Source organism: Nonomuraea sp. NPDC049637 (assembly GCF_040675235.1).
GTDB lineage: Bacteria > Actinomycetota > Actinomycetes > Streptosporangiales > Streptosporangiaceae > Nonomuraea.
This window is the reverse complement of sequence record NZ_JBFAOM010000003.1, coordinates 55,901-168,946: the sequence shown is the minus strand read 5'-3', so window position 1 is coordinate 168,946 and position 113,046 is coordinate 55,901. Positions and strand designations below refer to the sequence as shown.

The 113,046-nt window shown below is 71.5% G+C and carries 103 protein-coding genes and 1 riboswitch (2 of these 104 only partly in view); of the genes, 64 read left to right on the top strand and 39 right to left on the bottom strand.

The genetic code is table 11. The features are described from left to right. A protein-coding gene (locus tag AB0J71_RS05515) for a helix-turn-helix domain-containing protein (RefSeq protein ID WP_352318644.1) crosses the window boundary here: on the top strand, positions 1–202 show its 3' portion. Its footprint begins 197 nt before the window's first position; only the last 202 of its 399 coding nucleotides appear in the window; its start codon lies off the left edge, out of view; its stop codon occupies positions 200–202. On the opposite strand, the gene AB0J71_RS05510 is transcribed toward AB0J71_RS05515, so the two are convergent. After that, positions 192–1,295, bottom strand: a complete 1,104-nt coding sequence (locus AB0J71_RS05510) for a cytochrome P450 (RefSeq protein WP_364388858.1) — start codon at positions 1,293–1,295, stop codon at positions 192–194. The genes AB0J71_RS05515 and AB0J71_RS05510 overlap by 11 nt on opposite strands. 278 nt (positions 1,296–1,573) lie before the next feature. Between AB0J71_RS05510 and AB0J71_RS05505 the strand changes: the two genes are divergently transcribed. Next, complete coding sequence (locus AB0J71_RS05505) at positions 1,574–1,786, top strand: LuxR C-terminal-related transcriptional regulator (RefSeq protein ID WP_132597751.1); 213 nt, start codon at positions 1,574–1,576, stop codon at positions 1,784–1,786. Between the two features lie 100 nt (positions 1,787–1,886). On the opposite strand, the gene AB0J71_RS05500 is transcribed toward AB0J71_RS05505, so the two are convergent. After that, a complete protein-coding gene (locus AB0J71_RS05500) occupies positions 1,887–2,930 on the bottom strand; it encodes an NlpC/P60 family protein (RefSeq protein ID WP_364412929.1) in 1,044 nt (347 codons plus the stop codon). 6 nt (positions 2,931–2,936) lie between these two features. After that, a riboswitch (cyclic di-AMP (ydaO/yuaA leader) is annotated at positions 2,937–3,088 on the bottom strand. Between the two features lie 287 nt (positions 3,089–3,375). On the opposite strand from AB0J71_RS05500, the gene AB0J71_RS05495 reads away from it, so the two are divergent. The 6 genes from AB0J71_RS05495 (at position 3,376) to AB0J71_RS05470 (ending at position 12,338) form a co-directional block, all read left to right on the top strand. Beyond that, positions 3,376–3,945, top strand: a complete 570-nt coding sequence (locus AB0J71_RS05495; protein WP_352325867.1) for an amino-acid N-acetyltransferase — start codon at positions 3,376–3,378, stop codon at positions 3,943–3,945. 85 nt (positions 3,946–4,030) lie between these two features. Continuing rightward, complete coding sequence (locus AB0J71_RS05490; protein WP_364412926.1) at positions 4,031–5,551, top strand: RDD family protein; 1,521 nt, start codon at positions 4,031–4,033, stop codon at positions 5,549–5,551. Between the two features lie 106 nt (positions 5,552–5,657). Further along, entirely contained in the window at positions 5,658–6,146 is a 489-nt protein-coding gene (locus AB0J71_RS05485) for an RDD family protein (protein ID WP_352325870.1), read from the top strand. A 525-nt stretch (positions 6,147–6,671) separates the two neighbouring features. Continuing rightward, on the top strand, positions 6,672–7,004 hold the full coding sequence (locus AB0J71_RS05480) for an Lsr2 family protein (RefSeq protein ID WP_125641669.1): 333 nt from the start codon (positions 6,672–6,674) through the stop codon (positions 7,002–7,004). Positions 7,005–8,144: 1,140 nt separating this feature from the next. Then, a complete protein-coding gene (locus tag AB0J71_RS05475; RefSeq protein ID WP_352325871.1) occupies positions 8,145–10,646 on the top strand; it encodes an ATP-dependent Clp protease ATP-binding subunit in 2,502 nt (833 codons plus the stop codon). 753 nt (positions 10,647–11,399) lie between these two features. Then, positions 11,400–12,338 (top strand): TIM barrel protein, encoded by a 939-nt coding sequence (locus AB0J71_RS05470; RefSeq protein ID WP_357702269.1) that lies wholly within the window; start codon positions 11,400–11,402, stop codon positions 12,336–12,338. Between the two features lie 55 nt (positions 12,339–12,393). On the opposite strand, the gene AB0J71_RS05465 is transcribed toward AB0J71_RS05470, so the two are convergent. Beyond that, entirely contained in the window at positions 12,394–12,864 is a 471-nt protein-coding gene (locus tag AB0J71_RS05465; RefSeq protein ID WP_352325873.1) for a MarR family winged helix-turn-helix transcriptional regulator, read from the bottom strand. A gap of 113 nt (positions 12,865–12,977) precedes the next feature. Between AB0J71_RS05465 and AB0J71_RS05460 the strand changes: the two genes are divergently transcribed. Next, positions 12,978–13,301: a cupin domain-containing protein gene (locus AB0J71_RS05460; RefSeq protein ID WP_352325874.1), complete on the top strand. Its 324-nt coding sequence runs from the start codon at positions 12,978–12,980 to the stop codon at positions 13,299–13,301. 55 nt (positions 13,302–13,356) lie between these two features. After that, on the top strand, positions 13,357–13,773 hold the full coding sequence (locus AB0J71_RS05455; RefSeq protein ID WP_352325875.1) for a cupin: 417 nt from the start codon (positions 13,357–13,359) through the stop codon (positions 13,771–13,773). A gap of 7 nt (positions 13,774–13,780) precedes the next feature. Here AB0J71_RS05455 and AB0J71_RS05450 read toward each other — a convergent pair whose 3' ends face one another. Then, the gene (locus tag AB0J71_RS05450) at positions 13,781–14,656 is read right to left on the bottom strand and encodes an A/G-specific adenine glycosylase (protein WP_352325876.1); all 876 of its coding nucleotides are present in this window, start codon (positions 14,654–14,656) and stop codon (positions 13,781–13,783) included. 78 nt (positions 14,657–14,734) lie between these two features. Here AB0J71_RS05450 and AB0J71_RS05445 point away from each other — a divergent pair, with 78 nt between their 5' ends. Further along, positions 14,735–15,406 carry a hypothetical protein gene (locus AB0J71_RS05445; protein WP_352325878.1) on the top strand — a complete coding sequence of 224 codons (672 nt, stop codon included), beginning with the start codon at positions 14,735–14,737 and terminating at the stop codon, positions 15,404–15,406. Between the two features lie 11 nt (positions 15,407–15,417). Here AB0J71_RS05445 and disA read toward each other — a convergent pair whose 3' ends face one another. From disA to AB0J71_RS05420, 5 genes are all read right to left on the bottom strand, one after another. Next, positions 15,418–16,494 (bottom strand): DNA integrity scanning diadenylate cyclase DisA, encoded by a 1,077-nt coding sequence (disA, locus tag AB0J71_RS05440; protein ID WP_352325879.1) that lies wholly within the window; start codon positions 16,492–16,494, stop codon positions 15,418–15,420. A 40-nt stretch (positions 16,495–16,534) separates the two neighbouring features. After that, on the bottom strand, positions 16,535–17,941 hold the full coding sequence (gene radA, locus AB0J71_RS05435; RefSeq protein WP_352325881.1) for a DNA repair protein RadA: 1,407 nt from the start codon (positions 17,939–17,941) through the stop codon (positions 16,535–16,537). A gap of 37 nt (positions 17,942–17,978) precedes the next feature. Beyond that, positions 17,979–18,287 carry a thioredoxin gene (gene trxA, locus AB0J71_RS05430; protein WP_352325882.1) on the bottom strand — a complete coding sequence of 103 codons (309 nt, stop codon included), beginning with the start codon at positions 18,285–18,287 and terminating at the stop codon, positions 17,979–17,981. Then, complete coding sequence (locus AB0J71_RS05425) at positions 18,284–18,658, bottom strand: MerR family transcriptional regulator (RefSeq protein ID WP_352325883.1); 375 nt, start codon at positions 18,656–18,658, stop codon at positions 18,284–18,286. The genes trxA and AB0J71_RS05425 overlap by 4 nt, the downstream gene beginning before the upstream one ends. Positions 18,659–18,826: 168 nt before the next feature. After that, on the bottom strand, positions 18,827–19,525 hold the full coding sequence (locus tag AB0J71_RS05420; RefSeq protein ID WP_364412923.1) for a class I SAM-dependent methyltransferase: 699 nt from the start codon (positions 19,523–19,525) through the stop codon (positions 18,827–18,829). 115 nt (positions 19,526–19,640) lie between these two features. Here AB0J71_RS05420 and AB0J71_RS05415 point away from each other — a divergent pair, with 115 nt between their 5' ends. From AB0J71_RS05415 to AB0J71_RS05385, 7 genes are all read left to right on the top strand, one after another. After that, positions 19,641–20,450, top strand: a complete 810-nt coding sequence (locus tag AB0J71_RS05415; RefSeq protein ID WP_352327383.1) for a sugar phosphate isomerase/epimerase — start codon at positions 19,641–19,643, stop codon at positions 20,448–20,450. Next, the gene (locus tag AB0J71_RS05410) at positions 20,447–21,235 is read left to right on the top strand and encodes a class I SAM-dependent methyltransferase (protein WP_352327382.1); all 789 of its coding nucleotides are present in this window, start codon (positions 20,447–20,449) and stop codon (positions 21,233–21,235) included. The genes AB0J71_RS05415 and AB0J71_RS05410 overlap by 4 nt, the downstream gene beginning before the upstream one ends. 16 nt (positions 21,236–21,251) lie before the next feature. Then, entirely contained in the window at positions 21,252–21,836 is a 585-nt protein-coding gene (locus tag AB0J71_RS05405) for a TetR family transcriptional regulator (RefSeq protein ID WP_352327381.1), read from the top strand. Positions 21,837–21,962: 126 nt separating this feature from the next. Continuing rightward, on the top strand, positions 21,963–24,062 hold the full coding sequence (locus AB0J71_RS05400; protein ID WP_352327380.1) for a (Fe-S)-binding protein: 2,100 nt from the start codon (positions 21,963–21,965) through the stop codon (positions 24,060–24,062). Between the two features lie 147 nt (positions 24,063–24,209). Further along, positions 24,210–25,004: a hypothetical protein gene (locus tag AB0J71_RS05395; protein ID WP_352327379.1), complete on the top strand. Its 795-nt coding sequence runs from the start codon at positions 24,210–24,212 to the stop codon at positions 25,002–25,004. Continuing rightward, the gene (locus AB0J71_RS05390) at positions 25,001–26,068 is read left to right on the top strand and encodes a glycosyltransferase (protein WP_352327378.1); all 1,068 of its coding nucleotides are present in this window, start codon (positions 25,001–25,003) and stop codon (positions 26,066–26,068) included. The genes AB0J71_RS05395 and AB0J71_RS05390 overlap by 4 nt, the downstream gene beginning before the upstream one ends. Before the next feature lie 29 nt (positions 26,069–26,097). Next, positions 26,098–26,379 carry a metal-sensitive transcriptional regulator gene (locus AB0J71_RS05385; protein ID WP_352327377.1) on the top strand — a complete coding sequence of 94 codons (282 nt, stop codon included), beginning with the start codon at positions 26,098–26,100 and terminating at the stop codon, positions 26,377–26,379. Between the two features lie 119 nt (positions 26,380–26,498). Here AB0J71_RS05385 and AB0J71_RS05380 read toward each other — a convergent pair whose 3' ends face one another. Together AB0J71_RS05380 and AB0J71_RS05375 are read right to left on the bottom strand one after the other, a co-directional pair. Continuing rightward, a complete protein-coding gene (locus tag AB0J71_RS05380; RefSeq protein WP_020540796.1) occupies positions 26,499–26,660 on the bottom strand; it encodes a hypothetical protein in 162 nt (53 codons plus the stop codon). Between the two features lie 214 nt (positions 26,661–26,874). Then, the gene (locus AB0J71_RS05375; RefSeq protein ID WP_364413135.1) at positions 26,875–28,203 is read right to left on the bottom strand and encodes a hypothetical protein; all 1,329 of its coding nucleotides are present in this window, start codon (positions 28,201–28,203) and stop codon (positions 26,875–26,877) included. 74 nt (positions 28,204–28,277) lie between these two features. Between AB0J71_RS05375 and AB0J71_RS05370 the strand changes: the two genes are divergently transcribed. Further along, positions 28,278–29,153, top strand: a complete 876-nt coding sequence (locus AB0J71_RS05370) for a hypothetical protein (RefSeq protein WP_352327376.1) — start codon at positions 28,278–28,280, stop codon at positions 29,151–29,153. Here AB0J71_RS05370 and AB0J71_RS05365 read toward each other — a convergent pair. Then, a complete protein-coding gene (locus AB0J71_RS05365) occupies positions 29,125–29,646 on the bottom strand; it encodes a gamma carbonic anhydrase family protein (protein ID WP_364412920.1) in 522 nt (173 codons plus the stop codon). The genes AB0J71_RS05370 and AB0J71_RS05365 overlap by 29 nt on opposite strands. A 147-nt stretch (positions 29,647–29,793) precedes the next feature. On the opposite strand from AB0J71_RS05365, the gene AB0J71_RS05360 reads away from it, so the two are divergent. After that, entirely contained in the window at positions 29,794–30,825 is a 1,032-nt protein-coding gene (locus tag AB0J71_RS05360; protein ID WP_364412917.1) for a hypothetical protein, read from the top strand. Between the two features lie 158 nt (positions 30,826–30,983). Here the strand turns inward: AB0J71_RS05360 and AB0J71_RS05355 are convergent, their stop codons facing one another. The 3 genes from AB0J71_RS05355 to AB0J71_RS05345 all read right to left on the bottom strand — a co-directional run bounded on the left by AB0J71_RS05355 (position 30,984) and on the right by AB0J71_RS05345 (position 32,753). Beyond that, positions 30,984–31,226, bottom strand: a complete 243-nt coding sequence (locus tag AB0J71_RS05355; RefSeq protein ID WP_364412914.1) for a hypothetical protein — start codon at positions 31,224–31,226, stop codon at positions 30,984–30,986. Positions 31,227–31,364: 138 nt separating this feature from the next. Continuing rightward, positions 31,365–32,117 (bottom strand): GntR family transcriptional regulator, encoded by a 753-nt coding sequence (locus AB0J71_RS05350; protein ID WP_352322974.1) that lies wholly within the window; start codon positions 32,115–32,117, stop codon positions 31,365–31,367. A 153-nt stretch (positions 32,118–32,270) separates the two neighbouring features. Continuing rightward, positions 32,271–32,753 carry a VanZ family protein gene (locus AB0J71_RS05345; protein WP_352322975.1) on the bottom strand — a complete coding sequence of 161 codons (483 nt, stop codon included), beginning with the start codon at positions 32,751–32,753 and terminating at the stop codon, positions 32,271–32,273. A gap of 258 nt (positions 32,754–33,011) precedes the next feature. On the opposite strand from AB0J71_RS05345, the gene AB0J71_RS05340 reads away from it, so the two are divergent. From AB0J71_RS05340 to AB0J71_RS05305, 8 genes are all read left to right on the top strand, one after another. Then, positions 33,012–34,421 carry an aldehyde dehydrogenase family protein gene (locus AB0J71_RS05340; protein ID WP_352322976.1) on the top strand — a complete coding sequence of 470 codons (1,410 nt, stop codon included), beginning with the start codon at positions 33,012–33,014 and terminating at the stop codon, positions 34,419–34,421. Then, positions 34,414–35,211 carry a fumarylacetoacetate hydrolase family protein gene (locus AB0J71_RS05335; RefSeq protein ID WP_352322977.1) on the top strand — a complete coding sequence of 266 codons (798 nt, stop codon included), beginning with the start codon at positions 34,414–34,416 and terminating at the stop codon, positions 35,209–35,211. The genes AB0J71_RS05340 and AB0J71_RS05335 overlap by 8 nt, the downstream gene beginning before the upstream one ends. Beyond that, complete coding sequence (locus tag AB0J71_RS05330; protein ID WP_352322978.1) at positions 35,208–35,633, top strand: RidA family protein; 426 nt, start codon at positions 35,208–35,210, stop codon at positions 35,631–35,633. Before AB0J71_RS05335 ends, AB0J71_RS05330 begins: the two co-directional genes overlap by 4 nt. Beyond that, positions 35,630–36,145, top strand: a complete 516-nt coding sequence (locus AB0J71_RS05325) for a 3-hydroxyanthranilate 3,4-dioxygenase (RefSeq protein ID WP_352322979.1) — start codon at positions 35,630–35,632, stop codon at positions 36,143–36,145. Before AB0J71_RS05330 ends, AB0J71_RS05325 begins: the two co-directional genes overlap by 4 nt. 65 nt (positions 36,146–36,210) lie before the next feature. Continuing rightward, positions 36,211–37,305 carry an ABC transporter substrate-binding protein gene (locus AB0J71_RS05320; RefSeq protein ID WP_364412911.1) on the top strand — a complete coding sequence of 365 codons (1,095 nt, stop codon included), beginning with the start codon at positions 36,211–36,213 and terminating at the stop codon, positions 37,303–37,305. Between the two features lie 12 nt (positions 37,306–37,317). After that, positions 37,318–38,514 carry a kynureninase gene (gene kynU, locus AB0J71_RS05315; RefSeq protein ID WP_364412908.1) on the top strand — a complete coding sequence of 399 codons (1,197 nt, stop codon included), beginning with the start codon at positions 37,318–37,320 and terminating at the stop codon, positions 38,512–38,514. Between the two features lie 121 nt (positions 38,515–38,635). After that, entirely contained in the window at positions 38,636–39,835 is a 1,200-nt protein-coding gene (locus AB0J71_RS05310; RefSeq protein ID WP_352322982.1) for a serine hydrolase domain-containing protein, read from the top strand. Positions 39,836–40,027: 192 nt separating this feature from the next. Beyond that, entirely contained in the window at positions 40,028–40,636 is a 609-nt protein-coding gene (locus tag AB0J71_RS05305) for a LysE family translocator (RefSeq protein WP_364412905.1), read from the top strand. On the opposite strand, the gene AB0J71_RS05300 is transcribed toward AB0J71_RS05305, so the two are convergent. After that, positions 40,616–40,990 (bottom strand): MmcQ/YjbR family DNA-binding protein, encoded by a 375-nt coding sequence (locus AB0J71_RS05300; RefSeq protein WP_352322984.1) that lies wholly within the window; start codon positions 40,988–40,990, stop codon positions 40,616–40,618. The genes AB0J71_RS05305 and AB0J71_RS05300 overlap by 21 nt on opposite strands. 32 nt (positions 40,991–41,022) lie before the next feature. Then, positions 41,023–42,069, bottom strand: a complete 1,047-nt coding sequence (locus AB0J71_RS05295) for a DUF2293 domain-containing protein (protein ID WP_364412903.1) — start codon at positions 42,067–42,069, stop codon at positions 41,023–41,025. Between the two features lie 107 nt (positions 42,070–42,176). Between AB0J71_RS05295 and AB0J71_RS05290 the strand changes: the two genes are divergently transcribed. After that, the gene (locus tag AB0J71_RS05290) at positions 42,177–42,980 is read left to right on the top strand and encodes an FKBP-type peptidyl-prolyl cis-trans isomerase (protein ID WP_352322986.1); all 804 of its coding nucleotides are present in this window, start codon (positions 42,177–42,179) and stop codon (positions 42,978–42,980) included. Between the two features lie 6 nt (positions 42,981–42,986). On the opposite strand, the gene AB0J71_RS05285 is transcribed toward AB0J71_RS05290, so the two are convergent. Next, on the bottom strand, positions 42,987–43,895 hold the full coding sequence (locus AB0J71_RS05285; protein WP_352322987.1) for a M23 family metallopeptidase: 909 nt from the start codon (positions 43,893–43,895) through the stop codon (positions 42,987–42,989). 115 nt (positions 43,896–44,010) lie between these two features. Here AB0J71_RS05285 and AB0J71_RS05280 point away from each other — a divergent pair, with 115 nt between their 5' ends. Beyond that, a complete protein-coding gene (locus tag AB0J71_RS05280) occupies positions 44,011–46,692 on the top strand; it encodes a BTAD domain-containing putative transcriptional regulator (RefSeq protein ID WP_352322988.1) in 2,682 nt (893 codons plus the stop codon). Positions 46,693–46,701: 9 nt separating this feature from the next. Here AB0J71_RS05280 and AB0J71_RS05275 read toward each other — a convergent pair whose 3' ends face one another. Further along, positions 46,702–48,048: an NERD domain-containing protein gene (locus tag AB0J71_RS05275; RefSeq protein WP_364412900.1), complete on the bottom strand. Its 1,347-nt coding sequence runs from the start codon at positions 48,046–48,048 to the stop codon at positions 46,702–46,704. A gap of 61 nt (positions 48,049–48,109) precedes the next feature. On the opposite strand from AB0J71_RS05275, the gene AB0J71_RS05270 reads away from it, so the two are divergent. From AB0J71_RS05270 to AB0J71_RS05260, 3 genes are all read left to right on the top strand, one after another. Continuing rightward, positions 48,110–48,727, top strand: coding sequence for a type 1 glutamine amidotransferase family protein (locus tag AB0J71_RS05270; protein ID WP_364412898.1), 618 nt, complete (start codon positions 48,110–48,112; stop codon positions 48,725–48,727). Beyond that, positions 48,724–49,251 carry a MarR family transcriptional regulator gene (locus tag AB0J71_RS05265; protein ID WP_364412895.1) on the top strand — a complete coding sequence of 176 codons (528 nt, stop codon included), beginning with the start codon at positions 48,724–48,726 and terminating at the stop codon, positions 49,249–49,251. Before AB0J71_RS05270 ends, AB0J71_RS05265 begins: the two co-directional genes overlap by 4 nt. Before the next feature lie 563 nt (positions 49,252–49,814). Further along, positions 49,815–50,081 (top strand): hypothetical protein, encoded by a 267-nt coding sequence (locus AB0J71_RS05260; protein ID WP_352322992.1) that lies wholly within the window; start codon positions 49,815–49,817, stop codon positions 50,079–50,081. A gap of 304 nt (positions 50,082–50,385) precedes the next feature. Here the strand turns inward: AB0J71_RS05260 and AB0J71_RS05255 are convergent, their stop codons facing one another. Further along, positions 50,386–50,874 (bottom strand): C40 family peptidase, encoded by a 489-nt coding sequence (locus AB0J71_RS05255; protein ID WP_352322993.1) that lies wholly within the window; start codon positions 50,872–50,874, stop codon positions 50,386–50,388. Between the two features lie 398 nt (positions 50,875–51,272). On the opposite strand from AB0J71_RS05255, the gene AB0J71_RS05250 reads away from it, so the two are divergent. Both AB0J71_RS05250 and AB0J71_RS05245 read left to right on the top strand, forming a co-directional pair. Next, positions 51,273–51,539: a hypothetical protein gene (locus AB0J71_RS05250; RefSeq protein WP_364412893.1), complete on the top strand. Its 267-nt coding sequence runs from the start codon at positions 51,273–51,275 to the stop codon at positions 51,537–51,539. A gap of 411 nt (positions 51,540–51,950) precedes the next feature. Continuing rightward, positions 51,951–52,298 (top strand): STAS domain-containing protein, encoded by a 348-nt coding sequence (locus tag AB0J71_RS05245; RefSeq protein WP_352322995.1) that lies wholly within the window; start codon positions 51,951–51,953, stop codon positions 52,296–52,298. Here AB0J71_RS05245 and AB0J71_RS05240 read toward each other — a convergent pair. From AB0J71_RS05240 to AB0J71_RS05220, 5 genes are read right to left on the bottom strand one after another with little or no spacing between them, the layout of a single operon-like run. After that, on the bottom strand, positions 52,265–54,460 hold the full coding sequence (locus AB0J71_RS05240) for a terpene synthase family protein (protein ID WP_364412891.1): 2,196 nt from the start codon (positions 54,458–54,460) through the stop codon (positions 52,265–52,267). The two genes, AB0J71_RS05245 and AB0J71_RS05240, sit on opposite strands and share 34 nt — an antisense overlap. Continuing rightward, positions 54,460–55,830, bottom strand: a complete 1,371-nt coding sequence (locus tag AB0J71_RS05235; protein ID WP_364412888.1) for a family 2B encapsulin nanocompartment shell protein — start codon at positions 55,828–55,830, stop codon at positions 54,460–54,462. The genes AB0J71_RS05240 and AB0J71_RS05235 overlap by 1 nt, the downstream gene beginning before the upstream one ends. 43 nt (positions 55,831–55,873) lie before the next feature. Continuing rightward, positions 55,874–57,283, bottom strand: coding sequence for a family 2B encapsulin nanocompartment shell protein (locus AB0J71_RS05230; protein ID WP_364412885.1), 1,410 nt, complete (start codon positions 57,281–57,283; stop codon positions 55,874–55,876). 27 nt (positions 57,284–57,310) lie between these two features. Beyond that, complete coding sequence (locus tag AB0J71_RS05225) at positions 57,311–58,252, bottom strand: 4-hydroxy-3-methylbut-2-enyl diphosphate reductase (RefSeq protein WP_364412883.1); 942 nt, start codon at positions 58,250–58,252, stop codon at positions 57,311–57,313. An 11-nt stretch (positions 58,253–58,263) separates the two neighbouring features. Beyond that, positions 58,264–59,307, bottom strand: a complete 1,044-nt coding sequence (locus tag AB0J71_RS05220) for a polyprenyl synthetase family protein (protein WP_352323000.1) — start codon at positions 59,305–59,307, stop codon at positions 58,264–58,266. Positions 59,308–59,435: 128 nt separating this feature from the next. Between AB0J71_RS05220 and AB0J71_RS05215 the strand changes: the two genes are divergently transcribed. Together AB0J71_RS05215 and ispG are read left to right on the top strand one after the other, a co-directional pair. Then, the gene (locus AB0J71_RS05215) at positions 59,436–61,184 is read left to right on the top strand and encodes a 1-deoxy-D-xylulose-5-phosphate synthase (RefSeq protein ID WP_352323001.1); all 1,749 of its coding nucleotides are present in this window, start codon (positions 59,436–59,438) and stop codon (positions 61,182–61,184) included. After that, on the top strand, positions 61,172–62,275 hold the full coding sequence (ispG, locus tag AB0J71_RS05210) for a flavodoxin-dependent (E)-4-hydroxy-3-methylbut-2-enyl-diphosphate synthase (RefSeq protein ID WP_352323002.1): 1,104 nt from the start codon (positions 61,172–61,174) through the stop codon (positions 62,273–62,275). The genes AB0J71_RS05215 and ispG overlap by 13 nt, the downstream gene beginning before the upstream one ends. 112 nt (positions 62,276–62,387) lie before the next feature. Here ispG and AB0J71_RS05205 read toward each other — a convergent pair whose 3' ends face one another. Next, positions 62,388–63,764: a carbohydrate-binding protein gene (locus AB0J71_RS05205; RefSeq protein WP_352323003.1), complete on the bottom strand. Its 1,377-nt coding sequence runs from the start codon at positions 63,762–63,764 to the stop codon at positions 62,388–62,390. A 165-nt stretch (positions 63,765–63,929) separates the two neighbouring features. Here AB0J71_RS05205 and AB0J71_RS05200 point away from each other — a divergent pair, with 165 nt between their 5' ends. The 5 genes from AB0J71_RS05200 to AB0J71_RS05180 all read left to right on the top strand — a co-directional run bounded on the left by AB0J71_RS05200 (position 63,930) and on the right by AB0J71_RS05180 (position 68,186). After that, complete coding sequence (locus tag AB0J71_RS05200; RefSeq protein WP_352323004.1) at positions 63,930–65,111, top strand: zinc-dependent alcohol dehydrogenase; 1,182 nt, start codon at positions 63,930–63,932, stop codon at positions 65,109–65,111. A 41-nt stretch (positions 65,112–65,152) separates the two neighbouring features. Then, positions 65,153–66,202 (top strand): NAD-dependent epimerase/dehydratase family protein, encoded by a 1,050-nt coding sequence (locus AB0J71_RS05195; protein WP_352323005.1) that lies wholly within the window; start codon positions 65,153–65,155, stop codon positions 66,200–66,202. 97 nt (positions 66,203–66,299) lie between these two features. Beyond that, positions 66,300–66,764, top strand: coding sequence for an ATP-binding protein (locus AB0J71_RS05190; RefSeq protein WP_352323006.1), 465 nt, complete (start codon positions 66,300–66,302; stop codon positions 66,762–66,764). A gap of 109 nt (positions 66,765–66,873) precedes the next feature. Then, complete coding sequence (gene folP, locus AB0J71_RS05185) at positions 66,874–67,773, top strand: dihydropteroate synthase (RefSeq protein ID WP_352323007.1); 900 nt, start codon at positions 66,874–66,876, stop codon at positions 67,771–67,773. A 14-nt stretch (positions 67,774–67,787) separates the two neighbouring features. Then, positions 67,788–68,186 carry a DUF1992 domain-containing protein gene (locus AB0J71_RS05180; RefSeq protein ID WP_352323008.1) on the top strand — a complete coding sequence of 133 codons (399 nt, stop codon included), beginning with the start codon at positions 67,788–67,790 and terminating at the stop codon, positions 68,184–68,186. 130 nt (positions 68,187–68,316) lie between these two features. On the opposite strand, the gene AB0J71_RS05175 is transcribed toward AB0J71_RS05180, so the two are convergent. Further along, complete coding sequence (locus AB0J71_RS05175) at positions 68,317–70,629, bottom strand: glycoside hydrolase family 6 protein (RefSeq protein WP_364412880.1); 2,313 nt, start codon at positions 70,627–70,629, stop codon at positions 68,317–68,319. A gap of 366 nt (positions 70,630–70,995) precedes the next feature. Between AB0J71_RS05175 and AB0J71_RS05170 the strand changes: the two genes are divergently transcribed. The 3 genes from AB0J71_RS05170 to AB0J71_RS05160 all read left to right on the top strand — a co-directional run bounded on the left by AB0J71_RS05170 (position 70,996) and on the right by AB0J71_RS05160 (position 78,041). After that, complete coding sequence (locus tag AB0J71_RS05170) at positions 70,996–73,884, top strand: glycoside hydrolase family 48 protein (protein ID WP_364412877.1); 2,889 nt, start codon at positions 70,996–70,998, stop codon at positions 73,882–73,884. Positions 73,885–73,895: 11 nt separating this feature from the next. Beyond that, entirely contained in the window at positions 73,896–76,376 is a 2,481-nt protein-coding gene (locus AB0J71_RS05165; RefSeq protein ID WP_364412874.1) for a glycoside hydrolase family 9 protein, read from the top strand. Positions 76,377–76,451: 75 nt separating this feature from the next. Beyond that, positions 76,452–78,041 carry a cellulase family glycosylhydrolase gene (locus tag AB0J71_RS05160; RefSeq protein WP_364412871.1) on the top strand — a complete coding sequence of 530 codons (1,590 nt, stop codon included), beginning with the start codon at positions 76,452–76,454 and terminating at the stop codon, positions 78,039–78,041. A gap of 132 nt (positions 78,042–78,173) precedes the next feature. Here the strand turns inward: AB0J71_RS05160 and AB0J71_RS05155 are convergent, their stop codons facing one another. Further along, positions 78,174–78,695 carry a hypothetical protein gene (locus AB0J71_RS05155; RefSeq protein WP_364388885.1) on the bottom strand — a complete coding sequence of 174 codons (522 nt, stop codon included), beginning with the start codon at positions 78,693–78,695 and terminating at the stop codon, positions 78,174–78,176. Continuing rightward, positions 78,692–79,765: a lytic polysaccharide monooxygenase gene (locus AB0J71_RS05150; RefSeq protein ID WP_352325291.1), complete on the bottom strand. Its 1,074-nt coding sequence runs from the start codon at positions 79,763–79,765 to the stop codon at positions 78,692–78,694. The genes AB0J71_RS05155 and AB0J71_RS05150 overlap by 4 nt, the downstream gene beginning before the upstream one ends. 267 nt (positions 79,766–80,032) lie before the next feature. Between AB0J71_RS05150 and AB0J71_RS05145 the strand changes: the two genes are divergently transcribed. Continuing rightward, on the top strand, positions 80,033–81,394 hold the full coding sequence (locus tag AB0J71_RS05145) for a cellulose binding domain-containing protein (RefSeq protein ID WP_364412868.1): 1,362 nt from the start codon (positions 80,033–80,035) through the stop codon (positions 81,392–81,394). 71 nt (positions 81,395–81,465) lie between these two features. On the opposite strand, the gene AB0J71_RS05140 is transcribed toward AB0J71_RS05145, so the two are convergent. The 3 genes from AB0J71_RS05140 to AB0J71_RS05130 all read right to left on the bottom strand — a co-directional run bounded on the left by AB0J71_RS05140 (position 81,466) and on the right by AB0J71_RS05130 (position 86,151). After that, the gene (locus AB0J71_RS05140) at positions 81,466–82,779 is read right to left on the bottom strand and encodes a serine/threonine-protein kinase (protein ID WP_364412866.1); all 1,314 of its coding nucleotides are present in this window, start codon (positions 82,777–82,779) and stop codon (positions 81,466–81,468) included. Next, complete coding sequence (locus tag AB0J71_RS05135; protein WP_352325287.1) at positions 82,766–83,737, bottom strand: LacI family DNA-binding transcriptional regulator; 972 nt, start codon at positions 83,735–83,737, stop codon at positions 82,766–82,768. Before AB0J71_RS05135 ends, AB0J71_RS05140 begins: the two co-directional genes overlap by 14 nt. Positions 83,738–83,964: 227 nt before the next feature. Beyond that, positions 83,965–86,151 (bottom strand): transglycosylase domain-containing protein, encoded by a 2,187-nt coding sequence (locus AB0J71_RS05130; protein ID WP_364412863.1) that lies wholly within the window; start codon positions 86,149–86,151, stop codon positions 83,965–83,967. A gap of 204 nt (positions 86,152–86,355) precedes the next feature. On the opposite strand from AB0J71_RS05130, the gene AB0J71_RS05125 reads away from it, so the two are divergent. The 4 genes from AB0J71_RS05125 to AB0J71_RS05110 all read left to right on the top strand — a co-directional run bounded on the left by AB0J71_RS05125 (position 86,356) and on the right by AB0J71_RS05110 (position 90,454). Next, on the top strand, positions 86,356–87,651 hold the full coding sequence (locus AB0J71_RS05125; RefSeq protein ID WP_364412860.1) for a cytochrome P450: 1,296 nt from the start codon (positions 86,356–86,358) through the stop codon (positions 87,649–87,651). A 106-nt stretch (positions 87,652–87,757) separates the two neighbouring features. Further along, a complete protein-coding gene (locus AB0J71_RS05120; RefSeq protein WP_364412857.1) occupies positions 87,758–88,927 on the top strand; it encodes a hypothetical protein in 1,170 nt (389 codons plus the stop codon). Next, the gene (locus tag AB0J71_RS05115; protein ID WP_352325283.1) at positions 88,924–89,922 is read left to right on the top strand and encodes a hypothetical protein; all 999 of its coding nucleotides are present in this window, start codon (positions 88,924–88,926) and stop codon (positions 89,920–89,922) included. Before AB0J71_RS05120 ends, AB0J71_RS05115 begins: the two co-directional genes overlap by 4 nt. Before the next feature lie 121 nt (positions 89,923–90,043). Further along, the gene (locus AB0J71_RS05110; protein WP_352325281.1) at positions 90,044–90,454 is read left to right on the top strand and encodes an STAS domain-containing protein; all 411 of its coding nucleotides are present in this window, start codon (positions 90,044–90,046) and stop codon (positions 90,452–90,454) included. Here AB0J71_RS05110 and AB0J71_RS05105 read toward each other — a convergent pair. After that, positions 90,442–91,848 carry an NAD(P)/FAD-dependent oxidoreductase gene (locus tag AB0J71_RS05105; RefSeq protein ID WP_352325280.1) on the bottom strand — a complete coding sequence of 469 codons (1,407 nt, stop codon included), beginning with the start codon at positions 91,846–91,848 and terminating at the stop codon, positions 90,442–90,444. The two genes, AB0J71_RS05110 and AB0J71_RS05105, sit on opposite strands and share 13 nt — an antisense overlap. A gap of 163 nt (positions 91,849–92,011) precedes the next feature. Between AB0J71_RS05105 and AB0J71_RS05100 the strand changes: the two genes are divergently transcribed. The 4 genes from AB0J71_RS05100 (at position 92,012) to AB0J71_RS05085 (ending at position 96,406) form a co-directional block, all read left to right on the top strand. Next, on the top strand, positions 92,012–93,394 hold the full coding sequence (locus AB0J71_RS05100) for a hypothetical protein (RefSeq protein ID WP_364412854.1): 1,383 nt from the start codon (positions 92,012–92,014) through the stop codon (positions 93,392–93,394). Further along, entirely contained in the window at positions 93,391–94,485 is a 1,095-nt protein-coding gene (locus AB0J71_RS05095) for a sialidase family protein (RefSeq protein WP_352325278.1), read from the top strand. Before AB0J71_RS05100 ends, AB0J71_RS05095 begins: the two co-directional genes overlap by 4 nt. A gap of 142 nt (positions 94,486–94,627) precedes the next feature. After that, positions 94,628–95,386 carry an IclR family transcriptional regulator gene (locus tag AB0J71_RS05090; protein WP_352325277.1) on the top strand — a complete coding sequence of 253 codons (759 nt, stop codon included), beginning with the start codon at positions 94,628–94,630 and terminating at the stop codon, positions 95,384–95,386. A gap of 189 nt (positions 95,387–95,575) precedes the next feature. Continuing rightward, complete coding sequence (locus AB0J71_RS05085; protein ID WP_352325275.1) at positions 95,576–96,406, top strand: SMP-30/gluconolactonase/LRE family protein; 831 nt, start codon at positions 95,576–95,578, stop codon at positions 96,404–96,406. On the opposite strand, the gene AB0J71_RS05080 is transcribed toward AB0J71_RS05085, so the two are convergent. The 3 genes from AB0J71_RS05080 to AB0J71_RS05070 are packed head-to-tail and all read right to left on the bottom strand — an operon-like array spanning position 96,396 to position 99,411. After that, positions 96,396–97,211 carry a carbohydrate ABC transporter permease gene (locus AB0J71_RS05080; protein WP_352325274.1) on the bottom strand — a complete coding sequence of 272 codons (816 nt, stop codon included), beginning with the start codon at positions 97,209–97,211 and terminating at the stop codon, positions 96,396–96,398. The two genes, AB0J71_RS05085 and AB0J71_RS05080, sit on opposite strands and share 11 nt — an antisense overlap. Further along, positions 97,208–98,128, bottom strand: coding sequence for a sugar ABC transporter permease (locus AB0J71_RS05075; RefSeq protein ID WP_364412851.1), 921 nt, complete (start codon positions 98,126–98,128; stop codon positions 97,208–97,210). Before AB0J71_RS05075 ends, AB0J71_RS05080 begins: the two co-directional genes overlap by 4 nt. Beyond that, positions 98,125–99,411 (bottom strand): ABC transporter substrate-binding protein, encoded by a 1,287-nt coding sequence (locus AB0J71_RS05070; RefSeq protein WP_364412848.1) that lies wholly within the window; start codon positions 99,409–99,411, stop codon positions 98,125–98,127. Before AB0J71_RS05070 ends, AB0J71_RS05075 begins: the two co-directional genes overlap by 4 nt. A gap of 159 nt (positions 99,412–99,570) precedes the next feature. Between AB0J71_RS05070 and AB0J71_RS05065 the strand changes: the two genes are divergently transcribed. Together AB0J71_RS05065 and AB0J71_RS05060 are read left to right on the top strand one after the other, a co-directional pair. Next, positions 99,571–100,530, top strand: coding sequence for an endo alpha-1,4 polygalactosaminidase (locus tag AB0J71_RS05065; RefSeq protein WP_364412845.1), 960 nt, complete (start codon positions 99,571–99,573; stop codon positions 100,528–100,530). Between the two features lie 211 nt (positions 100,531–100,741). Continuing rightward, on the top strand, positions 100,742–101,506 hold the full coding sequence (locus AB0J71_RS05060; RefSeq protein WP_352320720.1) for an SDR family oxidoreductase: 765 nt from the start codon (positions 100,742–100,744) through the stop codon (positions 101,504–101,506). Here the strand turns inward: AB0J71_RS05060 and AB0J71_RS05055 are convergent. Both AB0J71_RS05055 and AB0J71_RS05050 read right to left on the bottom strand, forming a co-directional pair. Further along, a complete protein-coding gene (locus tag AB0J71_RS05055) occupies positions 101,492–102,574 on the bottom strand; it encodes an STAS domain-containing protein (RefSeq protein WP_352320718.1) in 1,083 nt (360 codons plus the stop codon). The genes AB0J71_RS05060 and AB0J71_RS05055 overlap by 15 nt on opposite strands. 104 nt (positions 102,575–102,678) lie before the next feature. After that, complete coding sequence (locus AB0J71_RS05050) at positions 102,679–104,280, bottom strand: IucA/IucC family protein (RefSeq protein WP_352320716.1); 1,602 nt, start codon at positions 104,278–104,280, stop codon at positions 102,679–102,681. Positions 104,281–104,361: 81 nt separating this feature from the next. Between AB0J71_RS05050 and AB0J71_RS05045 the strand changes: the two genes are divergently transcribed. The 6 genes from AB0J71_RS05045 (at position 104,362) to AB0J71_RS05020 (ending at position 110,273) form a co-directional block, all read left to right on the top strand. Next, positions 104,362–105,945 carry an IucA/IucC family C-terminal-domain containing protein gene (locus AB0J71_RS05045; protein WP_352320714.1) on the top strand — a complete coding sequence of 528 codons (1,584 nt, stop codon included), beginning with the start codon at positions 104,362–104,364 and terminating at the stop codon, positions 105,943–105,945. Positions 105,946–106,000: 55 nt separating this feature from the next. Next, positions 106,001–106,849 (top strand): alpha/beta fold hydrolase, encoded by an 849-nt coding sequence (locus AB0J71_RS05040; RefSeq protein ID WP_364412842.1) that lies wholly within the window; start codon positions 106,001–106,003, stop codon positions 106,847–106,849. 40 nt (positions 106,850–106,889) lie between these two features. Then, complete coding sequence (locus AB0J71_RS05035) at positions 106,890–107,999, top strand: L-dopachrome tautomerase-related protein (RefSeq protein WP_352320712.1); 1,110 nt, start codon at positions 106,890–106,892, stop codon at positions 107,997–107,999. Positions 108,000–108,194: 195 nt separating this feature from the next. Then, entirely contained in the window at positions 108,195–108,611 is a 417-nt protein-coding gene (locus AB0J71_RS05030) for a hypothetical protein (RefSeq protein WP_352320710.1), read from the top strand. Continuing rightward, positions 108,608–109,492 carry a hypothetical protein gene (locus AB0J71_RS05025; RefSeq protein ID WP_364388907.1) on the top strand — a complete coding sequence of 295 codons (885 nt, stop codon included), beginning with the start codon at positions 108,608–108,610 and terminating at the stop codon, positions 109,490–109,492. The genes AB0J71_RS05030 and AB0J71_RS05025 overlap by 4 nt, the downstream gene beginning before the upstream one ends. 1 nt (position 109,493) lies before the next feature. Further along, entirely contained in the window at positions 109,494–110,273 is a 780-nt protein-coding gene (locus AB0J71_RS05020; protein ID WP_352320706.1) for a hydrogenase maturation protease, read from the top strand. On the opposite strand, the gene rfaE2 is transcribed toward AB0J71_RS05020, so the two are convergent. Then, the gene (gene rfaE2, locus AB0J71_RS05015; RefSeq protein WP_364412839.1) at positions 110,245–111,735 is read right to left on the bottom strand and encodes a D-glycero-beta-D-manno-heptose 1-phosphate adenylyltransferase; all 1,491 of its coding nucleotides are present in this window, start codon (positions 111,733–111,735) and stop codon (positions 110,245–110,247) included. The genes AB0J71_RS05020 and rfaE2 overlap by 29 nt on opposite strands. A gap of 190 nt (positions 111,736–111,925) precedes the next feature. On the opposite strand from rfaE2, the gene AB0J71_RS05010 reads away from it, so the two are divergent. Both AB0J71_RS05010 and AB0J71_RS05005 read left to right on the top strand, forming a co-directional pair. Then, positions 111,926–113,029: a glycosyltransferase family 9 protein gene (locus AB0J71_RS05010; RefSeq protein ID WP_364412837.1), complete on the top strand. Its 1,104-nt coding sequence runs from the start codon at positions 111,926–111,928 to the stop codon at positions 113,027–113,029. Continuing rightward, positions 113,022–113,046: the 5' portion of a hypothetical protein gene (locus AB0J71_RS05005; protein ID WP_352320700.1), read on the top strand. The gene runs 353 nt beyond the window's last position; 25 of the gene's 378 nt are visible here — the first part of the coding sequence; the start codon lies at positions 113,022–113,024; its stop codon lies off the right edge, out of view. Before AB0J71_RS05010 ends, AB0J71_RS05005 begins: the two co-directional genes overlap by 8 nt.

Sequence of the window (113,046 nt, the reverse complement as noted above, 5' to 3'; positions counted from 1 at the left end):
GCTCACCCAGACGCTGCGCGGCCTGGAGCGCGACGGCCTGGTGGCGCGCCGGGTCACGCCGCAGGTGCCGGTGCGCGTCGACTACGCGCTCACCCCGCTGGGCGAGAGCCTGATGCCGCTGGTCATCGCCATCAAGGCGTGGGCCGAGGAGCACATCGAGGACGTCGAGGCCGCCAGGGAACGCTACGACGCTACCGCCTGAGCCGCACCGGCAGCCGGGCCAGCCCGCGCAGCACCACGTTCTCCTTGTACGGCGGCTCCGGATCGGCGGCCTCCATCTTCGGCGCCGCCGCGGCCAGCGCCGACAGCGCGATCTCGCCCTCCATCCTGGCCAGCGTCGCCCCCAGGCAGAAGTGCAGGCCGAGCCCGAAGGCCAGATGCCGGCCGGGCTCGCGGCCGGGGTCGAACCGGTCCGGATCGGCGAACGCGGCCGGGTCGCGGTTGGCCGCGCCGATCGGCACGAGCACGCCGGTGCCCGCGGGCACCGGCGTGCCGCCCAGTTCCCGGTCCTCCAGCGCGATCCTGGAGGTGAGCTGGACCGGCGGATCGAAGCGCAGCACCTCCTCGACCACCTCCCTCGGCCGCTCGGCGGCGCGGTGCAGCAGGCCGTGCCGCAGCAGGTTCAGCACGCCGTTCGCGATGAGGTTGACGGTGGTCTCGTGGCCGGCCACGAGCAGCAGCACGCAGGTCGCCAGCAACTCGGCCTCGGTGAGCTCCTCGACGTGGGCGAGGGCGCTCAGGAGGTCCTCCCCGGGATGCTCGCGCCGCCGCGCGATCAGGCGGCGGAAGTAGTCGCGGAACTCGTTCCTGGAACGCTCTGTTTCCGACATGAGGGCGTCTGTCAGCATCGGGTCAAGTCCGCGGGCAAGGGCCTCGCTCCACCCGCGGAAGCGGTCGTGGTCCTCCGGCGGCACCCCGAGCATCTCGCTGATCACCATCACCGGCAGCGGGTACGCGAAGCCGGAAATCAGCTCCGCCTCCTCCGGCAGCCGTCCGATCAGGTCGGCGGTGATCGCCTCGATCCGCGGCCTGAGGCGGGCCACCATGCGCGGCGTGAACGCGCGGCTGACCAGAGCACGCAACCGGGTGTGATCGGGCGGGTCCATGAGCAGGAACGACCTGCCGGGCTGACCTGCCTCTTCCTGCGCGGGCGGGGACGTTCCGTGACCGAACCCGGGGTCGCGCAGCACGGCCGCGCACAACTCGTACGTGGTCACGACGAGCAGCCCGCCGCGCGTTCTGAAGATCGGCCCGGCGGCTCGCAGCTCGCGATATCGGACGTACGGATCGCGCACAAATTGCGGATCCGAGGGATCAAAACCCAGCACGTCGGTGGCGCTCATCGGAGGTGGAACCGGGCCGCCGAATTGATCGTTTGGACCGTTCATAGCTGATCACGGCGTGCCGACATATGCGGAGTACGTCACATATAAGTGATCATGTCAATAGCACTGGTCAAGGGCGCCGATTGTCGCGCTTGACGACCTTTCCGCGATGCGTTTACCTTCACCGAGACGAGCGGCTTTGCTTCGCCTGAAAGGTCCGAGTTCTGCTGTTGGGGGGAGGGCTCCCGGTGGATGTGCTCACAGAAGGCGTTGAGCTGAGCCACGCGGATTTGGCGTTACTGGCCGAACTGGCCAGGGGGGTGACCGTCGATCGGGTCGGCAGGCGGCTGGACATCAGCGGACGGACCGTACGGCGCAGGCTGAGGGGCATCTGCGACCGCATCGGCGTGGCCACGGCGATCGAGGCCGTGGCATGGGCGGCGCGCCGCCAGCTCATCTAGCGGCGCTCATCTGGCGGCGCTCACCTGTCGGCGCTGGGCGAAGTGGCGCTGGATGAAGTGGGGCTGGGCGGTGTGGCGCTGGGGCGGTGTGGGGCGCCGGTCAGTCCGCGATGCGCACGCCGCCGGCGAACGGCCGCCCGCCGATCGGGGCGACCCGCACGACGTCACCCGTGCGCGGGGCGTGGACCATCATGCCGCCGCCGATGTAGATGCCGACGTGGTGCAGGTCGCTGTAGAAGAACACCAGGTCGCCGGGGCGCAGCTGGTCACGGCTGACGTGCGTGCCGGCCGTCCACTGGTCGCCGGTGTAGTGGGGGAGCGAGATGCCCACACGCTGGTAGGCGGCCATCACCAGGCCGGAGCAGTCGTAGGAGCGCGGCCCTTCGGCGCCCCACACGTACGGCTTGAGCTGCTGGGTGAGGGCCCACTTGACGGCCTGGGCCGCCTTGCCGTCGCCGATGACCGGCAGGTTGACGCGTACGGCCCGGGTGCCGGGACGGCCGGCCTCGCCCATGGCCCGCCGGTAGAGGTTGCTCTCCACCTTGGTGACCAGCTTGGTGATCTTCGAGCGCTTGGCCTCCAGATCGGTGACGATCTTCTGGACCTCGGCGATGCGGGTCTTCGCGCCGGCCCTGGCCCGCTCGGCGGCCTCCATGGCCTTGGCGAGCTGGTTGACCTCCTCGCCCTGCTGCTGTTCGAGCGCGTACGTGGTCGCGGCCCGGTCGAGGAAGGTCTCGGGGTCGCCGGACTGGGCGAAGGCCAGGGCCTTGTCCAGGCCGCCGGTGATGTAGGCGTTCTGGGCGAGCAGCGAGGCCCTGGCGCGCCTGGCGGCCAGGTCGGACTCGCTGGTGGCCAGGATCTTCTGGGCGGAGTCGTTGGCCTTCTGCGCGGCCTTCAGCCGTTCGCGCTGCTCGTTGTACTGCTCGGCCAGCGTCTCGATCTCTTCGTGCAGCTTCTCCACCTGGTCGGAGAGCTCGGAGAGCGACGGCTTCGGGTCGGCGGCGGCGGAACCGACGGGGACGGCGAACAGCATCGCGGCGACGGTGACGCCGATGACGCCGAGGCGGCGTGCGCGCCTGGCCTGTTCCTGGGGGCGGGCGTGCCTGCCCCCCGTCTGCCCCGAGCGGTCGAGCGTCCGCTTCACCAACCGAGCTCCTCTCATCGACGCCGGCCGGGTTAGCTGACGGGTTCGGGCCGGAGCAGCCCTACCGAGATGGTCGGATTCACCCCAAGTGGCGGCGCTGCCTGCTCGCCGCCGTTGGTTCCCCGGCTTCCCTTGCGGGAATTGGGCGTGTCTTTCCGCGCGCATTACGCGGAGAACATCGTCGCTGGACACTAATGCACTCCGGGTTCACGCTCAACCGGAACTGCCGAGTCTGTAGAGGTTTCACAACTGAAGGGTCACAAGGTGATCTCGTGGGTAGCCGTACGGAAGCGGGCTTCTGCACCTTTTGTCCAGCATTCGGGGCGCTGAGGTCTGGAGGAAAGCTCCAAGTCGGCTCGTGTTCGCTCGACCACGGGATGTGATGAGATGCCCGAGACGTGGGATTTAGGGCCGAGCCGTAATGAGATCTGTACCCTGGAGAGCCATGGAGCAGGTGGCCGAAGTGGCAGTCCCCGAGACCGCGGTCGTGGTCAGGCGTGCCCGCACGCCCGACGTGCGTGCGATCAGGCGTCTCGTGGACACCTACGCGGGCGCGGGTCCGCGGCTCCTGGAGAAGGCCACGGTCACGCTGTACGAGGACGTCCAGGAGTTCTGGGTGGCCGAGCGGGACGGGGAGGTCGTCGGCTGCGGCGCGCTCCACGTGCTGTGGGAGGACCTCGCCGAGGTCCGTACGGTGGCCGTCGATCCCGCGTGCCGGGGGCTGGGCGTGGGGCGGCGGATCGTCTCGGCACTCGTCCGGCAGGCGAAGGATCTGGGGCTGCGGCGTGTATTCTGTCTGACTTTTGAGGTCGACTTCTTCGCGAGGCACGGTTTCCGCCCCATCCAGGGCACCCCGGTCTCACCCGAGGTCTACGCCGAGTTGCTGGCCTCGTACGACGAGGGTGTGGCGGAGTTCCTTGATCTGGAACACGTCAAACCGAACACCCTTGGCAACACCCGCATGCTGCTGCATCTGACATCGGGTGACGCGGACCTTGACCACTTGGAAAGGTGATTGTTGATACCTATGTCGATACGTTGGGCAGCACAGGCATGTGTCCTGACACGTGCCACATGCGCACTCGAAGCGAGGTGACACGGTGAGCACCGGACAGCCGCCGTACCCACAGGACGATTCCGGCGAGAACCCCGAGTACGGGCAGCACCACGGCCGTCGGCCCGGTGAGCCCGACCCGGACGTGACTGTGGTCGGCTACCGGGCGGACGATGCCTTCGGCCAGCCCCCATATGGTCAGCAGCAGCAACAGGGCTATGGCCAGCAACAGCAGTACGGCCAGCAACAGCAGCAGTACGGCCAGCAGCAGGGCTACGGCCAGCAGCCCCAGTACGGCCAGCAGCCCGCCTCGGGCCAGCAGGGTTACGGCCAGCAGCAGGGCTACGGCCAGCAGCAGCAGTCCTCCGGCCAGCAGTACACCCAGCCGGGCTACGGCCAGGACGCCCAGTACGGCCAGCAGGCCGGCTCGGGCCAGCAGGGTTACGGCCAGCAACCGCAGTCCTCCGGCCAGCAGTACACGCAGCCCGGCTACGGCCAGGACGCCCAGTACGGCCAGCAGGGCTACGGCCAGCAGGCCGCCGCGGGGCAGCAGGGCTACGGCCAGCAGGCCGCCGCGGGGCAGCAGGGCTACGGCCAGCAACCCCAGTACGGTCAGCAGCCGCAGTCCCAGCCCGACTACGGTCAGCAGCAGGGCTACGGCCAGGACGCCCAGTACGGCCAGCAGGCCGCCTCGGGCCAGCAGGGCTACGGCCAGCAGCCGCAGTCCTCCGGCCAGCAGTACGCCCAGCCCGGCTACGGCCAGCAGGCCGCGTCGGGCCAGCAGGGTTACGGCCAGGAGGCCCAGTACGGCCAGCAGGGCTACGGCCAGCAGTCGCAACCCGACTACGGCCAGCAGCAGGGCTACGGCCAGGACGCCCAGTACGGCCAGCAGGGCGGCTACGCCCAGCAGCAGTACGGCGACCAGCAACAGGGTTACGGCCAGCAGTACGGCGACCAGCAGCAGTACGGCCAGGCATACGGCCAGCAGCAGCAGTCGCAGCCCTACGGCCAGCCCGGCTACGGCCAGCCCTACGGTCAGCCCGTCGGCGTGCAGCCCCCGGGCGCGCCGGCTCCTCTGGCGGAGTGGTGGCAGCGTCTGGTCGCGAGGATCATCGACGGTGTCATCCTCGGCATCGTGAACTTCGTGGTCAGCCTGATCCTGGGCCTGTTCGCGATCGGTTACGACTCGGCGACCGGCTCGACCTCGGGCATCCTGTCGGGATTCGTCATCGGCATCCTGTCGGCGATCGTCACGACCGCCGTCTGGGTCTGCTACGAGTTCTTCCTGACGAAGATGAACGGCCAGACGGTCGGCAAGATGGTCATGGGGATCAAGGTCGTGCCGGTGGGCCAGGCCCTTCCTCCGGGCGGGCTCACGTCCGACCTGGCGATCAAGCGCGCCGGCGTCACCTGGGGCGGCTACATCCTGAGCGTCATCCCGTTCCTCGGCCCGCTGCTCGCCTGGGCGTGCGTCGCGGTCAACGGCGCCTCGCAGCTGTGGGACAAGCCGCTGCAGCAGACGTTCGCGGACAAGTTCGCGGGCACGGTGGTCGTGAAGATCAAGTAATCCCGCGTCAGCGTAAAACAGGGGCCGGCTTCCCGCCGGCCTCTGTTTTGTGTGTGCGGGGCGTACCAAAATGGGGGGTACGACCGCCGACCGCGTGAGGTGGGATATGGCCGGGACACCGTCGTGGCCGGGCGCCGTGCCCGCGGAATGGTGGGAACGCCTCGCCGCCCGCTTCATTGAGGCGCTGGTCTTCGGGGTCTTCTATTACATTCTGTTCATCGCGCTGTGGGGCGTCTTCCGGACTGTCGGGACGGTGGAGGCGTTCGACGGGCGGCTGCCCGGGCTCTTGGCCTGGTTCCTGGCCGGCCTGTGTTATGCGGCCTATGACTGGCGGGCCCATTGCCTGCACCGGCGGACCTTCGGCCAGGCGATCATGAGGATTCGCCTGGCACCGGACGACCTTCCGCGTGGCGCCCTGCTGAAACGGGCCCTGGTCTATCCCGGGCCTGTCATGCTGATGGGCATTCCGGTGGTCAATCTGCTGGCCGGAATGCTGCTGTTCGGCGTCGGGTTGCTCATCCTGATCGACAAGCCGTTGGAGCGCGGGCCGCATGACAGGCTGGCCGGAACGCGGGTGGTAAAAGATCTTCGTTGAGGCATCCGCACCTGGGAAGATGCCTTTTCGCAAAATTTTCCCTTGATCCGGTAAGGAGCCTGGAGAGACTGGCATTAGGCTATGGGACGTCCGGGTTGCCGGATGTCGGTGCCCCTGCTCCCTGAGGGCGACTGTGTGTGGCTATGGTCGGTTCCGGGTGAGTTGTCACCTAGGCGTCATGAGCGTCCGGCGTGCTCCCGCAGGTCCCGCAGGTCGCGCCGGGATGCGTATTTAGCGCCCCCGAAACCCTGCTAGCCCTGGAGGCGAGGACGAATGGAAGCCGTTACAGACGTATTGTCAGCGCTCATCCCCCCGGTCGTGGTCGGCGGCGCCTTCATCTTTGGCGCGGTGAAGTTGCTGCGATCGGAGGTCGCCGGGCGACGGGCAAACCACCAGGATCAGGCCGAGAACCAGAACTGATCTGCCAGTCAGCCGAATCCCCGTAGCGCTGAATTGTCTCCGCGCCTTTCCGGGTATATGTTTGGGCGAGCGAATGAAACAATGCTCCGGGAAAGGATTGCGTAGATGGCCAAGCAGATCCAGGAGATTCTCATCGATGACCTCGATGGGGGCGAGGCCAATGAGACGGTCAGCTTCGCTATTGACGGCTCCTCCTATGAGATTGACCTCAGCGACGTTAACGCCAAGAAGCTGAGGGACGCACTCACGCCTTTCGTGCAGCACGCCCGCAGGGCAGGAGCCGTGTCGGCCCGTCGCCGTGGTCGCGGCGGCAACCGCGCCATGAGCCGCGAGAAGAGCTCGGAGATCCGGCAGTGGGCCAAGGCCCACGGCCTGCCGGTCAGCGAGCGCGGCAGGATCGCCTCCACCGTCGTGGAGAAGTACGAAGCGGCTCACTGAGCCTCGTCAAGAGAGCCATCTCCTGACCATGCGCTTATGCCGTTCGCCTAGGACCCCGGCGAGCGCCATAAGCGCATGATCGTTTTGTGGGAAGTTCGTGAATCCCCCGACCACTTGTTGATCTTCTAATCCGCCCAAATGTGGGCGTATTGCTCACCTGTGGCGCCGGACAAGGCGTCGCGTGGGAGTGGAACGTGCCGGGCTTGGCGGCCTGCGTCCGGATCAATTCCCGGGCCGCCGGGCTCGCTGTCCGTCTTCGTCGCCCGCGGCGGGAACGCGCCAATGCCGTCACCCGCCGCAATGTTCACCTTCCCGGCTCCTGCGGCGTATGCGCAAAGCGGTGACGCTCCGCCACACATTCGGGCAGCGGGTCCCTTCCCGAGCGCCGCCGCAGGCCCTCTTCCGTCACCGGGCACTTCCGCCTTCTTACGGTCTTGTGCGGGGTTCTCGGGGCTTGTCGGGGCTTGTTCGAGCCTCTCTTCGGGCCCGTCTTCGAGCCTCTCTTCGGGCCCGTCTTCGGGCTTCTCTTCCGGGCCCGTCTCCGGGCTTCTCGGCGGGCCGGCCGCGGACGACCGGCAAAACGCGGGCGTGCGGCTGGTGGGACACGATGGAAAACCGGTGGCCTCTCCCGTGTGCCGCACATTGTCCCGTCGCACGACCCTCCTGCGCACCGCGATCGGTAACCCGGCTGACCCGATGGGGAATAGGCGCGGGGCGCGTTGCGTGCCGAGTTGTGCTCAGGGCGTAGCGCCCGCGCTTGGACGCGGTTTGGAGCAGCACATACGATGATTACGTAACAGATACGGGCGCGGGCATCGGAGATGCGTGGCCGGCGGGCACCCCAGGGCCGGCTTCGCCCCGGCGTCCGACGGCCGATCCGTGTTGGTCCGCCCTGGGCCGCGGGCGTCGAATTCCAGGCGCTTCCGGGAAGCGCCTAAACATCGTTCGCTTGCGGCGTATCGGGAACACGTCACCCCCGAACAGTAGTTGGATAGAGGGTGAACGCCCTGCTCTCGGGGAACGTCTCTGCTATAGAGCGTGTCAGCGGCAGTGGGCACGGTTCGCCGAGCCAGGGCTAGCATGCGGGATGACGGGACCGGATTTACCGGCCTGACTGACCGCTCTGTGAGGAGCGACGAGATGTTCGAGAGGTTCACCGACCGAGCGAGGCGTGTTGTCGTCTTGGCCCAAGAAGAGGCCAGGATGCTCAACCACAACTACATCGGCACTGAGCACATTCTTCTTGGTTTGATCCATGAAGGTGAGGGCGTAGCCGCCAAGGCTCTGGAGAGCCTCGGCATCAGCCTTGAGGGTGTGCGTCAGCAGGTCGAGGAGATCATCGGCCAGGGCCAGTCGGCTCCGTCGGGGCACATTCCGTTCACCCCGCGGGCCAAGAAGGTCCTCGAGCTGTCGCTCCGTGAGGCTTTGCAGCTGGGTCACAACTACATCGGCACCGAGCACATCCTGCTCGGGCTCATCCGCGAGGGTGAGGGTGTGGCCGCCCAGGTGCTGGTCAAGCTTGGAGCTGATCTCAACCGTGTCCGGCAGCAGGTCATCCAGTTGCTCCACGGTTACCAGGGCAAGGAGCCGGCCGCCGCGGGCGGTCCCCAGGAGTCGGCGCCGTCCACGTCCCTGGTGCTCGACCAGTTCGGCCGCAACCTGACCCAGGCGGCCCGCGAGGGCAAGCTCGACCCGGTCATCGGCCGTGAGAAGGAGATCGAGCGGGTCATGCAGGTCCTCTCCCGGAGGACCAAGAACAACCCGGTGCTGATCGGCGAGCCCGGCGTCGGCAAGACCGCCGTCGTCGAGGGCCTGTCGCAGAAGATCGTCAGGGGCGAGGTGCCCGAGACGCTGAAGGACAAGCAGCTCTACACGCTTGACCTCGGCGCCCTGGTCGCCGGCTCGCGCTACCGCGGTGACTTCGAAGAGCGCCTGAAGAAGGTGCTCAAGGAGATCCGCACGCGCGGCGACATCATCCTGTTCATCGACGAGCTGCACACGCTCGTCGGCGCGGGCGCCGCCGAGGGCGCGATCGACGCCGCCAGCATCCTCAAGCCGATGCTGGCCCGCGGCGAGCTGCAGACGATCGGCGCCACCACCCTCGACGAGTACCGCAAGTACCTCGAGAAGGACGCCGCGCTGGAGCGCCGCTTCCAGCCGATCCAGGTGGCCGAACCCTCTCTCAGCCACACGATCGAGATCCTCAAGGGTCTGCGCGACCGCTACGAGGCCCACCACCGCGTCTCCATCACCGACGACGCCCTGGTGGCCGCCGCGCAGCTGGCCGACCGCTACATCAGCGACCGCTACCTGCCCGACAAGGCGATCGACCTCATCGACGAGGCCGGTTCCCGGATGCGCATCCGCCGGATGACCGCTCCGCCGGACCTGCGCGAGTACGACGAGAAGATCGCCAACGTCCGCCGCGACAAGGAGTCCGCGATCGACGCGCAGGACTTCGAGAAGGCCGCTGCGCTCCGCGACCAGGAGAAGCAGCTCCAGCTCAAGCGCGAGCGGCGGGAGAAGGAGTGGAAGGCCGGCGACATGGACGTCGTGGCCGAGGTCACCCAGGAGCTCATCGCCGAGGTCCTGGCGACCGCCACCGGCATCCCGGTCTTCAAGCTGACCGAGGAGGAGTCCCAGCGCCTGCTCCGCATGGAGGACGAGCTCCACAAGCGGATCATCGGCCAGGACGACGCCATCAAGGGCCTGTCGCGGTCCATCCGGCGTACCCGCGCCGGTCTGAAGGACCCGCGCCGTCCCGGTGGCTCGTTCATCTTCGCCGGCCCGTCCGGTGTCGGTAAGACCGAGCTGTCCAAGGCTCTGGCGGAGTTCCTCTTCGGCGACGAAGACGCTCTGATCAGCCTGGACATGTCGGAGTTCATGGAGAAGCACACCGTCTCCCGGCTGTTCGGCTCGCCTCCCGGCTACGTCGGCTACGAGGAGGGCGGCCAGCTCACCGAGAAGGTGCGGCGCAAGCCGTTCTCCGTGGTCCTGTTCGACGAGATCGAGAAGGCCCACCCCGACATCTTCAACTCGCTGCTGCAGATCCTGGAAGACGGTCGCTTGACCGACGCCCAGGGCCGCGTGGTCGACTTCAAGAACACGGTCATCATCATGACCACCAACCTCGGCACCCGGGACATCTCCAAGGGCATCGGGGTCGGGTTCGCGAAGTCCAACGACACCGAGTCCAACTACGAGCGGATGAAGGCGAAGGTCCAGGAGGAGCTCAAGCAGCACTTCCGGCCCGAGTTCCTCAACCGTGTCGACGACATCGTGGTCTTCCACCAGCTGACGCCGAACGAGATCATCAAGATCGTGGATCTGATGCTCGCCCAGGTCGACGCCAGGCTGAAGGACCGCGACATGGGTCTCGAGGTCTCGCCGGAGGCCAAGCAGCTGCTCGCCGACCGCGGTTACGACCCGGTCATGGGCGCCCGGCCGCTGCGCCGTACGATCCAGCGCGAGCTGGAGGACTCCCTGTCCGAGAAGATCCTCTACGGCGAGCTCCGTCCGGGGCAGGTCGTGAAGGTGACGATCGAGGGCGAAGGCGACAACGCCAAGTTCGTCTTCAAGGGCGAGTCCGCCACGGCGGTCCCGGACTCGGCCGCGGCGATCGCCGCGCCGATCCAGCACTGACGGGCCAGTCACCGAAAACCCCCGCCCCGGCGGGGGTTTTCGCATTCCCAACCCCAACCCGGCCCCCGGCTTCCGACCCTTCGCCCCCCGGCCCCCAGCTTCTGGCCCCCGGCCCCGGCCCCCGGCCCCCGGCCCTCGCCCCCCGGTCCTCGGACGCCCAACGCGGCGACGACTCGCCGCAGGGGTAAACGAGAGCCCAGGCCCCCTTGTTCGGCGACCAGGAGAGCCCCAGAGCCGCAATACGCCCGGCGCAACGGCAACCGGCCTCATGCTGCCCTCGACCCACGGCCCCCGTCTCCGGGTCTCCGGTCCCGGTCTCCGGCCCCATCCCTGGTCCCCGGCCCCCGACCCCGGTCTCCGTTCTCCGGCCCGGGTCTCCGGTCCTTGGTTCCGGGTCTGGTCCTCGGGCTCGGGCTCTTGTCCTGGGCGCTGAGGAGGGCGGTGGGGCTCTTGTTTGCCTGTCTGGGGCGAGCCGTCGCCGTTGGGGGCGGGAGGTGGGGTGGGTTGTTGCTTAATTGTTGGATGGGTGGGTACACCGCCACCGGTAGTAGTACTACACTGCGTAGAGCATCGCCAAGTCTCATCCAAGTGATCCGCAAGAGCGTGTTCCTAGAGTCGGGGCTGCTCCCTGGGGAGTAGTGAGTAATCAACTCAGGGCGGACGCGTGCGCCACCCGGAAGCAGGCATGCTCACACCGGGTTCGCGCGTCTGAGGCGGGCGACGGGAACACTCAAGCAAGCCGTGGAGGAACCGATGCGCCTGCGTCACAACGACGGAACGCTCGTTCACCTCGCCTACAACGCAGGCATCCACCCTGCCGAGGACCTGGAGAACCTGATCGCGCACCTGACCCGCTACGCGGTGCCGGTGCGCAAGAGGCTGGGTGTGGAGCGAATGGGCATCGGGCTGTGGTTGTCGCCCGGCGTCGCCGACCACCTCACGGCCGACCGCATCGAGCTCGTACGGCTGCGCCGCTCCCTGGAGGAGCGCGGCCTGGAGGTCGTCAGCCTCAACGGCACCGGCGGGCGCAACCAGGAGGTCCCCGGGCCCGACTGGGCCAAGCCCGAGCGTTACCGCTACACCATGGCGCTGGCCAAGATCCTGGCCTTCCTGCTGCCCGACGACGTACGGTTCGGCAGCATCTCGACGATCCCGATCGGCTGGCGCCGCGACTGGCCCGCCGACCTGCACGCCATCGCCACGCGCCGCCTGGAGCGGCTGGCCCGCGAGCTGCGCGGCATCTACAGCGTGACCGGGAAGACGATCAGGGTCGGCTTCGAGCCGTGGCCGGGGTGCGTCCTGGAGACGACCGAGCAGGCGCTGGAGCGGGTGGGCGGCATTGACTCCGAGCACCTGGGCGTGTGCCTGGACGCCTGTCACCTCGCCTGCGGGGCCGAGGAGCCCGGCGCGGCGCTGAAGGGCCTGGCGGAGGCCGGCGCGCCCGTCGTCAAGCTGGGGCACGTGCACAACCACACGGGCGAGACGCCGAGCACCGGCGCGGTGCTGCACGACACGCTGACCGCGATGTTGTCGGGCGCGGTCAGCGGGAGCGCGCACATCGAGGTCGAGACGCACAACCTGTTCGTGCCGGGCCGCGCGAAGGGGCCGGGCGCGCTGGTGTCGCTGCTGGCCGAGGAGCTGGCCTGGGCCCGTACGAACCTGACCAGCCTCGGCCTGCAGTTGGCCGCCTGATCGAGAGGCCGGGGCCGGTCGTGCCCGCGCACCGGTTCCGGCTCGGCTGATCCACTCAGAGGCCGGCGAACCAGCCTGGCGTGTCCAGCCGCCACATGTTCGCCGGCGTCATCCTGCGCAGGTCCGACTCCAGGGCCCGCAGGCGGTCCTCGCCCAGCTCCGCGGCCCATCGGGCGCGCAGGTCGTCGAAGATGCGGGCCGAGCGGTCGAGCGCGTCGACGCCGCGGGGCGTGAGGCGGACGATCTTGCGCCGGGTGTCGAAGTCGTCCCTGGTGCGCTCGACGTAGCCGGCGCGTTCGAGGGTCTCGATCGTCTTGCCCGCGGCCTGCTTCGACACGCCCAGGGTACGGCCCAGGTCGACGGCGGTCGTGCCGCGTGTGCCGATCGCCTGCATGACGAACCCGTGGTTCGGACGGAGGTCCGGATGGCCCTGGCGGGCCAGCTCGGCGTGCAGCTCGTCGATGAGCGTGCGGAAGGCCAGCAGAAGTCGTAGAGGCAGTTCGAAGCCTGGGGTGTCGCTTGACAAGATAGACAACCTGGTTAACTATATGGACAACGTAGTTGCCTATCTTAAGGGGTTCGAGCGTGTCTGTCATTCGTGACGCGGATTCCCGGCGTTCCGAGACCCCCTCCGGGGTCATGACCACTTTCGCCTCGCCGACGCAGGGCGGGGCCTCCCGCTCGTTCTGGCGGGTCGACGCGAAGCCGGGCGCACAGGGCCCCCGGCACGACTTCGACAGCGAGCAGGTGTGGAGCTGGCTCTCCGGCGGGGCCACCGTCGAGCTGGGCGACGAGCGGTTCGAGGTCGGGCCGGGCGACACCGTCGTCATGCCCGCCCACGTGGTGCGCAGGGTGCTGGCCGACGCGGAGGCCGGATACGCGGCCGTCGTCACCGCGGCCGCGGGCGCCAGGGCCATCAGCGCCGAGGGCGCCGACCTCGGCACCCCGCCGTGGATCGCCTGATCACCGAGGACGCGCGGCGCGCAGCCGTGCCCACCGCAGAGAAGGAGTTCGTCTGATGCCTGTCGTGATGTCCGCCGACGCCCGTCAAGTCCGTACGCCCAACGGCCTGATGACCACGCTCGCCTCGCCCACCCAGGGCAGGGCCGGGCAGGTCATGTGGCGGGTGGACGCCAACCCCGGCATGGAGGGTCCGGTGCACGCCGCCGACCGCGAGCTGGTGTGGACCTGGCTGGCCGGCGGCGCGGTCGTCGAGCTGGGCGGCGAGCGGTTCGAGGTCGGGCCGGGCGACACCATGGTCCTGCCGGCCGACGTGAGCCGGCAGATGTTCGCCGACCCCGAGCACGGGTTCGTCTCGATCGTGGTCGCGCCGCCGGGAGTGGAGGTCTACAACCCCAGCGGCGAGTCCGCGCCCGACGCCTGCGACCTGGCGCCGAAGGGCACGGACCGCACCGTGCCCCCGTGGATGGCCTAGCGGGCGCTCAGGAGTGCGGCAGCCGGTACGTGCCGTCGTCGAGCACCTCGGCCAGGCCGTCGGCGACCAGGCCGTCGAGGGCGCGTTCGCGCTGGGTCGAGTCGTCCCACACCACGTCGAGGGCCGCTTTCGGCACCGGGCCGTGCGCCGCGCGGAGCACCGCGAGCAGGCGGCCGCGGCACTGGCGGTCGGTGCCGGCGTACGTCTGGCCCTTGCGGGCGGGACCGGTGTGGGGTGGTTTGCCGGCCAGCCGCCACGCGCACAGGTCGGCGATCGGGCAGTCGGCGCAGCGCGGCGCGCGGGCCGTGCAGACGAGCGCGCCCAGCTCCATCACGGCCACGCCCCAGCGGGCCGCGCCCAGCTCGGGCAGCAGCGACTCGGCCAGCCGCCGCTCGGCCGCCGAGGTGGCCGTGGGCGGGTACTCCTCGGCCCGTACGGCCCGCGCGAACACCCGCCGCACGTTGGTGTCCAGGACGGCGTGCCGGCCGCCGTACGCGAAGCTGGCGACCGCGGCGGCGGTGTACTCCCCGATGCCGGGCAGGGCCAGCAGCGTCGCGTGGTCGGCGGGCACCTCGCCGCCGTGCTCGTCGGCGATGGCGCGGGCGCAGGCGTGCAGGCGCAGCGCCCGGCGCGGATAACCGAGCCGGCCCCAATGCCGGACGGCCTCGCCCGGCGGCTCGGCGGCCAGCGACTTGGGCGTGGGCCAGCGGGCCATCCACTCCAGCCACACCGGCAGGACGCGGACGACCGGGGTCTGCTGCAGCATGATCTCGCTGACCAGCACTCCCCACGGGGTCGCGTCGTCGGCGCGCCAGGGGAGGTCTCGGGCGTTGTCCTCGTACCACTCCAGAACGGGGGCGTGCAGGAGGTTCGGCTCAACCACGCGGTCAAGCGTATTCGTAGACGGGCTTGTTCGGCGTGTCGTCACTGTTGGTAGCCGATCAATTACCATGCTGTGCCTATGGATCCGGATTCGATGGGTGGCGACGGCGGTGACGTCTACTGGCGGCGTCGCATGAGCGTGCTGGTGGCCGTGCTCGTCGTGGTGGCCGTGGTGGCGTGGGCGTGCTCCAGTGGCGGCTCCGGGCCGGAACGCTCGTCCAGCGCGCAGAGCTCGCCGAGCGCGACGCCGGCCACCGATCCGCTGCTCGCGGGCCTGCGCACGCTCGCCATGGGGACGGCCAGCCCGTCGCCCACCCCCGCGCCCAAGGAGAGCCCGTCCGCCAAGCCGAGGCGGCCGGGGGAGCCGTGCCCGCAGGACAGCCTGGTGCTGAGCCTCCAGGGCGGCAAGGAGCCGATCTACACCGGCGCGTCGCGTCCGACCTTCATCGTCACGCTGGTCAACACCGGGCCGGTGATGTGCACGGCCGACGTCGGGCCGCGGGCCATGGAGATCCGCATCACCTCGGGCGCCGACCGCATCTGGTCCACCGCCGACTGCGTCAGCGGGGTGGGCACCGAGGTCAGGGAGCTGCAGCGCGGGATCCCGTACGTGCGCACCCTGGAGTGGGACCGGCGCCGGTCGAGCACCGACTGCCGGGCGACCCCGGCCGCCGCCCTGCCCGGCACGTACGTGGCCACCGCCCGCATGGGCGCGCTGCGCAGCGGCAAGGGCGTCTTCCACCTGCGGTGAGCGGTCCGGCCTCAGACGTAACGTTCGAGGATCGACGACTCCGCCAGGCGGGACAGGCCCTCGCGGACGCTGCGGGCGCGCGACTCCCCGACGCCGCCCACCTCCTGGAGGTCGTCGATGCTGGCGGCCAGCAGCTTCTGCAGGCCGCCGAAGTGGTTGACCAGGCGGTCGACCACCGTGGCGGGCAGCCGGGGCACCTTGGCCAGCAGCCGGAAGCCGCGCGGGCTCACCGGGCTGTCGAGCCGCTCGGCGCCGCCGTGGCCCAGCACGTGCGCCACGGCCGACAGGTCGAGCAGCTCGGCTCCGGACAGGTGGTCGAGGTCGTGCAGAGCCTCGGCCAGGCGCTTCTGGCGGCGGCTCGCGGGGGCCGGCAGGTAGTCGCGCACGACCAGCTCGCGTTCGGAGTCGACGCCCGCCACCAGCTCGTCGAGCTGCAACGACAGCAGCCGCCCGTCGGTGCCGAGCTCGACCACGTAGCCCTTGATCTCGTCGGAGATGCGCCGGACCATCTCCAGGCGCTGGGCCACCGCCGACACGTCGCGCACGGTGACGAGGTCTTCGATCTCCAGCGCCGACAGCGTGCCGGAGACCTCGTCGAGCCGGTGCTTGTAGCGCTCAAGGGTGGCCAGGGCCTGGTTGGCCTTGGACAGGATGGCCGCGGACTCCTCCAGCACGTAGCGGATGCCGTCGAGGTAAAGGGCGATGATCCGCATGGACTTGCTGATCGCGATGATGGGCAGGCCCGTCTGCCTGGCCACGCGCTGGGCGGTGCGGTGGCGGGTGCCCGACTCGTCGGTGGGGATCGCGGGGTCGGGGACGAGGTGCACGGCCGCGCGCACGATCTTCTGGTCGTTGCTCACCACGATCGCGCCGTCCATCTTGGCGAGCTCGCGCAGGCGGGTGGCCGAGAACTCGACGTCGAGCTCGAAGCCGCCGCTGCAGACCTCTTCGACGGTCCTGTTGTGGCCGAGCACGATCAGGCCGCCGGTCTGCCCGCGCAGGATGCGCTCCAGGCCGTCGCGCAGCGGAGTGCCCGGCGCCACGGCGGCCAAAGCGTCGCGACGGCGGTCGTCAAGACTCCTGTCCACCTGACCCCCGTGTCGATTGGTCACGCCCAGCTTAGCCGTGCTATGTGACGTGCGTGAGTGCGTCCCAGACGTTCTCGGCCTGGACGACCTCGAACCCGGGGGCGAACGCCACGGGCCCGACGGGCACCAGAGCCCGCTGCCCGTTGCGCTTCCCGCCGCCCGTCTCCAGGGATCCGGCGGGCACGAGCGCCCGCTTGAAGCCCAGCCTGGACGCCTCCGTCAGCCGCCTGCGCACGTCTTTGACCGGGCGCAACTCGCCCGCCAGGCCCACCTCGCCGAGCGCCACCAGACCGGGCGGCAGCGGCTTGTCGCCGGCGGCGCTCGCGACGGCGAGCATGACCGCCAGGTCGACGGCCGGATCGGCCAGCTTGATGCCGCCCACGGTGGCGGTGAACACGTCGCAGCCGCCGAGCCGGGCGTTGAGCCGGCGCTCCAGCACGGCGAGGATCATCTGGACGCGGTAGGTGTCGAGCCCCGAGGACGTGCGCCGCGGCTGCTGGGCCTCGGTGCGGGCCACCAGCGCCTGCACCTCGGCGGGCAGCGGACGGGTGCCCTCGACGGTGACCGTGACGCAGGTGCCGGCGACCGGCTCGCTGCGCCGGGAGACGAACAGCCCGCTCGGGTCGGTGATGCCCTCGATGCCGCGCTCGTGCAGGTCGAAGCAGCCGACCTCGTCGGTGGGGCCGAACCTGTTCTTGATCGCGCGGACCATGCGCAGCCGGGAGTGGCGGTCGCCCTCGAAGTTGAGCACGACGTCGACCAGGTGTTCGAGGGTGCGGGGGCCGGCGATCGAGCCCTCTTTGGTGACGTGACCCACGAGGACCGTGGCGAGGTTGCGCTCCTTGGCCATGCGCACCAGGTTGGCGGCCACCTCGCGCACCTGGGTCACGCCGCCCGGCACGCCGGTGGCCTGGGCGGAGCCGACCGTCTGGACCGAGTCGACCACCAGCAGGCTGGGCTCGACCTTGTCGACGTGGGTGATCAGCGCCGACAGCTCGGTCTCGGCGGCGAGGTAGAGGTTGTCCTGGATGGCGCCGATGCGGTCGGCCCGCAGGCGCACCTGGGCCGCCGACTCCTCGCCCGTCACGTAGAGGACGGTGGTGCGCTCGGCGATGCGGGCCGCGGCCTCCAGCAGCAGCGTGGACTTGCCGATGCCGGGCTCGCCGGCCAGCAGCACCACCGCGCCGGGTACCAGGCCGCCGCCGAGCACCCGGTCGAGCTCGCTCACCCCGGTGGTGCGGGCCGCGGCCACCTCGGCCTTGACCTGGCCGATGGGCAGCGCGGGCCCGGTGGTGGCGCCGCCCTGGACGACGTTGACCCCGGCGCGCGCGCCCTCCTCGTCGACAGTGCCCCACGCCTGGCACTCGCCGCACCTGCCGACCCACTTGCTGGTGCGCCAGCCGCACTCGGCACAGCGGTAACCGGGCTTCTGCGCTGTCTTGGCCATGTCGAGCAGGCTAGCGGCCCGTGCCGACAATCCTCGACTACCGCGTGAGGCCCAGTTCCTGCACCAGCAGGCGCTTGGGCCGCGCGCCGACGATCTGCCTGACGGGCTCGCCGTTCTCGAACAGCAGCAGCGTGGGCAGGCCCATCACGCCGTAGCGGGACATGATCTCGGGGTTCTCGTCGGTGTTGAGCTTGCCGATGGCCAGGCCGTGCTCGGCCTCGATCTCGTCGAGGACGGGGGCCACCATGCGGCACGGCGGGCACCACTCGGCCCAGAAGTCGACCAGCACCGGCTTGTCGCTCTTGAGTACCTGCTCCTCGAAGTTGTCGGTGGTCAACGTGATCATTTGTCTCCCCTTACGAAGCAGCCGGGACACGACTGGGCGAGCTGGGCGGCGACCTCGGCGCGGCGGGCGAGCAGCACCCGGATCTCCTCGTCGATCTGCATGATCTTGCGCTGGTAGACCTCGACGGACTCCTGGCAGGAACCGCCCGAGCTGTGGCCCGAGCGCAGGCAGTCGACGAAGGGACGGGTGTCCTCCAGCGTGAAGCCGACCGAGAGCAGCGACCGGATCTCGGCCACCAGCCTGACGTCCTCCTCGGCGTACTCGCGGTAGCCGTTGGGTCCGCGTCTGGCCGAGAGCAGGCCGTGCTCCTCGTAGTAGCGGAGTGAACGGGTGCTCACCCCGGTGCGTTCCGCCAGCTCCCCGATGCGCATGCCACCACGGTAAACGTTGACACCGACGTCAATGTCAAGCCGCGAGGGAGTGCCGGCGTCTGGAGGAGCGGCGGGAGCGCAGCGACCAGAGCGGGGGAAGGCGGCGGCGTTTGGCGACCGAGCCCGCCGAACGCAGTGAGGCCATGAGCAGGGAGTGAGGCCATGGACTCAGAAGTAGCGCCAGCGCAGGACGTTCGGGTAGAAGAGCTCCAGGCCGGGCGTCTCCGCGATGGCCTGCTCGGCCACCTCGGGGGCGAACTCGATGCGCAGCACGGCCTCCAGGTCGGCCCGGCGCTCGAAGGTCATCGTGAGGTCGAGCGGCCGCCGCTGCCAGCCCTGGCGGACCCAGAACGCCTCCACCTCGCGCGCCGAGTACGTCGGCACCGTGCGGGAGAACCAGCGGCCGAACGGGCCGCGGGTGGCGTCGAGGTCGATGACGAACGCGGCGCCGCCGCGGCGGACGACGCGGGACAGCTCGCGCAGGCCGGGCTCGCAGCCGGGGCCGAAGAAGTAGGCCCAGCGGGCCATGGCCACGTCGACGCTGGCGTCGGCCAGCGGGAGGTCCTGGGCGGCGGCGGCGTGCACCGAGACGTTGGACAGGTTCGCGCAGCGGCGGCGGGCCAGGCCGGCCAGGTCGCCGTGGGGCTCGACGCCGATCACGGAGGCCGCGTCGGCGGCCAGGACGGGCAGGTGGAAGCCGGTGCCGCAGCCGATGTCGAGCACGGTCGCGCCGGCCCAGGGACGCAGCTCGCGCATCGCGGCGTCGGCCGCGCCCTGGGGGTCCACGGCGCGGTTCTCCAGCTCGTAGACCTGGGGAGCGTTCCAGATGTTCGGGCTGGGGATCGCGCCTCTGGCTATCCGTGGCATGGCCCCAACCGTAGCGGGGTTCTGGGGAGCGTCTTTGGGGTGGGATGGGGGGTTGGGTAGGGCTATCTGGTGGGGCTCACGCGCCAGAGGCGCTTCTCCGGCTTAGGCTGGCAACGTGGCTGATGTCATCCGCGTGCCCAATGCGAAGATCGCATTGTCCACCGCCTCGGTATATCCAGAACGCACTCCCGACGCGTTCGAACTGGCCGCGCGCCTGGGCTACGACGGTGTCGAGATCATGGTCGGCGCCGATCCGGTGAGCCAGGACATCGACGTGATCGAGCGGCTGTCCGAGCACTATCAGGTGCCCGTCCTGGCGATCCACGCGCCCTGCCTGCTCGTGACGCAGCGGGTGTGGGGCAGAGACCCCTGGGCCAAGCTGGTCAGGGCGCAGAAGGCCGCTGAGCGCCTCGGCGCCTCGACCGTCGTGGTGCACCCGCCGTTCCGCTGGCAGCGCGACTACGCCCGCGACTTCGAGAACGGCCTGGCCCGCATGCGTGACGAGACCGATGTCACGTTCGCGGTCGAGAACATGTTCCCGCTGCGCGCCAGGGGCAACGACGTGGTGCCGTACTCGCCCGACTGGAACCCGATCGACTACGACTTCCCGCAGGTCACCCTCGACCTGTCGCACACCGCGGTGTCCGGCTCCGACGCCATGGAGATGGCCACCAAGCTCGGCGACCGGCTCGCCCACCTCCACCTGGCCGACGGCATGGGCGTGACCAACAAGGACGAGCACCTGGTCCCCGGCAGGGGCAACCAGCCGTGCGCCCAGATCCTGGAACGCCTGGCGAACTCCGGCTACGGCGGCCTGGTGGTGCTGGAGATCAACACCCGCAAGGCGGCCAGCCGCACCGAGCGCGTCGACGACCTGGCCGAGGCGCTCGCCTTCGCCCGTCTGCACCTGGCGGCGGCCCGATGAACGTGGGGCCGACCAGGAACGTGGGGCCGACCAGAGACCTCGCGCGGGTCTTCGACAGCGTGGCCGACGCCTACGACGCGGGCCGCCCGTCCTATCCCGACGAGATGTACCGCGTGCTCACCGAGGTGACCGGGATCGAGCTCGACGGCGCCACCACGATCGACGTGGGCGCGGGCACGGGCATCCTGACGCACGCGCTGCGGGCCCGCGGCTCCCGGGTGATCGCGGTCGATCCGGGGGCGGAGATGCTGGCCCGGCTGGTCACGCGGATCGACGGCGAGCCGCCCGCGGTCGCCGCGGTGATCGCCGACGGCAACGCGCTGCCGCTGGCCGACGGGGTGGCCGACCTGGTGACGTACGCCCAGTCGTGGCACTGGCTCGATCCGGTCGTCTCGATCGCCGAGGCCAGGCGGGTGCTGCGCCCCGGCGGCGCGATCGCGGGCTGCTGGAACCTGCACCACGCGGCGCAGGCCGAGTGGCTGGCCGCCTACGAGGCGCGGCTGGCCGAGGCGGTGCCCACGTACTGGGGGCCGGCGGTCGAGGAGTGGTCGGTGCCGCCGATCGCCGCGGCCTTCGAGGTGGTCCAGGAGCGCTGGATCCCGTGGACGCGGCTGGTCGGCATCGAGGACTTCCTGCTCGACCTGCGCTCCCACTCGTACATGGCGGCGCTGTCGCCGGAGGCGGCCGACGAGCTGGTCGGGCGGCAGCGCGGGGAGCTCAGGAAGGCTTTCCCGGAGGGCGTGCTGTCGGTGCCGATGCGGGTGTACCTGGCGGTGGGCCGGTGACCGGCGGGGCGCGGCCATGAGCAACGTACGACGCCGGCCCGGCCGCAGGCCCGGGTCGGCCGACACGCGCGGCGAGATCCTGACGGCGGCGCGGCGGGTGTTCGCCGAGAAGGGCTTCGACAAGGCCACCGTGCGCGGGATCGCGCGGGAGGCCAAGGTCGACCCGGCTCTGGTCCACCACTACTTCGAGACCAAGGAGGGCATGTTCGCGGCGGCCATGCAGTTGCCGATCACCCCCGACGAGGTCGTCCCGCTGTTGCTGGACGGCCCGCGCGAGGAGATCGGCGAGCGGCTGGTGCGGATGATCCTGCGGGTGACCGCCGAGCCGGCGACCCGCGAGCCGATGATCGCCCTGATGCGCTCGGCGCTCACGAACGAGCAGGCGGCGGCGATGTTCCGCGAGTTCATCACCAACGCGCTGCTCTTCCAGGTGGCCGACCGCCTTGGTGTTCCGCACCTACGCATCGAGGCGGCTTTTGGCCAGATGTACGGCGTGATCATGGGCCGCTACGTGATCCAATTGGAGCCGCTGGCCAGCGCCGATCCGGAGGAACTGGTCGAGCTGATCGCGCCGACCATACAGAGGTACTTCACGGCGTAGAGCATTGTTCTGTATAGGGCACTGACCATAGGGTATGGATGTCATCCCGGGAAGTTACTGGCCGGTAAGCTTCCTGGAAACACGTGTCCGTATGCTGGCAGCCATCGTCGTCTGTGGGAGGACCCCGTGCTCTGGGTAGCGATCATCGGGCTGGTCATGACCGTCCTGGCGGTGGCCGTCGCCGGCCGCAGGGTGTTGTTCCTGTTCAAGCTGGCGACCTCCGGGCCACCCGCGCCCGAACGCGTCGAGTACGCCAAGGAGCACGCCGCCGACGAGCTCAAGGCCCAGCTCGTCGAGGTCTTCGGCCAGAAGAAGCTGCTGAAGTGGACGCCGTCCGGCACGGCCCACTTCTTCGTCATGTGGGCGTTCTTCATTCTGCTGACCGTCTACATCGAGGCGTACGGCGCGATCATCCAGGGCGCGATCACCGGCGAGCCCGACTTCCACATCCCGCTCATCGGCACCTGGGGCGTGCTCGGCTTCCTCCAGGACTTCATCGCGGTCGCGTGTCTGCTCGGCCTGGTCGCCTTCGCGATCATCCGGGTCAAGAACTCGCCCAAGACGCTGGGCCGCAAGTCGCGTTTCTCCGGCTCGCACCTCGGCGGCGCGTGGCTCGTCCTGTTCATGATCTTCAACATCATCTGGACGCTGTTCCTGGCCCGCGGCGCCTCGGCGGCCAACGGCAACTTCCCCTACTCCTCCGGCGCGTTCGTCTCCCTGGCGCTCGGCGACGCGCTGCCGGCCAGCCCGCTGCTGGAGGAGATCGCGCTGCTCCTGCACATCGGCTTCATGCTGGTGTTCCTGGTCATCGTGGTGAACTCCAAGCACCTGCACATCTTCACCGCGCCGCTCAACGTGCTGTTCTCCCGGCGTCCCAACGGGCTCGGCGCCGCGTCGGAGCTGCGCGTCGACGGCAAGCTCGTCGACTTCGAGGACGAGGAGCTCGACGCCGAGCGCCTGGGCCGCGGCAAGATCGGCGACACCACCTGGAAGGGCTTCCTCGACTTCTACTCCTGCACCGAGTGCGGCCGCTGCCAGTCGCAGTGCCCGGCCTGGAACACCGACAAGCCGCTCTCGCCGAAGATGCTCATCCTCGACCAGCGCGACCACGCCTTCAAGGTGGCCCCGTACCTGATGGCCGCGAGCACCGAGCACGCCGACACCGACGTGCTCGCGCTGCTGGAGAAGCCGCTCGTCGGCGAGGACGGCGTCATCCACCCCGACGTGCTGTGGTCGTGCACCAACTGCGGCGCCTGCGTCGAGCAGTGCCCGGTGGACATCGAGCACATCGACCACATCCTCGACATGCGCCGCTACCAGGTCATGGTGGAGTCGTCGTTCCCGTCCGAGGCGGGGGTGATGGTGAAGAACCTGGAGAACAAGGGCAACCCGTGGGGCATGTCCGAGATGAAGCGGGCCGACTGGATCGAGGAGCTCGACTTCGAGGTCGAGCTGGTCGAGGAGAAGATGCCCGAGGACGCCGAGTACCTGTTCTGGGTGGGCTGCGCCGGCGCCCTTGAGGACCGCGCCAAGAAGACCACCAAGGCGGTCGCCGAGCTGCTGCACATCGCGGGCGTGAAGTTCGCGGTGCTCGGCCCGATGGAGGCGTGCACCGGCGACCCGGCCCGCCGCCTGGGCATGGAGTACCTGTTCAACATGCTCGCCCAGCAGAACATCGAGACGCTCAACGAGGCCGGCGTCAAGAAGATCGTCGCGACCTGCCCCCACTGCTTCAACACGCTGGCCAACGAGTACCCGCAGCTCGGCGGCACCTACGAGGTCGTGCACCACACGCAGCTGCTGTCGAAACTGGTGGACGAGGGCCTGCTCACCCCGGTCACGCCGATCGAGGAGAAGATCACCTACCACGACCCGTGCTTCCTCGGCCGCCACAACAAGGTCTACTCCCAGCCCCGCGACATCATGTCGAAGGTGCCCGGCGTCCAGACCCAGGAGATGCACCGCCACAAGGACCGCGGCTTCTGCTGCGGCGCGGGCGGCGCGCGCATGTGGATGGAGGAGCGCATCGGCAAGCGCATCAACACCGAGCGGGTCGACGAGGCGCTCACCACGAATCCCGACACCGTCTCGACCGCGTGCCCGTTCTGCATGGTGATGCTCGGCGACGCGATCAACGAGAAGAAGAACAACGGCGAGGCCAAGGAATCGCTGGAAGTCGTGGACGTCGCGCAGCTGTTGATCAAATCGGTCAAGGGCGCTTCCTGACCACGAAAAGTCGGACTCCTCTACAGGCTCTGTAGAGGAGTTCCGCACGTCACGGGCCTCCTCGCTGGAAATCTCCCATCCACATAACGGGAAAATCACGGTAACCTCAACGTCGCATGGCCTTATTCGACGGGGAGGGGGCTAGTGATGCGCGTCGTGGTCACGGACGCCGAAGTCACCCTGGCCGACGTGCTCTCCCTGCGACTCGCCATCGATGAGCCCCTGCGTGACGGCACCGAGCTCGTGCTGCGCCATCGCGCCACGGGGGTCGAGCGCGACGTGCGCCTGGGCCGCACCGGAAGCCGGACGCGGGAGGCCACGCTGGCCGTCTCGCTGGCGCCGCTGGAGCTGACCGCCGGCCGCTGGGACGCCTACCTGCGGCACGAGGGCAGCCGCAGCAGGCTGCGCAGCGTCGACCCGGGGTTCTCGCTCGACCACCTCGACGCGTACGCGCTGTGCCGGCGGACGCTGGCCTACCGGTCGTACCGGACGCGGAACGGGTTTCTGGCCCTGAAGATAGCCGACGCCGCGCCGGTGGCCGAGGTGCGGGCGATCTGGTTCAGGGAGGGCCGGTTCGAGGTGACGGGGCTGCTGGCGTACACCGGGCTGGAGGACGACGACGCGCGCCGCGAGGCCACGCTCACCCTCGACCGCAGGCCGACCAGGGAACGGGTGTCGGCCAACGCCACCGTCCAGGGGGTGCGCTTCCACGCGGCGGTGTCGCTGGTGAACGTGGTCGAGGCCGACCCCGACACGGCCGGCACCTGGGAGCCCGCGCTGGAGGTCGAGGGCGTGCCCACGCCGCTGCGGCTCGGCGCCTGGCTCGACGACGTCGACGGCAAACGAAGACGGCTGCACTATCCCTCGGCCGAGATCGACGGCGTGCCCGTCCGGCCCTGTTACACCGCCGACGACGAGCTGCGCATCGAGGTGGGCGGATGAAGGTCAGCCTGGTCCTCGCCTCGGCGTACGGCATGCGCGGCGACGTGCGCGCGACGCTCAACCTCGCCACCGCCCTGTCCGAGCGGCACGAGGTCGAGGTCATCAGCGTCCGGCGGCAGAAGGAGAAGCCGTTCTTCCCCGTCGGCTCCAAGGTGGCCATGCGCAGCCTGGTCGACGCCCGTCCGGGGGTGCGCCACCTGCTGCCGCGCGGCCAGATGCGCACCGAGATGGCGCTCTGGCGGCTGCTGCGCGGGCTCAGGTCCGACGTGCTGATCACCACCCGGCCGGGCATCGGCGTCCAGGTGGCGCGGCATGCTCCACGTGAAACCATCAAGATCGCCAGGGAGTGGGGGCGGCCCGCCGTCCCCGGGCCGGTGCAGCGGCTCTATCCGCGCCTCGACGCCGTCGTGACGGCCACGGAGTCGGCCCAGGAGGAGTGGGGCAGGCTGCTCGGCGACGGGTCCGCCGTCCACTCCGTGCCGGACGCGCTGCCGGGCGGCCCGTGGCCGCGGTCGCGGATGGACAACCGGATCGTGGCGGCCGGGGGCCGGTGGGTGTCGGTCAAGGCGTACGACCGGCTGATCAGGGCGTTCGCGATCGTGGCGGACAAGCGTCCCGACTGGCGGCTGCGGCTCTACGGCGGCGGCCCGGAGGAGCGGCGGCTGCGGTCGCTGGTGAACGAGCTCGACCTGCACAACCACGTCTACTTCATGGGCGTCACGCCCGACCTGGCGGGGGAGTTCGCCAAGGCGTCGATCGTGGCCAACCCCTCCCGCAGCGAAGACCTGGGCATGACCGTGCTGGAGGCCATGGGGTGCGGGGTGCCGGTGGTGGCCTTCGAGGGCGCCCGGGGGCCCAGGGAGTTCGTGGCGACCGGCTACAACGGCGTGCTGGTGCCCGAGAGCGAGAGCGAGGCGCAGCACTTCGCGGGCGCGCTGCTCGCGCTCATCGACGACGAGCGCCGCCGGCGCTCGCTCGCGGCCGGAGCCCTCGACACCGCCGTCCGTCATTCGGCCGAGGAAGTCGCCGAACAGTGGGAGAAGCTGCTGTCAGATCTCCGCTAGCTCATACGGGTTACGGGTACCGTAGAAGCATGCATGGGTACAGCGGAGACAAGCAGGCATATCTGACGCGCCTCCGGCGAATCGAGGGCCAGATCAGGGGCCTGCAGCGCATGGTCGACGACGATGCCTACTGCATCGACGTGCTCACCCAGGTCTCCGCGGCCACGCGGGCCCTTCAGGCCGTGGCGCTCGGGCTGCTGGAGGAGCACATCTCCCACTGCGTCGCCGACGCGATCAACACGGGCGGCCCGGAGGCCGAGGCGAAGGTGAAGGAGGCGTCGGCCGCCATCGCCCGCCTGGTCAAGTCGTAGGGGGTCGCCTCCTCCATACGTAGGAGAGGCACACCCTCGATTGACTAGTTACCTGTAATAGCCGGGAACCACTGTCCCGGACCCCACAGGAGCCCGGGACAGGTAATTTTCGATGGTCTTCAGCGACTCGCCGAAGTCCGCAATCCGAGCGCGTCGTCGAGTTCGTCCAAGGTCAGCCGCCGCTCGCTGACAGCCACGGCCGTGAGCACCTCGGCGTAGAGCGCAATCTCGTCCAACGCGACACGGTCGTGGACCCGAGAGTCCAGGTCGTCGTGCCCCACCGCGTCGTCCTTCCTTCCGCAGCCCACACCCTCTACGAGGTTACGGCGAGGGCCCTTCCGGCGACATGGCCCATCGGAGTCATTCCTTTCGGCGTCACGGGGGCCCCACAGGGATCATTTCCCGAAGTCGAGATCACAATTCAGCGAATTGCCCGGTGACTGAAGTGATAGAGGGATATAGGCGGAGTAAGGGTGAAATAGCGGTAATAGCGCGTTACGGGTGGCCGATGTGGTGGTCGTCGCGTTCGTGGATCAGCTCACGGACCAGCGCGCTCTGGCCGGCCAGGCCGTGCTGCGGCACCTTGGCGCCGGTCAGCCGGCCCCACGCCAGGCAGGTGGCGTACGCGGCGCCCAGCACGGCCGCCTTGCTCTCCCGGTCGGGCGGCGTCACCACCGCCGGCTGCGGCACGGGCGCCCCGCCCGGACGCACGGCGAAGCCCTCCGGCTCGGTGCGCTCGGCGGCCGACGTGCCCGTCAGCCCGGCACGCTCCAACTCCACGTACGCCCGCCGCAACCGGTGGTTCAGCCGCTCGGGCAACATCCTCCTGGAGTCCGACAGGTCGGCCAGGTACGCCGCCGCCGCCCCGGACGCGTCCTTCACGAAGCCCAGCGCCTCGACCAGGTCGTACACCGAGTGGGCGAAGTACGCGTCGGGATCGGTCTCGGGCAGCAGGGCCAGGGTCAGCCGCGGCGGGCAGCGGTCGAGCCAGGCCCGGCGCACGGCGTCGTCGCCCCGCGCGGCCGTGGCGTCGTCGCGGCCGGGCCGGCGCAGCACCGGCTCCACCATCGTGAGCAGCGCCAGCGCCCGCGGCCTGAACCGGATGTCGGACAGCAGCACCTGGGCGGTGTCGGCGATCAGCGCGGCCAGCCGGAGCGCGGCCCGCGGACGGCCGGCGCGGGTGCGCTCGGACACCAGCGTGACCAGGTCGAGCAGCGGCGGCGCGGGCAGCCAGCGCACCCATTCGTCGCCGGGCAGCGAGCGGCGCAGGTACTCGCCGAACAGGGTGATCAGGCGTTCGTTGCCGTCGAAGGCCGGCGCGTACGCGCACCACATGATCGTCCCCCAGACGGCGGCGACCGTGCTCGGCACGTCGGCGGCGAAGATCTCCCCGAAGGCGGTCAGCGGGTAGTCTAGCTCCGACTTGCGCCCGGCGCCGCGGACCATCTCCGCGATCTGCTCGGTCACCACCGGCAGCACGTCGGGGCCGATGAACGCCTGGGTCGAGCCGGGCTCGGCGGTGAAGTCGGGCCCGGTGGGCACCACCTGGTCCGGCAGCGCGGCCGTGGCGTGCCCCACCTTGCGCGCCCGTTCGCCCCTGGGCGGCGGCGCGGGGTGCCAGCGGCCGTCGCCGGGGTCGTGCAGGTGCCAGCGCGCGTACGCGCCGTAGAGCCAGCGGTCGCCGTCCTGGGTCACCAGGACCCTGGCCGCCAGGACGTGCGCGCGGTCGGGCACGGACAGGCCCTGCCAGCGCGGGTCCGCGACCATCGCGCGGACCTCCGCCTCTGCCGAGGTGAACGCATCCCAGGGGCGCACGGCCGTCATCGTACTGGGCCGCCCGACGGCACCCGTCGGCATTTCACGGCAGAATGTCCGCTATGAGGGCAAAGGTGGCAGGGATGTTGGCAGTGGCGGGTGTGGTGAGCGGCTGCGGGACCGCCGCGGCGCCCACTCCCACCGGTCCCGGCGTGCTCACCGTCCAGAACGCCCAGGCGCCCGCGCCCGGCGGCGAGGTCGGATCGGCCTCCAGCGAGTTCGCCGACGCCGCGGAGCTGGCCGTGTGGAGCAAGCTGAGCGACACCGAGAAGGACGTCGACAGGATCGCCAAGCTCGACGTGAACAAGACCGCCAAGGGCGCACTCTACCTGGAGCCGAAGACCTCCACCTGGTACGACGGCTTCCGCGGCCCCTTCGTCTACCAGGAACTGGCCGGGGACATCGTCATGCACGCCCGGGTCAAGGTCACCGGCAAGAAGGGCGGCAGGCCCGCGCGCAAGTTCTCGCTCGGCGGGCTCATGGCCCGCCAGCCCGGCACGTACGACAAGCCCGCGTGGATGTCCGTCACCACCGGCACCGCCGACGCGGCCGGGCAGGTGGAGGCCAAGTTCACCCAGGACGGCAGCTCCAAGCCGCTGGAGATGGCGGTCAAGGACGGCTGGGTGGACCTCGTCCTGGCCAGGCTCGGCCGGGTCGCCGTCGCGCTCTACAAGGAGGACGGCGGCGCCTGGAAGGTGGCCAGACGCTGGCCCTCGAACCTGCCCGAGGTGCTGCAATGGGGTGTCACCGCCTACACCGACTGGGACAGCTACGGCGCGCTGAAGAAGGACGCCGCCAAGGCCAACGCCAAGCAGATCAAGGGGGTGCCCGACCTCAAGCTGACCGTCGACTTCGTCCGCTTCCTCCGCCCCGAGCTGCCGGAGTACGCCGACCCGCTCAACACCGCCTCGGTGTCGGACCAGGTCCTGATCAAACTGCTGACGCCTGCCGGTGCCTGACCGCCTTGGCCATGTAGTTGTCCGGCGTGCGGGCGAAGGAGGCCCGGTCGTCGTCGGTGAGCTCGCGCACGATCCTGCCGGGCACGCCGGCGACCAGCACCCCGGACGGGATCTTCTTGCCCGGCCCCACCAGCGCTCCCGCGGCGACCAGCGTGCCCGCGCCCACCCGGGCGCCGCCGAGCACGATCGCGCCGATGCCGACCAGCGCGCCGGTCTCGACGTGCGCGCCGTGGACCATGGCCTTGTGGCCCAGGCTGACCCGGTCCTCCAGGATCGCCGGCTGGCCGGCGTCGGCGTGCAGGCAGCACAGATCCTGTACGTTGCACTCCTCGCCGATCTCGATCCGCTCGTCGTCCCCGCGGAGGACGGAGCCGTACCAGATGCTGGAGGCCCGGCCCACCCGCACACTTCCGACCACGACGGCGCCGGGCGCGATGTACGCCTCCGGGTGGAGGTCCGGCACTGCCCCGTCGTCCAACGCTGCTATGTACATTCGTCCAATCGTAATTCCCGCCCCAGGTGTGGCGTTCCGGTTGCGGACGTGGGCAGATGGCAGGAAAGTCGTTTCCTGACGTCTCGTCGTCAGACCCTCACAACCCGCAGTTTTCCCCCGCCTCACGCAAACCCTTAGGTAACCCCCATGACAAACCAGCACGAGAGCATTCCCGATCTGATGCAAGAGGACACCTTCGAAGTCGTGATGCGCGGCTACAACCGCCGTCAGGTGCACGACTACATGATCCGTACCCGGAACCAGATCCGGGATCTGGAAGAGCGGCTGGCGCGGGCGATCGACCAGGCGGAGCAGGGCCGGGTCGAGCTGGCGGAGGCCAGGCGGCGGATGGTCGAGGCGCCCCAGAGCTACGAGGACCTCAGCCCGAGGCTCGCGCAGATCCTGAAGCTGGGCGAGGAGGAGGCCGCGGCCAAGCGCGCCGACGCGGAGGCCGAGGCGACCGCCGTGCGGGAGAGCGCCAGGGCCGAGGCCGAGCGGCTGGTGACGACGTCGCGCGAGACGTCCGACAAGATGCTGACCTCGGCGCAGGCGGAGGCCGAGCGGCGGGTGGCCGAGGCCACGCAGGCGGCCGAGCGCATGCTGGCCCAGGCCGGCGCGGACGCCGAGGAGCAGCTCGGGTCGGCCCGCAGCGAGGCCGAGGGCCTGCTGCGCGACGCGCACGCCGAGGCCGAGCGGCTGGTCGGCGGGGCGCAGGCCGAGGCGGAGCGCATGATGGCGGCCGCCCACGCGCAGGCCGAGCAGCTGGTGGCGGGGGCGCACGCGGAGGCCGAGTCGATGCTGGCGGCGGCGCGTCAGCGCACGGCCACGCTCGACGAGCACGCAGGGCGCCGGGTGGAGTACCTGACCAACACCCACACCGAGGTCGTGCGGCGGCTGACCGAGATCGGCTCGGTGCTCGGCGACCTCATGCGCACCGAGGCGGCGGCCGGGCAGCTCGTGCCGGAGTCGGCGCTGCCGCCCGCGCCGGTCGCCGCCCAGCAGCCGGCGGCCGTCCCGGCGCCCGCGCCGGAGCCCGCCATCGAGGCCGCGCCGGCCCCGCAGCAGTCCGTGCAGGACGACGTGCGGGTCATCGTCGAGGAGGACGAGGAGAAGCCGAGGGAGGGCGTCTCCGACGACACCGACGTGCACATCCTGCGGCTGGGCGAGTACCACAGCTAGCGGGTGAAGGGGCGGGGAGCGGAAGCCCCCGCCCCCGATAGGGTCGGAGACTTCCGCGTTCGTGGCCCCGTTGGGGGCCCGGTGCCGGGGCCGCCGAGACGCTGGACCCGGCACCGGGCTGCTCGCGTGCGAGCCGCGGAACGCTCCACGGCCCGCAGTCAGGGAGGAGCGGGGCCGGCCCACCAGCGGGGCTGCCGGCCGGTCCGTTCCTCCTGGTCCCGGAGCTGGTCGCGCAGGCCGTCCGGGTCGTCCGCGTCGATGGTCATCGCACATCCGGCCGCGCGCTGCGCCGCGTCGAGCGGATGGTGCCGCGTGGCCCACCAGCGGCCCGCGTCGCTCCGCCAGATGGTCCACCTGGGGTACTCCCGGGCGATCTCGGCAAGATGCGGGTCAACGGACATCCGCGCACCTCTCCCGGGCCCCAGGCGAAGGTTCCATCTCCTGAACGGTTCCATCTCCTTAGAAGATGAGGGACCTCTCTAGAGAAATCAATGATCGTGATGGACAGGTCAACCTATCGCTTGACAGATCGGGTTGAACTAGGCGTCGAAGTCGTACTGGAGTACGTATGCCGCCGAGTCCAGGACCATCTCGTTGAGCTCGACGGGTCTGCCGCCCGCCGTGTACGCGGTGCGGGCGATGACGATGACGGGGGTTCCGCCGGGCAGGTCGAGCAGCCCGGTCTCGCGGGGGCCGGGCATGCGGGCCCGCACCTCCTCGGTGAAGTGGGCCGGGGGCAGGCCCAGGTCGCCGAGTCTGGCGTAGACGCCGCCCGGCCCGGTGTCGGGCAGGGTGATGGCGCTGCCCTGGACCAGGCGGGCGGGGAAGGAGGAGGTCGCCAGCTGCACGGGCCGCCCGTCCACGGAGTAGCGGCGCCGACGCACCCATACCTCGCCGCTCTCCAGGACGCCCGCCACCTCCTCCGACGCCCGCTCCAGCACCACCTCCACCTGGTCCACGGTGAAGGGACGGCCACGGGTGTCGGCGTCCCAGATGGCACGGCCCTGACCCCACTGCTCTCGTGACAGGCGGCGCGAGCCGTGTCTGCGGATCGGTTTGAACAGGCGCACGTAGACCCCCGAACCTCGTTTGGGCACCGCCAGCCCTTCGTTGATCAGTACGGCAAGCGCCTGCCTGGCGGTGGCGCGTGCGACTGCGTAGTCGGCCATGAGCGCGTTCTCGCCCGGTAGGCGGTCCCCGTCGCGCAGTTCGCCGGACAGGATCCGGGCGCGGAGGCCGTCGGCGATGCGGCGATAAATAGGGGGCTCGTGGGGTACCGGGGATTCAGACACGTTTCGATCACCCTCTGTCACCAACCAGGTTGTGGCGTCTCCAGAGAACTTGCCCCGTCTTGTCCACGATCGCACAGATACAGAGGTTGGTCCCGAGCTTCTTTTGAGCTGATCGTGCCTGTGTGATGAATGCGAGGACGTTTATGCAGACCGTTACCGTGGAACGGTCCCGGCCGCTATCCGGGGGGCCCACCAGCGGCGAGTAACCGAGGCGGCGAGCACCGCGCCCGCGGTGTTCATGATCACGTCGTCCACGGAGGAGAACCGGCCCAGTCTCAGGGCGTACTGGAGGAACTCGACCGTGACCGAAAAGGCCGCCGCGACGGCCGCAACCCGGCCGTAGGAGGCCATGGCGGCGGTCCGTACGGGCAGCAGGGCGCCCAGCGCGGCGAACACCAGCAGATTGCCCCCGACCTGCACCGCGACCGTCTCCCACGGGGCCCCGGCGAGATCGGCGAGGTCCATGAACGGGACGAGACCGACGCCCGCCCGGCCGGTGGACGGCGTGAGGATCATCCACACCCACGGCGCGGTCCCGACGACGACGCCGACGTCGGCGAGCGAGGTGCGCAGCGGCGCCGGATGCCCGGCGCGGGCCCGGCGGCGGGCGAGCAGGATGATCGCCAGGACGGCCACGGGAAGCGCTAAAACCCCAGCGATAATGATATTTCCCCACAATTCCCATGTGCGCGCCATTTGGTCATCATCCTGGGCGGCCGAGGGGTACCGGAAGGTGTCTGTACGGACAGGTCCGCCAGGGCCCGGCTGAGGGGTGGCTCACTGTCACCGCCACCACCGGGGCCTGACGGGCCGGCGCGGTTCCCGCCCCCGCCGGACTGTTGTCTCAGCGTCGCCCGACGATCTATACCGGGAGTGAGGCTAGAGGAGGCTGCTGTGCTGACCCATTTCATCGGCGGGCTGCCGGTGGCGGCTGGCCATGCGTTCCCGGTCCACGACCCGGTGACGGGCGGGGTGATCAGGCAGGTGCACGAGGCCGACCCGGAGGTGGTCGACCGGGCGGTGCGCGCGGCCAGGGAGGCGGCGCGCGACTGGGCGGGGCTGCCGGTGGCCGAGCGGGCCGGATGGCTGCGCCGCCTCGCCGAGGGCATCGAGGTCCGCTTCGACGACCTCGTCACGGCCGAGATCGCCGACACCGGCAAGCCGCTCGGCCAGACCCGCACGCTCGACGTGCCGCGCGGCATCGCGAACTTCCGCGCGTTCGCCGAGATCGCCTCCCAGCGCCCCGACGACGCCTTCCACCTCGCCGGCGTGCTCAGCTACACCGTGCGCAGGCCGCTCGGCGTGGTCGCCGTGATCGTGCCGTGGAACCTGCCGTTCCTGCTCATGACGTGGAAGCTGGCCCCCGCCCTCGTCGCCGGCAACACCGTGGTCGTCAAGCCGTCGGAGCACACGCCCGGCTCGGCCGCGGTCTTCGCCGAGATCTGCGCCGAGGCCGGCCTGCCCCCGGGCGTGGTCAACATCATCTTCGGGCACGGCCCGGCGGGCCAGCTCCTCGTCGAGCACCCGGGCGTGGACGGCGTGACGTTCACCGGCTCGACCGCGACCGGGACGCAGATCATGAAGACCGCCGCCGACCGGGTCAAGCCGATCTCGTTCGAGCTGGGCGGCAAGAACGCCGGCCTGGTCTTCGAGGACTGCGACCTGGGCCGGGCCGTCGAGGGCACGGTGAAGTCGGTCTTCACCAACGGCGGCCAGGTGTGCCTGTGCACCGAGCGGCTCTACGTCGAGCGCACGATCTTCGAGGACTTCTGCGGCCGGCTGGCGGCGCGCGCCCAGGAGGTCGAGCTCCAGCCGATGATCTCGGCCGGGCACCGGGAGAAGGTGCTGTCCTACTACGCCCTGGCCCGCTCGGAGGGGGCCAAGGTGCTCGCGGGAGGCGGCGTCCCGACGTTCGGCGACCACCGCGATTCCGGATATTTCGTGGAACCGACGGTAATGACAGGGTTGTCGGAGTGGTCCCGTTTCAATCGAGAGGAGATCTTCGGTCCCGTGTGCCACGTGGCTCCTTTCGACAGCGAGGCCGAGGCGATCGACCTGGCCAACGGCAGCGAGTACGGCCTGGCCGCCACCCTCTGGACCACCAACCTCGACCGCGCCCATCGCGTGGCCCAGCGCCTGGAGGCGGGGCTGGTCTGGGTCAACACCTGGTACCTGCGCGACCTGCGCACCCCGTTCGGCGGCGTGAAGCTGTCGGGCATCGGCAGGGAGGGCGGCACGCAGTCGCTCGACTTCTACTCCGAGCCCACCACGATCACCATCAAACTGGAGCAACCCGATGCATGACGAATGGTCCCTGGCCGTCGACACCCGGGGACAGGCCGCCGAGCGGCTGGTCGAGGCCGCGCGTACCGGCAAGCCCTGCGCGCCGCTCAGGGACCTCATCACCACGGTGGCCGACGCCTACGAAGTGCAGGAGATCAACACCCGGCGGGCGCTGGCGGAGGGCCGGCGGCCGGTCGGCCGGAAGATCGGCGCCACCAACCCGTTGCTGCAGCGGAAGTTCGGCATCGACCACCCCGACCACGGCATGCTCTTCGCCGACATGGCCGAGCTCGACGGCCGGCCCATCAAGGCGGAGCGGTTTCTGCAGCCGCGCGCCGAGGCCGAGGTCGCGCTGGTGTTCGGCAAGGACCTGACCGAGGGGCCGTTCACGCTGGTGGACGTGCTCAGGGCGGTGGAGTTCGCGCTGCCCGCCATCGAGATCGCCGACTCGCGCATCGCCGACTGGGACATCACGATCACCGACACGGTCGCCGACAACGCCTCCTCCGGCGCGTACGTGCTCGGCGCCACGCCGAAGCGGCTGACCGACCTCGACCTCGGCGCGGCGGCGATGACCATGACCCGCGACGGCGAGGAGGTCTCGGCCGGGTCCGGAGCCGCGTGCATGGGCAACCCGCTGAACGCCGCCCTCTGGCTGGCCGGCGCGCTGGCCGCCACCGGCCACCCGCTGCGCGCCGGGGACGTCGTCCTGACCGGCGCGCTCGGCCCGGTCGTGCCGGTCGAGGCGGGGAACGTGTTCGAGGCCAGGATCGAGGGGCTCGGATCGGTGCGGGCGGTGTTCGGCACGTGAGCCGCGAGGCCATCCGCGTCCCCGGCAAGGCCGTGCCCCGGGGGCGGTTCCCGCACGTCAAGCGCGCGGGCGACTTCCTGTACGTCTCCGGCACCAGCTCCCGCAGGCCCGACGGCAGCTTCGCGGGCGCCCGCGCCGACCGGTTCGGCGTCACCGACCTGGACATCCGCGCCCAGACGCGGGCGGTCATCGAGAACATCGGCGACCTGCTCATGGCCGCCGGAGGCTCGCTCGCGGATCTCGTACAGATCACCACGTACCTGGTAAACATGAACGACTTCAAGGGCTACAACGAGGTGTACGCCGAATTCTTCGACGAGGACGGTCCGACCAGGACCACGGTGGCGGTGCACCAGCTCCCGCACCCGCACCTGCTCATCGAGATGCAGGCCGTCGCCTACCATCCACAGGAGCGACCATGATTCCCCCCATTGACTTCACCAAGTGGATCGACGAGCACGCCCACCTGCTCAAGCCGCCGGTCGGCAACAAGGTGGTCTTCGAGGGGGCCGGCGACTTCATCGTGATGGTGGTCGGCGGGCCCAACTCCAGGACCGACTTCCACGTCGATCCGTACGAGGAGCTGTTCTACCAGGTGCGCGGCAACATGCACGTCAACGTGGTGACCGAGAACGGCCCGGAGACCGTGCACGTCAGGGAGGGGCAGATGTGGCTGCTGCCGGCGCGCATGCCGCACTCGCCGCAGCGCCCGGAGGCCGGGTCCGTCGGGCTGGTGGTGGAGCGCATCAGGCCCGAGGGCGAGCTGGAGAAGTTCCAGTGGTACTGCGCGGAGTGCGGCGCCAAGGTCCACGAGGTCGAGCTCCAGGTGCGCGACATCGTCAAGGACCTGCCGCCGGTCTTCGAGGCGTTCTACGGCGACGAGAAGGCCCGCACGTGTGACCGGTGCGGCGCGCTGCACCCCGGCAAGGGCTAGCTGGCCACCGACGCCCGCGCGCCGCGCGTGCCCGGGGCGTCGGGCGAGGGCTGAAGGGGGCTCCCATGCGCGTTGCCGTGCTGGGGCTGGTCGCGCTGATGGTCGCCGGCTGCGGCGGCTCGGTGCCCCTCGCCGCGGAGGACGAGCCCGTACGGGTCGGCGCGATCATCTCGCAGACCGGCGTGTACGCCACCCTCGGCGACGACATGGAGACCGCCATGCGGCTCTACCTGGACGACCACCACGGCCTGCTCGGCGGCCGGCCGGCCCGGCTGGTCGTGGCCGACGACGCCGGCAGCCCGGAGATCGGCGCGGAGCAGGCCAGGAAGCTGATCGACGGCGGGGCCGACGTGCTCACCGGCCTGCTCGCCTCGCCGGTGGCCGTCTCGGTGGTCAAGGAGGCGGCCGGCACCCCGGTGGTGATCGCGAACGCGGGCGCCGACCAGCTCGGCGGGCCCGGCGTCTTCCGGGTGTCCTACACCAACCGCGCCCACGGCTACGCGGCCGGCCGGTACGCCGCCGAGCACTACGCCGGCCAGGACGTGGTGCTCATGGCCCCCGACTACTCCGCGGGCGCCGAGACCCTGACCGGCTTCGCCGAGGGATACGGCGCCGGGCCGCTCAAGCGCATCCTGACGCCGTTCGGCGGGCAGGCCGACCTGGAGCCGTACCTGGCGCGCATACCGCGCGAGGCGCGGCTTCTGTACGCCTTCTACGCGGGCGGGGAGGCGGTCGCGTTCGTCAAGGCGTTCAGGCGGTTCGGCTACGATGCCAGGATCAAGCTGCTGGCCTGCCAGAACCTGGCCGACGAGGACGTCCTGCGCGCGGTCGGCCGGGACGCCGAGGGCATGGTCAGCGTCGGGCTCTGGTCGCCCGCGCTGCGGAACCCGGCCAACGCCGCGTTCGTGGCGGGGTGGCGGGCGCGTACCGGGCGGAACCCGTCCGCGGTCGCGCTGCAGAGCTGGGACGCGATGCGGCTGATCGACCGGGCGGCGGCCGCGGGCGGCGACCTGACGAGGGCGCTGGCCGGGGTGCGGGAGCTGGACGGCCCGCGGGGGTCGCTCCGCCTGGACTCGGCGCACAATCCGGTGCAGAACTGGTACGTCCGCCAGTACCAGAATGGTGTAAACCGGATAATCGCCACCATCTCGCCCTCGTAAGGAGCACAACCGGTGCTGGACCGCGACGCCTGCCTCGCCCTCGACGCCGACGATCCGCTGCGGCCGTTCAGGGACGAGTTCGTCCTGCCCGAGGGGGTCGTCTACCTCGTGGGCAACTCGCTCGGCGCGATGCCCCGCCGCGCCGCGGAACGGGTGCGCCGCACGGTCGAGGACGAGTGGGGCGGCCAGCTGGTCGGCGGCTGGAACGCGGCCGGCTGGTACGACCAGCCGCTGACCGCCGGCGACCGGCTCGCGCCGCTGATCGGGGCCGGCCCCGGCCAGGTCGTCGTGGGCAACACCACCACGATCGCCGCCTACCAGGCGCTGGCCGCCGCCGTACGGCTGCGCCCCGGCCGCAAGGTGATCGTCTCCGACCCGCGGAACTTCCCCACCGACCACTACATCGCCCAGGGCCTGGCCCGGCTGCTCGGCGACTACGAGGTGCGCGACTACGCCGAGGGCCGCTTCGACGACGCGGCCGTGGTGCTGCTGTCGGAGGTGGACTACCGCACCGGCGCCCGGCGGCATGTACCCTCGGTGACCGCCCAGGTCCAGGCGGCCGGGGCGCTCATGGTCTGGGACGTGTGCCACAGCGTGGGCGCCATGGAGGTGGACGTGTCGCAGGCCGACTTCGCGGTCGGGTGCACGTACAAGTACCTCAACGCCGGACCCGGCGCGCCCGCCTTCCTCTACGTCAACCCGCGCCACCACGCCACCGCCGAGAACGTGCTGTCCGGCTGGCACGGCCACGCCGAGCCGTTCGCCTTCGAGACCGGCTACCGCCCGGCCGAGGGCATCCGGCGCTTCGCGGTCAGCACGCCGCACGTGGTGTCCTTCGCCGCGCTGGAGGCGGCGCTGGACATCTGGGAGCGGGTGCCGATGGCGCAGGTCCGGGCCAAGAGCGTCGCCCTGACCTCGCTCTTCGTTGACCTGGTCGGCGACGCGCTCAAGCTGGTCTCGCCCGCCGAGCCGGACGCGCGCGGCAGCCAGGTCTGCTTCCACCACCCCGACGGCTACCCGGTCATGCGGGCCCTCATCGACCGGGGGGTGCACGGCGACTTCCGCGCGCCCGACGTCCTGAGGTTCGGCTTCGCGCCGCTCTACATCGGCTACGCCGACGTCCACGACGCGGCCACCACGCTGCTGGAGGTGCTGGACAAGGAGCTGTGGCGGGACGAGCGGTACGCCCGGCGGCTCGCGGTCACCTGATCGGGCGAGTCCTCTCCCTCCTGGGAGCGAGCTGGAACATCGCTGTCGTCGGCGATCCGCCGCCAGGGGGCCCCGGCCAGGATTGTCCCATCGAAAGCCGATGTGACCTGGAGAGATCCCCATGAAGCGCACCCGTCTGGCCGCCGCCGTCCTGGCCCTGTCCGCTCTGTCCGCCCTGACCGTGGGCGCCCCCGCCCTCGCCCATGCGGAGGTGGGCGCCCACAGCGCCGCCGACGCCGTCCAGGTGCCGCCGATCAACGAGGCGGCGCTGCGGAAGAGCATCGCCGGGCTGCCCGCGGCCGACGCCACCGCGGCCGAGGTCAGGGTCAGCGGCTCGGCCGGCTCCTGGCACGGCGTCTCCGGCGTCACCGATCTGCGCGGGAAGCACCCGGCCAGGGAGGGGGCCAGGTTCCGGGCGGGCAGCGTGACCAAGGTGCTGACCACGGCGGTGGTGCTCCAGCTCGTGGCCGAGGGCAGGGTCTCCCTCGACCGCACGGTCCAGGACTACTTGCCGGGGCTGCTGCCCGCCGACTACCCGCCGGTCAAGCTGGCCCAGGTGCTCAACCACACCAGCGGCCTGCCCGCGCCGAAGTCGGAGGGCGGCTTCGAGCGGGTCTACGCCGACCGCTTCAAGACGATCACCCCGCGGGAGTACGTCCGCCAGGCCGTGCTCAACCCGATCGAGTTCACCCCCGGGACCAGGCAGCACTACCTCAACATCAACACCTTCGTCGAGGGCCTGGTGATCGAGAAGGTCACCGGCAGGTCGTACGAGCAGGAGGTCGGCGCCCGGATCCTGCGCCCGCTCGGCATGAACCAGAGCTACTTCCCCGGCAGGTCCGTCAAGATCCACGGTCGGCACAACCAGGGTTACCAGGTCGTCCCCAAGGGCTTCCCCGACTCCTTCCCCTACGGCGGCGCGTACGTCGTGGACGTCACCGAGATGGAGGTCACCTCCACCTGGGCCTCGGGCGACCTCATCACCACCACCGCCGACCTGGAGAAGTTCACCAAGGCGCTGTTCGGTGGCGAACTCGTGCCCGCCGAGCAGCTGAAGCCGATGTTCGCGGTGCCGAAGGTGACCATGTACGGCACCGACGGCGAGCCGGCCCACTACACCTCGGGGCTGACCGAGCTGACGCTGCCCGGCGGCATCGTCGCGTACGGCAAGACCGGCGCCCGCTACGGCAGCTCCGCCGGCATCGGCGCCACCCAGGACCTGAGCCGCGTCGTGGTCTTCTCGGTCAACTCCACCGACGCCAAGGCCCAGGGCCAGAACGAACGCGGCCTCGGCATCGCACTGGCGGCCTTCGCGAAGTAGGTCAGGGGCCTCATGGTGGCTTTGGTCACAGAGGTCCCTTATCGCCTCTCCTGGCGTGTTTCGGCGAACTGATCCAGATATCATGACCTCTGCCCACAAGGCACTGACGATGTTCGCCCGCGTGACCGTGCGACCTCCGCACACCCGGCGGGTCGGGCGGGAGCGCGCCCCCAGCTCCGGGAGACCCCCGCCATGCTGCTGACCTTCGCGGTCACGACGCTGATCATGATCATGATCCCCGGCCCCGACGCGGCCCTGATCATGCGCAACTCCCTCGCCCACGGCCGCGGGGCCGGCCTGCTGACCATGCTCGGCGGCCTGCTGGGCCTGTCCGTGCACGCCGCGGCCGCCGCGGTCGGCCTGTCGGCGCTGCTGGCCGCCTCGCCCACCGCCTTCACCGTGGTGCGCGCCCTCGGCATCTGCTACCTGCTCTGGCTCGGGGTGCACGCCCTGCTGTCGAGCCGGAACCGGGCCAAGGCCGTGGAGGGCGCCGCGCCCCCGACCGGCTCGCCGCTCGTGCACGTGCGCAGGGGGCTGCTGTCGAACCTGCTCAACCCCAAGGTGCTGCTGCTCTTCGTGACCTGGCTGCCGCAGTTCCTGCCCGGCCACGGCGACACCCTTGGACGGGCCCTGCTGCTGTCCGGGATCATCGCCGTGCTCTACGTGCTCTGGTTCAGCCTCTACAACGTGATCATCGACCGGGTGAGCGCGCTGCTGCGCAGGCCGCGGGTGCGGGCCAGGGTCGAGCGGGTGACCGGCGTGCTGCTGGTCGCCTTCGCGCTACGGCTGGCCGTCCAGTAGCTTGACCGCCCGTTTCGGGGCGATGGTCCGGTAGCTCTCCTCGACCCAGTCGAGCAGCACGTCGGTCTCGGGCAGCGCCGACAGGAACGGCACGGTCACCCAGCCGGCCCTGCCCAGGCCGTACCCGCTGGGGGCCGCGCCCTCGACGGTCAGCGCGTGGCCGTGCGCCTCCGACAGCAGCTTCACGCCGAACGTCGGGGCCCACTTCTCCGTCTGCTCGTCCAGGCCGAGGAACAGGAAGACCTTCTTGTTGACCTTGATGACCGTCTCGCCCCACGGATGGTCCTCGTGGGTCTCGGGCAGCCCCAGCGCGAAGGCCCGCAGTTCCGCACGTACGGTGTGCCAGTCGTCCATGTATGGACGGTACCGAAGGCGGCCCCGCGCGGTCACCGCGGCGGTCGCCGGAACTCCGTGAGCCTGGCCTCGATGGCGTCCCTGATCCGGTCCCTGGCCTCCATCCGGGGGACGCCCGACATGAGCAGGCGGTCGTAGTCGGTGTCGAGGTGCCGGACCGACGCGATCACCGCCAGCGTGATGGCGTTCTCGTCGAGCGCCCTGGCCGCCGCCGTCCGGCCCACCCGGCCGCTGCCGCGCCGGCCGGCGTGCTCGGCGATCTCGCGGGCCCGCTCGGCCGGGCAGCCAGGGAACAGCCGGGCGATCTCGGCCGCCATCGCCGCCTGGAAGGCGACGTCCTGCTCGGCCCTGCGCACCTGGTCGCGCTCGCGGCGGCGCAGCCGCGCGTCCTCGTCGGCCAGGCAGCGCTCCTCGGCCGCGGCCAGCGCGCCCTCCTCGACCAGCACGCCCTGGCGCTGGTAGACCTTGCGCCGCCGGTTGTACCGGACGACCACCGCCGACAGCCCGCTCTCCTGCTTGGCCCGCCGGCTGAGCGCCGCGTTCCCCGCCGGCAGGAACACCAGGTGGTCCAGGTCGGCGCAGCTCAGGCAGTGGGGCCGGTCGTCCTCCATGATCAGGTACGGTCCGGTGTCGCCGCAGGACGCGCACGTCCATGGGTCCTCCGAGACCACCGCCACCAGGTCGGGGGCCTTGCTCTGCCGCTCGGTGAGCCGCCGCACCCGGGCCTCGCTCAGGTCGGGCGAGAGCCAGTGGACGCGGAAGGCGTCCTGCCCGTGGCCGGAGGTGAAACGCAGGTCGCGCCGGTCGCGGGTGCCGGCCACGTACGGCGTCTCCACCGGCCGCAGCCCCTTGGCCAGGGCCCATTCCCGCAGCAGCCCGGCCGTGACGAGCAGCCGCTCCTCGTCGACCGCGGCCAGCTCGGCCAGCGTGCCGGCGCGGCCCTGCCGCCAGAGGTCCACGTGCCGGGACCGCAGCCAGCGCAACCCCGTCACGACGTCGATGAACGTCACGTAGTGACGGGTGGTCAACGCGATCTCGGCTGCTTCTGCGACCCTGCGGGCCAGGTTGGGCTTGCTCACGCGGTCCAGTCTCCCGCGCCCTTTGTCGTGAGATGGCGAGACCCGCAGCTTTCCTTTTGGCTATTGCGGCAAGTAACCCCTTCGGATCTGGCATCTTGGGGGAAATCGTGCGCCTGCTCTGGCCTGCCGTACTCATGCTGGCCACCTCGTGTGGCGTCGCCGAGGACGGCTCGCAGCCCGTCGTGACGGGCGCGTTCGGCAGCAAGCCCGTCGTCGCCATACCTCGGGGGAAGCCGGGGCGCACGCCGCGGATCACGGTGCTCTCCATGGGCAACGGCCGGCGTACGGTCCCGGGGGACGTCGTGCTCGCCGACGTGGACATCCGGCGATGGTCGGGCAACCAGCCGTATCTCAGCACCTACGACGGCAACCAGCCCACCACGGTCGTCTTCGACGGCAGGCAGGTCTCCGAGACCTGGCGGGCCTCGCTCATCGGCAGGCCGGCCGGCAGCCGGGTGATGCTGGTCAGCCCGGCGTCGGAGGCCATGGGCCCGAACGTGCCGCTGACCGGCGTCTCGCCGGCCGACACGCTGGTGGTGGTCTTCGACATTCTCGGCGGCTACCCGCCCGACGCGCGGCTCGTCGGGCGGGCCCTGCCGGCGATCCCGCCCGACCTGCGGCCGGACTCCCCGCCCCGGACCCTCATCGACGGTTCGGGACGGGACGTCACGGCGGGTTCCAAAGTGGTCATCCAGTACGTGGCCGCGTCCTGGCCGTCCCGCACGGTGGTGGACTCCTCCTACCGGAAGGGCGGTCCCAGCGCCTTCACGCTCAGGCCCGGCTCGGTGCCGCCCGCCTGGCTGGAGGCGCTGGTCGGCAGCCGGGTCGGCAGCCGGCTGGCCGTGGGGTCCCCGGGGGACAGGCCCATGCTGTACGTGATCGACGTCCTCGACACGATCACGCCGGCCTGAGCCGCCTCAGCCGCAGTGCTCGAACGGGCTGTCGTAGGCCGAGGCGCCGGCCTTGCCGCCCCACTTGACGCACGTGTTCGCGGCGGCGGCGTAGACCGGACCGGCGTAGTAGCCGTAGTTGCCGGAGTCGGTCTTCCTGGTACTGCCCTGCACCTCCAGGTAGGCGGTCGTCGCGGTCGCCGTGCCGAGCGACTTCGCCTTCATGGTGACCACGCAGTTGTTGCCGTTGGAGCCGTTGTAGAGCAGGTAGACGGTCCCGTCGGTGCCGAGCCCGGCCGAGTCGATCACGTCGTAGCCGGCGCCGCAGGCTTCCTGCGGCGTGTACGGGTTGCTGGACCCGCCGCAGTTCTTGGAGCTCAGCGTCTGCACCGGGTAGCCGAAGGTGACGCCGTTGAAGACGGCCTTCTGGATGTTCGACGGGTAGCTGGTGCCCAGCCGCACCTCGTAGTGCAGGTGGGGGCTGATGTTGTTGCCCGGCTTGCTGGTGTTGCCGACCGTGCCGATCTGCTGGCCCTGCGAGACCGACTGGCCGGCGCTGACCAGCCGGGTGTTCAGGTGGGCGTAATAGGTGGACCAGCCGCCGCCGTGGTCGATCTTGACGAGGTTGCCGTAGCCGTTGGTCGAGCCCTGGTGCGCCGAGATCGCCACCGTTCCCGAGGCGGCGGCCACGACCGGGTCGCCGAGGTCGGCGTCGGCGGTGCTGCCCCTGTTGAAGTCGATCTCCCACGACTGGTGGGCGCTGCTCGCGCTGGAGTTGCCGGTCCAGGTCTGGCCGCAGGGGAACGGCATCTGGAAGTTCGTCGCGAGGAGCTGCGCCTGGGCGGACTCCGGCTCCGGGTCGGCGAAGGCGGGGGTCGTCGTACCGAGGCCGAGTAACAAAGCCAGGCCGGCGACCATTGATCGGCTGAGCTTCATGGGGTGATCCTTTCCAGTGGGATCTGTGACACCAGAGTCCGCATTGGCCGCACAAGAATCATCCAGAACCGATACAAAGAGCTGTCAGATCTCCCGTAAAGGGGCTGATGCTGTCATGACGGTCACCTTCCACGTCCTCGGCCCGCTGGAGATCCGCTCCGCCGGCCGCCCCCTACGGATCTCCGGCGGCAAACCCCGCATGCTGCTGGCCACGTTGTTGCTGGAGGCGGGGCAGGTGGTCGGCGCCGACCGGCTCGCCGAGGTGCTCTGGCCGGGGCGGCCGCCGCGTTCGGCGCTGGCCAACGTGCGCACCTACGTCAGCTCGCTGCGGTCCCAGCTCGGCCCGGTCGGCCTGCGCGCCGCCGGGGCCGGCTACACGATCGACGTCGCCGACGGCGCGCTCGACCTGCGCCTGTTCGAGGAGCTGACGCGGCGCGGCGAGTACGGCGAGGCCCTCGCGCTCTGGCGCGGCGCGCCGCTGAGCGACCTGCCGGGCAGCCCGGTGTGGGACCGCCGGATCGAGCACCTCCACCGGCTGCGGCTGCGGGCCGCCGAGTCGCTGATCGAGCGGCGCCTCAAGGCCGGCGACCACGACGGCGCCGCCGACGAGCTGCGCGGCCTGCTGGTCGAGCACCCCTACCGGGAGGACCTGTGGGGCCGGCTGCTGCTCGCCCTGCACCGCGGGGGCCGCAAGGCCGAGGCCCTGCGCACGTACGCGGCGGTCCGCGACCAGCTCGTGGACGAGCTCGGCGTCGAGCCGGGGGCCGAGCTGCGCGGGGCGTACGAGCTGATCCTGGCCGACGAGGGCCGGGCGGCGCCGGCCGTGCCCCGGCAGCTCCCGCCCGACCTGCCGGACTTCATCGGCCGGGCCGCGCCCCTGGCCGCGCTGGCCGGGACGTTCTCGGTCGCGGTGATCTCCGGCCCGCCCGGCGTGGGGAAGTCGGCCCTGGCCGTGCACGCCGCCCATCGCCTGCGCCCGGCCTTCCCCGCCGGGCAGCTCTACCTGGAGCTGGGCGGCAGGGCGCCGGGCGAGCTGCTGGCCGAGGCGTTGCGGGCGCTCGGGGTGACCGGCGCGCCGCCGACGCCCGGCGAGCGGTCGGCGCTGCTGCGGTCGCTGCTGGCCGAACGCCCGATGCTGGTCCTGCTGGACGACGCCCGCGACGCCGCCCAGGTACGCCCGCTGCTCCCCGGCAACGACAGCGCCGTGATCGTGACCAGCAGGCGGCGGATCACCGAGCTGCCCGGCGCGCTGCGCGTCGAGCTCGGCGAGCTGTCGCCGGAGGAGTCGCTGGCGCTGCTCGGCGGCGTCGCCGGGGCCGGTCGGGTGGCCCGCGAACCGGCCGACGCCCTGGCCGTCGTCACGCTGTGCGGCGGGTCGCCCCTGGCGGTCAGGGCCGCCGGGGCCCGGCTGGCGGCCCGGCCCGGCTGGTCGTTGTCGGTGCTGCGCGAGCGGCTCGAAGAGGACTGGCTGGCCGAGCTGAAGGAGGTGCGGGCCTGCCTCGACGCCGGGTACCGCAGGCTGCCGGCGGAGGCCGCCCGTACGCTGAGCACGCTCGGCGTCCTCGGGCCCGCCGCCGGGGCCCAGCCGGGCTGGGTGGTGGACGCGGCACTCGGCCGGCACGGCGCGCACGACGTCACCGACCTGCTCGTGGACGCCCACCTGCTGGACCCGGTCGGCACCGACGACGTGGGCCAGCCGCGCTACCGCGTGCCCGACCTCGTCGGCAGGCACGCCCGCGACCGCGGCCCCGACCGCGGGGCGCTGGCCCGGGTGCTGGCGGCCTGGACGGCCACCACCGAGCACGCCATGGCCCGCCTGCCCACCACCGTCTTCAGCCTGACCGCGGCCAGGGCGGCCAGGTGGCGGCTGCCCGCGCGCACGCTCGACCGGCTCACCGCCGACCCGATCACCTGGTTCGAGTCGGAGCACGAGGCGCTGGCCGGAGCCGTGGACCTGGCGGCCGAGCTGGGCCTGGCCGAGTCGGCCTGGGGGCTGGCCGCCGCCATGGTGCCCTACCTCGACCTGCACTGCCACCTCGGCACCTGGCGCCGTACGCACACCGCCGCCCTGGCCGCCGCCCGCGCCGCCGGCGACCGGTACGGCGAGGCCGCCATGCTCAGGGGCCTGGCCCAGGTCAGCCTCTACCAGGACCGGTACGAGGAGTCCGCCGAGGGCTTCACCCTCTCCCGCCAGATATTTCACGAAATAGGAGACGTCAGGGCCGAGGCGACCTCGGTCTGCGGGCTCGGCGCCGTGAACCAGTTCCGCGGCCGGCACCTCCAGTCGCTCGCGCACCTGCGCCGGGCGCTGGCCATGTTCGTCGCCTCGGAGGATCGGCACGGTGAGGCGTTCGCCCGGCAGGCCATCGGCCGGGCCTGCCTGACCTCGGGCGACCTCGTCCAGGCGGCGGAGTCGCTGGGCGAGGCCATGCGGCTGGCCCAGGAGCTCGGGGACGCCCACCGGGAGGGCTGCGTGTGCCTCCAGATGGGCCGGCTGCACCAGGCGATGTCGTTCCACCGGCACGCCCTGGAGATCTTCGAGTCACTCGGCGACCGCCACTGCGGGGCGTACGCGCTGCAGAGCCTCGCGGGCCTCCAGGCGGCGCGCGGCGACCTGACCCGCGCCTCGACCGGCCTCGAACGCTCACTGGAGGTCTTCCAGGAGCTCGGCGACCGCAGCGGCGAGGCGTCGGCCACCCAGCTGCTCGGCGAGCTGCACCGCTCGGCCGGGCGCACCGGCCTGGCCCTCGACTACCTCAGGCACGCCAGCGCCCTGCGCCGCAGCCTGCCGGTCTGAGAGAGGACGTCAGGGGCCGGAGACCAGGCGGCGGACCAGCCGCCGCAGCCGCGACTGCTGCAACGGCACGTCCTGCAGCGCGTCGAGCGCCTCGGCGGCGCTCGGCCGTTTGGCCGGGGAGTGGTCGAGCATCCGGCGCACGACGTCGGGGACGTCGGGACCGTGGGCGTCGGAGCTGGTCGGGAGCTGCCCGGTGAGCAGCTGGTAGGCGATGGCCCCCGCCGCGTAGACGTCGGACGCGGTGGTCATCCGGTCGGGACGCTCCTGGCACTCGGGCGCCACGTAGTGGGCGTCGAGCACGTTGCCCAGCTCGTGGGCCACGGTGTAGTTGCGCGGCCCCGGCTTGGCGTAGTCGAAGCCGGTCAGCACCGCGTGCCCGTCGTCGGTCACCAGCACGCACCCGGGTGTCAGCGCCCGGTGGACGACGCCGTTGGCGTGCGCGTGCGCGAGCCCGCGCAGCAGGTCCTGGATCACGCCCAGCCGGGCCCCCTTGCCCAGCGACAGGTGCAGCGCCTCGCCGTGGACGTCGTCGAGCACCAGCACGAACCGGCTCTCGTCGTCGATGGCGAAGAAGTCGCGCGAGCGCACGACGCACGGATGGGGCGGGATGCGGGCCAGCGACTGGTAGGCGTTGGCGATGCGCTGGCGCTCGGCGGCCCGCGCCTCGTGGTCGGCCAGCGGGTCGGCCTGGTAGACCCGCAGCAGCACGGTCTCGCTGCCCGGCAGCGTGGCGTTGAAGGCGCGGTACTCGGTGACCTTGGCGTCGCCGCCGAGCTGCTCCTCGACCTCCCAGTTGCCGAACCTGGGCGGCGCGGTGCTGCGGCGCACGGTGTGGTTGAGCGCGTCGAGCACCGCCGTCAGGTAGGGCCGCACGTCGGGGCTGCACCCCCGCCTGACCCGCGAGACGTCGCCCAGCGTGGCCACCAGGCCGGGCAGGTCGGTGACGTTGGGGGCGTCGCGGCCGGCCTGGTCGACCAGCTCGGCGTCGGGCGAGGTGAGCACGACCAGGCTGTCGACGTAGACGCGTTCGAGCTGGGTGGCCCTGGACACCAGCAGGCCCTTGAGCGCCTTGGCCGTGCCCCGCAGCTTGGTCACCGGAGAGCCGAACGCCTCCCGGCGCGGCGGGTACCAGCGGGTGCCGGACACCTCGATGCGGCCGCGGGTGCCCTTGACGTCGACGACCACGAGCGAGTGGGCGGTCAGCACGAGCAGGTCGACCTCGAACACGTCGTCGCCGCGCGGGACCTCGACGTTGTGCAGCAGCAGCCAGTCGGCGGGCGCGTGGTCGCGCAAGTAGGAGATCACGCGCCGTTCGGCGTCGTTGACCGGCCGTCCTCCGCCGACGATCTGTGCCATGGCCCACATCCTCCCACGGTTCTCCGTTGACAACATGCTGTCGAAATGACAGTATGTTGTCATGAAGGGAATCATTCACCACGCCGTCTACGACACCTTCGCCGACTGGGAGACCGGGCACGCGACCGCCCATCTGCGCAGCGAGCGCTTCCAGCGCGAGCCGGGGGCGTACGAGATCGTCAACGTCGGCCTGACCGGCGAGCCCGTCGTCAGCATGGGCGGCCTGCGGGTCACCCCGGGCCTGGCGCTCGACCGGCTCACGCCCGAGGGCAGCTCGCTGCTCATCCTGCCGGGGGCCGACCTGTGGGACGCGGGTGACGAGCTGGCGCCGTTCGCCCGCAAGGCGCGCGAGTTCCTGGAGGCCGGGGTGCCGGTGGCGGCCATCTGCGGCGCCACGGCCGGCCTCGCCCGCGAGGGCCTGCTCGACGACCGCGGCCACACCAGCGCGGCGCTGCCGTACCTGGGGGCCCAGCCGGGCTACGCCGGAGCCGGCCGCTACCAGGAGACGGACGCCGTGCTCGACGGCGACCTCGTCACCGCCGGCCCCACCGAGCCCGTCGCCTTCGCCCGGGAGATCTTCCGCCGGCTCGACGTCTACCGGCCCGACGTCCTCGACGCCTGGTACCGCCTGTTCGGCGAGAGCGACGCCGCGGCGTTCGAGGTGCTGATGGCCGCATGACCCCCGGCGGCCCCGTCCCCGAGAACCCCCCTGCCCGCCGCGACGGGAGCGCCGGCGGGAGCGGGAGCGGTGACGGCGGTGAGAGTGCGGCGGCCGAGTTGTTGTCCGGGCTGGCTCTGGCGTCGTTCCGGCTCAACGGCCAGTTCCTGCACGTGGCGGAGGAGCTGGCCAAGCCGGCGGGCATGACGGCGGCCTGGTGGCAGGTGCTGGGCGCCGTCCTGGGGGAGCCGCTGCCCGTGGCGGGGATCGCCCGGGTGATGGGCATGACCCGCCAGGGTGTGCAGCGGATCGCGGACCTGCTGGTGGAGCGGGGCCTGGCCGAATACCGGCCCAATCCCGCGCACCGGCGGGCCAAGCTCCTGCAGCCGACGGAGGCGGGCCGCGAGGCGATCGCCGGGATCGTCCCGGGCCACCGCGAGTTCGCCGACCGCCTGGTGGACGTGCTCGGCCTCGACGCCGCCCGCGAATCCCTGACCGCCCTCCACCGCCTGACCGCCGCCCTGGATCACCTGATCACCCCCTGACCCGCCCTCGACCACCTGACCGCCTCGTGCGCCCGTCCCCGCGCGGCGGTGCGCGGCCCTGTCCCCGCTTCCTCGCGTCCCGCCCCCTTCCTGTCCTTCGACGGGGAGGGGGCGGTTTTGGGTCGGGGGCGTTCTTGCAGGTCAGCGGGACAGCTGGCGCGACCGCCGTACCGGTAATAGCGGAACAGCCGCTCCGAGGCGATCACCTGGATAACCACTCACCTGGTCTCCACATTCGCCGAACTCGGACCCGGCGTCGTAGGTCGTTCCTCAAGTTTCGGGTGATCGTTGCCTGAACGGCAGGGCACGAACGCCCCAACATCGCCGCCGGAAGGCCAAAAGAATCCCGTTCGCCGGGCAGCCGGACCGGGATATATGCAGTGCCCCGTCGATGAGCGCGGAAACCGAGTGCCAAGAAATCGAGGCGTCCCCTTGACCTTCGTTAGGGCTTTCCGAGTTGCGATTTTCGCTGCCTGCCGCGATGGTTATTTGCGGCACCTCACAGCCCTGCACAAACGACCATGGCGCACAAATTCAGCGCCGATCCATGGAGGAAAGCAAACATGATCCGTCGCATTCTGGCCGGTGCAGCTATCGCGGTCACCGCTCTCGGCTTCTCCGCCTCCGCCGCGTCCGCGGACGTCGGCCCCAACCCGTACAACAACGGGCAGAGCATCCTGAGCCAGCTGAGCATCCTCGACGACCTGACGGCGCTGAACGATGTCGCCAACGACTCCATCAAGTACATCGACATCCTCACCCTGCTGCACCTGAACGACATCGAGGCCAACGTCCTCAACAACCAGGACAAGTACGGCGACAACAACTGAGCCTCCTCGCGTGGCGTAGGCAGGAAGACGATCGGCGGCCCGCAGGAGATATCGCGGATCCGCCCGGCCAAGGTCGCCTTCCTGGTGCCTTGAGGTGGACCGAAAGTACGGGCCGTGGCATTTCGCGAGGCCACGGCACGGGCTTGGTGCGCACCGAGCTCTGAACGCCTCGCGGCCCAGGTCGATCACTGCAGGACGACCTGGGCCGCGGGGCTCACGCGTAGGCGCACCCGGCTCCGCGGGCCCGGCCGGCGAAATCAGCTCGGCGAATTCGGCTCAGCGATATCGGTTCGGCGGGCTCGGCCTAGGCGTCGGAACGGCCCGGGCTCGGGCGTACGACGCCCAGGAAGCGCGGCCGTTCCAGCGCGTCGAGCCGGACGAATTCGCCGCTGAAGGGCGCGTGCACGATCTGCGTGCCGTCCACCGCGAGCGCCACGTGCTCGGGGCCGGGGGTGGCGACGTCGCTGTCGTAGAACACCAGGTCACCGGGCTGGATCTCCTCCCGCGGTATCCGGATCCCGGAGCGCCACTGCTCGTACGTCGTCGTCCCGATGGCCACGCCGGCCCGCGCCCACGCGTACTCGGTCAGGCCCGAGCAGTCGAATCCCCAGGTCCTGGCCCCTTTGCCGATGCCGAATCCGGGGCCGCCAGGACCGCCGCCGCCCCACGAGTACGGGACGCCGATCATCTCTATCGCCGCCCGCAGCGCGATCGAGCCCGCCGCCGACCGGACGGCCGGAGCCTGCGCGCGGCACCCGTGCGGATGGCAGCCCGTGGCGCCCTGCGCGGGCATCGAATGGGAAACGCACACAATGGTGTGCGCCAATGCAATCGCCAACAATCGCAGTAGTCCGTTCATGGCATATTCGGCACCCCCGCGTGCCCGGCCGCGCCACCGGTACGGCACGGCGTTTCAAGCGACTTCTCCCGATTACCTGCTCCGGGAGTATGGGGATAAAACAACCTGCCGTGCCCGACGAGTCACACTATTTCGGGGCATTTCGGGATGTCTTTCGCCCGATCGACGGCCAAGGAATAAGTGCGGGTACTTGACTTTGCCTTAGCATATTTTCCTTGCGGCCCGCCGCGGCCCCACGAGATCGTTATTCGCGAAAATCCTGCCACTCGGGAGGCGGGTAATAAATGATGACGCGCACCGCTGCGCCGATTCCGATGAAAGGGAAGTAAAAAATGATGCGTCGCGTTCTCACCGGTGCAGCCATCGCCGGCGCGCTGTTCGGGTTCACCGCCACGAGCGCCTCGGCCGACGTCGGCCCCAACGCCTACAACGGCGGCAAGGCCATCCTGAGCCAGCTGTCCATCCTGGACGACCTGACGCTGGCCAACGACGTCCTCAACGACTCCGTCAAGTACATCGACGTCCTCACCGCCCTGCACCTCCAGGACATCGAGCTCAACGTCCTGGACGCCCAGAGCAACTACGGCGACAACAACTGAGACCGCTGACCGGCGGCGGCCCGTCCGCGCGCCCGTCAGGCTGACCTGAAGGCGTTCCGGCAGCCACGACCCTCGTGGCGGCACCTTGCCGAACGCCCGCGGATCGGCCGCGGCGGGACGCGTGCGGGCCCCGCCGAGAGGACGGTCCGAAGCCGGCCCAGCCCTGCGTGCTGGGCCGGCTTCGTGCGTCTGCGGAGACCGGTGCAACTCTTCATTATTGGGCTGCAATTCGGTCATTTTCTCCTGAACATTACATAGCGAAACATACTTCGTGTAACCTGGTTTCGGGTTAATCGTCAGCGCGGCGAAGGAACCGCGACCTCCTCAGGGCGGCCACCACGGCCGGGGGGAAGCTTGACGGTCATCCCACCGGCAACCCCCTGTCCATAGCTGTTGGGGGGTGCGCACGTCGTGAACGATCTCGAAGAGCGGCTGCTCTATCAGGACGGGCAGCTCAGCATCACGCTGCGGGTCGCTCCCGGAGCCCCGGCCGTCGCCCTGTCCGGGGAGATCGACGTCACCAACAGCCCCGCGCTCGCCAGCACGCTGTCCGGCTCGCGCGGGGGCAGCACGTACATCGTGGTCGACATCGGCGAGCTGACCTTCGTCGACCTGTCCGGGCTGCGGGTGCTGGCGCTGCCCGCGCTGCCCCCGGACGAACGGTGGATCCGGCTGCACAACGTCACGCCGCACCTGCGACGGCTGCTGCGCATGATGGGCTGGTTCTACGCCCCGCGCCCGTACGACGTGCCGCTGTAGACCAGGCTCGCCGCCGACGTGCCGAGCCCGCGGGGGCCGGACAGCCGGAAGGCCGGCGGCCGGTGGTGCCGGCGCAGGGACGGCTCGTCGTAGCGCAGACAACCGCGGTGCCAGTTGAGAACGCCGGTCAGCCAGTGGCGGCAGTCGGCCAGGTACGCGTCGAGCGCCTGCCGCGCCGCGCAGTCGAGCCCGAGGTCGTCGCACAGGATCGGCAGCTCGTGCGCGGCGATGTGCTGAAACTGCTTCATCCGCGAGGTCAGCAGGTCGTTGACGATGCCGAGCGCGGCCGGGTAGTCGCAGTCGAAGAAGTTCTGGACCACCAGGATGCAGTTGTGCAGCTCGCCCTCGAACTCGATCTCCTTCTGGTACGAGAAGATGTCGTTCATCAACATCCCGCAGTCCATGACCGCGTTCTCCAGGGCCCGCATCGGGCCGCTCTCGTACAGCGCCTCGGGCAGCGCGTACGCGTGCCGCAGCCGGCACAGGCTCATCGTCAGCTCGGAGCCGAAGGTGAGCCGGCGCATCTCCAGGTAGTCCACCGGGTCGGGGATGTGCCCGGCGGCCTCGTTGCCCAGCTCCCAGAGCCAGCCCTCGCACATCGTCACGACCGACCGCCGCAGCTGCGCGCGGGCGCCGGCCGGCATCGGCCCCGCCGTACGCGCCCACAGGTCGGCCAGGCCGCGTTCGAGCGCGCTCAGCGGCGGCGGCGCCGGCGTGCCGTCCAGCGGCATGAACGCCGAGAGCCTGGACACGGTGACCTTGGCCGCCGCCAGGTTGCCCGACCGGCCGAAGACGACGGGGAAGTAGTCGTCGCCGTAGGTGCCCCAGCACAACCAGTACGAGGCCAGGTCCAGTTCCTCGGGGGTGGCGTCGGGATGCAGGCCGGCCGCGCACAACGGCAGGTCGTAGTCGGCCAGCTTCTCGGCGTCCCAGACCGCCGAGCCCACGACGCCTGGCTGGGCCTCCAGCAGGCCCATGGACGCGCACCAGGTCACCGCGTTGCGCCGGGCCCGGTCGAGGTTGGGGGACAGGCGCAGCTCGAAGGGCACGTACAGCTCGGGGATCTGCGAGGGGCCGACGCGCCGCCGCCCGGTGTGGGCGAAGTTGCGCAGCCGCTTGGCCCCCGTGCCGGCGATCAGCGACTTCGGGCCGAGCGGCCGGGCCGTCTTCGCGCCCTTGTTCATGTAGCGGCTCGACCGCAGATGCCACTCGTGCCCGCCGGACTGCCAGTCCTGCAGCCCCTTGACGTAGGCCAGCACGCCCATCGCCGACAGCGGATCGACGGCGTGCTCGACGAAGAGCGGGCCCAGCTCGCCCAGCGCGGTGTGCTCGAACTGCTGCATGCGCGAGGTGAGCAGGTCGTTGACGGCGTCGGCGGCCTCCTGCGTCGTGCACCCGAGGAACGTCTCCAGCACCAGCACGCCGTTGCTCAGCTCGCCCTCGTCCCTGACCTCGCGCTCGTAGGAGAACAGGTCGTTGCGCAGGTGCACGGCGTCGGAGAAGCTGTCCTTCAGCACCCGCAGCGGCCTGGTGCCGGCCAGCCGGGCGGGGATCTCGGCCCGCACCGCGTGCTCGACCAGCCCCGCCGACCAGGGCGCGCCGCCCACCTTGCGGCGCATCTCGATGTACTCGACCGGGTTGGCGATCCGGCCCTCGTTGATGTTGGACAGCTCCCAGATCGACTCGTTGAGCAGGTGGCGGGTGCTCTCGGCGAACCGCCGCCGCCAGTCGGCCGACATGCCCGGCACCGTGCGCAGCCACAGGTCGGCCAGGCCCGCCTCGACCGGGTTGGCCGGCTCCGGCATGGACAGGTCGGCGCCCATCGGCATGAACCGGGGAAGCCGGTCGAGGTGCCGCTTGCCGCCCCGGAGGTCGCCGGAGCGCTTGAAGACCTCCAGGAAGTGGTCGTCGAAGAAGAACACCCAGACGTACCAGTCGGTGATCAGGCACAGCTCGGCGCCGTCGCAGTCGGGGTGGGTGTAGGCGCACATCAGGGAGTAGTCGTGGCCGTCGAGGTCGGCCTCCTCCCAGACGCCCGATCCCTCCAGCATGCCCATCTCGCGCGCCCACTGCTTGGCGTGCGTACGGGCCTCCTCCAGGTGCGGGTTGAGCCGCGCCGGGTACGGCATGTAGAAATCGGGCAGCTCGAACGGCTGAGCCATCAGCTCGCGACCTCCACGTTCTCCAGCACCCCGAGCGCGTCGGGCACCAGCACCGCGCACGAGTAGTAGGCGCTGACCAGGTACGACATGACCGCCTTCCGGTCGATGCCGGTGAGCTTCACACTGAGCCCCGGCTCCCGCTCGTCGGGCACGCCGGTCTGGAACAGGCCCACGACGCCCTGGTCCTTCTCGCCGGTGCGCATGCACAGGATCGAGGTGGTGCCCGCCCGGCTGATCGGGATCTTGTCGCACGGCAGGATGGGCACCCCCCGCCACGACTGCACGGGCACGCCCTCGATCTCGACGGTGTCGGGATAGACGCCCCGCGCGCTGCACTGCCGGCCGAAGGCCGCGATGGCCCGCGGGTGGGCCAGGAAGAACCGCGACTTCTTGCGCCGGCTGACCAGGTCGTCCAGGTCGTCGGGGGTGGGCGGCCCGGTCAGCGTGCGAATGCGCTGGCTCGGGTCGACGTTGTGCAGCAGGCCGAAGTCGCGGTTGTTGACCAGCTCGCGCTCCTGCGACTCGCGCACCGCCTGGACGGTGAGCCTGAGCTGCTGCTCGGTCTGGTCCATCGGGTCGGAGAACAGGTCCGCGACCCGGGTGTGCACGCGCAGCACGGTCTGCGAGACGCTGAGCTCGTACTCGCGCGGGCCCGGGTCGTAGTCCACGAACGTGCCCGGCAGCGTGTGCTCGCCCCGGTGGCCGGCCGACAGCTCGATGGCCGCCTCGCCGTGCTTGGTCTGGGCGGCCGCCCGCCGGGCGCGGTGGCGGTCGAGCAGGTCGCGCAGGACGGGCGTGCTCTCGGCCAGCGCGCGCAGCTCCTCCCACGGCAGGGCCAGCACCGTGCACCTGGTGCCGGCCTCCAGCGTGTCGTGCCGTACGGCCCGTTCGCCCGGCGGTTCGGTCCCGGCGTGGTCGCCCTCGCCGAGGGTGCCGAGCACCAGGCGGTTGCCGTAGTCGCCCGGCTGGAACCGGGTGACCCGGCCGTCGGCGACCAGGATGATCTCGTCAGCCGGCCGTCCGGCCCGCGCGATCGTGTCGCCGGGGGCGTATTCCCGCTGCTCGAACAGGCCCGCGAGGGTGTCGAGCAGACGGTCGTCGTCGAGCCCGTGCAGCGGCGGCAGCTCGGTCAGGCTCGGCGGCACCACCCGCACCCGGGCGCCGGTGCGCGAGAAGCTGACCCGGCCACCGCCGACCATGTAGGTGAGCCGCCGGTTCACCCGATAGGTGCCGGCGATGTCCACCCACGGGAGCATCCGCAGCAACCAGCGGGAGGAGATCTCCTGCATCTGCGGAGGCGTCTTGGTCGTCGTGGCGAGTTTCCGCGCCGCGGCGGTATCCAGGCTCAGCCGCTGATCCGACTCCGTCAACACAAACACCACCAATTCTTGGACCGGACGGACGAAGGGGCTGCTAGCCGTTCCTGCCGAGCTCGACGTCCTCCAGGACGCCGAGCGCGTCGGGCACCAGGACGGCGGCCGAGTAGTAGGCGCTGACCAGGTAGGAGATGATCGCCTTCTCGTTGATGTTCATGAAGCGCACCGACAGGCTGGGCTGGTACTCGTCGGGGATGCCGGTCTGGTGCAGGCCGACGACGCCCTGGTTCTCCTGGCCCGTCCGCATGAGCAGGAACGACGTGGTGCGCTTGCCGGTGACCGGGATCTTGCTGCACGGGAAGATCGGCACGCCCCGCCAGGCCGGGATGCGGTGGCCGTTGACCTCGCTGGCCTGCGGGTAGAGGCCGCGCTTGCTGCACTCCCTGCCGAACGCGGCGATGGCCTGCGGGTGCGCCAGGAAGAAGGCCGGCTCCTTCCAGACCACGGCCAGCAGGTCGTCGAGGTCGTCGGGCGTGGGCGGGCCGGAACGGGTGCGGATGCGCTGGCTGAAGTCGGCGTTGTGCAGCAGGCCGAACTCCCGGTTGTTGATCAGCTCGTGCTCCTGGCGCTCGCGCAGGGCCTCGATCGTGAGGCGGAGCTGCTGGTCGAGCTGGCTCATCGGCTGGTTGTACAGGTCGGAGACCCGGCTGTGCACCCGCAGGACCGTCTGGGCGACGCTCAGCTCGTACTCGCGGGGGGACTGCTCGTAGTCCACGAACGTGCCGGGCAGCGCGACCTCGCCGGAGTGGCCGGAGGCCATGTCGATCGCGGCCTCGCCGTAGGCGTTCTGGGCGTGGTCGCCGGCCGCCTGCCGGCTCTGGATGTGCTCGCGCAGCGCCGGGGACTGCTCGGCCAGCTGCTCGAAGGTCTGCCTGGACAGGGTGAGCACGGTGGTGTGCGTCTTGGCCGTGGCGGTGAAGTCGTAGGTGCCGCCGCCGGTCAGCGCCTGCTCGCCGAAGTGGTCGCCGTCGGCCAGCACGCCGAGGTTCTGCTCGTCGCCGTAGGCGCCCTGCCCTACCTTGCCGACCCGGCCGTGGGCGATCAGCACGAGCTGGTCGGCCGGGTCGTCCTCCCTGACGATGGCCTCGCCCGGCTCGACCTCGCGCTGCTGGAAGCGGTCGGCCAGCGCTTCGAGCACCTCCATGTCGTCGAAGCCGCGCAGCACGGGCAGCTCCGTCAGCTCGGCGGGGATGACCCGCACGTCGGAGCCGGTCGTGGAGAACGTGATGCGCCCGTCGCCGAGCGTGTACGTCAGGCGCCTGTTGACCCGGAACACGCCACCGGAGCACTGCACCCAGGGCAGCAGCCGCAGCAGCCACCTGGAGGTGATCTCCTGCATCTGCGGGGGTGTCTTGGTGGTGGTCGCGAGCTGTTTGGCGGCCTCGGTACTGAGGCTGAGCTGCCCGTTGCCGTTCACGGGCGCGCTGGAGTCGGTGGTTTCTGTCATGGTGCACCGCCAATCTCGGTGTGGGGTCTAGCCGGGGTTGCGGGAGGAACGGAGTTCCAGGGGGAGGGAGAAGGTGAGCGTCTCCTCGGTCACGGTCACGGGCTCCACGTCGGTGTAGCCGTGGCCGGCGAGCCAGCCGAGCAGGTCCTCGACCAGCACGTCGGGCACGGACGCGCCGGAGCTGACCCCGACCGTGCCCACGCCGCCGAGCCATCGCGGGTCGGCGTCGGCGGCGCGGTCGACCAGGTGGGCGGCGGGTGCGCCGGCGTGCAGCGCGACCTCGACCAGCCGCCGGGAGTTGGAGGAGTTGGCCGAGCCGACGACGATGACCAGGTCGCAGCGGGGGGCGATGCGGGTGATCGCCTCCTGGCGGTTCTGGCTGGCGTAGCAGATGTCGTCGCTCGGCGGGTCGGCCAGCTGGGGGAAACGGCCGCGCAGCTCGGCGACGGCGCCCATGGTCTCGTCGACCGACAGGGTGGTCTGCGACAGCCAGGTCATGCGCGCCGCGCCGCTCGCGGTGACCTCGTGGGGCCTGGCCGGATCGACGACGTGGATGCGGCCGGGCGCCTCGCCGAGGGTGCCCTCGACCTCCTCGTGCTCGGCGTGGCCGATGAGCACGATCTCGTGACCGGCCTCGGCCAGCCGCACCGCCTCCTTGTGCACCTTGGTGACCAGAGGGCAGGTGGCGTCGATCGTGCGCAGGCCGCGGCCCCCGGCCTCCTGCCGGACCGCGGGGGAGACGCCGTGGGCCGAGAAGATCACCAGCGCGCCGCCCGGCACCTCGTCGAGCTCCTCGACGAACACCGCCCCGCGTTCGGTGAGGTCGGCCACCACGAACGTGTTGTGCACGATCTGCTTGCGCACGTAGACCGGTGGCCCGAAGCGCCGCAGCGCCTCCTCCACGGAGAAGATGGCCCGTTCGACGCCCGCGCAGTAGCCGCGCGGGGCCGCGAGCAGTACGCGTCCCATCGGAGAGCCCCCTACTTGGTACGGTGCGCGAGCTGGTCGGCCAGGACGGACAGCGCGCCGCCGGCCTCGGGCCCGATCGGCGCCCGGGCCAGGGCGGCCGTGGCCTCGCCCACGCGTTCGTCGATCATCGACTCGACCTGGTCGAGCGCGCCGGTGTCGATGAGGATGGTGCGCAGCCCGGCGGCCTGCTCCTCGGTGAGCGCCGGGTTGCCGTGCCAGGCGCGCAGGTAGCCGAGCTGCGCGGGCGAGGCGTGCGCCACGGCGTGCGCGATCAGCACCGTGTGCTTGCCCTCGCGCAGGTCGTCGAGCGCGGACTTGCCGGTCTCGGCCGCCGAGCCGAACGTGCCCAGCACGTCGTCGCGCAGCTGGAACGCCTCGCCGAGCGGCACGCCGAACCGGGAGAAGGCGTCGAGCAGCTCGGGTGAGGCGCCGGCCAGGGCGCCGCCGATCTGCAACGGCCGCTCGACGGTGTACTTGGCCGTCTTGTAGCGGATCACCGTGAGCGCCTCCGGCACGCTCGCGCCGGCGCGGAGCTGGGCGAGGATGTCGAGGTACTGGCCGCTGATGACCTCGGTGCGCATGGCGTCGAAGAGGTGGTGGGCGGCCCGCAGGCGGACGGGCTCGACGCCGCACGACGACAGCAGGGTGTCGGACCAGGCCAGGCTGAGCGTGCCGAGCAGGATGCCGCCGGCGTGCCCGAACGCCTCCGCGGACGGGCCGCGGTGGAGGTCGGCGAGGTTGCGGTGGATGGTCGCCCGGCCCCGGCGCAGCTCGCTGCCGTCCATGATGTCGTCGTGGATGAGCAGCCCGGCGTGGCACAGCTCCAGGGCCGCCGCGGCGCTGACGATCTCGTCGCAGTCGGCGCCGCCCGCACCCCGCCAGCCCCAGTAGCACAGCAGGGGACGGATGCGCTTGCCGCCGCCGAGGATGAACTCGGTCAGCAGCCGGTAGGCCGTCTGGACGTCGGGATCGGAGACGGGCGCGCGCCACGTCTCCAGGAAGTCGGCGAGGCGTCGCTCGATCCGCGATCCGAGGTAGTGCTGAGTGAAGCTCACCGGCATCCGCTCGGCTCCTTCTGGTCGGGACGCACTACCAATAGTTACTACTTGAATACAGAGCGTGTAAAGTGTCTTGGGCCTTTCAACTATTCTTTTGGCTCACCGCAACACCGTCAGGGGATGTCATGACGACCCTGTTGCCGTACGTTTCCACTCCCCAAGACCTGCGTGCCCTGCCCGCCGAGCTGCTGCCCGGCCTCGCCCGCGAGATCCGCGAGTTCCTGGTCGAGAAGGTGAGCGTCCGCGGCGGGCACCTCGGCTCCAATCTCGGCGTCGTCGAGCTCACGATCGCCCTCCACCGCGTCTTCGACTCGCCCGGCGACGCCATCGTCTTCGACACCGGGCACCAGGCGTACGTCCACAAGATCCTGACCGGGCGGCGCGACTCCTTCGACGCCCTGCGCTGCCGGGGCGGCCTCAGCGGCTACCCGAGCCGGGACGAGTCCGTGCACGACCACGTCGACAACTCCCACGCCTCCACCGCGCTCGCCTACGCCGACGGCCTGGCCAAGGCGCGCCTGCTGACCGGCGACGCCGACCGGGCGGTGGTCGCCGTGGTCGGCGACGGCGCGCTGACCGGCGGGATGGCCTGGGAGGCGCTCAACAACCTGGGCGCCGCCCGTCACCGGCCGGTCGTCGTCGTGCTCAACGACAACGGCCGCTCCTACGCCCCCACCCACGGCGGCATCGCCGACCACCTCGCCCGGCTGCGCACGGCCGCCGACGTGACCGTCTTCGAGCAGCTCGGCCTGCGCTACCTGGGCCCGGTCGACGGCCACGACATCGCCGCGCTCGAAGGGGTCCTGCGCGCCGCCCGCGAGCTGCGCGTCCCCGTCGTGGTCCACTGCGTCACCCGCAAGGGCCGCGGCTACGACCCGGCCGAGCGCGACCACGACGAGCACCTGCACGCGATCCCGGCCACCGACCCGGCCACCGGCCGTCCGCTCGCCGCCGGCTCCGTCACCTGGACCGACGCGTTCGCCCGCCACCTGTGCGTGCTCGGCGAGCGCCGCGACGACCTGGTGGCCGTCACCGCCGCGATGCCGGGGCCGACCGGGCTGGCCTGCTTCGGCCGGCGCTTCCCCGGCCGCATGTTCGACGTCGGCATCGCCGAGCAGCAGGCGCTGGCCTCGGCGGCGGGCATGGCCATGGCGGGCCTGCACCCCGTGGTCGCCGTCTACGCGACGTTCCTCGGGCGCGCCCTGGACCAGGTGCTGATGGACGTCGCCCTGCACCGGCTGCCGGTGACGCTGGTGCTCGACCGGGCCGGGCTCACCGGCCCCGACGGGCCCAGCCACCACGGCATGTGGGACCTGGCGGCGCTGGCCATGGTGCCCGGCATGCGGGTGGCCGCGCCGCGCGACGCCCACCGGCTGTGCGAGCTGCTGGAGGAGGCGGTCGAGCACCCCGGCCCGACCGCGCTGCGCTTCCCCAAGGCGGTCGCCGGCCCCCAGCTCCCGCGCGTGGGGCGGGTGGGCGACGTCGACGTGCTCTTCGCGGGCGGCCCCGACGTGCTGCTGGTGGCGGTCGGGCCGATGGCCGGGCCGTGCCTGGGCGCGGCGGCCATGTTGTCGGCCGCCGGGATCGGCGTGACCGTGGTCGATCCCCGCTGGGTGATCCCGGTCCCGGCCGGTCTGCGCGGGCCGGCCGCGGCCGCCCGGCTGGTGGTGACCGTCGAGGACGGCCTGGCCGCCTGCGGGGCCGGCGCCCTGCTCCGGCAGGAGTGCGGCCCCGGGCGGCACATCGTCAACCTCGGCCTGCCGCGCGAGTTCGTCGCGCACGGGAGCCGGGCCGGGTTGCTCGCCGAGGCCGGGCTCACCGGCCAGGGCATCGCGCACACCGTTCGAAGGGAGCTGGACAGGTGGCCGCTGTAGATCTCGGACTGCCGGTGCGACATCGGGCGCGCAGGGCGTCCAGGCAGGTGATGGTGGGGTCCGTGCCGGTGGGGGGCGACGCGCCCGTCTCGGTGCAGTCGATGACGACGACGGTGACGGCCGACGTCAACGCCACGTTGCAGCAGATCGCCGAGCTGACGGCGGCGGGCTGCCAGATCGTCCGCGTCGCGGTGCCGACCCAGGACGACGCCGACGCGCTGCCGGCGATCGCGCGCAAGTCGCAGATCCCGGTCGTCGCCGACATCCACTTCCAGCCGCGGTACGTCTTCGCCGCCATCGAGGCGGGGTGCGCGGCGGTCCGGGTCAATCCCGGGAACATCAAGAGATTCGACGACAAGGTGGGCGAGATCGCGCGGGCCGCGTCCGCGGCGGGGGTGTCGATCCGCATCGGCGTCAACGCCGGTTCGCTCGACCCCCGCCTGCTGGCCAAGCACGGCAGGGCCACGCCGGCCGCGCTGGTGGAGTCGGCGCTGTGGGAGTGCTCGTTGTTCGAGGAGCACGGCTTCCGCGACATCAAGCTCTCCGTCAAGCACCACGACCCGCAGGTGATGACGGCGGCCTACCGGATGCTGGCCCGCAGCTGCGACTACCCGCTGCACCTCGGCGTCACCGAGGCCGGGCCGCTCATGCAGGGCACGATCAAGTCGGCGGTGGCGTTCGGCATCCTGCTCGACGAGGGCATCGGCGACACGATCCGCGTCTCGCTGTCCGCGCCGCCGGTGGAGGAGGTCAAGGTCGGGATCGGGATCCTGGAGTCCCTGGGGCTGCGGCGGCGCAGGCTGGAGATCGTCTCCTGCCCGTCGTGCGGGCGGGCCCAGGTCGACGTGTACGGGCTGGCCGAACGGGTCGCCGCGGCGCTCGACGGGTTCCCCCACCCGCTGCGGGTGGCGGTGATGGGCTGCGTGGTCAACGGGCCGGGCGAGGCCAGGGAGGCGGACCTGGGGGTGGCCTCGGGCAACGGCAAGGGGCAGATCTTCGTCAGGGGCGAGGTGGTCCGCACCGTCCCGGAGTCGCGGATCGTGGAGACGCTGGTCGAGGAGGCCCTGCGGCTGGCCGGAGAGGCGTCCTGACGGCCGCTTGAAGCGCATGGGCCGGGCGATGTCCCTGACGGAGGAGTGGGACATCGCCCGGCCGCGCGGTCCAGGTCGTGAGGGGGTATCTCCGCCCTGGACGTCTAGGGGGTCAGACGCGCTGCCAGAGAGCCGGCACGTTCGGCGGCTCCCAGCCGGGCTGGGCGGTGTGCCCCTGGAGGCAGCGGTAGGTCGAGCCGCCGTACGTCACCGTCGCGCCGGCCGCGTACGTCGTGCCCGCCGCCCACGTGCCGCCGACGGTGGTCGTGACCGTCGGCGTGCTGGTCGGGCCGGGGCCGCCGCCCTGGGTGGCGAGGGTCAGGCCGTAGGTGGACAGGATCTCGTTGACCGGCTGGAAGTACGTCGTGCCGCCGGAGCTGCAGTTGCCCGAGCCGCCCGACGTCACGCCCTGGGCCTGGTCGCCGGAGATGAACGAGCCGCCGGAGTCGCCGGGCTCGGCGCAGACGTTGGTCCGCGTCACGCCGGAGACGGTGCCCTCCTGGTAGGTGACGCTGGTGTTGAGCTGCTGGACCGAGCCGCAGTGGTAACCGGTGGTCGATCCGGCGCGGCAGACGGCCGAGCCCACCTGGGCGACGGTCGAGCCGCGTACGGGCAGGATGCCGGCGCTGTAGCCGTTCACCACGCCGGTCGGGGTCCACTGGCCGTTGACCTCGACCCAGGAGTAGTCGTTGCCCGGGAAGGACGAGCCGCGGAACGTGCCCATGGCGACCCGGTTGGAGCCGGACGTGCTGGACCCGGCGGTGCCGCAGTGGCCGGCGCTGACGAAGCCGCCCTGCGAGCCGGCCTTGGTCACCGAGAAGCCGACGGAGCAGCGGGTGCCGGAGCCGATGTAGTAGGCGTCGCCGCCGCGGACGTCGTAGAACAGCGTGGGCTTCTCGGCCGAGCGCACGACCTGGACGGCGGAGGCGTCCGCGCCGCTGGCCTTCACCCAGGCGGCGGCCTTGGCGGGGTTGGAGCTGAGGACGACGACGGTGTTGTTGACGACGTCCACGTACCAGACGGGGGCGGTCTTCGGGGCCTTGGCCGAGGCGGCGTCGAGCCTGGCCTTGACCCCGTCGAGGCTGCTCAGCGAGCGGGCGACCACGCGGGCCTGCACACCGGCCTTGGTGATGGCGGCCACCTGCGCCGGGTCGGTGGTGGCGGTGACCGGGGTGGAGGTGGGGCCGGTCACCCAGGAGCCGGCGTAGGAGGCGCCTAACTGGGCGCGCAGGGTGGGTTCGAGGCCGGCCGCGGCGGCCTCGTTGACCAGGCGGGCCTCGGCCTGCTGGCCGGTGATGCCGAGGTCCCGGCTCATGGCGTCGACCAGGCCCTGCGGGGGGTCGGCGACGGCTTCTGCGTTGCTGCGGGCGATGGAGTAGGGGGTCTCGTCCTGGGCCGTGGCGCCCTTCGCCGCGAAGGCCAGGGCCGGGACGCTGATCATGGTGACGGCGATCGCGATGCCCGCCGTCACGGTCTTCCTGGGGAGCATGTGCACGTCTCCTCGCGTACAGGGGGGTGTCTGCACGGTACGAGTCCGAATACGAGGAGTGGTCGTCTCAAAACACCCCTATCACGGTGTTATGGGGCAAACCGTTTGGAGCCTTATGTGGGGGTATGCGGGATTTGTGCCGTCCGAATCCCATCTGGAGGCGTCATGAAGGCCGTCACCTGGCACGGCAAGCGGGACGTACGGGTCGAGGAGGTCCCCGATCCGGCCATCAAGGAGCCCAACGACGCGGTGATCAGGGTGACCAGCACCGGCATCTGCGGCTCCGACCTGCACCTGTACGAGGTGCTCGGGCCCTTCATGGCCGAGGGCGACATCCTCGGCCACGAGCCCATGGGCGTCGTCGAGGCCGTCGGGGCCGCCGTCACCGACATCAAACCCGGCGACCGCGTGGTCATCCCGTTCAACATCGCCTGCGGCCACTGCCACATGTGCGGCCTGGAGCTGTACGCGCAGTGCGAGACCACGCAGGTGAAGGAGCAGGGCATGGGCGCCGCGCTGTTCGGCTACACCAGGCTGTACGGCCAGGTGCCCGGCGGCCAGGCCGAGTACCTGCGCGTGCCCGAGGCCCAGTTCGGCCCGATCAAGGTGCCCGAGGGCCCGCCGGACGAGCGCTTCCTGTTCCTGTCCGACGTGCTGCCGACCGCCTGGCAGGCCGTGGACTACGCGGAGATCCCGGACGGCGGCAGCCTCACCGTCTTCGGCCTCGGCCCCATCGGCCAGATGTGCGCCCGCATCGCCCGCCACCTCGGCCACCGCGTGATCGGCGTGGACGGCGTCACCGAACGCCTGGAGATGGCCCGCCGCCACGGCATCGAGGTCGTGGACGGCAGCGAGACCTCCGACGTGCCCGGGGCGATCCGCGAGCTCACCTCGGGCCGCGGCACCGACTCGGTGATCGACGCCGTCGGCATGGAGGCCCACGGCTCGCCGGCCGCCAAGATCGCCCAGACGCTCACCGGGCTGCTGCCCGACGCGGTGGCCGCGCCGCTGATGTCCCACGCGGGCGTCGACCGGCTGGCCGCGCTCAACCAGGCCATCGACACCGTCCGCCGGGGCGGCGTCATCTCCGTCATCGGCGTCTACGGCGGCATGACCGACCCGATGCCGATGCTGCGCATGTTCGACAAGGGCATCACGCTGCGGATGGGCCAGGCCCACGTGCGGCGGTGGATCAACCGGATCATGCCGCTGGTCACCGACGACTCCGACCCGCTCGGCGTCATGGACCTGACCACCCACCGCATGCCGCTGGAGGAGGCGCCGCAGGCGTACGAGATGTTCCAGAAGAAGGCGGACGGTGCGATAAAGCTCGTGCTACAGCCCTGACCAGGGGTTTCACCCTCCGGAGCGCGGGCAGCGGTGCGGTCATGAGAGTCGTGGTGGTCGGGGCTACCGGCAATGTCGGCACGAGCGTCGTACGCGCGCTCGCCGCGGATGACAACGTGACGTCGATCGTGGGCGTGGCCCGCCGGCTGCCGGGATGGCGCATCGACCGCACCGAGTGGCGGCAGGCCGACGTCGCCACCGGCGACCTGTCCCGCATCTTCGAGGGCGCCGACGCCGTCGTGCACCTCGCGTGGCTGTTCCAGCCCACCAGGGACCCGGCCGTGACCTGGCGGGCGAACGTGCTGGGCAGCATGCGGGTGTTCCGCGCGGTGGCCGAGGCCGGGGTGCCCGCGCTGGTCCACGCCTCCTCGGTCGGCGCGTACTCGCCGGGCCCCAAGGACCGTCCGGTGGACGAGAGCTGGCCCACGCACGGCTGGCCGGGCGCCGCGTACGGCCGGGAGAAGGCGTACGTCGAGCGGGTGCTCGACGTCTTCGAGCACGACCACCCGGCGATCCGCGTGGTGCGGATGCGGCCGGGGTTCATCTTCCAGCGGGCGGCGGCCACCGAGCAGCGCCGCCTGTTCGCCGGGCCGTTCCTGCCGCGCCGGCTGATCCGGCCCGGCCGCATCCCGTTCGTGCCCGACGTGCCCGGACTGCGGCTCCAGGTGCTGCACGCCGACGACGCGGCCGAGGCGTACCGGCTGGCGGTGACCAGGACGGTGTCGGGGGCCTTCAACCTGGCCGCCGAACCCGTGCTCGACCCCGCCGACCTGGCCAAACTCCTCGGCACGCGGACGATACCGGTCACGCCCTGGCTGGCCAGGACGCTGATGTCGGCCGGCTGGCACCTGCGGCTGGTGCCCGCCTCGCCCGGCCTGCTCGAACTGGCCCTGCGCATCCCCGTCATGAAGACCGACAGGGCCAGGGACGTCCTGGGCTGGCGGCCGCGGCACTCCTCCTGGGACGCCATGCGCGAGCTGCTGGACGGCCTGCACGACGGCGCCGGCATGGAGACCCCGCCGCTGGCCCCCGACGGCGGCCCGCTGGGCCGGGTCAAGGAGCTGGCCACAGGGGTCGGCACCCATCCCTGATCCGCAGGTGTAGGGCCGCCCGGCCGGGGAAGGGGACGGTTCTCTACGCAAGGTCCAGAGGCGTGGCCTGCGTGTCGTGACGACACGAAGGAGCGCCATGGCCCTTCTCCTGACCCAGGTCTTCACCCTCCACGACGTCACCAAGCTGCGCCGCGCGGTCGCCGAGCAGGCGGAGAGCAGCGGGCTGCGCGACGGCCGGCTCGACGACTTCGTGCTCGCCGTGCACGAGAGCGTGGTCAACGCCGTGGAGCACGCGGGCGGGCGCGGGCACCTGACGTTGTGGACGGTCGACGGCGTCATCCGCTCGGAGACGACGGACCAGGGGACGGGCATCCCGCAGGCCTACCTCGACGGGGACGTCCAGCCGTCCAGCCTCTCCTACACCGGCCGCGGCATCTACCTGATCCGGCGGTTGTGCGACGTCGTGGACGTCCGCACCGGCCCGGACGGCACCACGGTCCGGCTCACCATGCGGCTGCCGCACGCGTCCGTCCCGCCGAGCTCCATGAAACGGATCCGGGTCACCGGCGGCGGCGGGCCCTCCGGGCACTTCCCGGTCTGAGCGCGGGCGCGCCCGACCGTGCCCGACCGTGCCCGACCGTGCCCGACCGCGCCCGACCGCGCTGCCACGGCCCCGGGTAGGCTCGGCAGGAGACGGAAGGGGCCACTACGTGAGCGGCGGAAACAATCCCCCCGAGATCATCTCCCCGGTCCGCCGCATCGGGCGGCGGGAGTTCGATTTCGAACGCCAGATCGCCATCATGGCCATCGTCAACAGGACCCCCAACTCCTTCCACGACCAGGGGCGCACGTACGAGCTCGACCGCGCGGTCGCGGCCTGCGCGCGGGCCGTCGAGGAGGGCGCCGACTGGGTGGACATCGGCGGGTTCGCCTTCAGCGCCGCCCAGGCCGCGATCGGCGTCGAGGAGGAGATCGAGCGGGTGGTCCCGGTGATCGCCGAGGTCAGGGCCGCCACCGACGCCGTCATCTCGGTCGACACCCACCGCCCCGAGGTCGCCAGGGCGGCCGTCGAGGCCGGCGCCGACGTCATCAACGACACCAACGGCCTGCGCGAGCCCGGCCTGGCCGAGGTCGCGGCCGAGACCGGCGCCAGCGTGGTCGTCACCCACAGCCTCGGCGGCCCCGGCCGGCGGGTCTTCCGCCCGAGCTACGACGACGTCGTCGCCGAGGTCGCCGGCTTCCTGCGCGAGCGGGTCGCCTTCGCGCTCAAGGCCGGCATCGCCCCCGACCGGATCATCATCGACCCGGGCCACGACCTGAACAAGAACACCTTCCACTCCCTGGAGCTGACCCGGCGGCTGGAGGAGATCACCGCGATCGGCTATCCCACCCTGGTCGCGCTGTCGAACAAGGACTTCATCGGCGAGACCATCGACCGTCCGCAGGGTGAGCGCAAGGAGGGGACGATCGCCGCGAACGTCGTCTCCATCCTCAAGGGCGCCCGGATCCTGCGGGTGCACGACGTCGCCGCGACGGTGGCGTCCGTGCGCATGACCGAGGCCGTGCTCGGCTGGCGCGGGCCGGTCGCGCCGAGCCACAACCTGGCCTGAGAGGAGCCGCGTCCGTGACCGACCGCAAGCCGGCGGGCATGCCGTTCGAGAGCTGGATCGACCGGCAGATCCGCGAGGCGGCCGAGCGTGGGGAGTTCGACGACCTGCCGGGCGCGGGCAAGCCGCTGCCCGGCCTCGACCGGCCGCACGACGAGATGTGGTGGATCAAGCAGAAGCTGGAGAGCGAGGGGCTGTCCATGCCGCTGCCCCCGACGCTGGCGCTGCGCAAGGAGGCCGAGGAGGCGCTGCGGCAGGCCCGCGGGGCCCGGTCCGAGACCGAGGTGCGGCAGATCCTCGAAGAGGTCAACGAGAAGATCCGCGAGGCGATCAGGAAGGGCCTGCCGGGGCCGCCGCTCAACCTGATGCCCTTCGACGTCGATCACGTCGTGTCGGAGTGGCGCGCGAGCCGCTGAGCGGCGCACCCGCCGATGCGGAAGGGGCCCGGGCGCCGGCCCGGGCCCCTTCGCCGGACGAGGGGCCCGGGTCAGGCGGGCCCCTCGGTCGGAGGCCGGGGGCCCCGGAGCCCCCGGCCGGCTCGGTGAGCTAGCTGACCGGCGGGTAGGCGTTCCTGACCAGCTCCTGGAACTGGGCGGAGAACCACTGGCCGGACAGCGGGGCGCCGCCGAGGGCGCCCGACATGTTGTTGCCGTTGAGGTTGTTGCCGGTGTAGGTCGGGTCGCACATCCGGTCGAACTTCTTGCCCTCGTCGTTCGGGATGTCGGTGCTGGCGCCGTCGGACTCGCCCGGCGGCTTGATCCAGACGTAGGCGTCGAAACCGGCCTCGGGGCTGGCCGTCGGCCGCGCGCCGAGACCCGCGCCGCTCTGGTTGCACCAGTTGCCGGCGTGGATGCGCCGGTCGACGCGTGACTGGTTGACGAAGGTGTTCACGTCCGTCGAGGTGCTCGCGCCGCTCGGACGGGCGGTGCCGCCCCAGCCGTTGCGCGAGGTGTCGACCAGCATGCCGAGCCCGGACTTGAAGCCCTTGTTGACCAGCGCGGTGCGCAGAGCCGTGGCGAAGGTGGACTCGTCCACGTAGTAGTTCCAGTCGATCCACTTGGACTGGCGGACGGTCTGGCCGTTCACCATGGTGTTGATCGTAAAGTACGGCTCCTTGGTGGCGGAGTAGTTGGCGGTGTTGACGATGAAGCCGTCCACGCTGTCCACGCCGGCCGTGGTGCCCGCGGCCATGTTGTAGAAGAGGTTCACGGCGGGGCCGAAGTTCGAGTCCCAGCCGAGCCAGGCGTGGTGGGCGGCGTCCACGTAGGTGTAGACGTTGGTGATGGCGTGCAGCTTGTTGAGCGCGTACCGGACGCCGTCGATGTAGCCGCCGGGCCCGTTGGCCTCGGCGCACTTCGGGAAGTTGTTGATGTTGGTGATCAGGTTGGGCAGCGAGTCGGGCTCGATGATCGTGACGATGCGCAGGTTGGCGTACTTGGGGTCGCGCAGGATGTTCGCGATCACGTCGATGTACTCGGCCTTGTAGCGGTTGAAGCCGTTCTCGGCGATCAGCAGCTCGCCGTTGGAGGCCAGCGCCGAGCAGTCGCGGTTGGGCAGGTCGTAGACGACGAACTGCACGGTCAGCGGGGCCGAGCCGTTGAGCGCGTCCTGGGCCACGGCCTCGTCCAGGTGGGCTTGGAGGCCCATGGCCGAGGAGGAGCCGGCGATGGCCGCGATGCGGTCCAGCCACACGGCGGTGGAGGTGTTGGCGACGGCGGCGCCGCCGGGCTCGGCCGCGGCCTTGGCCTTCCACTGCGGGTTCACGTAGCCGGTGGCGCCGGCGTACGGGTTCTCCACGTGGCCGGTGGGCGGCTGGCCGTCGTCGTCGGCCTCGGTGGCGGTGACCGTCTTGCTGGTCAGGCCGGTGGCGGCGACCGTGAAGGGACGGGTGCCGTTGGCCGTGTCGGCGTCCTGGGCGGCGGCCAGGGTGACCGTCTGGGCGGTGTTCCAGTTGGCGGGCGTGAAGGTGAGCGAGCCGCCGGCGGAGACGGTCAGGTCGGCGTCGCCGCTGCCCGCCGTCGAGGTGACGGTCACGTTCGCGGACGGCTGCGCGGCCAGCTTGACCGTGTACGCCGCCGTCCCGCCCTCGGGCACGGTCACCGACGTGGGCGTCACGAGCAGCGCCTGCTCCACGACCGCGTCGTCGTCCACCTCGGTGGCGTTGACGGTGGCCGAGGTGACGCCGGTGCCGCCGACGGAGAAGGCCGCCGTGCCCGCGGTGGTGTCGGCGTCCTGGGCGGCGGCCAGGGTGACCGTCTGGGCGGTGTTCCAGTTGGCGGGCGTGAAGGTGAGCGAGCCGCCCGCGCTGACGGTCAGGTCGGTGTCACCGCTGGTCCGCTGGGTGGTGACGGTGACGTTGGAGGAGGGGGCGGCGGACAGCTTGGCGGTGAAGGTGGCGGTGCCGCCCTCGTTGACCGCGACCGAGCTGGCGGAGGTGACCACCGCGGGGGTGGTGGGGTTGACGCCGCCGCAGGTCACGCCGTTCACGGTGAAGGAGGTGGGCGGGTTGTTGCTGCCCGTCCAGGTGCCGTTGAAGCCCATGGTGGTGGAGGCGCCGGTGGCCAGGCTGCCGTTGTAGGGCATGTTCGTCGCGGTGACGTGCGTGCCCGACTGCGTCCAGTTGGCGCTCCAGCCGGTCGGGGTGTACTTCTGGCCGGTGTCGGGGAAGTCGAAGCCCAGCGTCCACGAGGTGATCGGGTCGCCGGTGTTCTTCAACGTGATGTTCGCGGTGAAACCGCCCTGACCGGGGCTGCTCGTCCACGAGTTGGCGGAGTAGGTCACGTCGCAGTTCACCGCGGCGCTGGCGGCCGTGGTCTGGCCGACGACGAGCCCGAGGGCCGCGACGCTCGCGGCGGTCATGGTCACGGCCCATCGGCGTGGGCCGCTGTGGAGTCTCACTAGCGATCATCTCCAGAACGTCAGTTGGCTGGGAGCGCTCCCATAGTGAGACGCCCTCCCGGCCCTGTAAATGAGTGCGGCTCCGCGGCGGGCGTTCCCGGGCCGCATGCTCGCCGAATGCCCCGTAACGTGGATGAAACTTTCATCATCGGCAGCCTGGTGAGAGGAAACGCGGGGGCCGGCGGACGGGCGATCCGTTGACATACGCCGCCGGTCACCCACAATCCCCCTTGGGAGCGCTCCCACACCCCCTACTCCCATGGAGATCCCTTGAAACACAGACCTCCTTCCCGCCTTTCCCGCCTGTCGAGGCGGCTCGCCGCAGCCGTGACGCTCGTGCTCGCGGCGGGCACGACCACGACCCTCGCGGCGCTGCCCGCGCACGCGGCCGTCGCCTGCGACGTGACGTACACCGCCAACCAGTGGACGAGCGGCCCCGGCCAGGGCGGGTTCACCGCCAACCTGACCCTGAAGAACACCGGCGACCCGATCACCTCGTGGACGCTGGGCTTCGACTTCCCGACCGCGGGCCAGAAGTACACGCCCACCGGCTGGAGCGCCAACTGGACGCAGTCGGGCACCCACGTCACGGCGACCAACATGCCGTGGAACGGCAGCCTGGCCACCGGCGCCTCGACCACGCTCGGCTTCAACGGCACCTGGACGGGCAGCAACCCGAGCCCGACCTCGTTCACCGTGAACGGCGTGACCTGCGGCGGCGCCAACACCCCGCCCACGGTCGCGCTGACCTCGCCCACCGCCGGCCAGACGTTCACCGCCCCGGCCACCGTGGCCATCGCCGCGAACGCCGCCGACACCGACGGCACGGTCTCCAAGGTCGACTTCTACCAGGGCTCCACGCTGCTCGGCACCGACACCTCGGCGCCGTACGGCTACACCTGGCAGAACGTGGCCGCGGGCAGCTACTCGATCACCGCGAAGGCCACCGACAACGGCGGCGCGACCACGACCTCGGCCCCCGTCGGGATCACCGTCGCGCAGGACACCGGGCCCGCCCTCGTGGTGAGCCCGACCACGATCTCCGTGCCGGAGAAGGGGACCGCGGGCTTCGGCGTGAAGCTCTCGCAGGCGCCCGCCGCGAACGTGACCGTCACCACCGCCCGCACCAGCGGCGACGCCGACCTGACCGTCAGCGCGGGCGGCTCGCTCACCTTCACCCCGGCCAACTGGAACACCGTCCAGAACGTCACCCTGGCGGCGGCGGACGACGCCGACACCACCAGCGGCACCGCCGAGTTCACGGTGAGCGCGACCGGCTACACCCCGGTCAAGGTCACCGCCAGCGAGGCGGACGACGACCTGGGCGGCGACAACGAGTACGTCAAGCGGTTCGTCGAGATGTACAACGAACTGCACGACCCGGCCAACGGGTACTTCTCGCCCGACGGCGTGCCGTACCACTCGGTGGAGACGTTCATGGTCGAGGCGCCCGACCACGGGCACGAGACCACGTCCGAGGCCTACAGCTACTACCTGTGGCTGGAGGCGACCTACGGGCAGGTGACCGGCGACTGGGCGAAGTTCAACAACGCGTGGGCCTCGATGGAGAAGTACATCATCCCCTCGACCGCCGACCAGCCGACGAACTCCTTCTACAACCCCGCCAAGCCGGCCACGTACGCCGGTGAGTGGAACGACATCAAGCAGTACCCGACGCAGCTCGACTCCGGGGTGTCCGTGGGCTCGGACCCGCTGGCCAACGAGCTGAAGAGCGCGTACAACACCAGTGACGTCTACGGCATGCACTGGCTGCTCGACGTCGACAACACCTACGGCTTCGGCCGCTGCGGCGACGGCACGAGCAAGAACACCTACATCAACACCTACCAGCGCGGCCCGGAGGAGTCGGTCTTCGAGACCATCCCGCAGCCGTCCTGCGACACGTTCAAGTTCGGCGGCCCCAACGGCTACCTCGACCTGTTCACCAAGGACAGCAACTACGCCAAGCAGTGGAAGTACACCAACGCCCCCGACGCCGACGCGCGGGCCGTCCAGGCGGCGTACTGGGCGCAGACGTGGGCCAAGCAGCAGGGCAAGGAGTCGCAGATCTCCACGTCGGTCGCCAAGGCCGCCAAGATGGGCGACTACCTGCGGTACGCGATGTACGACAAGTACTTCAAGAAGCCCGGCTGCACCAGCACCTCGTGTGCCGCGGGCACCGGCAAGGACGCCTCCAACTACCTGCTGTCCTGGTACTACGCCTGGGGCGGCGCGAGCGACACCAGCGCAGGCTGGGCCTGGCGCATCGGCTCCAGCCACAACCACTCCGGCTACCAGAACCCGCTCGCGGCCTGGGCGCTGGCCAACGTGGCCGAGCTGAAGCCCAAGAGCGGCACCGGCGCGGCCGACTGGAGCACCAGCCTGACCCGCCAGCTGCAGTTCTACACCTGGCTGCAGTCGGCCGAGGGCGCCATCGCGGGCGGCGCGACCAACAGCTGGGAGGGCCACTACGCCAGCCCGCCGGCCGGGCTGCCGAAGTTCCACGGCATGACCTACGACTGGCAGCCCGTCTACCACGACCCGCCGTCGAACCAGTGGTTCGGGTTCCAGGCGTGGACCATGGAGCGGGTGGCCGAGCTCTACTACGCCTCGGGCAACGCCGACGCCAAGGCGCTGCTGGACAAGTGGGTCACCTGGGCGATGGCCAACACCAAGATCAACGCGGACGGCACGTACGAGATGCCGTCGACGCTGAAGTGGACCGGCCAGCCCGCCGGTGACTTCAGCGCCACGAGCGGCATGCCGCCGGCCAACCCCGGCCTGCACGTGACGGTCGCCGACTACACCAACGACGTCGGCGTGGCCGGCTCGTACGCCAAGGCCCTGATGTACTACGCGGCCAAGGCGAACAACGCCGCGGCCAGGACCATGGCCAAGGCGCTGCTGGACGGCGTGTGGAAGAACCGCGACGCCAAGGGCGTGTCGGTGTCGGAGACCAAGACCGACTACAAGCGGCTGAACGACCCGGTCTACGTGCCCCCGGGCTGGACCGGCAAGATGCCGAACGGCGACACGATCAACTCCAGCTCGACGTTCATGTCCATCAGGTCGTTCTACAAGAACGACCCCGACTGGCCCGAGGTGAACGCCTACCTCCAGGGCACCGGCCCGGCTCCGACGTTCAACTACCACCGCTTCTGGGCGCAGGTGGACGTGGCCGTGGCCCTGGCCGAGTACGGGCGGCTCTTCCCGTGAGAAAGCCGGCGATGATCGCCGCGGCGTCGCTGGTCCTGCCCCTGCTCGCAGGGGTGGGGCCGGTGGCCCACGCGGCCGCGCCCGCCTTCGCCTACGGTGAGGCGCTGCAGAAGTCGCTGTGGTTCTACGAGGCCCAGCAGTCGGGCGACCTGCCCGCCTGGAACCGCGTCTCCTGGCGCGGCGACTCGGGCCTGAACGACGGCAAGGACGCCGGGCTGGACCTGACCGGAGGCTGGTACGACGCGGGCGACCACGTCAAGTTCGGCTTCCCGATGGCCTTCTCGGCCACGATGCTGGCCTGGGGCGGCGTGGAGTACCGCGACGCCTACGCGGGCTCCGGCCAGCTCACCCACCTGCTGAACAACCTGAGGTTCGTCAACGACTACTTCGTCAAGGCCCACCCGTCGGCCAGCGTGTTGTACGGGCAGGTCGGCAACGGCGGCACCGACCACGCCTGGTGGGGGCCGGCCGAGGCCATGCAGATGAACCGGCCCGCCTACAAGATCGACGCGTCCTGCGGCGGCTCGGACCTGGCGGGGGAGACGGCGGCGGCGATGGCGGCCTCGTCGATCGTCTTCCGCCCGACCGATCCGGCGTATGCCGACAAGCTGGTGACGCACGCCAAGCAGCTCTACTCCTTCGCCGACACGGTCAGGAAGAAGTACAGCGACTGCATCAGCGACGCCCAGGGCTACTACAACTCCTGGAGCGGCTACAACGACGAGCTGGTCTGGGGGGCGATCTGGCTCTACCGGGCCACGAACGACGCCGCCTACCTGGCCAAGGCCGAGGCCGGTTACGACAACCTGGGCAACGAACCACAGACCACGACGAAGTCGTACAAGTGGACGATCGCCTGGGACGACAAGTCGTACGGCGCGTACGTGCTGCTGCACAAGCTCACCGGCAAGCAGAAGTACCTGGACGACGCCGACCGCTGGCTCGACTGGTGGACGGTCGGCGTCAACGGCTCCAAGGTCAAATACTCGCCGGGCGGCCAGGCCGTGCTGGACCGGTGGGGGTCGCTGCGGTACGCGGCCAACACCTCGTTCGTCGCGCTCGTGCACAGCGACTCGATCAGCGACCCCGAGCGCAAGGCCCGCTACCACGACTTCGCGGTCCGGCAGATCAACTACGCGCTCGGCGACAACCCGCGCAACTCCTCGTACCTGATCGGGTTCGGGGCCAACCCGCCGAAGAACCCGCACCACCGCACCGCGCACGGCTCGTGGACCGACCAGATCACCAACCCGGTCAACAGCCGCCACACCCTGTACGGCGCGCTGGTCGGCGGCCCGCCCGACCCCGACGACGTCTACGCCGACAAACGCGACGACTACGTGATGAACGAGGTCGCGACCGACTACAACGCCGGCTTCACCAGCGCGCTGGCCCGGCTCTACAAGGAGTACGGGGGAGCGCCCGCGGCGAACTTCCCGCCCGCCGAGACCCCGGACGGCCCGGAGATCTTCGTCGAGGCCGGCGTGAACGCCTCCGGCACGAACTTCACCGAGATCAAGGCCATCGTGCGCAACCAGTCGGCCTGGCCCGCCCGGGTCCTGTCGGACGGCTCGTTCCGCTACTACTTCACCCTCGACGGCTCGACGACCGCCTCGCAGATCAGCGTGTCGTCGGCCTACACGCAGTGCAAGGCCCCCACGCTCGGCTCGGCCGGCGGGAGCGTGCTCTACGTGGACATCGACTGCTCGGGGCAGGCCATCGCCCCGGCCGGGCAGTCGCAGCACCGCAGGGAGGTGCAGTTCAGGATCACCAGCGCGGGCGCCTGGAACCCGGCCGACGACTGGTCGTACCAGGGCATCCCGGCCACGCCGGGCGCGACGCCGGTGCAGACGAAGAACATCACCCTCTACAGCGGCGCCACCAAGATCTGGGGTGAGCCCCCGGGTCCGGAGGAGCAGGACACGACAGCGCCCAGCAAGCCGGGCAAACCCGCGGTCTCCGGGATCACGGGCACGGCGGCGAAGCTGAGCTGGACGGCCTCCACGGACAACGTGGGAGTGACCGGTTACGACGTCTACCTGGGAGCCGCCAAGGCGGGCACGGCCACCGGCACCTCGTACGACCTGGCCGGGCTCAGCCCGGCGACGGCGTACACGGTCTCGGTGGTGGCCAGGGACGCGGCGGGCAACAGCTCGACCCCGTCCGACGGCACGTCGTTCACGACCGCCGACCCGCCCCAGGGCGGCTGCGCGGCCACGTTCAAGGTCACCAACTCCTGGGGCGGCGCGTACCAGGCCGAGGTGACCGTCAGGAACGCCGGCCCGGCGGCCATCATGGGCTGGACGGCCGCCTGGACGTCGGCCAACCAGATCACCCAGCTCTGGGGCGGCAAGCTCACCCAGACCGGCTCGTCCGTGTCCGTCAGGAACGAGACGTGGAACGGCGGGCTCGCCGCCGGCGCCACGACCACGTTCGGCTTCATCGCCAACGGCACGCCGTCCACCCCCGCCATCACCTGCACCCCCGCCTGAGCCCCCGACCCCGCCCTCGCCCCGGCCACCGAGCAGGGGCGGGGGCGGATCCACCGGCTCAGGGAAAGGCAGCACATGCGATCACCCTTCACCGCGCCGGCGCTCGCCGCCGCGCTCGTGGCCGCCTCCCTGATCCTGCCGGGCACCGCGGCGCGGGCCGCCACCGGCATCCACGTGAGCGGCACGAAGATCCTGGAAGGCAACGGCCAGGAGTTCGTGATGCGCGGCACCAGCCACGCCCACACCTGGTACCCGGCCCGGACCAAGGCGTTCGCCGACATCAGGTCGCTGAAGGCCAACACCGTGCGCGTCGTGCTCAGCGGCGGCCGGTGGAGCGCCAACTCCACCTCCGACGTGGCCGGCGTGGTCTCCCTGTGCAAGCAGAACAAGCTCATCTGCGTGCTGGAGGACCACGACACCACCGGGTACGGCGAGCAGAGCGGCGCGTACACGCTCGACCAGGCCGCCGACTACTGGATCAGCGTCAAGAGCGCCCTGGCCGGACAGGAGGACTACGTCGTCGTCAACATCGGCAACGAGCCGATCGGCAACAACGCCACCACGCCCGGCTGGGCCGAGGCCACCAAGGCCGCGATCACCAAGCTGCGCGCCAACGGCATCCACCACGCGCTGATGGTGGACGCCCCCGCCTGGGGCCAGGACTGGCAGAACGTCATGCGGGACAACGCCGCGTCCGTCCTCGCCGCCGACCCCGACAAGAACACGATCTTCTCCGTGCACATGTACGGCGTCTACGACACCGCCGCCGAGATCACGTCGTACCTGGACGCGTTCCGGGCGGCCGGGCTGCCGCTGGTCATCGGCGAGTTCGGGGTCAACCACTCCGACGGCGACCCCGACGAGGACACGATCATGGCCCAGGCCGTGAGCCGCGGCCTGGGCTACCTCGGCTGGTCGTGGAGCGGCAACGGCGGCGGCGTCGAGTACCTCGACCAGGTCACCGGCTTCGACGTCACCCGGCTCACCCCGTGGGGGCAGCGGCTGTTCAACGGCGCCAACGGCATCGCCGCCACGGCCCGGCCGGCGTCCGTCTACGGCGGAACCACCGACCCGACCCCGCCGAGCGCCCCCGGCGCCCCGGCGGCCTCGAACGTCACCTCGTCCGGCGCCACCCTGACCTGGCCGGCCGCCACCGACAACGTGGGCGTGACCGGGTACGACGTCTACACCTCGGCCGGCGTCCCGCTCGGGGCGACGGCCACCACCTCGATCACCCTGACCGGCCTGTCGCCCTCGACCGCCTACCAGGTGCACGTCAAGGCCAGGGACGCGGCGGGCAACCAGTCGGCCGCCTCGCCCACGGCCGCCTTCACCACCCTGGCCGGCGGCGGCGACGGCGGCTGCACGGCCGTGGGGACCGTCCAGAGCCAGTGGGGCAACGGGTACGTCCTGCAGCCCGTCACGGTGACCAACACCGGCACGGCCACCAGGAACGGCTGGACGGTGACGTTCACGCTGCCCGCCGGCCACACCGTGACCGGCTTCTGGAACGCCGCGGTGACGGTCAGCGGGCGGACCGTGACGGCGCGGAACCTGAGCTACAACGGCACGCTCGCGCCCGGCGCCGCCACCGCTTTCGGGGTCCAGGCCGGTCGTCCGAACGGCGACACGTCCGTTCCGTCCGGCTACACCTGCGCCGGCTAGAGAAGGAGGTGAGGCCGATCAGCTGATCCTGCCCGCGACACCATCCCGCCCGGATGGGACGGACGCGGCCGGCGAACCCCCAGCCGGCCGCGTCCGTTTGCGCCGCCCGCCGTGTCCCGGCCTTGGACGCGGTCAGCGCGGGTCCTGGGCGTGGGAGAAACGTTCGCGGGCCGCGTCGATGGCCGCCTCGTCCGAGAAGTCGGCGAACGCCTCGTCGTGGTAACGCGCGGGGATCAGCGCCCGGACCCGCTCCGGATATCCGGGCCCGGCGGCCGGCACCTTGACCTGCGGCGGCACGCCCAGCCGGACGGCGATGGGCCCCGAGGCCCGGACGGACATCGCCCAGTCGCGGCTCTCGCCGACGATCGCGCACAGGTGCCGGGCGTAGACCCAGCGCACCTCGGCCAGGCCGGCGGCGTCCGGCGGGTCCGTGCCGAACGGCTCCACCGCGCACACCACCCGCGATCCGAAGCCGTGCCCGTGGTCGTGGTGCTCCTCAGGGGTGGCCCGTTCGAGTATCAGCGTCACCTGGGCGGCGAGCTCCTGGTCGAGCCGCGCCGACTCCTGGTGGGCGGCGAACAGCGTCGCCCCGGCCAGCGCCAGGCCGGCCAGGGCGACGCCTGCCGCGATCTTCCCGCGACGTGCTCCGGTCACGGGCTCGTGCAGGTCAGCGCGGGTGCGGGGCTCGGGATCGAGCCGGTGGCGTTGAAGCCGAACGTGGTGGACGCGTTCGGCGCGAGCTGACCGTTGTAGGAGGCGTTCCTGACGGAGACGTTCGGCGGCTGGGACGACAGGACGCCGTTCCAGGGGGCGCCGTCGAAGCCCTGGCCGCCGGGGTAGGTCCACTTGACCGTCCAGCCGTTCAGTGACGTCGTGCCGGTGTTCTTCACCGTCACCTCGCCCTGGAAGTGGCCGGCCCAGCCGGTGTCGGTGGCCTTCCAGGTGGCGGTGCAGCCGCCGGGGGGCGGGGTCACCGTCGGGGTGATCGTCGGGGTGGACGTGGGCGTGCCCGAAGGCGTGCCGCCGCCGGGGCCGACGCCGGTGACCTGGCCGTTGCCGCCGTCGAAGACGACGTCGGAGCAGCTGTAGAAGTTCTCGTTGCTGTCGGAGCGGATCCAGTGGGTGTAGATGATGTGCCGTCCGGTCTTGCCGGAGGGGAGCTGGGCGTTCCAGTAGTAGTAGTTGAGCCCGCCGGGGCCGCCGCTGGCGGGCGGGTTGGTGACGCTGCCGAACGACTCCAGGTCCGACCACTTGAGCGGGCCGTCGGGGTTCCAGCCGTTCTTGGTGACGTAGTAGACGAAGGTGCCGGGGTGCTGGGCCCAGTTGCTGTGCCGCATCTGGATGCTCGCGCCCGACGTCAGGTGGGTCAGCGGCCAGTCGGAGCGGACGGCGTTGTAGGCGGTGAAGTCGTAGGGGCCGCCGGTGCCGCCGCTGCAGAGCTGACCGTCGGGGATGAAGCCGCTGGTGCGCCCGGCGCCGTCGGAACGCAGCACGGCGAACCAGTTGTAGAGCGGGGTCGCGCCGCTCTGGGCGACGGCCGCCGCGCAGGCCGGGTTGTAGGACTGGATCTGGCCGTTCTCGCGCAGGCCGTCCTGCCAGCACAGGAAGGTTCTGGCGCCGGGGAACATGGACACGCCGTGGGCCTGCGCCTGCGGCGGCGCGATCAGGACGGTGGCCAGCAGGACCAGGGCGGCGGTGAGCGCCGCCGTCCGAAAGTGTTTCATGGGGATTCCTTCGCGCAGGGGAACACAGGAACGCCCACGATCAGCCCGCCCGGCCAGCGCATTGAACCATGGGCGGCGCCGTCCCGACAACGCGGTGTGAAACTTTCAGCCGATCTCGGTCACGGTTGCCCTGGTGGCCCGGCACCGGGCCGGCGGGCGCGGGCCGGCCGCTTGCCGTACGAGGGGCGACGCCGGGACGCTGAACGATGGGAGCGCTCCCAGTACCTCCCTCGACCAGAGAAGCGGGAGCAACATGCCATGAGGCGCGTGCAGATCATCATCCTGGCCGTCGCGGCGTCACTCGGCGCCGGCCTGCTCGCGGCACCGGCGCAGGCCGCCCCGGTGCTGTGCGAGAAGTGGGCCTCGGCCACCGTCCAGAACGGCCGCTACATTGTCATGAACAACGTCTGGGGCGCCGACACCGCGCAATGCATAGACGTCAACCAGAACGGCGGCTTCACCGTCACCCGCGCCGACCACGACAAGGCCACGAACGGCGCCCCCGCCGCCTACCCGGCCGTCTACGCCGGCTGCCACTACGCCGCCTGCACCACCGGCAGCGGCCTGCCCGCGCAGGCGAGCTCGGCGAGCTTCGGCGCGCTGAGGTCCACGGTCGCCATGACCTACCCCGCCTCCGGGACCTGGGACGCCGCCTACGACATCTGGTTCGACCCCACCCCGCGCACCGACGGCCAGAACACCGGCGCGGAGGTGATGATCTGGCTCAACAAGCGCGGCCCGATCCAGCCGGTCGGCTCCCAGATCGGCACGGCGACCCTGGCCGGCGGCACCTGGCAGGTCTGGTACGGCAACATCGGCTGGAACGTCGTCTCCTACGTGCGCACCTCGGCGACCTCCTCGCTCGACTTCGCCGTCGACACCTTCTACTCCGACGCCGTCAGCCGCGGTTACGCCCAGCGTTCGTGGTACCTGACCAGCGTCCAGGCCGGGTTCGAGCCCTGGGTGGGCGGCGCGGGGCTGGCCGTGGACTCCTTCACCTTCGGCTCGGGCGGCGGCACCACCGACCGGACGCCGCCGTCCACGCCGGGCACGCCGGCCGCCTCCGGCACGACCGCCGCCGCGACCACCCTGACGTGGGGCGCCTCCACCGACACCGGCGGCAGCGGCCTGGCCGGCTACGACATCCTGCGCGCCACCGGCGACACCTTCACCCAGGTCGGCACCAGCGCCACGACCTCCTACACCGACACCGGCCTGACCCCCGCCACCACCTACCGCTACCGCGTCAGGGCCCGCGACGGCGCCGGCAACCTCTCACCCGAGTCCGCGGCCGTCACGGTCACCACCCAGAGCGGCGGCGGAGGCGGCTGCGCCGTGACCGCGACCACGCAGAACGCCTGGAGCAACGGCTACGTCATCCAGCCGGTCACCGTCACCAACCGCGGCACCGCCACCCTGAACGGCTGGACCGTCACCTTCACGCTCCCGCCGGGCCACACGGTCGCCGGCTCGTGGGGCGCGAACGTCTCCGTCAGCGGCGGCGCCGTGACCGTGCGGAACCTCCCCTACAACGGCACCCTGGCCCCGAACGCGAGCACGACGTTCGGCTTCCAGGCCGCCCGGCCCGACGGCGACACACGGGTGCCCTCGGGGTACGCCTGCGCCTGACCCCGCGGGCGCGAGGGGTGCGGCTGCGCCTGATCCGGCGGGCGTGAGGGGAGAGGGTCCCGCCGTACCCCTCAGCCGGGCTTCATGGCCCGGTCGATCACCTTGAGCCTGGCCTCCAGCTCCGCCCGGCAGGCGGGGGCCAGGCGGCCCTCCCTGGCCCGGTCGGCGACCTTGCGCCGCACCTCGGCCGTGCCGGTGACCACGGGCCCGCGGACCAGCGAGTCCAGCACCTGCTTCAGGTCGAGCACCACGTCCGCGTCGGTCGTGTCGCACGGTTCGCCGTCTTCGAGCGTGTCGTGGAAGCCGTCCACGGCCTGCTCGACGGTGAGCGGCCCGGCCGGCGAGCTCCGCAGCGCCCGCGAGGCCGACGCCGAGGCGGCCGGCGTGACGGAGGGCGTGACGGGGGGCGTGACAGATGGCGTGACGGGGGGCGTGACGGGGGGCGTGACGGATGGTGTGACCTGCGGCGACAACACCGGCTCCGGCTCGGACCGCTGGAACCACAGCAGCACGGTGAGCGCCAGCAGCGCCGACCCCGCCGCCGTCAGCCCGCGCCGCACCTGCCGGGCGATCCCGGCCGTGCCGAGCGCCGAGGTCAGCGCCGCGACGATCTGCTCGGCCGTGGGCCGCTCCTCGGGCAGGTGCGCCAGGCAGCTCTGGCAGAGCGAGGCGACGCCGTGCGGCACGCCGGTCACCCGGGGCGGGGGATCGGTCCGGCGCGCCGCCTCGATCTCCTCCCACGTCGTCTCCGGGTACGGGGTGCGCCCGGTGAGCATGGCGAACAGCAGCACGCCCAGGGCGTACACGTCCACGGCCGGGTGGGTGGGGGCGGCGAGGAGGCGTTCTGGGGCGACGTAGGGCGGGGTGCCGCGGTCGTCGTCGGGGTCGCCGGCCCAGGCCGCGATGCCGAAGTCGAGCAGCTTGGGGCCGTCGGCGGTGAGCAGCACGTTCTCGGCGGTGACGTCCCGGTGGACCAGGCCGCGGGCGTGCCCGGCCATCAGCACGCGGGCCAGCCGCAGGGCGATGGCCGCCGCCTCGGTCCACGGCAGCGGCCCCTCGGCGATGCGTTCGGCCAGCGGGGTGCCGTCGAGCAGGGGCATCACGACGTACGCGGCCACGCCGCCCTTCGCGGTGACGGTCTCGCCGTAGTCGTAGATCTCGATCGAGTCCCGGTGGATGAACCGGGCCGCGGCACGGGCTTCGCTGCGCACCCGGACGCGTTCGCCGTGGTCGGTGTGGAGGGAGGCGGTCAGCACCTTGACCGCGACCAGCCGCTGCAACGACTGGTCGAAGGCACGCCAGATGACCGACATGCCGCCGTGGGCCAGCGGGTCCAGCAGCAGGTACCGCCGGGCCAGCACGTCCCCCGGCTCAAGCTGACTCACGGATGACCAGTTCCGTGGGCAGGACGGGGTCGATCCCCGTCGCCCCGGTCAGCAGCAGGCGGGTGGCGACCGTGGCGAGCTCCTCGACGGGCTGGCGGATGGTGGTCAGCGCCGGGACGGTGTGCCGGGCCACGGGGGCGTCGTCGAAGCCGATCACGGCGACGTCCGCGGGCACCTTGCGGCCGGCCCGGCGCAGGGCCTGGATCGCGCCGGCCGCCATCAGGTCGGAGGCGACGAAGACGGCGTCGAGGCCGGGCGCGTGGCGTAACAGCCACTGCATGGCGTGCGTGCCCGAGGCCGCGGTGAAGTCGCCGTAGGCCACGGGCACGTCGGGGGCGCCGGCCGACCGCAGGGTGCGGACGAGCCCTTCGAGCCGGTCGCGGGCGGCGGGCAGGGAGGGCGGGCCGCCGATGGCCGCCACGTTCCTGCGGCCCTGTAACAGCAGGTGCTCGGCCGCCTGCCGGCCGCCGTCGAGGTTGTCCACGTCGGCGTAGGGGAGTTTGAGGTCGTGGGGCGGCCGGCCGATGTTGCGGACCGGGATGCCGGCGGTGGACAGCTTGATGGCCAGCGGATGGCGTTCTCGCGCGCCGACGATGAGGACGGCGCCCGACAGCGCGGGCAGCGTGGAGGAGGTGGGCGTCACGGTCGTCACCATGAGGTGGGTGCCGTGCTCGGCGATCACCGCTCCGGCGGCGGACAGGAGCCTGGCGTAGTAGGGCTCGGAGAACAGGCGGGGGAGATGGTCGCAGATCACCGCCGTGACGCCGTCGGTCAGCGTCTTGGCGGCGCTGCCCCTGGGCGCGCGTTGTCGGACGTAGCCCATGCGGGAGACGGCGTCGTAGACTTGCCGGCGGGTCGAGGTACTGACCCGCACCGAGCCCGTGAGGACTCGAGATGCGGTCGCGGGGGAAACCCCTGCAGCGGCCGCCACCTGTGCCAGTGTGGGCTGCTCGGTCATGGAGCACCTCGCGGAAAGATCCTGGGAGCGCTCCCACGTTACCAATGTTTCGTCGCTGTTAATAGGGCCTTTGCAGGGGGTGCGTCCGGGTGTGCGGACGCCCGCCGAATCTGCTCAGGTGGGGGCGGTGGTCACCGCCCGAGGTTTTCCCGCCGCAGGTCGATCACGACATATTGCCCGTCCGTAAGGGGTATCCGGGACGCGCCGGATACCCCTGACGCCTGTCTCTAGCGCCTGCCCCGGCCGCGGCCGTGACCGTTGCCGTCGCCGAACTGGTAACCCTGGCCGGGGCCGAAGTCGCCGTCGGGGTTGACGTCGGTGAGGCCCTGGTCCCTGTCGTCGGGCTCCTGCCTGCGGGGGGCGCAGCCCTGGCCGCAGCCGCCGAAGCGGGAGGAGTCGACCGGGGTGAAGGCCGTCGCCGGGGTGCCCTTGAGCGCGGCCTTCATGGTGGCGTTCCAGATCGGGCCGGGGATCGAGGCGCCGAAGACCGAGGGGTAGTACTTGCCGCCGATGGTGATGCTGTTCAGCTTGTGGGTCGTCGAGCCGCGCGGGTCGCCGATGCTGACCGCGCCGGCCAGGTCGGGGGTGAACCCGGCGAACCAGGCGGTGGCCTGGTCGTCGGTGGTGCCGGTCTTGCCCGCCGCCGGCCGGCCGATGCCGCCGACCCCTCGCATCGTGCCCTTGGTGAAGACGCCGGACAGGATGTTCGCCGCCGCGTCGGCGACCTCGGGGTCGAACGCCTGCGTGCACTTGGGCTTGTACTCGGTCACCTTGCCGTTGCGGTCGGTGATCTGGGTGATGGCCGTCGGCGGGCAGTACTTGCCGCGCGCGCCGATCGCCGCGTAGGCCGTGGCCACGGTCACCGGGTCCATCTCGTTGATGCCGAGCGTGAACGTCTCGAACTCCTGGAGCTTGCCGCCGTCGGAGCGCTTGATGCCGAGCGACTTGGCGGTCTCGACCACCTTGCAGAGGCCGACCTTCTGCTCCAGCGTCATGAAGAACGTGTTCACCGAGCCCCAGGTGCCGGTGGCCAGCGACTTGAAGCCGCCGCCGCCCTCGTCGTTGGTGACGGTGTGGGTGGGGTCGCCGACGTTCTGGCCCTTGCAGTTCTTGAACGCCCAGTAGTTGGGGGCGGTGTAGCCGCTGCCCACGTTGAAGCCGTCGTTGATCTTCATGCCCTGCTTGAGCGCGGTGAGCAGGGTGAACGTCTTGAACGTCGAGCCGGCCTGGAAGCCGACGCCGCCGCCGTGCACCGCGTCGGCCACCACGTTGTACGACATCTCGTGCTTGCGCCTGGAGTTGCCGTACTTGCGGCTGGCGGCCATGGCCTTGATCTCGCCCGTGCCCGGCTTGACCAGGGCCTCGGAGGCGACCGGGTTGTCGGAGGCGTAGACGTGCTTCTTGATGGCCTCCTCGGCGGCCTTCTGCATCTTCGGGTCGATCGTGGTCTTGATCTCCAGGCCGCCCCGGTTGAGGAACTGGGTGCGGGCCTTCTTGGTCTTGCCGAAGGCCGGGTTGCTCAGGATCTCGTTGCGCACGTACATGCAGAAGTACGGGTACTGGCTGGCGCCGCAGCCGCCGGGCAGCGGGGTGCCCTTGTAGCCGAGCTTCTTGGCCCTGGCCTCCTCGTGCTGCTCAGGAGTGATCTTCTTGAGCTCCAGCATCCGGTCGAGCACCACGTTGCGCCGGTTGAGCAGTTGCGCGCGCGACTCCTTGCCCAGGTTGGGGTCGGTCCGGTTCGGGTCCTGGACCGCGCCGGCCAGCGTGGCCGCCTGGGGGAGCGTCAGCTCGGCCGCCGAGACGCCGAAGAACCGCTTGGCCGCCGCCTCGACGCCGTACGCGCCGGCGCCGAAGTAGGCGATGTTGAGGTACTTGCCGAGGATCTCGTCCTTGCTGTACTTCTCCTCGACCGCCATCGCGTAGCGCAGCTCCTTGAGCTTGCGGGCGTAGCTGGCTTCGAGGGCCGCGTTCTTCTCCTTCTCGGTGGTGGCCGAGTTGAGCAGCACCTGCTTGACGTACTGCTGGGTGATGGAGGAGCCACCCTGGGCGATGCCGCCCCTGCTGAGGTTCTTGGCGAGGGCGCGCACGGTGCCCTCGATGTCGATCGCGCCGTGCTCGTAGAAGCGGTAGTCCTCGATGGAGATGATGGCCGTCTTCATGATGTCGGCCACCTGGTCGAGCGAGACGTTCTCGCGGTACTCCTCGTAGAACTGGGCGATCTGGTTGCCCTTGGCGTCGAGGACGGTCGTCTTCTCGGCGAGCGGCGGTTCTTTGAGGTCTTCCGGTTTGATGTTCAGTTCCTCGGATGCCGAGACGAACATCGCTCCGGTGCCGCCGACCGCCGGCAACGCGATGGCCGCGGCCACCACTCCCGCGGCCATCGCAGCCCCGGTCAGGCGCACGATGCTCGACATTCGGGAACCCATGCGGAAAAACCTCCCCATCTCGGCTTTTGGGTGCATCCTAAACCCGCCCATGACCTGCTCTCTGTAAAAAGACGAAGCGCGCGCCGGCGGTGGATGCTTCTACCCCGGGTGAGACGCCGAACCACGGGATTTGGTTCGCCGGGTTTCCCGTCGAATTCGTTTCCTGTGGGTCTGCGGGGATAGGGCGTGGTCATGACTTCTCACCGAGTGTTGCCACGCGAGCAGGCACGGGTCCGTGAGCCGGTCACCGCTCCCCGCCGGAGGCCCGTCCTGGACGACACCCTGACGCTGCTGCTCGACCCGTACCGCTTCATCGGCGACCGGGCGCGGCGGCTCGATTCCGACGTCTTCGAGACGCGGCTGCTGCTCCAGCCGACCATCTGCATGACCGGCGCGCAGGCCGCCGAGGTGTTCTACGACCCCGAGCTGTTCGTCCGGGACGGCGCCGCGCCCCGGCGGCTCCAGGCGACGCTGTTCGGCAGGAACGGCGTGCAGGCCCTCGACGGCGAGACCCACCGGGCGCGCAAGGCCATGTTCATGTCGCTGATGGGCCGGGAGGGCCGCGACCGGCTGGCGGAGCTGGCCGGCCGGCGCTGGCGCGAGCGCATCCGCGCCTGGCAGGGCATGCCGCGGGTCGTCCTGTACGAGGAGGTCAGCAGGCTGCTGTGCCAGGCGGTCTGCGACTGGACGGGCGTGCCGCTGCCGCCGGCGCGGGTGCCCGAGGTCACCGCCACCCTCCAGGCGGCCATCGAGGGCGCGGGCGGGCTCGGCCCCCGCTACCTGCGCGGCCGGTACGCCCGGATCAAGGGCGACCTGTGGCTGTCCGGCCTGATCCGCTTCGCCCGCGAGGACCCCGGCCGCTTCGCCGGCACGGTGACCGGCCTGATCGCGGGCTACCGCGACCCCGACGGCACCCTGCTCCCGGCCAGGACCGCGGCCGTCGAGCTGCACAACGTGCTGCGTCCCACGGTGGCGGTGGCCAGGTTCGTGACGTTCGCGGCCATGGCCCTGCACGCCCACCCGGAGTACTACGAGCGCGTCCGCGAGGGCGACGAGCAGTTCGTCGAGCACTTCGTCCAGGAGGTACGCCGGTTCTACCCGTTCTTCCCGTTCGTCGCCGCCAGGGTGGCCAAGCCCTTCACCTGGAACGGCGAGCACTTCCCGCAGGGCCGGCGGACACTGCTCGACCTGTACGGCATCGACCACGACCCGCGCCTGTGGGACCGCCCAGGCGAGTTCCGCCCGGAACGGTTCGCCGAATGGGACGGCGGCGAGTACGACTTCGTCCCCCAGGGCGGCGGCGACCACTACGAAGGGCACCGGTGCCCCGGCGAGTGGATCACCGTGGACCTGATGAAGCTGGCGGTGACCGCGCTGACCCGCTGGATGACCTACGGCGTGCCGGCCCAGGACCTGCGCATGCCGTCGTGGCGCGCCCCGGCCGTCCCCAACAGCCGTTTCGTCATCGACCAGGTCGAGGCCGTCTGAGATTCGGGCAGCGCCGGGCAAAGAAGCGTGTTGTCGCGCGGGTGCGCGCGCGAGGGTCTGGCAACGTTCACCGGGGCGGTTCTTCCTGGCCTTGGTGGAGGATTTCATGCGTCGTGTCGTGGACGACGAGGAGCAGGTCGATCAACTGGTCTCGGCCGCCAGGGCGTACTGGGGGGACAGCGCCGGCGACACGGGTTGCGTGGTGGCCGAGGCGTTCGACGAGGACGTCCGGGCGGTGGTGCGCACCGTCATGGTGGCCAAGGCCGTGTGCGGGCTGCTGTCGGCCCGGCTGGTCGTGCTCACCGACCCGCGGTGGCGGCCGCTGGCCGAGGCGTTCGGGGCCGCCGCCGATCTCGGGCCGCCCGACGCGCTGGTCACCAGCCGGATCGATCCCGGCGTGCGCACCGACATCCCGGTCGTGCACGTGCACGGCACCGGGTCGCTGCAGGCGTACGCGCTCTTCCCGGCTCAGACCCCCGTCTCCTTCGGCGAGGAGCTGCCCGGCCGGATCGCGGAGTTCTTCGAGCGCCAGATCTGGCCCAACAGGGAGGCGATCCGGCCGAGCGCCGAGCGTACGGCCTGGCGGGCCAAGGAGGGCTACCAGGTCCGCACCGACACCGAACGCCGCCAGCTCCGCCTCTACGGCTGCTCCAGGCTGCGCCTGGACCCCGGCCGGCCCACGATCACGGTGTTCGGCCACATGCCGGGCCGCGACACCGAGCTGTTCCAGGAGACCGAGCGGTACGCGGCCACCGAGGAGTCGGCCAACTGGCTGTTCCTCGACCGCCTGCGCTCCGGCCTGCTGTCGCCGAACATCCTGTGGAGCATGACCGACGTCGCCGTCACGTTCGGCGGCAGCGATCTGCCCGCCTACGGCGTCCCCGTCATCCAGGCCGGCTGGTCGGAGGGCGCCGCCTGCGGGGCCACCCATCTGGCGCGCACGCCGGAGGAGCTGCGCGACCGGCTCGGCGAGGCCGTCGCCGTGCACGGCAAGGCGGAGACGATCCTCGGCCCGGAGCAGCGCGAGCGTGCCCGCCTGTGGTTGTGGCTGCGGCGCTGCGGCGCCGACGTGCCGACCCAGGTCCTGCCGCGCTGGGAGCTCGGCCCCGACTATCCGCGGGCCCTGGCGGTCGCCCTGCGGCACGCCGAGCCCGACGGCGACCCGCTCTTCGAGGCGGTGCGCCGCATGTGGGAGCGGCGCGACCCCGTACTCACCCGATTCGACTTCCAGGACCTGGCCAAGACCCCACTGACCCCCGCGAGGAGCGCCCGATGACCGGAACAGGACCCATCACAGAGCTCGACCCGGTGATCCTGCCCGCGATCCCGCCCGTGCACGTGACCAGCGGGCGGTTCCCCGCGCTGCAGGTGATCGACCGGCTGCACCGGGGCAGCCAGATCGTGGGCAGGTTCGAGACGTCCGGGCTGGTCGGCTTCAAGGTGTCCGCGCAGGGACGGCCGCTGCGGGTGCAGATGTCGCTGTCCATGGACGAGCGGTCGGTCAGCGGCTGGCACACCGGCAGGACGGGCCCCGACTTCACGACGCCCCGCTGCGTCCAGATCCGTTCCCAGGGCCGCCTGCGCCAGTGCGTGCTGCTGCGCGGCCGCAACCCGCACGCCCGCGTGGCCTTCGACCTGACCCCCGAGGAAATCCCGGACGACGGGCTGATCTGCGTCGAGGCCCTGGACATCATGGAGGGCGACGGCGTCTGCGACGAGGTGCGCACGTTCCTGTCCGGCCGGGTCCAGGACGACGGGGCGGCCGGGCTGCGGCTGAACAAGATCGTGTTCGAGGAGCCGCCCGAGGTCGACTACGACCCCGACACGCTCGACGGCTCCCGCTGCGAGCTGTCCTCGCTGATCAGCGGCGGCGGCCTGGCCAACGTCAACCGGCAGGGCGTGCGCGTCCTGCGGTCGGGCATGTTCGTGGTCAACCCGGTGCTGCGCGACACGTTCGGGGCCAGCGGGCGGATCACGCTGCGGCTGGGCACGAAGGCGGAGGCGGCCAGCATGATCCCGGCGACCTGGCGGCGGGTCAACAGCGAGCTGCGCTGGCTGCGGCACGCCACCAGGAAGCTCCTCGGCACGGCGGCCCCGACGGTGGAGCGCGTCTACAGCCTCAGGGACGGCGTGGCCGGGCCCTTCGGGCAGACCGTCCACGGGAACGTCACCGAGCTCGTCCTGCCGAGCCCGACGGTCTCGCCGTTCCTCGTGGTGATCGAGCGGGTTCCGGGCGTGCTGCCGACGCTGGAGTCCGGCACCTCGGACTAGCGGGGGCGCCGGCTCCCTCGTGCCGCGCGACCTGCGAGAGCCCGCCGTTTCGACGGGAAACTGGTGATCACCTGTGATAACGCCGTTCTGAGGGCAGTTGTCATGGGTGGGCGGGAACGGTTTGAGCATCGAGACGATCCGGCATCAGCAGTGCACCGTCATGCGCGCCACGGGCGAGCTCGACCACGCGGGACGGGTCAGGTTCAGCGCCCACGTCAACACGGTGTGGGACTGGTCGCCCGGACCCGTCCTCGTCTTCGACCTGGCCGACCTGGTCTTCTACGACTCCTCCGCCATCGGCGTGCTGGCCACGGCGATCCAGCGGATGGAGGCGGAGCCGGGCGGCCGGATCATCGTGGTCAGACCGTCCGACCACCTGCTGTCGGCGCTGCGGCTGACGGACCTGCTCTCCCACGTCGAGCTGCGCGGCAGCGTCGAGGAGACCGTGGCGGAGCTGACGGTGGGCGCCGTCCCGCCGCCCGTCCCCCCGACATGGTCCGGGGGGACGTCGGGCGTCGCCTACAACCCGTAGGTCTCCAGCAGCCGCAGCCAGATCTCGCTCACGGTCGGGAACGACGGCACGGCGTGCCACAGCCGGTCGAGCGGCACCTCGCCGGTGACCGCGATCGTGGCGGCGTGCAGCAGCTCGCCGACGCCCGGACCGGCGAAGGTGACGCCGAGCAGCACCTTCCTGTCCTCGTCCACCACGGCCTTGGCGTGCCCCCGGTAGCCGTCGCCCAGCAGGTACGCGCCCGAGACCGAGCCGAGGTCGTACTCCACCGCGCGCACCCGGAAGCCGGCCTCCCTGGCCTCGGCCTCCGTACGGCCGACCGCGCAGACCTGCGGGTCGGTGAAGACCACCTGCGGCGCGCCGAAGCCGTCGGCCAGGTCGCGCATGGCGGGCAGGTCGTCGCCGTGCGCCCGCGCCGCGATCACGTCGCCGCAGATCCTGGCCTGGTACTTGCCCATGTGGGTGAGCAGCGTGCGGCCGTTGACGTCGCCGACGGCGTAGAGCCAGCCGCCCGGCACGCCGGTGGCCCGCATGCTGTCGTCGACCTCGACGGGCGCGTCGTCGGGCAGGCCGACCGTGTCCAGCCCGATCCCACGGGTGGCGACCTTGCGGCCGGTGGCCACCAGCAGCTCGTCGGCCTCCAGCGGCGGGCCCTCCGACAGGTGCACGGTCACCTTGCCGCCCGGCTCGGGCCGCTCGACCCTGACCACGTCGGTGTGCAGGCGCACGTCGATGCCCGCCTCGGCGAACGACCGGGCCACCAGCTCGCCCGCGAACGGCTCGATCCTGGCCAGCAGCCCGCCGCCGCGCACCAGCACGGTCGTCTGCCGCGCGCCGAGCCCGTGCATGGCCTGCGCCATCTCGCAGGCGACCACGCCGCCGCCGATCACCACCAGGCGTTCGGGCACCTTCGTCGCGGCGGTGACCTCGTGGCTGGTCCACGGCTTCGCCTCGGCCATGCCGGGCACCGGCGGGACCGCCGCCGTGCTGCCGGTGGCGAGCACGACCGCCTGCCGGGCCGTGAGCACCCGCTCGCCGCCGTCGGGGGTCGTGACGACCACCCGCCGCTCGCCGTCGAGCCGCCCCCTGCCGCGGACGAACTCCGCCGGCACGCCCTCGACCCAGCTCACCTGGCCTGAGTCGTCGTAGCGCGAGACCGCCTCGTCGCGCCGGGCGAGCACCGCGGCCACGTCGATCGGCCCGAGGGAGAGCCCCGGCACCCGGGACACCTCGCCGGCCAGGTCGACCGGGCGCAGCAGCGCCTTGCTCGGGATGCACGCCCAGTAGGAGCACTCGCCGCCGGCCAGCCGCTCCTCGACGATCGCGGCGCTCAGCCCGCCGCGCACCGCCCGCGCGACGACGTTCTCGCCCGCCGGACCGGCCCCGATCACGATGACGTCGAACTCCTCAGCCACGCTGCCTCCCCACACTCGTCTTCGATTCGCACTCTTTCATGCCCTGCTCGCGCCGCCCGAGGTGGCCACGGGCGTGAACCCTTTCGGCCCGCGACGGAGAGACCGGGTAGATGCCCGCGCCGTCCGGGGGAGCCCGCTCGGCACTCCCATGAAGGAGCTCCCCATGCCGGTGCCGTCTCCTGTGTTCGTGCTGCCCGGAAACGCCCTGGGGCGGCATCGGGTGCTGCTGGTCGCGCTGGTGCCCGCCGTCGCGCTGCGGCTGCTCGCGATGGCGGGGTACCGGCCCGCGCTGTGGTTCTGGGCGGACTCGTTCTCCTATCTGGAGGCCGCGGCCGACCCCGTGCCCGGGGCGTTCCGGCCGCTCGGGTACTCGCTCTTCCTGGCCGCGCTCGGGCCCGGCAAGAGCCTGGCGCTGGTGGCCGCCGTGCAGCACGCGTCGGGGCTGGCGCTCGCCGTGGCCGTCTACGCCCTGCTGCGGCGGCGTGGCCTGCCTGGCTGGGGCGCGACGGCCGCCGTCGCGCCGCTGCTGTACGACGAGTTCCTGATCCTGCTGGAACACATGATCATGGCGGACGCGCTGTTCACCGTGCTGGTCACGGCCGGGATCCTGGCCCTGTCGGGCCGGCTCACCCCGGTCACGGCGGCCGCCGGCGGCGTGCTGCTCGGCCTGGCCGCCGTCACCCGCACGATCGGGGTGGCCGTCCTCGTGGTGGCCGCCGCCTGCCTGCTGCTGCGCCGTCCCGGGCCGCGCGCGCTGCTCTGCCTGGTCCTGGCGGGCGCGGCGCCGCTGCTCGGGTACGCCTCCTGGATGTGGGCCACCAGCGGCACCTTCGGCCTGACCAGGGCCGACGGCCTGTTCCTGTGGGCCCGCACGATGACCTTCGCCGACTGCTCGGTCATCAGGCCGGAGCCCGAGCTGGCCCCTCTCTGCCCGAGGACGCCGGTGGCCGGGCGGCCCTCTCCCGCCCACTGGATGTGGGGGCCCACCCTGGCCGCCGTCACCGGCGACCGGAACGCGCCGGCCGGCCGCTTCGCCCGCGAGGCCGTCCTCGCCCAGCCCGGCGACTACCTGGCCGCCGTCGGGCGCGACCTGCGGTGGCTGCTGCGCTGGGAGCGCACCACGGCCAGGAAGGCGTCGGACAGGAAGACCAATCCGTACTGGTTCCCCTACGAGGAGCGCCCGCTGCGCGCGTCCGTACGGCGGATCGCCGGGGCGTACGAGGGCGGGCCGGCGGACACGCGGATCGTCGAGCCCTACGCGGGCTGGCTGCGGGCCTACCAGCGCTTCGGCTACCTGCCGTACCCGGTGCTCATGGCGCTGCTCGGGGGCGCGCTCGCGGTGGCGGCCGTAAGGCGGCGGCCGGACGCGCTGCTGCCCGGTGTGGCCGCCGCCGTGCTGGTCGTGGCGCCGTCCTTCCTGAGCGGGTACGACGTGCGGTACGTCGTGCCGGCTCTCCCCCTGGCCTGCCTGGCCGCCGGGCTGGCACCGGGACGTCCGCCGGAGGTCGGGAGACGTTCACCTGCGGGGCCTAGCGTTCGCGCATGACTCCTTACCCCACGTCCGTGGTGTACCGGGCGGCGACCGAGGGTTATCACACCTTCCGCATCCCGGCGGTCGTGGTGACCGGGGCCGGGACGCTCCTCGCCTTCGCCGAGGGGCGGCGCGGGTCCGCCGGTGACTCGGGGCACATCGACCTGGTGCTCAGGCGGTCCTCCGACGGCGGCCTGACGTGGGGCCCGCTCCAGGTGGTCGCCACGGAACCGAACCGCGGCGCGGTCGGCAACCCCGCGCCCGTGGTGCTGGACGACGGCCGGATCCTGCTCGTCACGGTCCGGCAGGGCCCGGCGGCGACGGAGGCGAAGATCAGGCGCGGCCAGGTGCCGGCGGCCGCGGCGCGGCGGGTGTTCGTCCAGGTCAGCGCGGACGACGGGGTCAGCTGGCCGGCCCCGCGCGAGATCACCGCCCAGGTCAGGCGCCCCGAGTGGCGCTGGTACGCCACCGGCCCCGGGCACGCCGTCCGGCTCCGGAGCGGGCGCGTCGTGGTGCCGGGCAACCACTCCCTGCCCCCGTCCGGCTCGGACGACGGCACCGAGGGACGGTACGACGGCGGCCACGCGCTGCTCAGCGACGACGGCGGCCGTACCTGGCGCATCGGCTACGTGGACGACAACCCCGACGGCTACGTCAACGTCAACGAGACCACCGCGACCGAGCTGCCCGACGGCCGCCTCTACCTCAACGCCAGGACGGACTCCGCCGCGCCGGGCACCCGCGCCGACGCCTGCTCCTCCGACGGCGGGCAGCGGCTCGACCTGCCCTTCCGCCCGCAGGCCGGGCTGGCGGGGCCGGTGGTGGAGGGCAGCGTGCTGTGGTGCGAGCCGCCCGGCGTGCTGCTGTTCTCCGGCCCGGCCGCGCCCGACGCGCGGGCTCTGATGACGGTACGGGCCAGCACCGACGCCGGGGTCACCTGGCATCCCGTGCACACCGTGTCGGGCCTGCCCGCCGCCTACTCCGACCTGGTCAGGGTGGACGACGACACGGTGGGGCTGCTGTTCGAGACCGGCGACTTCGGGCCGTACGAGACCATCGCCTTCCGGCGCATCCCGGTCGCCGGGCTCGACCCCCGCCGGGCGTAGCCGCCCGTTCCTTTCCCGCGGCTCTGTGCTGACACAGGGCTGTGCTGACTACGCTGAGACGACCACTGTGCGACCGCGTGTGCGGAGTGTTCCGTATTACGCGCTAGCATTCCGATCAGCGGAACAGGCGAGGGAGAGTTCAGTGGCTGAGACCCAGTCCCCTGTGGGGAGCGTCGATCGTGCCCTGCTGATCCTGCAGGAGATCGGGAGGCACAGCAGGGGAGTGACGCTCGACGAGCTGGCCACCAGGCTGCGGCTGCCGAAGAGCTCGCTCCACCGTCTGCTCGGCGCGCTGAAGCACCGGGGCTTCGCGGCCCAGCCGGAGCCTAGCGGGCCGTACTTCCTCGGCACCGAGATGCTGGCCACGGCCTTCCGGTTCTACGAGACGATGGATCTGCGCACGCTCGTCCGGCCGCTGCTGCTGCGGCTGAGCGAGGAGTTCTCCGAGACCGTGCACATGGCCATGCTCGACGGCGGCGAGGTCGTCTACCTGGACAAGGTCGAGGCGGTCCGGTCGATCACCATGACTTCGGTGGTCGGCGGGCGCAACGCGGCCCACTGCACGGGCGTGGGCAAGGCGCTGCTGGCCTGGACGTACCCCACGGACGAGGCGGTCAGGGCGTGGGCCGAGCGCTACGGGCCGCTGTCGGCCAGGACCAGGAACACGATCACGAACCCCGCCAAGCTGGCCACCCACCTCGACCAGGTCAGGCAGCGGGGGTACGCGCTCGACCTGGAGGAGAACGAGCCGGGGGTGCGGTGCGTGGCGGCGCCGGTCTTCCTGGGCAAGACCGCGCCGGTGGCGGCGGTGAGCGTGACCGCGATCAAGGACCGCATGTCCGTCGCCCGCCTCGAAGAGGTCGGCCTCGGCCTCCGCCGCGCCATCTCCGCCCAGGTCTGACCCCACCCCGAGCCGCCCGCCTCCGCTCCCGCCCCCGCCGCAGTCCTGCCGCGCCGGGCCCCGGCCCCCGGGCCTCCGCATCGTGCGGTGGCGTCGGCTCCCCCCTCTCCCCAAAGGGAACTCGACCAGCTACGGTCAGATGGAATGCGGAACAGCATTCCGTATCACGGACCAGAAGGATGCATGGGCATGAAGCTGGAGAAGGTCCCCGTCCCCCGGGCCGCCCTCGCGGAGGGCCCGAGGTGGGACGCCGCCACGGGCACCCTGCTGTGGGTCGACATCCCCGCCGGCCACGTGCACCGGCTCGACCCGGCCGGCGACGAGCGGGAGACGATCGAGCTGGGCCGGCCGGTCGGCGTCGCCGTGCCGCACGCCTCCGGCGGCCTCATGCTGGCCCTGGGGGACGGCTTCGCCCGCCACGCGGACGGCCGCACCGAACTGGTCGCCCGGCCGCCCGAGCCCGCGGGCAACCGGATGAACGACGGCGCCTGCGACCGCGCGGGCCGCTTCTTCGCCGGCACCAAGGCCGAGGACGACACCCCCGGCGCGGGCTCGCTCTACCGCCTGAGCCAGGACCGTACGTGCGACAAGGTGCTGGACGGCGTCACGATCTCGAACGGCGTCGGCTGGAGCCCCGACGAGCGCCTGATGTACTACGTGGACACCGCGACCGACCGGATCGACGTCTTCGACTACGACCCGGCGACCGGCACGCTCGACGGCCGCCGGGAGTTCGCCGCCCTGCCGAGCCCCGACGGCCTGACCGTGGACACCGCCGGCCACGTGTGGGTCGCGCTGTGGGGCGGCGCGGCGGTCGTGCGGCTGCGCCCGGACGGGCGTACGGACCTCACCGTGGAGGTCCCCGCGGCCAACGTGACGAGCTGCGCCTTCGGCGGCCCCGACCTCGACGTGCTCTACGTGACCACCGCCTGGGACGGCGCCGCCGGCGGGGAGCTGTGGCGCTGCCGCACCCCCCACACCGGCCTGCCCGCCAACCCCTACCGCGGCCTCACCCCTTGACCGCCCCGGTCAGCGCCTGCACGAACCGGCGCTGGCCGAACAGGAACACGGCCAGCACCGGCAGGGTGGTCAGCACCGTGCCCGCCATGATCGCGGGCCAGTCGGCCCGGTGCTGGCCCTGGAACGTGGTCAGCCCCGCCTGCACGGTGTAGTTCGCCTCGGAGTTGATCACCACCAGCGGCCAGAAGAGGTCGTTCCAGGCCGTGATGAACGTGATCACGGCGAGCGCCGCCAGCGCCGGCTTGGCGACCGGCAGCACCACCCGGAAGAACAGCGCGACCCGCGAGCACCCGTCGATCCGCGCCGCCTCCTCCAGCTCCCTCGGGAAGGACTGGAAGAACGACGTCATCAGGTAGATCCCGACCGACGAGCTGAGCTGCGGGATGACCAGCGCCCCGAGCGTGTCCACCAGCCCGGCCTGGCTGAACATCAGGAACGTCGGGATCACGGTGAGCTGGAACGGGATCAGCGCGGTCGCGATGATCAGGACCAGCGTCAGCCGGGAGCCGATGAAACGGATCCGGGCGAAGGCGTACCCGGCCATGCTGCAGAGCACGACCTGCGCCGCCACGATGGCGCTCGACACCAGCACGCTGTTGAGGAACCAGCGGGGGAAGTCGGAGCGCTCCATGACCGTGCGGTAGCCGCCGAGGTCGACGCCCTCCGGCAGGATCGGCGGCGGGAACCTGTTCAGCTCGGCCTGCGTCATGACCGAGCTGAGCACCAGCCACACGAACGGCAGCAGCGTCACCACCGACATCGGCGCGAGCACCAGGTGCCACTTGCTGGGCAGGCGTCGCCTCATCGCACGGCCCCTCTCCGCCGCGCGACCACCAGGCCCGCGACGATCAGCAGCAGCGTCCCGGCGAACAGCGTGTACGCCACGGCCGCGCCGTACCCGGCGGCCGAGTAGCGGAAGGCGAGCTGCCAGACGTAGTAGACGATGGTCACGGTCGCGCTGGCCGGGCCGCCCTGGGTGGTGGTCATGACCAGGTCGAAGAACTGCAGCGCGTCGATCACACCCCAGACCGCGAGGAAGACCGTGATCGGCCGTACGGACGGGACGACGATGTGCCGGAACGTGGCCCACCGCCCCGCGCCGTCGATGGAGGCGGCCTCCAGCACCGACTTGTCGATCTCCTGGATGGCTGCCAGGTAGATCACCACGGCGAAGCCGAACCGGGTCCAGAAGAAGATCAGCGTGAGCACGTACATGGCCTGCGACGGGCTGCTCAGGAAGCCCTGGAGCGGCAGGCCGAGCCGGCCGAGCACGCCGTTCATCAGGCCGAAGTCGCGGTCGAAGATGTAGCCCATGAGCAGGCCGGCGGAGGTGGCCGAGGCCACGTACGGGACCAGGAAGGCGGTCCGGTAGAAGCCGATCCCGCGCACCTTCCTGTTCAGCAGCACCGCCACCACCAGGCCGAAGACCAGCGAGGCGGGGATGTAGAGCACCAGCAGCAGCCCGGTGTTGCGCACCGCCTGGAAGAACACCGGGTCCTGGAACAGCGCCCGGTAGTTGTCCAGGCCGACGTTCTCGGGCGTCTTCATCAGGTCGGAGTCGGTGAACGACAACGCCAGCGCCCACGCCATCGGCACCAGCGCGAACCCGAGGATGATCAGCGTGGCGGGGCCCGCGAACGACCAGCCCGCGACGTGGTCGCCGAGCCCGCGGGTCCTCCTGGCGTGCCGGGCGGCGGGCGCGCCGACGGCGGCGCTGCTCATGAGCCCGGCACCGCCAGCACCGCGTCGGACTTGGCCGCGGCCTCGTCCAGGGCGGTCTTGGCGTCGGCCTTGCCCAGCAGCGCCTGCGCGATGGCCTCGGCGACGAAGGACGACACGCGGGGGTACTTGGTGGTGGGCGGCCTGACCCGCTTGGCGTTGGCCAGGTTCTCGGAGATCACCTCGATGCCCGGATATCTCTTCAGATAGTCCTGGTAGCCGGGCAGCTTGGTGATCGACGCCCTGATGGGCAGCGAGCCCGTGTCGGTCATCCACACGAGCTGCTGCTCCGCCGCCGTCAGCCAGCTCAGGAACGTGGTCGCCGCCTTGACGCGGCGCTCGTCGTGCTCGAACACCACCCAGTTGTCCGGGCCGGAGACGGTCTCGTGGTTGCCGTTCGTGCCGGGCAGCCGCGCGACGCCGTAGTCCACCTTGGCCGCCTGGAGGTCGGGCAGCACCCAGGGGCCGGACAGGAACATGGCCAGCCGCCCGGACTCGAACAGCTTCTGGCCCTTCTCGGCAGGGCTGGAGTCGAGATAGACCGACCTGTCGTCCACGGCCATGCTCCGGACCAGGCCGAGCGCCTGCTGCCCGGCCGCGGAGTTGAACGCCGACTTCTTGTGGTCGGGGGTGAGGATGTCGCCGCCCGCCTGCCACAGCAGCGGCCAGAGCCCCCAGACGGCCTCCTCGCCGCCGCTGATCGCCCAGGTCGTGCCGAAGACGCCCTTCTGCGGGTCGGTGGTCCTCCTGGCGATGTCGCGGAAGTCGTCCCAGGTCCAGTCGGGGCCGGGGGCCTTGACGCCCGCCTTGGCCAGCAGCTTCTTGTTGTAGAGGACCACCATGTTGTCCACCACGGCGGGGAAGCCGATGACCTTGCCCTGGACGGTGACCGCCTCGCGCTCGTTGGCCCAGAAGTCGTCCCAGCCGACGGCCGGGTCCTTGACCCGGGAGGTGAGGTCGGCGGTCTTGGGGTTCCTGGCCACGTTGGGGGCCCAGGAGCCGTACAGGTAGGCGATGTCGGGGTAGGCGTCCGAGGTGAGCGCGGCCGTGATCTTGGGTAGCATGCCGTCTGCGGTCGCGCCGCCGGACTCGGTGCCGACCTTGATGTCGGGGTGACTCTGGTTGAACCGGGCGACCAGCTTCTCGATCGACTTCGCCGAGGTGTCCTCCTGGCCGTGCCAGATGGTGATCTCGACCGGGCCGTCCGCCCGTACCTGTCCGCCGCCGCCGCAGCTCGCCGCGGCCAGAGCCAGGGCGACGACGGCCGGCGTCGTACGGGGCCTCATCGGGCGGTCTCACGGATGTGGTGAATGAGTCGTGCCATGGGGTTCCCTCCACAGAGCACGGCGGGCGTGGCGGCCCGCTGCGTGCGGCGAGTATAGTCACGCATCCACAATGCAGACTAGAGTTCCACTAGGCGGAATGAGGGCGCGAACGTGCGAACCATGACTCTCTTGGCCCGGCTGACCGCGGTCGCCGCACTGAGCTGCGCGCCGCTCGCGGCGCTCGCCGCACCGGCCGCAGCGCAGACGGCGGGAGCGGCCGGGGCGACGCAGGCGGGGCCATGGAAGCCGCCGCTGCAGAGCCGCTGGCAGTACCAGCTCCAGGGCAACGCCAAGTACGCCGCCACCGGGGGCGTCAACGTCGACATCTGCGTGGTCCCCCAGTCGGGCGGCGCCTGCGTCCGGCCGGCGGTGTTCGACATCGACCTCTACGCCGACGGCGACGTGGTGGGCAACAACACCACGCTCAACACCGCGGCGGTGAAGGCCGTCCACGCCCGCGGCGCGAAGGCCGTCTGCTACGTCGACGCCGGCTCGATCGAGGAGTACCGGCCCGACTACCAGCAGTTCGTCGCCTGGCACAAGAGCCACGGCAACTCCCTGCTCGGCAAGCCGTTCAGCGCCGAGTTCCCCAACGAGCGCTGGGCCAACATCAACAACGACCAGGGCCAGCGGGACTTCCTGCTGAAGATGATGGAGGCCCGGGTCGACAAGTGCGCCCAGGCCGGCTTCGACGGGGTCGAGTTCGACGTCGTCAACGCCCACGAGGAGGGCAAGTCGGTCACCGGCTGGACCGTCAGCCCCGCCACCCAGCTCACCTACAACAGGGCGCTGGCCGACCTGGCCCACCGCAAGGGCCTGTCCGCGGCGCTGAAGAACGACCTCAGCCAGGCGGCCGAGCTGGTGTCCAGCTTCGACTACGCCGTCAACGAGGAGTGCTTCCAGTACGACGAGTGCGCCAAGTTGAGCGTCTTCGTCAAGGCGGGCAAGCCGGTGTTCCAGGTCGAGTACGAGACGGCGCCGTCGTCCTTCTGCCCTAAGGCGGCCAAGCTCGGCATCAACGCGATCAAGAAGGCCGTGGACTACTCGCTGAAGGACACGCCGTACAAGCCGTGCAAGTGACAGGGGTTCCGCCCGTCACGGGTTAGGGCCCCGGCGGGGGTCTCACGGTCGTCCGGCCGTGACACCCCCATCTGATGTCGTCACAGAATGTGCTCTGGTTCCGTGTGACGGAATGTCAGTGCAGGATACGGAATGGATGCCCTGACGGGCAGGTCACCACAGGTCTGCGCGTCGCGGCACGCGGCGCGGTGCGGTGAGGAAGGACGGCGTCATGCGCGGACTGGCCGGCAAGAGGGTGCTGATCAGCGGGGGCAGCAGCGGCATCGGAGCCGCCACCGCCCGCAGGTTCCTGGAGGAGGGCTCGCGGGTGGTGCTCACCGGGCTGGCCGGCGACGAGGTCGAGCGCACCGTCACCGAGCTCGCGCCGCTCGGCGAGGTGGGCGGGCTGAGCGGCGACGTCAGCTCGCACGACGACGTCGCACGGCTGGCCGCGGGCGCGATCGAGGCCATGGGCGGCGTGGACGTGCTGGTCAACAACGCCGGAACGGCCTGGCGGGAGCCGTTCCTGGAGATCACCCCCGACCATTGGGACCGGATCATCTCGGTGAACCTGCGCGGCATGTTCCTGATGGCCCAGACCGTCGCCCGCCACCTGGTGGAACAGGGGACGGGCGGCGTGATACTCAACATGTCCTCGACCAACGGCCTCGGCGGCGAGGCCGACTACGCCCACTACAACGCCTCCAAGGGCGGCGTGCTGCTGCTGACCAAGACCATGGCCGTCGAGCTCGGCAGGCACGGCATCCGGGTCAACGCCCTGTGCCCCGGCTACATCCGCACCCCGCTGAACGCCTCGATCTCGTCGGGGCTCGCCGACGACTTCGTCTCCGCCTACGAACGCGACCACATCCCGCTGGGCCGGGCCGGGCTCGCCGAGGAGGTCGCCGCCGCCTACGCCTTCCTCGCCTCGGACGACGCCGCGTTCGTGCACGGCACCGAGCTGGTGATCGACGGCGGTCAGCTAGCGATCATGTGAGTCGCCGGGGCGCGGCACCTTCATGGCGATGATCAGGCCGTGCCCGGAGTCGTCGCCGGGACGCAGGCGGGACAGCTCGACGGTGAGCTGCGTCGGCCGTCCGCGGCCGTTGACCGCGTCGAGCGCGACCGTCCTGGCTCCGGCCCGGGCCGTGCCCCCGGCCGGCGTGTCGCGCACGAGCGGGACGATCCGCTCCACCGGCAACCCCGTGCCCAGCGACGCCAGCGGACGGCCCACCGCCTCCCCGGCCCGCACCCCCCACAACTCCTCAGCCTCCGCCCCCCAGATGAGCACCCGCATGTCGGCGTCGAGCACCACCGCCGCGTCGCCCAGCCCGTGGACCAGCGAGGCGGTGATCCGGGCGACCTCGTCGAGCTCGGCCATGCGGGCGACCAGCGCGTCGTTGGCGCGGCGCAGCTCGGCGGCGCGGGCGGTGAGCGCGTCGTGGGCGTGGCGCAGTTCGGCGTTGGCCGAGCGCAGCTCCTCGTTCGCGCGCAGCAGCTCGGCGTTGGCCGAACGCAGCCGGCCGACGATCGCGGACCAGCGATCGGGCGGCGGCAGGTTCTCCTGGCGGTCGGGGGTGATGGGCGTCTCGTCCCGTTGCGGCCGGAGCCGGCGGGTGCCGTGGTGCTCGGAGCGGGGGCCGCGGGCCCGGCGGAAGCAGGCCAGGTGGCGGCTGACCGGCCTGGGCGGGCCGGTCTGCTCGTAGATCTCGACGCCGGTCCCGGCCAGGGCGTCGGGCATCGTGCTGAACAGGGGGATCGCGGTGCCGCCGTGCTCGGTCATGAGCGCGATGAGTCGGCACAGCGCGGGCTGGGCCTCGGCGACGGCCAGGTGGCCGCCCTTCTCCTGCATGGCCCGGTGGGTGATCGCGAGCTGTTCGAGGCCGTTGAGGTCGCAGAACCAGAGGTCGCCCGCCGCGACGATCACGTGCTTCACCCGCGAGCGCGGCAGGGGGTCGAGGAAGGCGGCCAGGATGGGGCTGGTCGTCGAGTCGAGCTCGCCCGCCAGGGCGACCACCAGGGTGGTGTCGCCCACGGGCACGAGCCGTACGGAGAGCTGCATCATCGGATTCGCTCCTTCCCTGAACTCTGCGTGATCGGAGATCGACGCGCAGCAGGGTCCGGCTGCATGCCCCATCCTCCTCCTCCTGCGGGAAAAGAGCCAGGCGCTCACCGAGCGTGAGCGAGGCCCCAGGAGGCTCCCTGGGTGAGCGGGTTGGGCAGCGTCGTCCAGCTATCGCCGGGCGGGGCGCCCGCGAGCCGGGCGAGCAGGTGGGCCTTCACCCGGATCCGCTCGCCGAACAGGGCCTCGCGGTCGGCGCGCACGTCGGGGGTGTCGGGGAGCGCGTCGAAGGCCCGCCGCGCGGCCCGCGCCACGACGGCCCACAGACGTGACTCGGCGGTACGGTCGCCCTCTCCCAGCTGGGAGACGAGACTGCCGAACGTGGTGCCGACGAGCGAGCCGAACAGCTTGGCGTGCAGGACGCCGGGATCGTCGCTGAGCAGCCGCGGGCTGACCGGCGGCGTCCCGAAGCCGTTGCGGGCCAGCCGGGCCGGGCTGATGCGCACGTCGGCCAGGTCGCGGTAGACCAGCTCGACCGGGCGGCCCCGCCGGTCCAGCACGACCAGCAGGTTCTGGCCGTGGGCCTCCAGCGCGACGCCGAGGGCCAGCAGGCCGAGCGCCGCCGCCGTCGCCACGCCGGCGAAGGCCGCCAGCCACTCGCCGGCCTCCTCGCCGCGCGGCGCGTCCCACTGGCCCGGGGCGGTGAGGGCGGCGACGGGCAGCACGGTGTGGCCGGGCACGCGGGGCGTCGGATCGCGCAGCATGACCGACAGGTCGGCGGTGTGCTCGCCGCGCACGGCCCCCGCGGCGCCCGACAGGTAGCGGGCGATGCGCGGACGGCCGCCGAGCCGCGCCGACAGGGCGGTGAGCAGGTCCGACAGGGGGACGCAGTCGCGTACCGAGCCGGGGGAGATGTCCCTGACGCCGGAGGTCATCCGGGCGGTGAACGCCGTCTTGAGGTGCGGGCCGCCGTCCAGGGGCGCGAGGGTGCGTACGGACATCAGCGGATGGCACGGCAACGCCCCGATCGCGTACGGGCGCACCCCCAGCCCGGCCAGCACGTGCCGGGTCTGCCAGGGGTGGACGGGCAGCAGCAGCCGGTCGCCGTCCATGAGCGAGCCCGGCCACGGCCCGGTGACCAGGCATTCGGCGGCGGGCACCGCGACCAGGTCGAGCGCGACGACGGGCCGGTGCTCCGGCATGTACGCCAGTTGCTCGGCCACCGACACCCCCGGCCGGTTGCGGCAGCCCGGATGGTAGGGATGGCCGTCGACCACGCTCTGCTCGTACCGTTCCGGTCCCGGCTCGCGCGGCGGGGAGGCCGCGCCCGCCCGGGACAACGCCAGGGAGGCGACGCTGTTGTCCAGGTCGGCGACCAGCCCGTCCGCGCCGGGCAGGCCGAGCGCCGCCAGCAGCTCGGCCGGGTCGCGGTAGGGGACGCCGTCCAGCCGCAGCACCGGCTCGTCGGCCAGGTCGTAGGGCAGCCGGGCCCGGCCGGTCAGCTCGCGCCCGTCCGAGAGCCGTACGCACAGGCCGTCATCCGCGGCGACCGGCGCGGCGAGGCCCGGCAGGGGCTCGCAGAGCAGGCCCCGCCACAGCCGTCCCATGACGGCGGCCCGCGCCCCCGGCAGGGCCGCGGCGTAGCCGGGCGTGAGGTCCGGGCGCACGGCGGCCAGCTCCCGCGCGAACCGCGCCGCAGAATGCCGCATGAACCCCCCCGGTCACCAGGAACATGCCCAGGTGAGAACCCTGTGGACACTGATCGGTACAAAAGGGTAGGACAGGTCGCCATGGCATATATCGACGGCCTCCTCCCACCGGCCGGTCCGGCACCCGAGGCGCACGACCACCAGGCCGCGGACGAGGCCACGGCCCTCGCGGTGACGGCCCTGCTCAACTGCCTGCTCCGCGAGGTGGCCCAACCCGCCGAGGACGGCGGGTGGCTGCTGCCCGCGACCGGGCACACCCTGAACGTCCGCCCCGGACGGTACCCCGGCGCCCCCGCCCTGCGCACCCCCGACGGCCCGCGCCCGCTCTCCCTGGCCGCCCTGGTGGCGCTCACCGAGGACGAGCTGCGGACGCGCACCGGCCACGCCAACCCGTCCCTGGCCAAGGAGATCATGGAGAGCAGGGACGTCATGGCCGCGCTGCTGTCGGCCCAGCGCGCCACCACCCCGCCCGCCGACCTGTACCTGCGCTCGGAGCAGGCGCTCGTCGCCGGTCACCGCTACCACCCGGCCCCCAAGGCGCGCGGCGGATCAGGCCCGGACGCCTGGCTGCGCTACTCGCCGGAGGCGCGCGCGAGCTTCGTGCTGCCGCTGCTCGGGGTGCCCGCCGAGGCGCTGGTCGAGCAGGGCGACGCGAGCGCGCTCGACCGGCTCGGCCCGCCCGCCCCCGACGGCCTGACGCTGCTGCCCGCCCACCCCTGGCAGGTGGAGCTCCTGGGCGGCCTCAAGGAGCTGCGCCACCTCGGCGTCACGCCCGAGCGGGCGGTGGCGACGGCCTCGATCCGCACGGTGTACCTGCCGGAGGCGGACCTGTTCTGCAAGTTCAGCCTGGACGTGCGGATCACCAACGACATCCGCCGCCTGTGGCTGCACGACCTGCGCTGGCTGGGCCTGATCGACGACCTGCTGGGCGTGGCGTTCGACGACCTGCCCGCGCACCGGCCGCGGCCCGCCGTCCTCGGTGACCGCGGTTACCGCAGCCTGGAGCTGGGCGGGGACGGCGGCGAGGCGCTGGCGGTGATCGTCCGCGACGGGCTGGGCGGGCGCCTGCGACCGGGGCTGACGGCGCTGCTGGCCGCCGGGGTCAGCGAGGGCTTCCCCGGCAACCCGCTGGACGGCCTCGACGCCGGCCAGGCGCTCGTTTGGTGGCGGCGTTACCTCGACCACGTCGTGCCGCCGGTCCTGCACGCCTACTTCCGCCACGGCGTGGTGCTCGAATGCCACCTGCAGAACGTGCTCGTCGGCGTGGACGACCGGGGCCTGCCCGGCCAGGCGATCTTCCGCGACCACGAAGGGGTGAAGCTGACCGCGGACCGCCACAGCCTGCCCGGCGCCCGCACGCCCGTCGTGAGCCCCGCCTACGGCTGGGAACGGCTGCTGTACTGCCTGGTCGTCAACAACCTCTGCGAGATCGCCGGAGCCGTCGCCGAGCGGCACCCCGAGCTGCGGGACGAGCTGTGGGCCGAGGCCGGATCGGTGTTCGCCGGCTGCGCCGAGGACCACGGCGGTCCGGAGGAGCTGCGCGAGCTGCTCGCCGGCGCGTACGTGCCCGCCAAGGCCAACCTGCTGCTGCGCTGGCTGGAGGCGGACGGCGCCGACATGCGCTGCGTGCCGACGCCCAGCCCTTTGCGACTCTTTACGCCATAAGCTATCCTCGCCGAGGGCAACAGTTTACGGTGTATCGAATTCAGGGAGGCCGCCGGTGACCACGGCGACGCTGCACGACGGAAGCACCATCGAGACAGAGGTCCACGGCTCCGGCCCGGTCCTGCTCCTGGCCGTCAACCCCCAGCCGATCGAGGGCGAGGCGGCCGAGGAGATGCGGAAATGGGGGGCCGACCCCGCGCTCGGCCGCTCGCTCATCGACGGCCTCTCCGACGGCTTCCGCGTCGTGGCCTTCGACTACGAGGGCCACGTCCTGGCCCGTCCCAAGCCGGACACGCTCACCCCCGGCAACGTGGCGGCCGACCTGCTCGCGGTGGCCGACGCGGTGGGGGCCGACCGGTTCGCCTACTACGGCTACTCCTGGCTGGCCCTCAGCGGCCTCCAGCTCGCCCTGCGCACCGACCGGCTCTCGGCGCTGGTCATGGGCGGCTTCCCGTCGCTCGGCGGGCCCTACGCCGAGATGCTGAAGGTCACCGAGGCCACGTACCGGATGGCCGTCGAGCCGAAGACCGCCACGCCGCCGGCCACGGGAACGGGCGAGCCGGGCGACTGGTCGTCGACCGAGGTGACCCTGAGCGAGGGCCAGGCCAGGCAGTTCGCCACCCTGTACCGGGCGCTGCGCGGGTTCGACGACAGCCAGGTGCGCCTGTCCTGCCCCCGCCTGTGCTTCGTCGGCTCGGCCGACGAGATCGTCTACGACGAGCGGTGGGGCGGCGCCCACGTCAGCATCGCCGGCCCGGTGGTCCGCGAGCGGGCCGCCATCGAGGCGCTGGGCTGGGACGTCGAGGTGCTCGACGGGCTCGACCACGCCGGGGCCATGCAGGCGGCGAACGTGCTGCCCATCCTGCGGCCCTGGCTGGAGAAGGCGCTGTTTCCCCCGGCCTGAGCTGGGCAGTTGCCCCGGCGGGTCGGGGAACGGGGGGACCATGGCGAAGCGGAACGGCCGCGACGGCGTTCAGCCGGTCGACGAGCCCATCGGGCAGCTTGAACTCGTGCACGCCTTCGAATCCGGCCCGATGCCGACCGGCGTCACGGTCTCCCGTGCCGGCCGGATATTCGTGAACTTCCCCAAATGGGGTGACGACGTTCCGGCGACCGTGGTCGAGCTGCGCGACGGCGACGTCGTCCCCTACCCCGACCAGGAGTGGAACACCGAGGCCGACGAGCCGTCGAAGTGGCTGGTCTCGGTGCAGAGCGTGGTCGTCGATCCCATGGACCGGCTGTGGATCCTGGACACCGGCAGCCCGATGTTCCGGCCCACCAGGAAGGGCGGGCCGAAGCTCGTCTGCGTGGATCTGGAGACCGACACCGTGGTCAAGGTCATCATGTTCGACCGCGGTGTCGCCCTGGAGACGTCCTACCTCAACGACGTGCGGTTCGACCTGCGCAAAGGGGTCGCCTACCTGACCGACTCCGCCGACAAGGGGCCCAACGGGATCATCGTCGTCGACCTGGCCAGCGGGCAGGCGTGGCGCCGGCTGCACGACCACCCGAGCACCAAGGCGCAGCGGCCGCCGGACTTCGTGCCCGTCGTGGAGGGCCGGCCGTTCCTGGAGCGGCCGCAGGACGGCCCGCCGTCGCCCGTCCTGATGGGGTCGGACGGCATCGCGCTCCCGGCCGGCGGCGAGCGGCTCTGGTACTGCCCCCTGCTCTCCCGCCGCTGGTACAGCGTGTCCACGGACGCCCTGGTCGACCGCACGCTGGACGACGCGGAAGTGGCGGCGACGGTCAGGGACGAGGGCGACAAGGGCGGCTCGGCCGACGGCCTGGAGGCCGACGACGCCGGGCGCATCTACCTGACCGACTGGGAGCACAACGCGGTGCTGCGCCGGATGCCCGACGGCACGATCGACACCCTGGTCCACGACGCCCGCCTGCTCTGGCCGGACACGCTGTCCGTGGCCGACGGCCACCTGTACGTGACCGCCAACCAGCTGCACCGGCAGGCCAGGTTCCAGGAGGGGCGGGACCGGCGGCGGTACCCGTACGCGCTGTTCCGGGTGCCGATCGACGCCGGGCCGGTCCGGCTGGTCTAGCGGCGCGGGCGGGCGGGGACTGGGTCATGGTTTGCCGCCTTCCCCTACGCGGTATGCCCGCTACGTAGAGGTACTGATCGGATACCGAACGACGTCATCGCTGAACCTCTGCAATGGCCACTTGGGGGGCTTAAGGCCGATGAATGCCGCTAAATACGACTGGTTTCCTGACGGCGTGACCGTCCTGGGGGCGTCATGTCGCTGAACGCACGCATCGGCAGGATCGAGAGCCTGCTCGAACGGGCCGAGCCGCCCGCCGTCGAGCTGGCCCAGGCCCTGCTCGACCTCTACGGCGAGGGCCTGACGCGGATCATGGCCGCGGCCGACGACGACCTGGCCGCCCGGCTGGCCGCCGACGACGTGGTCGCGCACCTGCTGCTGCTGCACGACCTCCACCCGATCGACGTGCGGACCCGGGTCGAGGACGCGCTGCGCGGCACCGGCGCCGAGGTGGTCGCCGTCGAGGGCGACCTCGTACGCCTGCGGCTCCCCGACGACGGGAGCTCGGCGGACGCGGTGCGCCGGGCGGTGCGCGACGCGGCCCCCGAGGTCGAGCAGGTCGAGATCGTCGGGTCGGCGTCCGGCGTGGGGGCCGGCAGATGGACCACGTGAGACGCATCGCCCGCGCCGTCCTCTACGGGGGCTACCTGCTGTGGCCCAGCCGCCACTCGGCCTCGCCCGGCCGGCGGCGCTGGACGTTCGGCGGCGTGCACCCCGAGTCCTACGGCCGGGCGCACGAGGGCAACCCGTGGCTGACCCAGACCCAGTGCCTGCTGGAGGCCGGCGGCGACGACGTCGTGGACGTGCACGTGCGCTTCCTGCACCTGGTCACCTGCGAGGTGGCCGTGCGGCGCGCGGGCGAGCTGGTCTGCGTGCCCGAGCTGACCGTCGGCGGCGCCCGGCACCTGCCCAGGGAGGAGGCCAAGGAGCGCGAGGTGGCCGAGACCGGGCTGCGCCTGGCCGACCTGCTGGCCCGCCCGGTCGGCATGGAGATCCACGTGCCGCCGGGCCAGCGGGCCGAATGGCTCGACGGCGAGGGCGTGCTGCTGCGCGGCTGGGAGGCGCTGAGCGGCCGGGCCGAGGTGTTCGCCGAGCGGCTGCGCGAGGGCCTGTTCCGGCTCACCGTCCGGGTGGCGAACACCAGCCCGTGGCAGGGCGACTCGCGCGCGGAGGCCATGAAGCACACCCTGATCTCCGCGCACACGGTCGTGAGCTCGCCGGGCGGCCGGTTCGTCTCGCTGACGGAGCCGCCCGAAGGGCTGCGCGCGCTCGCCGCGGGCTGCCACAACATCGGCACCTGGCCGGTGCTGGTGGGCGAGGAGGGCGACCGGCACACGATGTTGTCGGCCCCGGTCATCCTCTACGACCATCCCAAGGTCGCGCCGGAGAGCGGCACGTTCGACGACACGGAGATCGACCAGCTCCTCGACCACTGCGCCGCGCTCACCCCGGAAGAGCTCATGCGGCTGCACGGCACCATGCGGGAGACGTGACATGGACACTCGGTACCCGACGGAACGGCAGGCCCCGGCCGAGGCGATCGTCGACGGCGTGCGGCTGGCCCCGGGCAGCCGGGTGCGCCTGCGCCCGAAGAGCCGCGCCGACATCCTCGACCTCGCGCTCAACGGCCGCCTCGCGGTGATCGAGAGCGTCGAGCGGGACGACGACGGCGGCTTCCACGTCGGCGTCACCCTCGCCGGCGACCCGCTGCGCGACCTGGGCGAGTCCAGGCTGCCGTGCCACCGGTTCTTCTACTCGGCCGAGGAGCTCGAACCGGTCGGAGGGGGCTGCCGCCCGCGCGTCCTGGTGGCCGGGATCGGCAACGTCTTCCTCGGCGACGACGGCTTCGGCGTCGAGGTCGTGCGCCGCCTGGCCGACGACGACCTGCCCGCCGACGTGCTCGACTTCGGCAGCCGCGGCCTCGACCTGGCCTACGCGCTCCAGCGCGACTACGAGGCCGCGATCCTGGTGGACGCCGCGCCGCGCGGCGAGCCGCCGGGCACGCTCACCCTGCTCGAACCGGACATGCCCGGCCTGGACGTCCCCGGCGGCATCGCGGCCGAGAGCCACGGCCTCGACCCGGTCAAGGTGCTGCGCATGGCCCGCGAGCTCGGCCGGGTGCCCGCGCGGGTGCTGGTGCTGTGCTGCGAGCCGGCCCGGCTGGTCACCGACGACGTGCTGGTGGAGCTGAGCGAGCCGGTGCGCGGGGCGGTCGAGGAGGCGGTGCGGATGGTGCGCTCGCTGGTCATGGACGTGCTGGCGGAACGGGCCTGACCTCGTCGGGCGGAACGGGCCTGGCCCCGTCGGGGGCGCCGGGCACCGAGCGCATGCGACCGATGATGGCGGTCGTCGAGCGGTCGGGCAGGTAGTCCAGCACCAGCACCTCGCCGCCGAGCGAGCGCACCAGCGGCGCCTCCGGCAACATCTCCGGGGTGTAGTCGCCGCCCTTGACGTAGATCTCCGGCCTGATGAGCCTGAGCAGGCGTTCCGGGGTGTCCTCGTCGAACTCGGTCACGTAGTCCACGTCGTTCAGCGCGGCCAGCACCGACATGCGGTCCTCGCACGGGTTGAGCGGGCGCCCCGGGCCCTTGAGCCGGGTGACGCTGGCGTCGCTGTTGACCGCGACCACGAGCACGTCCCCGAGCTGCCCCGCCTGCTCCAGGTAGCTGACGTGGCCCCGGTGCAGCACGTCGAAGCAGCCGTTGGTGAACACGATCCGCTCGCCCCTGCGCCGGTGCTCGTCCAGGAGCTGGGCCAGGCGCTCGGCCGCCTGCACGGTGCCCTCCTGGCGGCGCAGGGCGCGCAGCAGCTCGTAGCGGGTGCAGATGGACGTGCCGGAACGGCGTACGACCACGCCGGCCGCGGCCTGGCCCGCCTCGGCGGCCTCCTCCGGCGTCGCGCCGGCGGCCAGCCAGAGCGAGAAGGCGGCGGTGTAGGTGTCGCCCGCGCCGGTCGCCATGTGCTGCGGCGCGGGCCGGGCGTAGGTCCGGTACGGCGGGCAGCCGGCCCGGTGCAGCAGCGTGCCCTCGCCGTCCAGGGTGGTCACCACGATCCGGGCCCCGGTGGCGGCCAGGATCTGCGCGGAGCGCGCCATCAGGTACGCCGGCCGGTCGGCCGCGGCGTCCACCGTCTCGCCGAGCAGGCCCACCACCTCGGCGTAGTTGGGCAGCACCGCCGCCGGCGCGCACTCGACCCAGGGCGCGACCGCGTGCGCGTCCACCACGAGCAGCGGCAGCCCGGCCAGCGCCCGGCGCACCGCCGGGGTGAACACGCCGCCGCCGTAGTCGCAGGCCACGACGACGTCCGCGCCGGCCACGGCCGCGGAGACGCGGGCCAGCAGCTCGCGTTCGGCCTCGGGCGGGATGACGTCGAGGTCCTCCTCGTCGTAGCGGGCGGTGAGCTGGCCGCTGGTGACCAGCCGCCGCTTGTGCGCGGTACGCCGCCCCGGCACCGCCTGCAGGTCCGTCTCCACGCCGAGCAGGCGCAACGCCTGGACGAGCTGGTCGCCGCAGGCGTCGTCGCCCACGACGCCGACGAGCCGGACGCGGGCCCCGAGCGCCGCCAGGTTGGCCGCGGTGTTGCCGGCCCCGCCCGGCGCGTCCTCGACCGCCTCCAGGCTCATCACGGGCACCGGCGCCTCCTGGGCCAGCCGCTTGGCCGAGCCGTGCAGCCACGAGTCGAGCATGACGTCGCCGACGACGACCGCGCTGACCGTCTCTTCCCTCAGGGTGCCCATAGAAGGCGAGTACCTGTAGAAGCCCAGCTCAAACGCATATCGGCTCAAATAGGTTCGTCCGAAACCGAAGTTATGGACCATCCCTGCCGGGTAGCCCGGCCGCTATGTACGGCCCTTCGGACACCGGGCCGCCGCCCAGGCGGGGCTGCCGCCCGGAGCTGCCGGTCACTGTCGCGGACAGGAGCGCGGAATGCTACGACTACATGCCGGGGACCCCATGACGGCCCGGCCGGGCCTGGTCGAGGGCGTGCGGAGCATCGCCGTCCTGCGGGCCAACGCGATCGGCGACTACCTGGTCGCGCTGCCGGCCATCGAGGCGATCAAGGCGGCCTACCCCGACGCCCGGCTCACCCTGCTCGGCACGCCGTGGCACGCCGAGTTTCTGTCCGGGCGCCCCGGGCCGGTGGACGACGTGGTGGCGCTGCCGCCGATCACGGGGGTCTCGACGTCGGAGACCGGCTACCCGGTGCCCGGCGGGGCCCGCGCCGAGCTGCGGGAACGGGCGTTCGACCTGGCGGTGCAGATTCACGGCGGCGGGCGCTTCTCCAACCCGTTCATGCGGTCGCTCGGGGCGCGGGTGACCGCCGGGCTGCGTTCCCCGGACGCCGAGGAGCTGGACCGGTGGGTGCCCTACACGTACTTCCAGCACGAGACGCTGCGTTTCCTCCAGGTCGCCGAGCTGGTCGGCGGGGTCGCCGAGCGGCTCGAACCGCTGGTGGCCGTCACCGCCCGCGACCGGGCGGAGCTGGCCGAGTCGTTCGGCGAGCCGCCGGCCGGGCTGGTCGCGCTGCATCCGGGGGCGACGGACCCGCGGCGGCGCTGGCCCCCCGAACGTTTCGCCGAGGTGGCCGACCGGCTGGGCCGGCCCGTCGCGGTCACCGGGAGCTGGGCCGAGAAGGACCTGGTGGAGGCGACGGTCGCGGCCATGCGCGGGCGCGCGCAGCCGGTGATCCCCGTCGTCGGCACGCTCACCCTCGGCGGCCTGGCCGCCCTGTACGAGCGCTGCGCCCTGGTGGTCGCCAACGACACCGGCCCGCGCCACCTCGCCGCGGCCGTCGGCACGCCCACGGTGGCCGTCTACTCGTGCGTCAACGTCATCAACGCCGGGCCGCTCAGCAGGACCGCGCACCGGCCGCTGATCTCCTGGACCACCCGCTGCCCGACGTGCGGCGCGAGCGGCGTGGACGTGGAGGCGGAACGCTGCGAGCACGACGGGACGTGGGTCGCCGACGTCTCGGTGGACGACGTGACGGAACAGGCCGAAGACCTACTGAAGGGATACCGGGATGACTGACCAGGCCGTGCTGGACG

Bases quoted from the DNA above. Each gene is read 5' to 3' on its own strand.
- AB0J71_RS05495 (WP_352325867.1), top strand. From the start codon at position 3,376: ATGGAGCAGGTGGCCGAAGTGGCAGTCCCCGAGACCGCGGTCGTGGTC.
- AB0J71_RS05485 (WP_352325870.1), top strand. From the start codon at position 5,658: ATGGCCGGGACACCGTCGTGGCCGGGCGCCGTGCCCGCGGAATGGTGG.
- AB0J71_RS05480 (WP_125641669.1), top strand. From the start codon at position 6,672: ATGGCCAAGCAGATCCAGGAGATTCTCATCGATGACCTCGATGGGGGC.
- AB0J71_RS05475 (WP_352325871.1), top strand. From the start codon at position 8,145: ATGTTCGAGAGGTTCACCGACCGAGCGAGGCGTGTTGTCGTCTTGGCC.
- AB0J71_RS05470 (WP_357702269.1), top strand. From the start codon at position 11,400: ATGCGCCTGCGTCACAACGACGGAACGCTCGTTCACCTCGCCTACAAC.
- AB0J71_RS05460 (WP_352325874.1), top strand. From the start codon at position 12,978: ATGACCACTTTCGCCTCGCCGACGCAGGGCGGGGCCTCCCGCTCGTTC.
- AB0J71_RS05455 (WP_352325875.1), top strand. From the start codon at position 13,357: ATGCCTGTCGTGATGTCCGCCGACGCCCGTCAAGTCCGTACGCCCAAC.
- AB0J71_RS05445 (WP_352325878.1), top strand. From the start codon at position 14,735: ATGGATCCGGATTCGATGGGTGGCGACGGCGGTGACGTCTACTGGCGG.
- radA (WP_352325881.1), bottom strand. From the start codon at position 17,941: ATGGCCAAGACAGCGCAGAAGCCCGGTTACCGCTGTGCCGAGTGCGGC.
- trxA (WP_352325882.1), bottom strand. From the start codon at position 18,287: ATGATCACGTTGACCACCGACAACTTCGAGGAGCAGGTACTCAAGAGC.
- AB0J71_RS05425 (WP_352325883.1), bottom strand. From the start codon at position 18,658: ATGCGCATCGGGGAGCTGGCGGAACGCACCGGGGTGAGCACCCGTTCA.
- AB0J71_RS05420 (WP_364412923.1), bottom strand. From the start codon at position 19,525: ATGCCACGGATAGCCAGAGGCGCGATCCCCAGCCCGAACATCTGGAAC.
- AB0J71_RS05410 (WP_352327382.1), top strand. From the start codon at position 20,447: ATGAACGTGGGGCCGACCAGGAACGTGGGGCCGACCAGAGACCTCGCG.
- AB0J71_RS05405 (WP_352327381.1), top strand. From the start codon at position 21,252: ATGAGCAACGTACGACGCCGGCCCGGCCGCAGGCCCGGGTCGGCCGAC.
- AB0J71_RS05395 (WP_352327379.1), top strand. From the start codon at position 24,210: ATGCGCGTCGTGGTCACGGACGCCGAAGTCACCCTGGCCGACGTGCTC.
- AB0J71_RS05390 (WP_352327378.1), top strand. From the start codon at position 25,001: ATGAAGGTCAGCCTGGTCCTCGCCTCGGCGTACGGCATGCGCGGCGAC.
- AB0J71_RS05385 (WP_352327377.1), top strand. From the start codon at position 26,098: ATGCATGGGTACAGCGGAGACAAGCAGGCATATCTGACGCGCCTCCGG.
- AB0J71_RS05375 (WP_364413135.1), bottom strand. From the start codon at position 28,203: ATGACGGCCGTGCGCCCCTGGGATGCGTTCACCTCGGCAGAGGCGGAG.
- AB0J71_RS05370 (WP_352327376.1), top strand. From the start codon at position 28,278: ATGTTGGCAGTGGCGGGTGTGGTGAGCGGCTGCGGGACCGCCGCGGCG.
- AB0J71_RS05365 (WP_364412920.1), bottom strand. From the start codon at position 29,646: ATGTACATAGCAGCGTTGGACGACGGGGCAGTGCCGGACCTCCACCCG.
- AB0J71_RS05360 (WP_364412917.1), top strand. From the start codon at position 29,794: ATGACAAACCAGCACGAGAGCATTCCCGATCTGATGCAAGAGGACACC.
- AB0J71_RS05355 (WP_364412914.1), bottom strand. From the start codon at position 31,226: ATGTCCGTTGACCCGCATCTTGCCGAGATCGCCCGGGAGTACCCCAGG.
- AB0J71_RS05335 (WP_352322977.1), top strand. From the start codon at position 34,414: ATGCATGACGAATGGTCCCTGGCCGTCGACACCCGGGGACAGGCCGCC.
- AB0J71_RS05325 (WP_352322979.1), top strand. From the start codon at position 35,630: ATGATTCCCCCCATTGACTTCACCAAGTGGATCGACGAGCACGCCCAC.
- AB0J71_RS05320 (WP_364412911.1), top strand. From the start codon at position 36,211: ATGCGCGTTGCCGTGCTGGGGCTGGTCGCGCTGATGGTCGCCGGCTGC.
- AB0J71_RS05310 (WP_352322982.1), top strand. From the start codon at position 38,636: ATGAAGCGCACCCGTCTGGCCGCCGCCGTCCTGGCCCTGTCCGCTCTG.
- AB0J71_RS05305 (WP_364412905.1), top strand. From the start codon at position 40,028: ATGCTGCTGACCTTCGCGGTCACGACGCTGATCATGATCATGATCCCC.
- AB0J71_RS05300 (WP_352322984.1), bottom strand. From the start codon at position 40,990: ATGGACGACTGGCACACCGTACGTGCGGAACTGCGGGCCTTCGCGCTG.
- AB0J71_RS05285 (WP_352322987.1), bottom strand. From the start codon at position 43,895: ATGAAGCTCAGCCGATCAATGGTCGCCGGCCTGGCTTTGTTACTCGGC.
- AB0J71_RS05280 (WP_352322988.1), top strand. From the start codon at position 44,011: ATGACGGTCACCTTCCACGTCCTCGGCCCGCTGGAGATCCGCTCCGCC.
- AB0J71_RS05275 (WP_364412900.1), bottom strand. From the start codon at position 48,048: ATGGCACAGATCGTCGGCGGAGGACGGCCGGTCAACGACGCCGAACGG.
- AB0J71_RS05270 (WP_364412898.1), top strand. From the start codon at position 48,110: ATGAAGGGAATCATTCACCACGCCGTCTACGACACCTTCGCCGACTGG.
- AB0J71_RS05265 (WP_364412895.1), top strand. From the start codon at position 48,724: ATGACCCCCGGCGGCCCCGTCCCCGAGAACCCCCCTGCCCGCCGCGAC.
- AB0J71_RS05260 (WP_352322992.1), top strand. From the start codon at position 49,815: ATGATCCGTCGCATTCTGGCCGGTGCAGCTATCGCGGTCACCGCTCTC.
- AB0J71_RS05255 (WP_352322993.1), bottom strand. From the start codon at position 50,874: ATGCCCGCGCAGGGCGCCACGGGCTGCCATCCGCACGGGTGCCGCGCG.
- AB0J71_RS05250 (WP_364412893.1), top strand. From the start codon at position 51,273: ATGATGCGTCGCGTTCTCACCGGTGCAGCCATCGCCGGCGCGCTGTTC.
- AB0J71_RS05240 (WP_364412891.1), bottom strand. From the start codon at position 54,460: ATGGCTCAGCCGTTCGAGCTGCCCGATTTCTACATGCCGTACCCGGCG.
- AB0J71_RS05230 (WP_364412885.1), bottom strand. From the start codon at position 57,283: ATGACAGAAACCACCGACTCCAGCGCGCCCGTGAACGGCAACGGGCAG.
- AB0J71_RS05225 (WP_364412883.1), bottom strand. From the start codon at position 58,252: ATGGGACGCGTACTGCTCGCGGCCCCGCGCGGCTACTGCGCGGGCGTC.
- AB0J71_RS05215 (WP_352323001.1), top strand. From the start codon at position 59,436: ATGACGACCCTGTTGCCGTACGTTTCCACTCCCCAAGACCTGCGTGCC.
- AB0J71_RS05205 (WP_352323003.1), bottom strand. From the start codon at position 63,764: ATGCTCCCCAGGAAGACCGTGACGGCGGGCATCGCGATCGCCGTCACC.
- AB0J71_RS05200 (WP_352323004.1), top strand. From the start codon at position 63,930: ATGAAGGCCGTCACCTGGCACGGCAAGCGGGACGTACGGGTCGAGGAG.
- AB0J71_RS05195 (WP_352323005.1), top strand. From the start codon at position 65,153: ATGAGAGTCGTGGTGGTCGGGGCTACCGGCAATGTCGGCACGAGCGTC.
- AB0J71_RS05190 (WP_352323006.1), top strand. From the start codon at position 66,300: ATGGCCCTTCTCCTGACCCAGGTCTTCACCCTCCACGACGTCACCAAG.
- AB0J71_RS05175 (WP_364412880.1), bottom strand. From the start codon at position 70,629: ATGACCGCCGCGAGCGTCGCGGCCCTCGGGCTCGTCGTCGGCCAGACC.
- AB0J71_RS05165 (WP_364412874.1), top strand. From the start codon at position 73,896: ATGATCGCCGCGGCGTCGCTGGTCCTGCCCCTGCTCGCAGGGGTGGGG.
- AB0J71_RS05160 (WP_364412871.1), top strand. From the start codon at position 76,452: ATGCGATCACCCTTCACCGCGCCGGCGCTCGCCGCCGCGCTCGTGGCC.
- AB0J71_RS05150 (WP_352325291.1), bottom strand. From the start codon at position 79,765: ATGAAACACTTTCGGACGGCGGCGCTCACCGCCGCCCTGGTCCTGCTG.
- AB0J71_RS05135 (WP_352325287.1), bottom strand. From the start codon at position 83,737: ATGACCGAGCAGCCCACACTGGCACAGGTGGCGGCCGCTGCAGGGGTT.
- AB0J71_RS05130 (WP_364412863.1), bottom strand. From the start codon at position 86,151: ATGTCGAGCATCGTGCGCCTGACCGGGGCTGCGATGGCCGCGGGAGTG.
- AB0J71_RS05125 (WP_364412860.1), top strand. From the start codon at position 86,356: ATGACTTCTCACCGAGTGTTGCCACGCGAGCAGGCACGGGTCCGTGAG.
- AB0J71_RS05120 (WP_364412857.1), top strand. From the start codon at position 87,758: ATGCGTCGTGTCGTGGACGACGAGGAGCAGGTCGATCAACTGGTCTCG.
- AB0J71_RS05115 (WP_352325283.1), top strand. From the start codon at position 88,924: ATGACCGGAACAGGACCCATCACAGAGCTCGACCCGGTGATCCTGCCC.
- AB0J71_RS05100 (WP_364412854.1), top strand. From the start codon at position 92,012: ATGCCGGTGCCGTCTCCTGTGTTCGTGCTGCCCGGAAACGCCCTGGGG.
- AB0J71_RS05095 (WP_352325278.1), top strand. From the start codon at position 93,391: ATGACTCCTTACCCCACGTCCGTGGTGTACCGGGCGGCGACCGAGGGT.
- AB0J71_RS05085 (WP_352325275.1), top strand. From the start codon at position 95,576: ATGAAGCTGGAGAAGGTCCCCGTCCCCCGGGCCGCCCTCGCGGAGGGC.
- AB0J71_RS05080 (WP_352325274.1), bottom strand. From the start codon at position 97,211: ATGAGGCGACGCCTGCCCAGCAAGTGGCACCTGGTGCTCGCGCCGATG.
- AB0J71_RS05075 (WP_364412851.1), bottom strand. From the start codon at position 98,128: ATGAGCAGCGCCGCCGTCGGCGCGCCCGCCGCCCGGCACGCCAGGAGG.
- AB0J71_RS05070 (WP_364412848.1), bottom strand. From the start codon at position 99,411: ATGAGGCCCCGTACGACGCCGGCCGTCGTCGCCCTGGCTCTGGCCGCG.
- AB0J71_RS05065 (WP_364412845.1), top strand. From the start codon at position 99,571: ATGACTCTCTTGGCCCGGCTGACCGCGGTCGCCGCACTGAGCTGCGCG.
- AB0J71_RS05060 (WP_352320720.1), top strand. From the start codon at position 100,742: ATGCGCGGACTGGCCGGCAAGAGGGTGCTGATCAGCGGGGGCAGCAGC.
- AB0J71_RS05055 (WP_352320718.1), bottom strand. From the start codon at position 102,574: ATGATGCAGCTCTCCGTACGGCTCGTGCCCGTGGGCGACACCACCCTG.
- AB0J71_RS05050 (WP_352320716.1), bottom strand. From the start codon at position 104,280: ATGCGGCATTCTGCGGCGCGGTTCGCGCGGGAGCTGGCCGCCGTGCGC.
- AB0J71_RS05045 (WP_352320714.1), top strand. From the start codon at position 104,362: ATGGCATATATCGACGGCCTCCTCCCACCGGCCGGTCCGGCACCCGAG.
- AB0J71_RS05035 (WP_352320712.1), top strand. From the start codon at position 106,890: ATGGCGAAGCGGAACGGCCGCGACGGCGTTCAGCCGGTCGACGAGCCC.
- AB0J71_RS05030 (WP_352320710.1), top strand. From the start codon at position 108,195: ATGTCGCTGAACGCACGCATCGGCAGGATCGAGAGCCTGCTCGAACGG.
- AB0J71_RS05020 (WP_352320706.1), top strand. From the start codon at position 109,494: ATGGACACTCGGTACCCGACGGAACGGCAGGCCCCGGCCGAGGCGATC.
- rfaE2 (WP_364412839.1), bottom strand. From the start codon at position 111,735: ATGGGCACCCTGAGGGAAGAGACGGTCAGCGCGGTCGTCGTCGGCGAC.
- AB0J71_RS05010 (WP_364412837.1), top strand. From the start codon at position 111,926: ATGCTACGACTACATGCCGGGGACCCCATGACGGCCCGGCCGGGCCTG.